The following is a 112,928-nucleotide window of genomic DNA, read 5'->3' as shown; positions in this document are numbered from 1 at the left end:
GCTGCTCGGAGTGTTTTCCTTCACGGCATTGCCCAAGCTCCTGAACGACGGAGGTGGCAAGTCCCCGGCAAACGTGGCGGCAAGCAGCTCCGAGTCCTCGGGTTCGAAGGCTTCGGCGACGGAATCCGAAAGCTCCAAGGCCTCGGACGAGCCCTCATCCTCGGCGGAACCCAGCGAAACGGATGCCGTCCCCAGCGAAAGCGAATCGGGCCTCAGCGGAGCGGCCGACCTTTCGATGAAGGTGGGTGTCTACAACGGCGCCAAAAAGGTGGGACTTGCCGGCACCGTTCGAACCACGCTTTTGAACGCGGGATTCACCAACGTCTCGGCCGCAAACTGGAGCAAGCAGGTCACCTATTCCACGGTTTACTACCGCGACGAGGCCAGCCGCGCCACCGCCGAGCAGGCGGCCAAGGAGCTTGGAATCAGCTCGGTAGTCAAGACCACCAATATCCCGGGCAGCATTGCCGTGGTCCTGGGAAACACCTTCCGCTAAGCGCCGCATTGCGCGCTATGCTCTGGGCTAACGCGTACAGCTTGCACTCTCCATGCTTGAGTGCCAAGATTTGTATTAGCACTCACGAGTTCCGACTGCTAATTCGATCGAAGTTTCGAAGCGAATCCATGCGGTCCGGAGTCTGTGTTTGAGTGAGTCCTGGACCAGAGCAGCGAGAATGTTTCACGATCGTCCCATGACATCGGGGAACATTCGTCCGTCGCGGGCGTTGCCTCCGGTCGTAGATACGCATGAACGTCCCGAAAGGACATAGCCGCTATGGCCAAGATCATTGCATTTGATGAGGAAGCACGCCGCGGCCTTGAGCGCGGCCTGAACATTCTGGCCGACGCCGTCAAGGTAACGCTCGGCCCGCGTGGACGCAACGTCGTTCTGGAAAAGAAGTGGGGCGCCCCCACGATCACCAACGACGGTGTCTCCATCGCCAAGGAGATCGAGCTCGAGGATCCGTTCGAAAAGATCGGTGCAGAGCTCGTCAAGGAAGTTGCCAAGAAGACCGACGACGTTGCTGGCGACGGCACCACCACCGCCACCGTCCTGGCCCAGGCACTGGTCAAGGAAGGCCTGCGCAACGTTGCCGCCGGCGCCGACCCGCTGTCCCTGAAGCGCGGCATCGAGAAGGCCGTCGAGGCCGTCACCGTCGAGCTGCTGGCTTCCGCCAAGGAAATCGAAACCAAGGAAGAGATCGCGGCCACCGCCTCGATCTCCGCCGGTGATGAAGAAATCGGCGCACTGATCGCCGAGGCACTGGACAAGGTCGGCAAGGAAGGTGTCATCACCGTCGAGGAGTCGAACACCTTCGGTCTCGAGCTTGAGCTCACCGAGGGCATGCGCTTCGACAAGGGCTACATCTCCGCCTACTTCGTGACCGACAACGAGCGCCAGGAAACGGTCCTTGAGGATCCGTACATCCTGATCGTCAACTCGAAGATCACCAACGTCAAGGACATGGTCTCCATCCTGGAGAAGGTCATGCAGTCGAACAAGCCGCTGCTGATCATCGCAGAGGACATCGAGGGCGAAGCCCTTGCGACCCTGATCGTGAACAAGATCCGTGGCCTGTTCAAGTCCGTCGCCGTCAAGGCTCCGGGCTTCGGCGACCGCCGCAAGGCCATGCTGGCCGACATCGCCATCCTCACCGGTGGCCAGGTCATCTCCGAGGAAATCGGCCTGAAGCTCGAAAACGCCACCATCGACCTGCTGGGCTCCGCCCGCAAGGTAGTTGTCACCAAGGACGAGACCACCATCGTCGAGGGTGCAGGCGACGCCGAGGAAATCGCCGGCCGCGTGAACCAGATCCGCGCCGAGATCGAGAACACCGATTCGGACTACGACCGCGAGAAGCTGCAGGAACGCCTGGCCAAGCTGGCCGGCGGCGTTGCAGTCATCAAGGCCGGTGCCGCAACCGAGGTCGAGCTCAAGGAACGCAAGCACCGCATCGAAGATGCAGTGCGCAACGCCAAGGCAGCCGTTGAAGAAGGCATCGTTGCCGGTGGCGGCGTGGCCCTCATCCAGGCTGGCGCTGCTGCATTCGCCAAGCTGAACCTGACGGGCGACGAGGCAACCGGTGCGAACATCGTTCGCGTTGCCATCGAAGCACCGCTGAAGCAGATCGCCTTCAACGCCGGCATGGAGCCGGGCGTTGTCGCCGACAAGGTCAAGGGCCTGCCGGCCGGTCACGGCCTGAACGCCGCCACCGGCGTCTACGAGGACCTGTTGGCTGCAGGCGTGAACGACCCGGTAAAGGTGACCCGCTCTGCACTGCAGAACGCCGCCTCGATCGCCGGCCTGTTCCTCACCACCGAAGCAGTTGTTGCTGACAAGCCGGTTCCGGCTGGCGCAGCAGTAGGTGGCGGCGACGACATGGGTGGCATGGGCGGATTCTAATCCCCCCTGCAGCACCCCTGGCAATACCGCGCGGACCGCGGAACACGTTCCCCTTGGGGAATGGTGTTCCGCGGTCCGCCGCTTTTAACAACCGGGAACCAAGCCGTCAGGCAGGTTCGGGGCGCTCCAGGCGCTCGACTTCCGCGGCCAGGTTCGTCCGGGCCTGGTTTTCCCACAGGGAACGGGCCAGCGGGCTCGAATACAGGGATTCCGACTCCAGCAGCTTGCGCAGGATCGAGGCCCTGCCCGCGGCAAACACAGGGTCCGGCACATGGGCATATTCCCGGCGCACGGAGAGCACATAGCGGCGGTAGGCGCCGGCCTCGCGGCCCAGGACCTCCAGATCGGCATCGCAGAGCAGTTGCCCCGCGGTATCGCCCGAGTCGGGGCTGTGCTCGATGGTCAGCTCAACCAGCCGCACCACCTCGCCGACCTCGGCGTGTTCGAGCCCGGCTCCCGGAAGCTGCGCCGCTGCCAGGGCTGCCGAATCCCGTTCGTCGGAGGGGACTCCGTTGTAGACGGCATCGTGGTACCAGGCCGCCAGGTACAGGGCACGGTGTGCCGGGTTTTGCTCGTTGGATCCGGTCAGGGTGTCGAGCGCGCTCAGTATCGCCAGCAGGTGGGCCCGGTCGTGGTAGGCGCGGTGGGGTTCGGACCAGCGCGCCAGCAACTCCCTGCCGAGTTGGGGTTCGCCCGGCAGCAACCGGTCCCAGCGGGCCAGCAGGACCGCGTCCAGGCGCTCCGGGCGTTCCCGCGCAGGCACCCGCAAACCGGAGCACACCAGGCGGCGCACCAGTTCGGTAGCGGATACCGGCAGTGCACCGGCAGCCACCAGGGTTTCGTAGTGATTCTGCGGGACATCGTAGTGGTCCCTGTCGAACGCCCTTTCCGGCAGGCCCTGCTCCAGCGCGAAGCTGCGCAGCTCGTCCAACGACGCGTCGGAGACCAGATGTGAGAACAGGGTGCCGTGGGCCGGCCACAGCGGGGGATCGATGAGTATAGCCACAGGGCAACACTAATGCCTGGCCGGTTGCCGCGGGCCGACACGGGTCAGTATGTGAACAGGTGGGTGTTTGCCGTTTCCGCTTCTTCGTAGTGCACCGAGGCCCGGTTCAAGGCGGTGCCGATGGCATTGAGGGATTCCTCGACGCGGATCTGCGTGGCGCGCCAGTCAGCGACGACCGACTGGAAGTTCGCGGATGCCGCACCCTGCCAGGTCCCCTGCAAGTCCTGCAGCGAGGCGGTCATGGAATTCACCTCCGCACGCACCCTTTCGATGGTCGCCTGCACGGCCATCGACCGCAATTGCATTTCACTGGTGTTCGCGGCGAATGTGCTCACTGGTTCTCTCCTTTGAACGGCGCTCCACGGCCGGCTGGAAGGTACATGGATCTTCCGCCGGGCAGGAGCGGTGGCGGCTGGGGAAGTGCCCCCGTTCCTAGGCTAGAAAAAGCAAGTCCGCCGCGGGACGGACCCGCGACGGACTGTGCATAAGACGATGGCGCCGCCCGGCCCCGTTGGCGCAGCTGCGAACTGCGAAGGCTAGGCTTCGGTGGAGGCGTCCTCGGGTTCGCGCTCCGGCTCGACATAGGGCAGGTGGATGGACATGGTGGCGCCGCCTCCGGGGGTCTCGCTGAGCCTGATCGAGCCGTCGTGTTGGGCCGCAATGGCAGCCACGATGGCAAGGCCCAATCCGGTTCCGCCGGTTTCGCGTTGCCGTGATGAGTCGGCGCGGTAGAAGCGCTCGAAGACGCGTTTGGCCTCTTCCTCGGAGATCCCGGGGCCATGGTCGCGGATCTCCAGGACGGCATCCGACCGGCCATTGATCACGGGCTTCACGCCGACTGCTATTTCGATGTCGCTGCCCTCGGGCGTGTAGCGCAGGGCGTTTGTCATCAGGTTCGCGACGATCTGGCGCAGCCTTGCCTCGTCCCCGCTGGTGGGTGCGGGTCGCGGGCCGCCGCCTTCCAGCCCGACCAGGCGCACCTTGCGGTCGGGGGCATTGACCCGGGCATCCTCCGCGGCGTCTCCGGCCAGGAGCAGCAGATCGACAGGCTTCCGGTCCAGCGGGCGCTGCTCGTCCAGGCGAGCCAGGGTCAGCAGGTCCTCCACCAGCTGTCCCATGCGCTTGGACTCTGCCTCGATGCGTCCCATGGCGGTGCGCAGCATTTCCGGGTCCGACAACCCGCCCTGCCGGTAGAACTCCGAGTACCCCTGGATGGTGACCAGCGGGGTGCGAAGTTCGTGCGAGGCGTCCTGGATGAAGCGGCGCATCTTGCGTTCGGAAGCGGCCCGGCCGCGGAACGCGTGCTCGATGTGCGCCAACATGGCGTTCAGCGAGCGCGAGAGCCTGCCGACCTCGGTTTCCGGGGGATAGTCCTCGACACGGCGGGACAGGTCCCCGGCGGCAATCGCCGCGGCCGTGCGTTCCACCCGAAGCAACGGCAGCAGGGCCCGGGTGGTGATGCCGTAGGCGATCATCGACATCAGCAGCGTCGCAAGCATGCCCGTCGACATGACAAGCATGGCGGCCTTGGTCACGGTGTCCTGGACCGAATCCATCGGCAGGGCGTAAATGAGGTCGTAGTCGCTGCGATTCAGGGTGACTATGCGTACGCGCCAGCCGCTGGAACCCATGGACGTGCCGGGAACCGTCACCGAAATCGACGGATCGTCCCGGAGCTTGTTCAGCGTCGCGAGATTCAGGTCCGGGATATCCGCCGTCACATTGTTTGAGGTTTCCTTGCGGGGCATGGTGTAGAGGATCTTGCCGGACTCATCGCGCAGATCCCCGTAGAAGCGGTCAAACCCCGGGCTCTTCGGGTTGATGGGCACGATCTCCGCATAGTCGTTGAGCATCAGCGAGGTGATTGCCACCGAATTGCTCTTGAGCTCCGAATCGACCTGGGCGGTGAGCATGAGGCGAAGCGACTGTGCCGAACCGACGGCAGTGACAACGATGCCCAGGATCATCAGCATGCTCATCAGCGCCACTAGTTTGGTACGCAGCGAAACCTGCCGCCAGAAGCGACGCAAACCTTGCACTCCCTAAACCCCTTTAGCGGCGATCCGAGGTGCGCATCAAGTAGCCGACCCCGCGCTTGGTCTGGATCAGCGAGGGCCACTCGGGGCGCGAGTCGATCTTGCGGCGAAGGTAGGAAATGTAGGACTCGACGATGGAGGCGTCCCCGTTGAAGTCGTATTCCCAGACGTGGTCGAGGATCTGCGCCTTGGAAAGCACCCGGTTCGGGTTCATCATCAGGTAGCGCAGCAACTTGAATTCGGTGGGGGAGAGGTCGATGACCTCGCCGGCCCGGCGGACCTCGTGGGCGTCGTCGTCGAGTTCCAGGTCGTCGACCCGGATCACCGCAGTGTCTTCCTCGGCCGGTTGGGTGCGGCGCAGCACCGCACGGATGCGGGCGACGACCTCATCGAGGCTGAAGGGCTTGGTGACGTAGTCGTCCCCGCCAACGGTCAGGCCGGTGACCTTGTCCTCGGTGTCGTCGCGCGCCGTCAGGAAGAGCACCGGGAAGTGTTTGCCCGCGGCGCGCAGCCGGCGTGTAATGGTGAAGCCGTCCATGTCCGGAAGCATGACATCCAAGACCGCAAGGTCCGGAGCTTCCTTTTCGACTGCGGCGAGGGCTTCGCGACCGTTGGCCGCCGCAACGACTTCGAAACCTGCGAAGCGCAACGAGGTGGAGAGCAACTCGCGGATATTTGGTTCATCGTCAACAACCAGCAGCCTGGCTTCAGGGGTCTTGGCATTCATGTCTATAGTCTGCAACCGGTTACTGTAAGAACCCTGTGTGTTCATTGTGCAGATCTTCGACCTTGCCCGCGCACCGGCACATTGTTCGCGGCCAGCTTGCCTTGAAAAGGCTCTTAACTTCTGCGGCGTTCGCGGAAATTGAGGGCCAAGACGACCATCAGCAGGATGAAGGCCACTGGCAGCCCGTAGAGCCCAACGGCCAGCAGCTGCGGGGACAACGCCACGGACATCGCGTACTGGACCAGGATGACGGCCAAGGCGGCGAGCGAAATGATGGCTATGCCCCCGGCGAACAGGGTCAGGAACCGCTGGACGGCCGGAGTTTTTACGGTGGTATTCACACCTTAAAGTTACAGCGCGCCGGTCGCGTAACCACAATGCGGGTCCATGCCGCAGGTGGGCCGCCAATTGCCGCGAATGTCGTACCCTAGAAGAATAGACTTGCCCGGCGTGAAGAGCCCACCGATCCGTCCACGGATTTGGGGCCCGCGTCGGGAATCGCCAGGTATGGGATCGGGGGACTATATTTCCCCGTGGCCCATTGTGACGTAAGAAGAGGTAGCAAGACGTGCCAACCGGCAAAGTGAAATGGTACGAACCCACCAAGGGGTTCGGGTTCCTGGTGACCGATGAGGGCCAGGAAGTGTATTTGAACGCTTCGGCGCTGCCGTCAGGCGTGACCGAGTTGCGCGCCGGTACCCGCATGGAATTTGGCATCGCCGAAGGCCGCAAGGGTGCGCAGGCGCTGAGCGTGCGCGTCTTGGAAGCAGCCCCGTCGGTGGCCCGCGCCAAGCGCAAGGACGCGGTGGACACCGCAGTACTGATCGAGGACCTCATCAAGGTGCTTGATTCGGTGTCCAACGGATTGCGCCACGGGCGCTACCCGGAGAAATCCCAGGGCGCAAAGGTAGCTTCAGTGCTGCGCGCCGTTGCCGACGATCTCGACGTCTAAGCCCATGGCCCGCAAACCAAAGCTCGACGAGACACTGGCCGCGGCGCATGATCGCGCACGCACGGCCCTGCTGGAGATCGCTCCGGAGTCCATGATCGGCGAACACCTTGATGCCGTGTGCGACGGTGACCGCTTGGTGACCCACCGTTTTGTCACGCTGCAGCCCGGATACGAGGGTTGGTGCTGGTTTGCGACCCTGACGCGGATACCGCGCGCCCAGGCCAAGGACATCACCGTGTGTGAGGTCGGCATCCTTCCGGGCGACGACGCCCTGCTGGCTCCCGCATGGGTTCCCTGGGCGGAACGCGTTCGTCCGGAAGACCTCGAGGCCGAGCGACTGGCCGCCGAGGAAGCTGCCGGGCATGCCGCGGGAATCGTGGAGGAATCCGCGGACGCCGAGGAAACCGCCGGCGAAACCGAAGACGGCGTCGACGATTCCGCCGAGCAGTTCGAAGACGAAGAAGATGCCGACGGGGAACTTCCCGAAGAGGACTAAGCCACGGCAAGATGGTTGAATAATCGACCGGGAGACTTGTCGATCAACGGGGTCGGGCGGGAGATGCATCAGCATTTTCCGCCCGGCCCCTTGCGTTGCTTGGCCGGGTGCAGGATCGGTAACCGTCTTCAGGCTTGCGGCGACTCCATCTTGTCCGCAAATGAAAACGGGGAGCATTGTCCACCGGCCTCACGGCAGGTGGGCAATGCTCCCCGGCCGGCTATCCGGCAGTGACGGGCTTAGCTGTTGGCGATCACGTATTCGATGCACTTGATCAAGGCCGAGATATCCTCGGGCTCGATGGCAACGAAGGTGGCAACGCGCAGCTGGTTGCGGCCGAGCTTGCGGTACGGCTCGACATCCACGACGCCGTTGGCACGCAGGGTCTTGGCAATTGCGGAGGCGTCGATCGAATCATCGAAGTCGATGGTTGCGATGACGTTCGAGCGGTCCTCCGGGGCGGCAACGTACGGGCTCGCGAACGAGGAGGCCTCGGCCCACTCGTAGAGGCGGGACGCCGAATCGTTGGTGCGGGCTGCCGCGAACTCCAGGCCGCCGTTGGCGTTGAGCCACTGCACCTGCGCGTTGAGCGAAACCAGCGTCGAGAGCGACGGGGTGTTGTAGGTCTGGTTCAGTCGCGAGTTGTCGATGGCGGTCTTCAGGTTCAGGAAGTCCGGGATCCAGCGGCCGGAGGCCGCGATTTCCTCGGCGCGGGCAATGGCCGCAGGGGAGAAGAGGGCGATCCACAGGCCACCGTCGGAAGCAAAGTTCTTCTGCGGGGCGAAGTAGTAGACGTCGGCCTGGGATACATCGACGTCCAGGCCGCCTGCGGCCGAGGTCGCGTCGATGACAACCAGCGAGTCCGCGTCTGCGCCTTCCACGCGGTGGACCGGTGCTGCAACGCCGGTGGAGGTTTCATTCTGCGGCCAGGCGTAGACGTCGACGCCGGCCTCGGCAACCGGCACCGGGCGGGTGCCCGGCTCGGACTTGATGATGGAGGACTCCGCAAGGAAAGGCGCCTTGTTGGTGGCCGCGGCGAACTTGGAACCGAACTCACCGAAGGACAGGTGCTGTGCCTTGTTGCGGACCAGGCCGAAGGTTGCGATGTCCCAGAAAGCTGTGGATCCGCCGACGCCCAGAACCACTTCGTAGTCTGCCGGGGCGTTGAAGAAGGTCTTCAGGCCCTCCTGGATGTCGCGAACCAGGTTCTTGACCGGCGCCTGGCGGTGGGAGGTTCCGAGCAGCTCGCTGCCGGCTTCCAGAAGGGCCTGGACCTGCTCCGGGCGGACCTTGGAAGGACCGGCACCGAAACGCCCGTCCACTGGCAAAAGATTTTCGGGAATGGTCAGGCCGGTGCTCATTTTGCTCCTCGATAAAAGGCTGGGTTCACTCTTCCGACACGCCACGCGATGACAAAAGCCATGGGGTCGGTGTTCCAATAATCCCGCATGGCGCAGCCAAACGCGTAAAAGCAAGTCGTCATTATTAACGGCCGCAACCCGCGAAGCCGTGCCGGATGCGCCAGGAAGTCCGGGGTGAATCGCGTGTGAAGCGGCAGGGTGCCCGGGTGACAACTCGCATGAGTACCGGCGGGTAGAGTGGTGGGCGTAGTAATTCCGTGTAGAACCAACCCGTGCAGGAGCGGCAGACGTGTCAGACCTGATCGATACCACCGAAATGTATTTGCGCACCATTTTGGAGCTCGAAGAGGAAGAAATCACGGCGCTCCGTGCCCGCATTGCCGAGCGCCTGGGTCATTCCGGTCCCACCGTCTCGCAGACGATCGCCCGCATGGAACGCGACGGACTCGTGGTTGTGACCACCGACCGACACCTTGAGCTCACGTCACGGGGCCGCGAACTGGCAACCGGCGTGATGCGCAAGCACCGTTTGGCTGAGCGACTGCTGGCCGATGTGATCGGTCTGGAATGGGAATACGTCCACGACGAGGCCTGCCGTTGGGAACACGTCATGAGCGAGCGCGTTGAGAAGCGGCTGTACAAGCTGCTTGGCCAGCCCGCCTCCTCTCCCTACGGAAATCCCATCCCCGGACTCGAGGCGCTGGGCGGCCCTGAACTGTCCGAAATCTCGGTAGGTGTCCAAAATCTCGATTCGGCGCTTTCCGACGGGAACACGGGCCCCGTGCGTGTTGAGCGGTTGGCCGAGTCCATCCAGGTTGAACCTGAGCTCCTGGTGCAGCTCGATGAGGGCGGAATCCGCCCTGGTGCCCTAGTCACGCTGGAACGCGCGGACGACTATGTCCTGGTTCGCGTCCAGGGCATCGAAGGAGCGCTAGAGCTTCCGACCGAGGTCAGCGCTCATGTGTTTGTCAGGCGCTTGGACAGATAACGGAATTGTAACTTTGGACTAAAGCCCGGTAGGGTTTCTAGTTGTGTCATATTTTCGTGACTCAATCCAGATCCGATTCGCATAACCTTACCGGCGGATTCTGGACTAAGACTTACCGGTAGGGGCGGAGGACCCATTTCAACCGTTTCATGGTTTTGAACCATGGATCTTGGGGTGAAGTTGAGTCCGCCACGGTGGGCTCGGCCGAGTTGATCTCATGACTCGAATCCGACAGCTAACTTCGCAGGCGATACATGAGAGGTTGTCATTTGACACAGCAGCACAATTCCGGCCGTCGCCGTGCGTCCGGACCGATTGATGCTTCGCCTGCCGAAGGCACATTGGAACGTATTGTCGACTCCGCGTTGAGCGAAGAAGCACCTTCCCGCCGCAGCGGTCGGCGCTCCCTGCATGTGGTTCCCGAGCTGGCCGAGACGACCCCGGCAAGCTACGTAGGCCGCCGCTTTGAAGCCAGCCTTCGCTACGGTGCATCCCCCGACGCCGCGGCCATTGCCGCCACCGAGCGCGTCGAAGAACCGACTCCCTTGGCACCAGAGCTCCACGCCCAGGTCGAGTCCGAAGAGCTTGACAACGTATTGCGGTTCGCGCCGCGTCCCAAGCGATCGCGCCTTGGATTTACGCACAAGATCGCCGCAGTTGCGGCCGTTTCCGGCCTGGCGCTGGCCGCTGCAAGCCCGTCGCAGGAAGCCGACCAGCTTCCGGACGGGGAAGCCCGCGTGGCGCAGTCGGTTGTTGTGGACGTAAAGGCTCCGACCTCCGACGAGGTCAAGATCGAGCGTGTTTCGGTCACGAGCAAGTTCACCAAGGAAGACAAGCTGGCCACCGTGATGACCGCTGCCGGTGGCGACGTTTCGAAGATCGCCACGCGCGGAGTCCTTGCCCAGCCGGTGGACAACATTCGATTGACTTCTCGCTTCGGCCACCGCAAGAACCCAACGGGCCCGGGGTACATGAACCACAACGGCCTGGACTACGCAGTTCCCATGGGAACCCCGATCAAGGCCAGCGCTGCCGGCACCGTCGTGCAGGCCGGATGGGCCGGGCACTCGGGCTTCCGCGTGGAGATCGACCACGGCAACGGCTTGCACACCAGCTACAACCACAACTCGGCCGTGAAAGTCTCGGTTGGACAGAAGGTTGAACGTGGCGACGTTGTATCGGTCAGCGGTAGCACGGGTAACTCGACAGGCCCGCACCTGCACCTTGAGGTCATCGTCAATGGCAAGTGGGTAGACCCAGCAGGTTGGTTATAACGAAGAATGTCACCGTTCCGTGATCAGAACGTGACATTTGCAGTTGTTTCATATATTCTAGAAATGTAGTCGGCGCTCAAGCCCGATTACCGCCATGAGGAGTGCCGAGCACTGCCGCCGCATGGTGTCCGTTCAAAAAACGCATGGCAGTGGCGGGGGACCCAATTTTTGGCTTCTGAACTTAGGAAGCCTTGGGGTTAAGTAACCCGGACCCGCAAGGGGCCGGATTGCCGAGTGACTCCCACTCGAACCCGACAGCTCACCTCGTAGGCATCAGGAGAGGCAATAACAACGTGACTACACGTCAAGCACTTGGTCGCCACCGCGCGACGCCGGTACGGACCAACCCACTTGAATCCATCTCGAAGGCAGTTGCCTCGAACGCTGGATCGGTTGGCCGCCAGGCAGCAGTAATCGCAGCAGCATCCGGCCTTGTTCTGACCTTGGGTGTTCCGGGCCAGGGCGCGGCAACCCGCGAGGCATCCTCCGCCCCGGTAGAAGGCCTCTCCGCAGAGCGCGTTGCAGTCAAGGCTGTTTCGGTCTCCGCATCCAAGGTCAAGGACCTTGACATCGAGCGCGCCGCATTCACTTCCAAGCCGGCTCCGGTCGTCGTGGCAGTTGCCAACACGGTTACGACCCGCGACAGCAGCACCGCCCCAGTGACCCGTGCCTCGACCGACGCCTTTGCGCCGACGACCCGCTCGAACCGCGGCGGCGCAGTGAGCACCGCCGTGGCCCCCAAGAGCGACTCGATCAACACCGCAAACCTCTCCGGCATTGCGGCAACCGCAGCCCGGTTCGTTGGCGTTCCCTACGTCTGGGGCGGCAACACCACCGCGGGCTGGGATTGCTCCGGCTTCGTGAAGTACGTTTACGCCAAGCACGGCATCGATATCGCCCGCGGCACCTCCGCGATCCGCGCCTCCGGCCAGTTCGTGCGCACCAGCAGCCCGAAGGCCGGCGACCTGGTATTCCAGAACGGTGGAGGCCACGTAGGTATCTACCTTGGCGGCGGAAAGATGATCGGCGCACAGAACCCGACCGTCGACACGATGATCCACGACGTGACCCGCAACCCGCTTTACGGCTACTACACCCTGGCCAAGTAAGCAGCAGTTTTCAAAGACCCCGCTGAATCCGCAAGGATGCAGCGGGGTCTTTTGCTTTGCGTGGACAGGATTGAACGATACCCCCATAGGGTATATTGTGGATCCCGTGAAGAAGCCGTCCAGACCCGCCAGCAGCCGGACGCTGCCGCCCGCCATGCGGGTCGTGGTTCTCTGTGCGTTCTTCCTAGGCCTGCTCTCCATGCATGTGCTCGCCGGGGCCGCGTTCAATCCTATTCACCACGGAGGAGCCGGCAGTGCAGCAGGTGCCGCGACCTCCATTGCGGCGTCCGCGCACGATCACGGTGAACAACACGTGCCGGCCACTGAACCCCACGATGGGCACGTGATGGGGCTGGGCGAATGCGCCCTTCTGGTTGCCTGCGTTCTCGGCCTCGTGGCGTTGGCCCAGAAACTCGGACAGCCGAGAAGCGGTGGAACCGCCTCGCGTGCGGGGCCAACGCCTTATCGTCCGCGCCTGGTCGCCTTCAACGACAGTGTTTTCCAGACGCCTTCCCCACAGCAACTGAGTATTTGCCGTAGATGAGCATTCCGGAGCAAAGACCGGAACGCAATCACATCTCACGCAAGGAAAAGACGTTGAAAAAGAACAAGACAACCCTGATGCTTTCGGCTGCCATCGTGGCGGGCGCCGTGGTCCTGGCCGGTTGCTCCGCACCGGCCCCCGTCCCTGGCGGAAACACCACGGCAGGCCAACAGACGCCCGGAAATATGCACAACGGTGCCGATGCCATGTTCGCCCAAATGATGATCCCGCACCACGAACAGGCCGTTCTCATGAGCGAGACCATGCTGGAAAAGAAAAGCCTGGGCACGGAAATGGTGAAGCTTGCCACCGATATCAAGAATGCGCAGGCCCCGGAGATCAAGCTCATGGAAACTTGGTTGGAAGGATGGGGTGAACCCCGGGAGCTGGGCCACACCATGGCAATGGAGGGCATGCTCGGCGACGAAGACCTGCAGGCATTGGCCAGCGCCCAAGGCCGTGCGGCCGAAGAACTCTTCCTGAACCAAATGATCGGGCACCACCTCGGAGCCACGAAAATGGCTGAAGCCGCACTGAAGAACGGCAAGGATCCAAGGGTGCTGGAACTGGGCCGGAAAATCATTGCCGACCAAAACGCCGAAATCGCACACATGCGCGAGATGCTCAAGAAGTAGCGGGCGAACCGACACATGAAAACCATGACAACGAAACCGGCGATTTTCATGTCCGCGGCACTGGCAGGCGTACTGGCCCTTGCCGGGTGCGCCCAGAGCCCCGGCGACGCCGGGCCGGACACGGGAACAACTGCTGCGGCAGCCTCGACGCCGCGGGAATCAGGCGCAGGTCCCGCTGCGAAGGACCCGGAGACGGTCCTTGGGTATCCGACCGCTCATGTTCACGCCATTGCCGCCACGGACAAGGGACAGGTGCTGCTTGCCACTCACGACGGCCTCTATGAAGTATCGGCGAACCCCGCCCAGCGCATCGGCCCCGTCGTTGACTGGATGGGCTTCACCCTCGGAAAAGACGGCTTCTACGCCTCGGGTCATCCCGGCCCCGGTGTCGAGTTGGAAAACCCCGTGGGCCTGATGAGTTCCACCGACAAGGGAAAAACCTGGGAGAGTCTCTCGCGCTCCGGGGTTTCGGACTTCCATGCGCTGACGGCAAGCAAGAATGCCATCGTCGGGTTCGATACGACGTTGCGTTCCACGGCCGACGGCAGCCGGTGGAAGGACCTCGACCCGAGGATCCTCCCTGCGACACTTGCCGCGGATCCACGCGGTAGCCTCGTACTGGCGGCCACCGAACAGGGTGTCTGGCGATCAACGGACGACGGCGCGACCTTCGGCGAACCTGTGGCAAACGGTCCGCTGCTGCAATACCTGGCGGTGTCCGGCACCAAGGCCGTCGGCATGACGCCGGACGGGGTCGCCTGGACCAGCCATGACGGCGGCATGAGCTGGAAACAGGGCGGGAGGCTGCAGGGAACCGCCAACGCGGTGGCCATGAGTCCGGACGGATCCCTGATTTGGGTATCCAGCTCGCTGGGTGTCGAACATTCGGCCGACGGTGCCGCCAGCTTCGAATTGCGTTTCGCTTCACCCCAGTAGAAGCGAATGGTGTTGTGAAACCCCGTTTCCGGGGTTTCACAACACCATTTCCGGATCGTGCAACTTGCAAAATTCGGAGGGAATTCGAACCAATTTCACCTAAACCCGCGCGGAATCAACGGCCTTTGTCTTAGGCTAGCCCCAGAGTCAATGCTCAGAGCCATGCGCGTCACTTGAGGGATTCCGTTGTGAACGGGTCCCTCTGTTACGCCGGGTCGGGATCTAAGGATGCGCCGATGCGAACCCTAGTGCTGAATGCAGGATTTGAACCGCTGGCGGTAGTCACATTTCGCCGGGCACTGCTGCTTGTCTTCATGGACAAGGCCACAGTACTCGCGGCCGATGAAGAGGACCCGGTGGTCGGCCCCAGCCAAGTCATGCCCCGACCCACGGTGATCCTGCTGAACCGCTACGTCCGGATGCCGCACCGCCGCAACCTCCAGGTGTCGCGCCGCGGGGTCCTGCGCAGGGACTCCCACCGGTGTGCATACTGCGGCCGCAGCGCCAGCACGGTCGACCACATCATCCCGCGCAGCAGGGGCGGGGTCGACAGCTGGGAAAACCTCGTGGCGGCATGTCACGGCTGCAATAGCGCCAAAGGCGACAGGACGCTGGCACAGTTGGGATGGAAACTACGTTTTGCACCCGGCACTCCACGCGGCGCCCACTGGTTCATCACCGAACTGGACCGCCCCGCGGAAGCCTGGAGCCCATTCCTTCGGAGCGCAGCATGAAATTTGATGCCATCATCGTGGCAGGCGGCCGTGGCTCACGGCTGGGCGGGGTGAGCAAGCCGCTGCTGGAACACCACGGGGAAACCCTACTCGAGCACGCGCTCAACGCAGTGAAGGACGCCGAAGGCATAGCCGTGGTCGGCGCACACGCACTGGCGGACGCGGTGACAAGGTACATGGAAAACGCCCCCGACAGCCAGCGCGTGGTCATCACCCGGGAATACCCCAACTATGCCGGTCCGGCCGCTGCCGTGGCCGCGGGGCGTGCGGCGCTCGACGACGGCCCCGACGACGAAAGTGCGCAGTGGCCAAGCGGCGTCGCGGAAATCACCGTGGTGTTGGCCGCCGACCTGCTGGAACCTGCCCCCGTGGTGAAGGCGCTGCTCGAGGTGGCGCGCCGCCGGGCCCCAGGGATCGAGGCGTGGGTGCCGCAGGACGCCGGAGGGGTCCTGCAGACGCTAGCCTGCGCCATCACCACCGAGGCGCTGAAGGCGGCAATCGAGCAGGCTGCCGGACCCCACGGCAGCCTGGAGAATGCGTCGATGATGCGTCTGCTTGCTACAGTGCAGATGGAACGTCTGAAGCTGCCAGAGGTGGATTTCAGCGACATCGACACACCTGGGGACGCCGGGCGTCACGGGATTACGGTGGCAAACGGCCACTGACGAGGAGAACACTAAATGCCTGCAGCGGAACTCGACGACTGGGTCAGGGAACTACTGGCCGCCTTTGAACTCGCCGACACGCAGGTCGACATCGACCAGGTGCTTTCCCTGGCCGGGGTTGCCGCCCACGGCATCGTGCGCCCCGCGGCCCCGTTGACCACCTACCTGGCCGGCTACGCGGCGGGACTCGCCGTGGGCAGGGGACAGGCAAGCGAGAAGCATGCCATGGATTCCGCCGATGCCCTGGCGCGTGCCGTTTTGCAGGCACGCGTCTCCGCCGGCACCGACGACTAGAGCATGCCCGACCACGACCACGGCTGGGAGCAGGCACGGCAGGACGCGCACAGGCTGGGGCGGTCCCTTCGGCCGGCCCCGGAACTCGTGCCCTTGCACCAGGCCGGGGGGCGCGTGCTGGCCCGGGACCTGGTTGCCCGTTATCCCATACCGCATTGTGCAACCTCGGCCATGGACGGATTCGCCGTGTCCGGGCCGGGCCCCTGGCTGCTGCTCGACGCAGTCGCCCACAACCCCGCCGAGGGCACGGTTACGTCGCTGGCCCCGGGCCAAGCCGTTGCCGTGGTGACCGGGTCCTTGATCCCCGAAGGCGCCGATGCCATCATCCGCCTGGAGCACACCACCGAGCGCGACGGGTGGCTCAGCTCCGACCGGACGGTGTCCCCGGGCGCCGACATCCGGCCCGCCGGGACCGAAGCCTCACCGCACGACGTGCTGCAGGCCGCGGGCACCGTGCTGCGTGCCGGGGTCGTGGCCACCGCTGCGGTGGCGGGCTACGACGAACTCCTGGTTGCCGCCCGCCCCAGGGTCCACCTGGTCTACACCGGGGACGAGGTCATCACCTCCGGGACCCCGGCACCCGGGCAGGTTCGCGACGGTTTCTCCCCGGTCCTGCCGCTGATCATCGCGGCACTGGGCGGGCGGGCGGCGAGCGAGGCGCGCATCGGCGATTCCCAGGCACAGAGCCTTGACGCGCTCACCGACGTCCCGGCACTGGCCGCAGACATCGTGATCACCACGGGCGGCACCGGATTCTCCGACCGCGACTTCGTGCGCAGCGCCGTTGCCGAGCTTGGCGGAAAGGAAATCGTTTCCGCCATCGCCATGCGACCCGGGCACCCCTCGATGCTCGCGGCGCTGCCCGACGGACGCATCCTCGTGGCGCTGCCGGGCAACCCGCTGGCCGCGCTGATGGCCGTCGCGACGCTGGTGGACCCGCTGTTGCGCGGCGCCTGCGGCACGGAACTTGCGGAACCCGGAAGCGCGCTGGGCGCCGCGGACTTCGCACCGCTGCCTGGCAGGCACCGGCTCATCCCGGCGCGCTGGGTGGGCTCCGCCGACCCGCTGGTGCCCGACGCACTGGCACCGGCCGAACACGTCGGCTCGGCGATGCTGCGCGGGCTCTCCGGGGCCGAGGCGATCCTCGTCATCCCGCCCGCCGGCGCCCGGGCCGGAACCCCCGTCGGCTACCTTGGACTACCTTGGTAACCGGGGAACCCCACCGATTTGGCCGGCGGCAGCCGGAAGCAAGAAAAGGAATGTGAGAATGGGACGCAAAATCGTGCGCCGGCGCATCGTCCGCGCCACCCTTGACGGAGCGCGGAGCGAGCGCGAGGAAAAACTCGCCGTCGAGGAACCCCTGGAAATCCGTTTCGGGTCCACCCCGTTCACCACCTCCATGCGCACCCCGGGCGACGACTTCGACATGGTCGCCGGATTCCTGCTCGCCGAGGGCATCATCTCCCGTGCCGAGCACCTGGTGGCCATGCGCTACTGCGCGGGCACTGACGAATCCGGCAACCAGACCTTCAACGTCATCGAGGTGCAGCTGGGCTTCGGCGCCCAGGCCCCGGACCTGTCGGCGGCCCGCCATGTGGTGACAAGCTCCGCCTGCGGCATCTGCGGGACCAACTCGATCGACGAGGTGCGCAAGAAGTCGCACTACGCGCTGGACCCGGACACGGGGTCGGTGGAGCTCGAAACCCTGCTGGGCATGCCGGACACCCTGCGCGAGGCGCAGGAGCTTTTCAGTGCCACCGGCGGCGTGCACGCGGCCGGCATCTTCAGCACCGACGGCAGGTTGTTGGTGCTGCGCGAGGACGTGGGCAGGCACAACGCGGTGGACAAAGTCATCGGCTCGGCCCTGCGCGAAGGCCTGCTTCCGCTGGGCGAAACCGTCCTGCAGGTCTCCGGCCGGGCGTCCTTCGAACTGGTCCAGAAGGCAGCGATGGCGGGGATCCCGGTGCTCTCCGCGGTCAGCGCCCCGTCGTCGCTGGCCGTTGAGCTGGCGCAACAATCGGGACTCACCCTCGCCGCGTTTTCCCGCACCAGCAGCGTGAACCTATACACTCATGCTCAACGCGTACTAGGCGCCTAGAAAGTTCACCGGCCGTGCGGCCGTGAGAACCCCGGGTGCCAGTGACGCCAGTGCCAGCGCGCCCCCGGTGGCGAGCCATGCAGCAACACCGCAGTGACGTGGAGGAACAAGATGAATCGCCCGGCCCCAACGCAAGACATCAACGAAGACGACCTGGTGGTCGGCAAGCCGAAGCGCAGTGCCGCCGGGGTCGAAGCGGTCAAGGTGTCCCTTGAGCGCGGCTTCGCCGAGGCCGGCGTGACCCGCACGGTTCGTTCGATGCTTCGCATCAACCAGCGCGGCGGTTTCGACTGCCCCGGTTGCGCCTGGCCCGAGTCCATCACCGGCGCCCGCAAGCCCGCGGAGTTCTGCGAGAACGGCGCCAAGGCCATCGCCGAGGAAGCCACCGCGCGCACCGTCACCCCCGAGTGGTGGGCCAAGCACCCCATCGGCGTGCTCCGCGAGAAGACCGAGTACTGGCTTGGCTCCCAGGGCCGCATCACCGAACCCGTGGCCATCCGTGCCGGCGAGACCCACTACACACCGATCACCTGGGCCGAGGCCTTCCGCACCATCGGCGAGCACGTCAACGCCACCACCCCGGACAAGTGCGTCTTCTACACCTCGGGCCGGACCGCCAACGAGACCGCGTTCATGTACCAGCTGCTGGCACGCTCGCTGGGCACCAACAACCTTCCCGACTGCTCCAACATGTGCCACGAATCCTCCGGTTCCGCGCTGAACCCCACGATCGGCATCGGCAAGGGCACGGTCTCGCTGGAGGACTTCGAGCACGCCGAGCTGATCTTCGTCGTCGGCCAGAACCCGGGCACCAACCACCCTCGCATGCTCTCGGCGCTCTCCGAGGCCCGCAAGCGCGGGGCCCGCATCGTCGCGGTGAACCCGCTGCCGGAAGCCGGGTTCTTCGGCTTCAAGGACCCGCAGAGCGTGTCCGGCATGCTCGGCAAGTCCGCCGACGTCAGCAGCCACTTCCTGCAGATCAAGGTCGGCGGGGACCTCGCGCTCTTCCAGGCGTTCGGGCACCTGCTGCTGGCCGCAGAGGAAAAGAACCCCGGGTCCGTGATCGACAGGGCCTTCATCGATTCGGCCACCGACGGCTTCGAGGCCTACAAGGCGGCCCGCGCGGAACTCAACTGGGACGCCACCGAGGAAGCCACCGGGCTTTCCCGCGCGGACATCACCGCGATCGCGCAGCTGTTGGTCGAATCCAAGGCGACGATCTTCTGCTGGGCGCTGGGCCTGACCCAGCAGCCGCACTCGGTGCCGACGCTGAAGGAAATCATCAACCTGCTGCTGATGCAGGGCAACTTCGGCAAGCCGGGCGCCGGCGCCTGCCCCGTGCGCGGGCACTCGAACGTCCAGGGCGATAGGACCATGGGCATCTGGGAGAAGCCGGGGGAGAAGCTGCTGGCGGCCCTCGACTCCGAATTCGGGATCGATTCCCCGCGCGCCCACGGCTACGACTCCACCGAGGCGCTCGACGCCTTCGAGAACGACGAGGTCGACGTCTTCGTGTCGATGGGCGGCAACTTCGCCTTGGCCAACGCGGAGACCGAGGCGCTTGAGGCGGGCATGCAGCGCGCCAAGCTCACGGTTCACATCTCCACCAAGCCCAACCGCTCCCACGTGGTGCACGGGCAGACCTCCATCATCCTGCCCACCCTGGGCCGCACCGACCGGGACGACAAGCACGCCGGCGGGCCGCAGTTCCTCTCCGTGGAGGACTCGATGTCCGTCATCCACTCGACCCAGGGCCGGCTCAAGCCGGTCTCCGAGCACCTGCTGGCCGAACCCGTCATCGTCGCACGCATGGCCACCGCCATCCTGGGCGAGGACCACGTGGTCCCCTGGAAGGCCATGGCCGAGGACTACGACGTCGTCCGCGACCACATCTCCCGGGTGCTGCCGGGCTTCGAGGACTTCAACCGCCGGGTGCGCGGCCGCAACGGCTTCGTGCTGCCCAACCCGCCGCGCGACACCCGTTCCTTCGCCACGGACATCGGCAAGGGCAGGTTCACGGTCTCGCCGTTCGAGGCGCTGCACGCGCCGGAGGGCCACCTGATCCTGCAGACCATGCGCAGCCACGACCAGTACAACACCACGTTCTACGGGCTGGACGACCGCTACCGCGGCATCAAGGACGGGCGCCGCGTCATCCTCATCAACCCGGAGGACCTGGTGGAGCTGGGCCTGGAGGACAAGGCGCTGGTCGACGTGATCTCGACCTTCGGCGGCACCGAGCGCCGCGCCAACAGGTTCCGCCTGGTCTCCTACCCGACGGCCAAGGGATGCGCGGCCGCGTACTTCCCGGAGGCCAACGCGCTGGTGCACCGCGACCTGGTGGCCCGCGAATCCAACACCCCCGGGTTCAAGGCCATGACCGTGCGGTTCGTGCCGCATTCCCTGCAGCCCGGCCCGACCCTGGACAGCTGACCGGCGGTCCGGTCGCGCCCGGCACCCCCGGTAGAGTTGGTCTGCACCTCGGACCCGTCGGGGCCCGGCTGACCGGTGCGGCAATCCCGTGGCGCCACGCGTGGCCACACCCTAGATTTGGCGGAACACCTCATGAGCATGGAAAGCGTCGCCTGGAGTTCGCTGTGGCGGATGTCGGGGCAGGACAAGGGCAAGGCGTATGCGCCGACCACACCGCGGCGGGTCCTGGCCTTCGCCGGGGTCTACAAGAAGCAGCTGCTGATATTCGTCTTCTTCTCGGTGTGCGCCGCGGTCCTGACCGTCGTGACCCCGGTCCTGGCCGGCCGGGTCGTCGATGCGATCGTCGCCAAGAGCGACGCCGCCACGGTGCTCGGGCTTGCCGGGATGATCGCCGTGGTCGCGGTCTTCAGCGCGATCTTCTCGCTGATCGTGCGCTGGTTCTCCTCCCGGCTCGGCGAGGGCATCATCTTCGACCTGCGCACCGCCGTCTTTGACCACGTGCAGAAGATGCCCGTCGCCTTCTTCACCAGGACCCGCACCGGCGCGCTGGTGAGCAGGCTGAACAACGACGTCATCGGCGCCCAGGCGGCCTTCGCCGGGACCCTGTCGGGGCTCGTCTCGAACGTCGTGGCCCTGGTGCTGACGGCTGGCGTCATGTTCTCCACCTCGTGGCAGGTCACGCTCGCGGCCCTGGTGCTGCTGCCGGTCTTCCTGTTCCCGGCGCGACGGTTCGGCCGCACGCTGGCCCTGCTGCGCAAGGAATCGGCGGACCTCAACGCCTCCATGGCCACGCAGATGACCGAGCGCTTCTCGGCCCCCGGAGCCACCCTGATCAAGCTCTTCGGCCGTCCCGCCGACGAATCCGCACAGTTCGCGACGCGCGCCGGACGGGTCCGGGACATCGGCGTGAAGATGACGATGCGCCAGTTCTTCTTCGTCACGATGCTCACCCTGGTGGCGGCCCTGGCGCTGGCCCTCGTCTACGGGCTGGGCGGCGTCTATGCGACCCGCGGCGAACTTGCCGCCGGCGACGTGGTGGTGCTGGGCATGTTGCTGGTCCAGCTGTATGCGCCGCTGACCGCGCTGGCCAACGCCCGGGTGGAAATCACCAGCGCCCTGGTGAGCTTCGACAGGGTCTTTGAGATCCTTGACCTCAAGCCGCTGATCACCGATTCGCCGACGGCCCGGGTCCTGGACCCGGGGCCGGTGGACGTGAAGTTCAAGGGCGTTTCGTTCGCCTACCCGAGCGCCGAGAAGGTCTCGCTGGCCTCGCTGGAAGACGTTGCGGTGCTCGACACCCGGGGCGGGGAGACGGTGCTGCACGGCATCGACTTCGAGATCCCCGCGGGTTCCACCGTCGCGCTGGTGGGCTCCTCGGGTGCGGGCAAGTCGACCATCGCCTCGCTGCTCGCCCGGCTGTACGACGTCGACTCCGGGTCGGTCGAACTTGCAGGGGTCGACATCCGCGAGCTGAAACTGGGTTCGCTGCGCTCCACCGTGTCCATGGTGACCCAGGACGGGCACCTGTTCCACGAAACCATCGGCGCCAACCTGCGCCTGGCCAAGCCCGAGGCAAGCGACGCGGAGATCTGGCAGGCGCTGACCCGGGCCCGGCTGCAGCCGACCATCGAGGCGCTGCCCGACGGGCTGGACACAGTGGTGGGGGAGCGCGGCTACAGGCTCTCCGGCGGCGAACGCCAGCGCATGACCATCGCGCGCCTGCTCCTTGCGGCACCGCAGGTTGTCATCCTCGACGAGGCAACGGCGGCGCTGGATTCCTCCAACGAGGCGGCCGTCCAGGCGGCCCTCGCCGAGGCCCTGGAAAACCGCACCGCCCTGGTCATCGCGCACAGGCTCTCGACGATCCGCTCGGCCGACCAGATCCTGGTGGTCGAGGGCGGCCGGATCGTTGAGCGCGGCACCCACACCGAGCTGTTGGCCGCCGGCGGACGGTACGCCGAACTGCACGAAACCCAGTTCGCTCAGTAGCGGCCACCGGGCCGCAGGCCCGGTGCTGCCTTAGCCGCCGAGCAGCGAGGGCAAGACATGGTCGCGCAGCAGCGGCGCGATGTCGTCCCGCTGGATGGCGACCGCGGGGCTCAGCCACATCATCTGTTCGATTTCGGCTTGGATGCGAGGTGTTTCCGCAGTCGTAGCTCCGTAGAGGTAGGCATGGATCTCGGTGTCGGCCTCGTTCGCCGCGGGACCGTTCCAACGACCCAGGAATTCAACCTGTTCCGGAACGAAATCCAAGCCGATTTCCTCCCTCACCTCACGCAGGACCGCGGCCTCGGGGCTTTCGTCGGGTTCGAGTTTTCCTCCCGGCTGCATGAACATCGTGGTTTCGCGTTTGCGAACCAGGAGAATGCGTCCGGTGGGATCAAGAAGCTGCATGGCGGCGATGGTGAGAATCTTTGGCACACCTTGAGCTTAACAACAGCCAAAAGTACATGCGAGGATGATAACGTGCTCTTTGGGCTGATTTAGTCTCGACTATTGGCGTAATGCGAGAATAGTGGTATTGCACTCGGCACAAGGCAGTCTTCGTGCGCCGACCGGATACTGGGACTATCCGGAAAAAGGCACAGCCAACGGGGGATCATACATGGATCTACAAATGGAGAATTGATGCAGCGGGGCACCAACTTAGGTCGACTCGGGGATTTTAATCAGGCGGTTATTTTTGAGTCGATTCGTCGCGCTGTCGACGGGGTAAGCCGCGTTGAGCTTGCCGGTTCCACGGGACTTTCTCCACAGACCATCTCAAACGTCGTACGCCGATTGCTCGATGAAGGCTTGGTCCGCGAGGACCGCACAATCGTTTCCGGTCCGGGCAAGCCCCGGACCGTCTTGGAACTGGAAGTCAACCGCATGGTTGCCATCGGAATCCACCTGGATCCCGGTGTTATCTCCGTTGTCATGCTGAACCTACGTGGTGAAGTGATGCATTCCCGCCGTATGGATATTCCTCCGGTCGAGGTGCCGGAGAAGACCGTCGAAACCATGGCGAAGACCGTGGAAGAGATCATTGCCGCATCCGGCATACCGCGAGCCAACATCGTTGGAGTCGGTGTGGCGGCCCCCGGGCCGCTGGACCGCGAGCGCGGGGTCCTGATCGATCCGCCATTGCTTGACGGCTGGAAAGACGTGGCGATCGTCGAGCCGCTGCGACGCATGCTTGACCTGGATGTCATCCTCGAAAAGGACACGATTGCAGCATCCATTGCGGAATTGTGGAAGGGGAACGACGCCGCGCGCGACAACTTCATCCTCATGTATGTGGGTGCGGGCATTGGCGCTGGCATGGTTCTCAACGGGGAAATCCACCGGGGCGTCAGCAACAACGCGGGCGAGGTCGGCCACTATTCGACCGGCGTCGTCGCCCAGCCGTGCACCTGCGGCCGCAACGATTGCCTGCATGCCAACCTGGCGTTCAACCACGTGGCGCAAAAGGCCCGTGAAGCCGGCTTGACGTTGACCGTGCCGGATGACGGAACCCCCGAAGAGCGTGCCGAAGGCATGAGCCAGATCGTGAAGATGGCTGACGAGGGCAACGAAAATGCCGCGACTCTCATGCGCGAATGCATGGGCAAGGTCGGGCAGGTTGCCGGCCAGCTATGCAACGCGCTGGACGTCTCCCAGGTCATATTTGGCGGACCTCTGTGGTCCGAAGTCGGGGATTACTGCATTGACGGAGTCCGCGAAGTCATCAATGAGCGATTCAGTTCCAAGAACGTGCACGGCATCGAGGTTCGTTCCTCGACGCTGGGGCCGGAAGCCGGTGCAATCGGCGGCGCCTGTGCGGTAATGGACGCCAGCCTGTCCCCGAAGGCAGCTGCACTCTTGTTGCGCTAAAAGGTAGCAAAAATCAGTTGAAGGGTCGTTCGGTTACGCACACGAGCGGCCCTTTTGCGCGAATTAGGTGACCCGGTTGACAAACCCTTTCAAATGGATTTAGATGTCCGGTAGGAGTTGGTAGTAACCGAACTGCCCACCGTTCTTTGTGTGAAAGTCTCGATTGTCCGCAATGTTGATGTGTGGGGGAACGGCAGGTCGGCTGCTGGGGAGCCACTCCAACGCCGTCGACCGGTGATGTGGGATGTAATGGGAGTTATCCCATATTTCACCGGTCGATGGCACCTTTTTCTTAACGGCCTTTTCGGTTGGTCCCGCGTTGTTCCGGGGCGGCATGATTCGTCGGCCGCACACTTGCGGCAGGCGTTCCGTGCGGCAAGACGACGGAACCGTTTAACGACGGCCAGTGTTCGCAGGTGCCGATTTTCAAACACTCTCTTTCCAAACCCGGGCGAGGCCCATCCGGGGATGCCCGTGGCAGGGTTACGGCCAGTCCGGTGCACCGGCCGAACTCCGCGGACGGCATCAACGCCTGCCGGATTCTTCGGGAGAGCCCTTAAACACGTTATGGCCTGCACAAGTGCAGGCCATAACGGTTTGGTGCCCCTGGCCGGAATTGAACCGACGGCCTACCCTTTAGGAGAGGGTCGCTCTATCCAACTGAGCTACAGAGGCTTGCTTCGTCGAAACGAACCCTACTAATCGTAGCGGTTTTTCGACAAAAATTTTGGAAGCGGCACCCCGCACGTCGCATGGAGCGCCGCCAACCGAAAGTTAGAGCAGCCCCTGCTTCGAGGCTTCCCACTTCTCACGGAACGTGCGGATGAACGAAGCCACCAGCACCCCGACCAGGATCGCCACGGTGGCGAAGAGCAGGATCCAGCGTGTAGTGGTCAACGTAGATGCAAGCGCGACCGCGGCCGGATCGACCGGGCCGTTGAAGAGCGCATCGATGGCGCGGTTCTCCCACACGTCAATGACGGCGAACAGCATCGGCACCGCCCACAGCACCCACCGCACGGGACCGCGCGAGGTGTTGAGGTTTACCGCAAGCATTGTGACAAGGGCCAGGAAAAGCGGGAAGAGTATGCCGGCGGTCTTGTGGAGGTAGTTCAGCTGGCCGGCGGCATTCGGATCCATTGCGGCACGCAAGGCCTCAATGTGTTCGACGGAATAGCCGCCGATCATCTGGTCCGGCATCATCAGGCCGTTGGACAGGTCGGTCATCTGATTCAGCGTCAGCAGGTGGTAGTACCAGAAGAGGAGAATCACTGCCCCAACGCCCGCCACCAAGACCAGGTTTCCGTTGCCTTGCGCCTGTTCGGGCGTGCGTTCCGTTGACGGGTTGACGATCGGTGCCGCGGGGGCAGGGCGGTTGTACTGTTTCGACTTGCGTGACTTGGCCATGAACCAATTATGCCTTCAAACAGACACCCACAGGCCAAGCCGGGGCAGGCTCCACGTAGACTAGGGCCCATCATGGATTTCCTTTTCGATGACTTCGTCGCACCCGTTCCAGCCCAGCCACTGCCGGACGCCCTTGAGCTCCTCAGGGGCCTGAACCCGCAGCAGGAACAGGCCGTCAAGCATGCCGGTTCACCACTGCTCATCGTCGCCGGGGCGGGCTCGGGCAAGACCCGCGTGCTCTCGCACCGGATTGCCTACCTGCTGGCCACTGGCCGCGCACGCCCGCATGAAATCCTTGCCATTACCTTCACCAACAAGGCCGCGGCGGAAATGCGCGAACGCATTGCGGCCCTGGTGGGCGACGACGTGGCTAAGAAGATGTGGATTTCGACCTTCCACTCCTCGTGCGTGCGCATCTTGCGCCGCGAAGCCGCAGCTGTCGGGCTGAAGTCGAGCTTCTCGATTTACGATTCGGCCGATTCCCTGCGCCTGATCACCATGGTTTCCAAAGGCCTGGAGCTGGACCCGAAAAGGTTCACGCCGAAGTCCATGGCCCACAAGATCTCCGCGCTCAAGAACGAACTGATCGACGACGAGCAGTATGCCGCGACCGTCGACTCGAACGACCCCTTCGCCCGTGCGGTTTCACAGGTCTACCGCGGATACGCCGAGCGACTGCGCTCGGCAAATGCCCTGGACTTTGACGACCTGATTGCGCACGTGGTCAACATCTTCCGGGCCTTCCCCATGGTGGCGGACAACTATCGCAGGCGGTTCCGCCACGTCATGGTCGACGAGTACCAGGATACGAACCACGCCCAGTATGCGTTGGTGCGCGAGCTGACCGGACCCGACGGTCCCACCCTGGGCGGTGAGCTGACGGTGGTCGGCGATTCCGACCAGTCGATTTACGCATTCCGCGGCGCGGACATCCGCAACATCGTGGAATTTTCCAAGGACTACCCGGACGCCGCAACCATCAAGCTGGAGCAAAACTACCGTTCCACGCAAACGATTCTTTCCGCGGCCAACGAGGTCATCAAGCGCAACCCGAACCGCCCCGAGAAGCGTTTGTGGACGGCCGAGGGCGACGGCGAAAAAATCATCGGCTACGTGGGTGAATCCGAATCCGACGAGGCGCGCTGGATCGCCGATGAGATCCTTCGCCTGAACGACGAGGAAGACATCCGCCCCGGGGACGTCGCGATCTTCTACCGAACCAACGCCCAGTCGCGCTCCCTCGAAGAGCAGCTCATGCGCGTGGACCTGAAGTACAAGGTCATCGGCGGAACCCGCTTCTACGACCGCAAGGAAGTCAAGGACGCCCTGGCGTACCTCCGGGTCCTGATGAATCCCGCGGACGACATCAACGTCCGCCGCATCCTCAACGAACCCAAGCGCGGCATCGGCGACAGGGCCGAGTACTCGGTCGCCGCCCTTGCCGAACGCGAACGCATTTCCTTCATGGAAGCCCTGCGCCGGGCGGACGAGGCGCCGGGCCTTGGAACGCGAGGCTTGAACATGGTTGGCGCCTTCGTCAAGATCATCGACGACCTGGCCGTGGTGGCCGAGGGCTCCGGTCCGGCCGAGGCCCTGGAAGCGGTGCTCGAACAGACCGGTTACCTGGAGATGCTGCGCTCCTCCAACGACCCGCAGGACGAATCGCGCGTCGAAAACCTTGCCGAACTCGTGGCCGTGGTGCGCGACTTCATGAAGGAGAACCCCGAGGGCACGCTCACGGACTTCCTCGAGCGCGTGGCGCTGGTGGCGGATGCCGACCAGATTCCCGACGCGCCGGCCGATGACGAGGGTGCGGACATGGCCCGCCGGGAGGGATTCGTCACCCTGATGACGCTGCACACCGCCAAGGGGCTCGAGTTCCCGGTGGTGTTTCTCACAGGCATGGAAAACGGGATTTTCCCGCACCAGCGCTCGATGACCGACGAAAAGGAAATGGCCGAGGAACGCCGGCTTGCCTATGTCGGGCTGACCCGCGCACGTGAACGCCTGTACCTCACGCGCGCCGAATACCGCAGCCTCTGGGGGCAATCCCAGTACAACCCCGCCAGCCAGTTCCTCGATGAGGTGCCTTCCGAGCTTCTGGACTGGAAACGGGAAGGCTCCGTGCGTTCGTCCTTCGATTCCTTCGGCGGCAGCGGAAACTTTGCCACCAGCCGTTACGAATCCGGCTCGTACTGGGGCGCGGGACGCGGCAACACTGGCGGGGGAGTGGCACGCCTGAGCGGTGCCAGCGAGGAGCACACCTTGCGCACCGCGCCCACCGCGCGGGCCGCGGTGCGCAGCGCACGTGTCCAACCCAACAAGGAAATCATCGCGCTGAACATCGGCGACAAGGTCTCGCACGGCACCTTCGGCCAGGGCGTTGTCTTGGCGCTGGAAGGCGCAGGGGACAAGACTGTGGCGAAGGTGAAGTTCGCGGATGCCGAAAAGCGGTTGCTGCTCCGATACGCGCCATTGACTAGGCTTGACTAGCATTTTTGCGGAAGATTTCGTGCGCCGGGAGCCGTGGGCATTGCGCCGGGTACGTCTCTACGTTTTGTAGAACTGTGCCATTGCGTTGGAACGCGTTAGTCTGAAGGTGCATCAGGCCTGTTTCATGGCCCGGTGCTCCCCTCTGAGGCGCGACATGGTTATGCCTTGCCGCGTCTTCGAGTCAGCATAGACTTCGACAAGAAGGACACAAGCCCGTGGACCTGTATGAATACCAGGCGCGCGATATGTTCGAGTCGCACGGCGTACCCGTGCTGGCCGGCATCGTTGCCTACACTCCTGAAGAAGCCAAGGCTGCAGCCGAGAAAATCGGCGGCGTCGTGGTTGTTAAAGCCCAGGTAAAGGTCGGAGGCCGCGGCAAGGCCGGTGGCGTCAAGGTCGCAAAGACCGCCGACGAGGCATTTGAGCACGCAACCAACATTCTCGGCATGGACATCAAGGGCCACACCGTGAACAAGGTCATGATCGCCCAGGGTGCAGACATTGCCGAGGAGTTCTACTTCTCCGTACTGCTGGACCGCGCCAACCGCAACTACCTGGCCATGTGCTCGGTGGAAGGCGGCATGGAAATCGAGGAGCTCGCCGTTGAGCGCCCCGAGGCACTGGCACGCATCGCCGTTGACCCGGCCGTCGGCATCGATCAGGCCAAGGCCGACGAGATCGTTGCAGCAGCAGGTTTCGCCCCGGAACTGACCGAAAAGGTTGCCTCGGCAATCCTGAAGCTGTGGGACGTCTTCAAGAAGGAAGACGCAACCCTGGTTGAGGTCAACCCGCTGGTTCGCACCGGCGCCGGCGAGATCGTTGCCCTCGACGGCAAGGTCTCCATCGACGAGAACGCCGAGTTCCGTCACCCGCACCACGTCGAGCTTGAGGACAAGGAAGCAGCGGATCCGCTCGAGGCCAAGGCCAAGGCAATGGACCTCAACTACGTCAAGCTGGACGGCGAAGTTGGCATCATCGGCAACGGTGCAGGCCTGGTCATGTCGACCCTGGACGTCGTTGCATACGCCGGCGAAAACCACGGCAACGTGAAGCCCGCCAACTTCCTGGACATCGGTGGTGGAGCCTCTGCAGAGGTCATGGCCGCAGGCTTGGACGTCATCCTGAACGACAAGCAGGTCAAGGCGGTCTTCGTGAACGTCTTCGGTGGCATCACCGCGTGTGACGCCGTTGCCAAGGGCATCGTCGGCGCGCTGGCCGAACTCGGTTCCGCAGCCAACAAGCCGCTCGTTGTGCGCCTTGACGGCAACAACGTGGAGGAAGGCCGCCGCATTCTGGCCGAGGCCAACCACCCGCTGGTCACCCTGGCAGCAACCATGGACGAGGGCGCCGACAAGGCCGCCGAGCTCGCCAACGCAGCGAAGTAAGTAGGGATACGCGAACATGAGCATTTACCTTAACAAGGACTCCAAGGTCATCGTTCAGGGCATCACCGGTGGCGAGGGTACCAAGCACACCGCCCTGATGCTGAAGGCCGGCACCAACATCGTCGGTGGCGTCAACGCCCGCAAGGCCGGCACCACCGTGCTGCACGGCGGCAAGGACATCAAGGTTTACGGCGCAGTGGCTGAAGCCATGGCCGAAACCGGCGCAGACGTTTCCATCGTCTTCGTTCCGCCGGCATTCACCAAGGATGCAGTCGTTGAAGCCATCGAGGCAGGCATCGGCCTGGTCGTTGTCATCACCGAGGGCGTTCCGGTACAGGATTCGGCCGAGTTCTGGGCACTTGCCCAGTCCAAGGTCGACGCCGACGGCAACCAGATCACCCGCATCATTGGCCCGAACTGCCCCGGCATCATCACCCCGGGCGAGGCACTTGTCGGCATCACGCCGAACAACATCACCCAGAAGGGCCCGATCGGCTTGGTCTCCAAGTCCGGCACCCTGACCTACCAGATGATGTACGAACTGCGCGACCTGGGCTTCTCCACCGCCATCGGCATCGGCGGCGACCCGGTCATCGGCACCACCCACATTGACGCCCTGGCTGCGTTCGAGGCGGACCCGGAGACCAAGGCCATCGTCATGATCGGCGAAATCGGCGGCGACGCCGAAGAGCGTGCAGCCGACTTCATCAAGGCCAACGTCACCAAGCCGGTTGTCGGCTACGTGGCAGGCTTCACCGCCCCCGAGGGCAAGACCATGGGCCACGCTGGCGCCATCGTCTCCGGCTCGGCCGGTACCGCACAGGCCAAGAAGGAAGCACTTGAGGCTGCCGGCGTGAAGGTCGGCAAGACCCCGTCGGAAACCGCAACGCTGCTGCGCGAAGTTTTCGCCGCCCTCTAAGGCACAATCAGCATCCGCCGACGGCGGTCGTCCTCCCGGTATCCCGGGAGGCCGGCCGCCGTCGGTCTTTAACCGCCGTCCGGCCAGGCCGGTTCCCGCCGCGTGGGAATGCCGTTTGTCGGCAGTGCCGCGGCGATGCCTAGGATGCGGGGAGGAAAGTGTCCTCCAGCATCGAAAGGCGGCCGCTTCGCATCATGAAACGTTCCCTCACGCGGATCCCGGCGGCGCTCGCGCAACTGAACTTCAAGCCGTTCCCGAAACCGGGCAGAAACCCCGCGACCGCGGCCCTCACCGTGGACGACCTGCGGCTGCTGGCCAGGCGCCGCACGCCCACCGCGGCCTTCGACTATGCCGACGGCGGCTCCTATTCCGAGGAGACCTTGGACCGCAACTACCGCGCGTACAAGAACGTGGAGCTTGTCCCGGGGATCTTGCGCGACGTGAGCGCGGTGGACCCGAGCACAACCGGGGCCGGGACTAAATTCTCGCTGCCGGTGGGCATCGCCCCCACGGGGCTGACCCGGCTCATGCACGCGGCCGGCGAACACGCCGGGGCCGCGGCCGCCGCCAAGCACAACATCCCCTTCACCCTGGCCACCATGGGCACCGTCTCCATCGAGGAAACCGCCGCGGCGGCGTCGTTGGGCACCCGCTGGTTCCAGCTGTACCTGCGCCAGGACCGCGCACTTTCCCTGGAGATGATGCGCAGGGCCCGGGCCGCCGGCTACGACGCACTGATCCTGACGGTGGACACGGCCGTCACCTCGGCGCGCGGACCATGCTCGACGCAATCAGGCACCCGGGGTTGCCAACGGTTGGCTTGAGAATGCATTGGGGTGCGGTCGTTGTCCCCGGTCGGAGGCTGGATCCATATTTGGAGGTTCCGGCGCTGCGTGCCACCTGCCGGCGGGGTCCATGCTCTGCTGTCCACACCCCTGCTCGGCCGGACCCAAACCGTCGGCGGCTCGGCGGATGATTGGGGCATGGACACCCCCATCCAGGCACCGGAAGCAGCCCAGAGCACGGCCCGCGGTGCCGGCGGGCTGCGGAGGATCTGCGCCCCCTTCGTGGCCGCGCAGCCGTCCGGGGTGCGGATCCGCACCCGGCTGCGCCCCACCGCCGACGAAGCCAGTGCGCTGACGATGATCGGCGAACACCTGGGGCACCTGTACCGCACGGACCTGTCCGGGCGTGCGGCCTTGGGCCGGGTCCCGGCGGCGGAGCGGGGCAGAACCGAACGCAAGCGGACCCTCACCGCCGCATCGTCTTCCCGGTGGGCGGGATCCATCACGCGGGCCGCCGAGGACCAATACCAACTCGCCATGCGCGCCCTGGCCGCGGAGGTCTCGCATCTGCGCGCGGCCACCGAGGCCCTGCACCGCCGCATCGCAACAACCGTGGGCGAGGGCTCCGGCAAGGACCGCGGCTACAAGAGCCAGGCGGAACGCCACCAGAAGACCCGCCGCCTGGCCCAACTCGTCCACCGCTTCGAGACGGCACAAGCATCCTTGGCCGCCGGCAGGCCCTCCATCGCCGTGGGTGGCAAGAAGCTTTGGAAGACCCGCAACCACCTCGATGCCGCCCACCTCACCCGGGAGCAGTGGGAAGAACGGTGGGCGTCCTCGCGGATGTTCCTGACGGCCGACGGGGAATCCGGACGGGCCGGCGGCAACGAGACCATTCGGCTCACGGATGCCGGAGTCCTCACGTTGAAGGTCCCGGCCCCCTTGGTTACGGCCCTGGGAAATCACCTCGCACTGTCGGTACCGGTCATGTTCAGCCACCGCGGCGGGGAATGGGCCGACCGGGTCGCCGCTCGCCGGAGCATCCGCTACGACATCAGCTTCGACCCAGTGAAGAATCGTTGGTACCTGGACGCATCCTGGGGATATGGCGACACCCCGACCCCGGGGCTCGAGGCGTTGCACTCCTCGGGGCTCATCGGTGTGGACCTGAATGCCGACCACCTGGCCGCCTGCCGATTGGACGCCTCCGGGAACCCTGTCGGTCATCCGGTCACGATCCCCCTGGAGCTGGCGGGCCTGCCAGCGGGCACCCGGGACGGGCGGCTGCGGGCGGCGATCACCGCATTGCTGGATCTCGCCCGGGACACCGGCGCCGCGGCGATTGCCATCGAGAACCTCGACTTCCAGGACGCCCGGACCACGGGCCGCGAAACGATGGGACGCGGGGTGCGCGGCAGGCGCTTCCGGGCCACCGTCCAGGGGATCCCCACCGGCAAATTCCGGGACCGGTTGGTGTCCATGGCCGCCAACCGCGGACTTCAAGTGATCGCCGTCGATCCCGCCTACACCTCGCGGTGGGGCGGCCAGCACTGGCACAAACCCCTCCAAGCAGCTTCCGGTGGGACGGCGACGCGGCACCATGCCGCGTCCGTGGCCATCGGCAGGCGCGCCCTCGGATGCCCGATCAAGCGACGGGAGGACGGACCCCGCACGCGACAGCGGACGCGTGCGGGCCAACCCAGTCCCAGGCCGGATCAGACACCCGGGGGCGCGGCCATCGGCACAGGCCCGATTCGCCCGGCGGTCGCGAGCCGCCCGGGCCCGCCGGGAACCGGTCGGCGGCAGCCTCCCAGGACCGTTCGGGGAGCACGTGCGTTGCCAAGACGCGCTTAAAAAGGAACGGTGGTGCCTGGACTTCCTCACCACGCAGCCGCTGGAATTCGCGAACTTCGCCGGGGAGACGGGGAACGTCAGCGCGCAGTTCAACACCATGTTCGACGCCTCGCTGAGCTTTGCCGACCTCGGCTGGGTGCGGGAGACCTGGCCCGGGACGCTGATCGTCAAGGGCGTGCAGGGGCCGGAGGACGCGGTGGAGTGCTTCGGGCACGGGGCCGACGGCGTGGTGGTCTCCAGCCACGGCGGGCGCCAGCTGGACAGGGCGCCGGTGCCGCTGCTGCAGTTGCCGGCGATCCGCGCCGCCGTCGGGCCGGAGAAGCTTGTCATTGTCGACTCGGGCATCATGAGCGGCGGCGACGTGGTGGCGGCGCTGGCGGCCGGCGCCAACTTCACGCTCATCGGCAGGGCCTACCTCTACGGGCTGATGGCAGGGGGACAGGCGGGTGTTGAGCGCACCCTGGAGATCCTCGAGCGGGAGATCCGGCAGACCATGGCCCTGTTGGGCGTGCGCACCCTGGATGAGCTTGGCCCCCGGCACGTGCGCCTCGGCACCGTGGACGCGTAACGTCCCAGAACACGAAAATCGTGCGTTGTTCCCGGATTGCTTGGCGGGGAACAACTCACGATTTTTCGCGTGCCCGGGGCGTGGGGTGAGCGGGGTGCGGTTCAGGCCGCGGTGACCTTCACCGGAATCGACTTCCAGCCGCGCAGCGTGGTGTGCATGAACTGCTCGGGTTCGGCAGTCAGCTCGATGGACTTCACCCGGTTCGCCAGTTCGGTGATGAGCACGTCCATTTCAAGGCGCGACAGCGGCTGGCCCACGCACTGGTGGATGCCCATGCCAAAGGCCAGATGCCCGCCGGCCTGCCGGGTGATGTCGTATTCGTTGGCGGTGGGACCCCAACGGCGCTCGTCGCGATTCGCCGCGCCCACGAAGACGGCCACCTTGGTGTCCTCCGGGACTGCGACGCCGCCGATCTCGGTCACCTGGCTCGTGGTGCGGTAGAAGGACTGGAACGGGGACTCGAACCGGAAGGCCTCGTCGATGGCGAATTTCACGAGCTTGGGGTTCTCGTGGACCTTGGCATATTGCTCGGGATGGCGCACCAGGGTCAGCAACGTGGAACCGAGGGAGAAGATGGTGGTGTCCAGGCCCGCCGAGAGCATGGCGCGCACCAGCAGGGCCGCCTGTGCGGTCGTAATTTCGCCGCGGTCCGCATAGTCCCAGATCTGCGCGCCGAGGCTGCCCGGGCTCAACCGCTCGCGGGCCGTGTTGGCCATGGCCCAGTCGTTCGTGCCGGCACCCGCGGCAAAGTGTTCGCGGGCCAGGGGAGTGTCGGGTCCAAAGGTGGAGAAGTTGGCGGCCCCGAGCGTCAGGAGGTTCTCGGCCCGGCCTTCCCTCGGGATTCCCACGGCGTCGCCGAACGCCCGCAGGGGGAAGACCTCGGAGAGGTCCTTGATCAAGTCGAATTCGCCGCGTTCCAAGAGTTCGTCAACGAGCTCCGTGGCGTACTCCTCGAACCCGGCGCGCAGCGAACGGACCCCGCGCGGCGAGATGACCCCGGCCATGGCCTGGCGCATCTGGGTATGGATCGGGGGATCCGATTCCATGATTCCCTGGGCCCGCCAGCTGGGTTCGTGGTGCAAATTCTTGGGCCCGGCACCCGCGCCTGAGATGAAGGTTCGGTAGTCATCTAGGACTTCTTTGCATTCATCAAAGCGAGTCACGGCCAGGACCCCGTGTTCCTGGATCTTGAGCACCGGACCGGCATCGCGCATTCGTTCAAAGAGCGCGTAGGGATCGACGAGATGTTCGTTTGAGTAGGGGTCTTCCGTGAATATGGGTGCCGTCGCGCCGGCCAGTTTCGAGTCCATGGGTGCCTCCCCAAAGTAGTGGTGAATGCCATCAACCTAACGCGATGTGAAAGTTGGGGTTAGCGGGATTCTCACCATGTGAGAATCCGAATTGTCCTTCGGTTGCGCAGCATGGAACATCGTTGCATTGCCTGAATATATGTCTTGCATCACACCGAGGGTCCAGAGGAGGAGGAAGGAATGGCAACATCATTCGAACGGGGTCTGAGCATCCTGGCCGAGGTCGCAGCCGACGGGGATGTCACGGTAGACGCGGTTGCCAACAAGCTCGGCATTCCCTCCAGCACCGCCTACCGATACTTCAGGGCGCTGCGTGAACAGAACTTCGTCATCGAGGAAGAAGGGCACTACCGTCCCGGGCAGGTCCTGCTCAGGGTCGCCGGCCATCACCAGGCCCAGTCCTACCTAGCCGAGGTCGGCAACGCCGTCTTGCGGGAAATCGTGGACCAGGTCGGCGAAACCGCCGTCATGATCGTGCGCCTTGGTTCCCAGGCCATGTGCCTTCGGCGGGTCGAACCCGACAAGTCCCTGAAATACTCGTTCGCCGTCAACGAATTGCTGCCCCTCCACGCGGGTGCTGGCCAGCGCCTGCTGCTTGCGTGGGCGCCGCCCGAGGTCGTGCACCAGGTGCTCTCCGGACCGATGGCCCGGTTCACCGCCAACACCCTGGGGCGCGAACAGATCTTGGCCTCCATCCCACAGATCCGCTCCTCCGGATACGTGCTCTCGCGCGGCGAACTCGATCCCGGGTCGGTGTCCATCGCCGTCCCCGTGGTCAACCACGGCGAAGTCGTCTGCTCCATCAACGTGGCCGGCCCCGAAGGCCAGTGCGGCTCAAAGCTCTGGATTTCCTCCACGCTGCGGGTCATTCGCGAGTCCGCCAACAAACTTACCCACGCATTGCAAGAAAGCACTCCGAACAAATCAACCAGGGAGACCCTTGATGACTACAGCAGTATTGGCTGAGACGGCACCGGTGACCATCGGCGTTCACCGGGCCACCCTCGAAGACCTCATCCAGGTCGCCCGGCACCGCCGCCCGGTGGTCATCGACGAGGCCGTCTTCGAGGCCATGCGCCCCAGCCAGGAATGGCTGCAGGGCGTGGTCGACCAGATGGGTCCCGGCAAGCAGACGCCGCCGATCTATTCCATCAACACCGGGTTCGGCTCGTTGGCAGGGCGCCAGGCCTTCTCCGAACCCTCGGATGCCGCCGAGCTCTCCCGCCGGCTGGTGCTCTCCAACGCCGCGGGCGTCGGGCGCAACGTGGACGAGGAAGTGGTCAGGGCAACGATGTTCATCCGCATCGTCAGCCTGACCCAGGGCTACTCCGGGGTCCGCCCGGAAATCATCACCACCCTGGCCAAGATGCTCAACGCGGGCGTCTGCCCCGCGATCCCGGAGTACGGATCGCTCGGTGCCTCCGGCGACCTCATCCCGCTGGCCCACGTGGCCATCGTCATGTCCCGCTCGCACACCGGCGAGGACGAGGAACTGGACTCGGGGGAGGCCCTGATCGACGGCAAGGTCGTCAGCGGCATCGCCGCGATGCGGCATGCCGGCATCGAGCGCCTGCCGCTGGGCGCCAAGGACGGCCTCGCGCTGCTCAACGGCACCTCGTTCTCCTGCGCCCAGGCCGCGCTGGCGCTCTACGACGCCCAGAACCTCCTGGAAACCGCCCAGATCACCGCCGCGATGAGCATTGAGGCGCTGATGGGCTTCGGGGACGCGTTCATCGACGAACTGCACCAGGCGCGCGGCCAGCGCGGGCAGATCGAGGTCGCCGCACGCATCCGCGAGCTGCTGGCCGGATCCACGCTGATCGACGGAAACGCCTCGACCGATCCGGTGCGCCAGCCCCCGCAGGACGCCTACTCGCTGCGCTGCGTCCCGCAGGTCTTCGGCGCCATCAAGGACACCCTGGGCTTCGCGGCCGGGATCATCGACAACGAGATCAACGCGGCCACCGACAACCCGCTGATCTTCCCGGCGCTGCCCGACACCCGCAAGCTCAAGGCCGTGTCCGGCGGAAACTTCCACGCCGAATACGTCGCCTTCGCCGCCGACTTCATCTCGATCGTGGTCACCGAGATCGGCAACATCACCGAACGCAGGCTCTTCCGCCTCGACGACGGCACCCTGAACCGGGGGCTGCCGGACATGCTCATCGACAGCGAGCAGACCGGCATGGACTGCGGCTACATGCTGCCGCAGTACCTGGCCGCGGCCCTGGTCTCCGACTGCAAGACCCTGGCCCACCCGGACTCGGTCGACTCGATCCCGACCTGCGCAAACCAGGAAGACCACGTCTCGATGGCCAACAACGCCGGCCGCCATGCGCGGCAGATCGTTGCCAACATCGAATCCGTGGTCGGCATCGAATTGCTCATGGCCTCCCAGGCGCTCGAGCTGCGGGCCATGCGCAAGGAAACCGGGGACGCGCGCCCCGGTCCAGCCAGCGCCGCCGCCCTGGAACTGGTGCGGTCCTCCAAGTCCGCCGACGGCCGGCCCGTGGACCACATCCGCAAGGACGTCGTGCTCTATCCCCGGGTCCGCAAGGCCCTGGACCTGGTGCACAGCGGCGCCGTCGTCGAGACGGTCAACAGGGTCCTGGCCGGCTAGCCGGGCGGAACCGGCCGGGGTCTTCCCCAAGGCCGGGCACAAACCACCACCTACCCAGCCCGCCGGCAACCGCCGGTGGCTCGATCAACCCTGCCCCGTTCCAGGGTCGCACCACCCGCATCGACGCCGATGCAAACCAATCACTCCAGCAGTTCCGAGCTCACTCACAGGGAGAAAAAACCATGAAAAACTCGACTCGCACCGCCCGTCCCGCAGCCCTGGGCGCCCTTGCCCTGGCCGCATTGCTTGCCCTGACCGCCTGCGGAGGGAACGCGGAGGCGGAAAAGAAGGCCCCGGCGGGGGCCGCCAGCGCGCCGCTGTTTGCCCAGCTGCCGGAAAAGATCCAGTCGGCCGGAACCATCAACGTGGCCAGCAACGTCGAATACCCGCCGTTCGAGTCCTACGACACCGACGGCACCACCATCATCGGCATCGACAGGGAAATCGCCGACGAGCTGGAAAAGCAGCTGGGCGTCACCATGGACTTCGACAACATCGCCTTCGACGCGATCATCCCGGGCCTCGCCTCGGCCCGCTACGACATGGCGATGTCGGCGATGTCGGACACCGTGGAACGCCAGAAGCAGGTCAACTTCCTGGACTACTTCTCCGCGGGCGGCGGGGTCATGACCTCGAGCGCCAACGCCGAGAAGCTCAAGACGCTCGATGACCTGTGCGGCAGCCACGTCGGCATCGTGAAGGGCACCACCGAGGACGCCGACGCGGCCGAGGCCTCCAAGAAGTGCGAGGAGGCCGGCAAGCCGAAGGTCGAGGTGACGATCTTCGCCGGACAGAACCAGGCGGTGCTGGCCCTGCAGTCCAACCGCGTGGACGCCTTCCTGGTCGACTCGACCTCCGGTTCGGTCGTTGCCGCCGAGTCCAAGGGCGCCCTGGTCATGGGCGAGCGCTACCAGGACCTCGCCTTCGGCATCGTCTTCCCCAAGGACCAGGAGCAGCTCATGACCGCCATCCAGAAGGGCCTCGAGGCCATCAAGGCCGACGGCAGCTACGACAAGATCCTGACGAAGTACAACATGGCCGACCACACCATGGAATCGTTCCCGGTCAACGGCGTGAAGCAATGACATCGCGTCCAATGACTTCGAGTTCACGCCGGGCGGAAGAGACCGAACTGGTCGTCGTGCCCGCCCGCTACCTGGGCCGCTGGATCGCCGCGGTGGTGGTCGTCGGCATCCTGGCGATGCTCGTCTACGGCATGTTCGCCAACGAGCGCTTCCACTGGGACGTGGTGGGCCAGTACCTCTTCGCCAAGCCGGTGCTGGCGGGCCTGGGCCGCACCCTGATGCTCACGGCGATCTCCATGCTCATCGGCATCGGGCTGGGGATCGTGGTGGCCGTCTGCAGGCTCTCGGCAAACCCGATCCTCTCCACCGCGGCCTGGGCGTACTCGTGGTTCTTCCGTGGCACCCCGCTGATGGTGCAGCTGCTCTTCTGGTTCTTCCTGGCGGCGCTGATTCCGAACATCGGGATCGGGGTCCCGTTCGGGCCGGAGCTGCTGAGCATCGACACCAACTCGGTGATCTCCCCGTTCACCGCGGCCCTGCTGGGGCTGAGCCTGAACGAGGGCGCCTACATGGGCGAGATCGTGCGCTCAGGAATCCGGGCCATCCCGCCCGGGCAGACGGAGGCCGCCAAGGCGATCGGCATGTCCCGCCTGCAGACCATGCGGCGCGTGATCCTGCCGCAGGCCATGCGGGTGATCATCCCGCCGACCGGCAACGAGACCATCGGCATGCTCAAGTACACCTCGCTGGTCATCGTGATCGGCTACTCGGAGCTGCTGACCAGCGTCTCGATCATCTACTCGCGCAACTTCCAGACCATCCCGCTGCTGATCGTGGCGGCCATCTGGTACCTGGCCGTCACCGCGGTGCTCTCGGTCTGCCAGTACTTCGTCGAGCGCCACTTCGAGCGAGGCTTCACCCCCGTCAAGGGCCGGAAGCCGGCGGCGCCCGCCGCCGCGGCAGCCGTCCCGGGTACGGGCGCCGGGGCCTCGCCAAGCATCGAACCGGAATTGGAGCCGAGCAAATGAGCGAACCAGTGCTGCGCGCCCACGGCGTGCGCAAGTCATTCGGGCACCTGGAAATCCTGAAGGGCATTTCCCTGGAGGTGCAGGCCGGACAGGTCGCCTGCCTGCTGGGGCCATCGGGCTCCGGCAAGTCCACCTTCCTGCGCTGCATCAACCACCTGGAAAAGATCAGCGACGGCGAGCTCTGGGTCCACGGCGAGCGGATCGGCTACCGCCGCGCCGGCAACAAGCTGCACGAGCTGAAGGAAAACGAGACCGCCAGGCAGCGCGCCTCCGTGGGCATGGTGTTCCAGCAGTTCAACCTCTTCCCGCACCGCACGGCGCTGGAAAACGTGATCGAGGGGCCGCTGATCGTGCAGAAGATGCCGCGCGCCCAGGCGCTGGCCGAGGGCATGGAGATGCTGGACAGGGTGGGGTTGGCCGACAAGTACCAGCACTATCCGGCCCAGCTCTCCGGCGGCCAGCAGCAACGCGTGGCCATCGCCCGGGCACTGGCCCTGAAGCCCAAGCTCATGCTCTTCGACGAGCCGACCTCGGCCCTTGATCCGGAACTGGTCGGCGAGGTGCTGGACGTGATGACCTCGCTGGCGGCCTCCGGGATGACCATGATCGTGGTGACCCACGAGATGGGCTTCGCCAAGGAGGTGGCCGACGTCGTCCACTTCATGGCCGACGGGCAGCTCGTCGAATCCGGGGACCCCCGGCAGGTGCTGGAGAACCCGCGGGAACCCCGCACCCAGGCGTTCCTCTCCAAAGTGCTGGCCTAGCCCCGCACCACCCGCACCATCCGCACAGCCGGCGAAGGGAAAGCCCCGATGAACGGGCAAGGACTGAACACCGCAGTATCAATGACCGCAGTATCGACTCCCGAACCGCGTCCCCTGGTGGGCCGGCTGCCCGGCTACTCACGCTCGGCGTCCGCCGGAACCGTGCGGTGGGTGGCATCCTCCAACGAATCGTGGATGCCGCCCTCGCCGGCGGCCCGGGAGGCGATGGCAGACATCGTGCACCGGGCCAACAGGTATCCGAGCCTGGCCGGCGACCGGCTGGTGGCGGCCCTTGCCGAAAGGCTCGGGCTGTCCGCCACGCAGGTTGCCGTGGGCGCCGGGTCCCTGGCAATGCTGGGGCAGATCCTCAACGCATACGCCGGGCCGGGCGACGAGGTGCTCTACGCGTGGCGCAGCTACGAGGCGTACCCGATCCTGGCCACGCTGGCCGGGGCCGAATGCGTGGAAGTGCCGCTGGATGCGGCGCACCGGCACGACATCGGGGCCATGGCCGCGGCAGTCACCGACCGCACCAGGGTGGTGCTGTTGTGCAACCCGAACAACCCCACCGGGACGGTGCTGGACGTCGGGGAGATCCGCTCCTTCCTGGATGCGGTGCCCGGGCGCGTGCTGGTGGTGCTCGACGAGGCCTACCTCGAGTTTTCCGGCGGTTCGGGAAACACGCTGCAGCTGCTGCAGGACTACCCGAACCTTGCCATCCTGCGGACCTTTTCCAAGGCCTACGGGCTGGCGGCGGTGCGGGCGGGATACCTGCTCGCACACGGGGACATTGTCCGGTCCATCCGAGCGGTGGCGCCTCCCTTCGGGCTCAGCGCCGTGGCGGAGGCCGGGGCCGTGGCAGCCCTGGCGGATGCCGAGTACCTGCGCGGCACCGTGGATGCGGTCCTGGCAGAACGCGCTTTCCTGCAGCATGAGCTCACAGCCCGCGGCTACCGCGTCCCGCCCAGCGGGGGAAACTTCCTCTGGATCCCGGAGGCCGACGTGCGGGCCGCGGACATCGAACGAAGCTGCGCGGCGCACGGAGTGTCGGTGCGCGCCTTCGCCGGGTCCGGCGTGCGCGTGAGCATCGCCCCGCGCGAGGCCTCGCTGGCCGTGTTGGCGGCGCTGGACACAATCGGCCGGCAGCCCGGGCCGGCGCAAACCACCCCAACAACCCCGCAAAACTACAGCACTGGAGGTGCATCGTGATTAGCACAAGCGAACAGCCCGTCGTTGAGGACCCGCAAGCGGGAATCCTTGTTTCCGAGGACGGATTCTTCGACGTGGAAGTGGCGGGGATCAACCGCGAATCGGATTCGGTGGTTTCCCTGGAACTGGCCCACCCGGCAGGCCTGGCCCTGCCTGAATGGACCCCCGGATCGCACATCGACGTCCTGCTCCCCAATGGGCTGCTGCGCCAGTACTCGCTGTGCTCGGTGCCCGGCGAGGCCCGCTGGCGCCTGGGCGTGCTGCGCGAACCTGCGGGGCGCGGCGGATCGGCCTACATCCATGAGGACCTGCGCCCCGGGGCACGGATCAAGGTGCGGCACCCGCGCAACAACTTCGAGCTGGCGCCGGCGCCCGAGTACCTGTTCATCGCCGGCGGCATCGGCATCACCCCCATCCTGCCCATGCTGCGTGCGGCCGAGGAATCCGGCGTCCCGTGGCGGCTGGTCTATCTGGGGCGCAGCCGCAGCTCCATGGCATTCACCGACGATCTGGCGGCCTACGGAAGCAAGGTGCACCTGCACGCGGACGACGAATCCGGGTTCTACCCGCTGCCGGAGCTGCTCGGGGATCCCGCGGCGGCCTTCCACGCCTATGTGTGCGGCCCCGGCCCGCTGCTGGATTTCATTTCCGGCCTCGCCGCCGACTGGCAGGATTCGTCGCGCTACAAGTTCGAGCGCTTCGTTGCGGATCCCGCGGCCACGGCACCGGCGGCCGGCGACCACGAGTTCACGGTGGAGACCACCCAAGGACTGGAGGTGACGGTTCCGGTGGGCACCAGCATCCTCAGCGCCTTGGAACAGGTGGGCGTCAGGGTCCTTAATTCCTGCCGCGAGGGGATCTGCGGTACCTGCGAAACACCGGTGGTCTCGGGGGCTGTCGACCACCGAGACTCGCTGCTCAGCGACGAGGAACGCGAGGCCGGGGACACCATGATGATCTGTGTCTCGCGGTGCAAGGGCCGGCGCCTGGTCCTGGACATCTAAAACACGCCGTCCGGTTGCGCGGCTGGCGGTCCAGCACGGCCGGGGGGTCTTGGAACGTCAGCCGCGCAACCTGAAGAACGAGGTTCCGGCCGCGGTGAAGGCGCCGGGCAGCAGCAACACCAGGAGTTCCGGGTTGAACTGCACCTCGGTGGGACCGCGGCCCTCCAGGGCCGCTGCGAGTTTTTCCGGGGCGACGGCCTGCAACAGCCATTCGGACGGTCCCGCCCCGATCTGCAGGAGACCGGTTCCGGGGTCGAAGTCGAGCCAAGCGGTGATCCAATCGCCGGCAAAGCGCGGCAGGGGATTGGCGGAGGTTGCGGGTGCGGTGTGAAGGTGGCTAGTCATGGTGGGGCACGATCCTTGAAGCTGGTTGTCCTTGCCCTGCCGCAGGTATGCGTGCAAAGGCCGCTTCGTCATCCGAACCACCCGCCGTACAACAATGGGGTTGGTACCTGACGTTGGTCGGAGCCATGCCAATGAGGCTGTCAGGTTTCGTGAAGCTGTTCCAACCATACGATGGTGAACGGACAATTCGCCAACGCGGGGTCAGGAACCGCAACAATCCGTCATCGCGTCGCGGGAGGACATGCGCCCGGTGGGGAGGCATAGGCTGGGAAGAGAAGACATCCAACCCCAGCTTCCGGAGGTACACCATGCGCGCCACACTGATCCACGGACCGCGGGACATCCGCGTCGAAGACTGCCCCGACCCGGTACTGCTCGCCGACACCGACGCGCTGGTCAAGGTCACCGCCGCCTGCGTGTGCGGATCCGACCTGTGGCCGTACCGCGGGGTCAACGCGATCCCGAAACCGCGGCGCATCGGTCACGAATTCATCGGCGTCGTCACCGATGTAGGGAACAAGGTGTCCAAGCTGAAGGCCGGGGACTTCGTGGTGGCACCCTGGGCCAACAGCTGCGGGAATTGTCCGCAGTGCCGCAACGGCGTCCAAGTGGCCTGCGAGCACCGTGCCGTCTGGGGCGGGAACGACGAAAACGGGCTGCCGGTGGACGGCGGCCAGGGCGAGGCGGTGCGCGTTCCCAACGCAGACGGCACCCTGGTGCCGGTCCCCGGCGTCACGGAGCCCGACGAGGCGTTGGCCAAGTCTCTGCTCGCGCTCTCGGACGTGATGGGCACCGGTCACCATGCGGCGCTCGGGGCCAAGGTGGCACCCGGCCGCAGCGTCGTGGTGGTCGGCGACGGCGCAGTGGGCCTGAGCGGGGTGCTGGCGGCCAAGAGGCTGGGCGCCACCCGGATCATCGCCATGTCCAGGCATGCCGACCGGGCGGCGCTGGCCCGCGAATTCGGGGCCACCGATGTGGTCGCCGAACGCGGCGAGGAAGCCGCGGCGAAGGTGCGCGAGCTGCTCGGGGGAGTGCTGGCCGACTCGGTGCTCGAATGCGTGGGCACCGCCGAGTCCCTGGGCCAGGCGCTGGCCTCCACCAGGCCCGGCGGCGCGATCGGCTTCGTGGGGGTGCCGCACGGGGAAGACCCGCTACCGCTCTACGAGCTCTTCTCGAAGAACATCTCGGTGGCAGGAGGGGCCGCCAGCACCCGGGAATACCTGCCCGAACTGCTGGAGGACGTGCTTGCCGGGAAGATCAACCCCGGGCTGGTCTTCGACACCGTGATGCCCCTGGACCAGGCGCCGGAGGCCTACCGGGCCATGGACGAGCGCCGCTCCATCAAGGTCATGCTGGTTCCGTAGGCCGTAGGCGTGCCCGCAAACCGCGGCAGGCCGCTGATTCCATGGAAATCAAGGAATCAGCGGCCTGCCGTCATGCGGTGAAAATCGAGGCTAGTCGGTGCAGGGGATTTCCCTGGCCTTGGCGTCGTAGAGCTTTCCGTCGGAAACGTAATCGCCATCGTGAAGGTCGGTGAGCAGCGCCGAGGAGATTCTCCGGTTGCTGGCTTCGGCCATGACGGATGTCGGCTTGTTGCCCCGGATCTTGAGGTGGTTGAACAACAGGTTCAGCAAGATCGCCATGATGGCCGAGGAGCTGATTCCGGAGTGGAAGATCGTGACGAACCAGCCGGGGAATTGGTTGTAGATGCTTGGTGCGACGATCGGGAACATCCCGAAGCCCAAGGCCGTGGCCACGACGACCAGGTTCATGTTGCCTTCGTACTTCACCGTGGACAGGGTCCGAATGCCCGAGGCCGCGACGGTCCCGAACAGCACGATTCCGGCCCCGCCGAGGACCGGCGTGGGGATGGCTGCCACGAACCGGCCGAGGATCGGCAAGAGTCCAAGGATCACGAGAATGCCGCCGCCCGCGGTGACAACGAACCGGCTCTTGACGCCGGTGATGGCGACAAGCCCGACGTTCTGGGCGAAGGCGCTCTGCGTGAAGGAGTTGAAGATCGGCGAGATCGCACTCGAGATCATGTCGGCCCGCAATCCATCACCGATGCGTCGTGAATCAGTCTTGGTTCCGACGATTTCGCCGACCGCAATGATGTCCGCCGAGGTTTCGGTCAACGTCACCAAGATGACGATGACCATCGAAAGGATCGCCGCGACTTGGAACTCCGGGGGACCAAAGGCGAAAGGCATCGGAAAGGCGAAGGCAGGCCCTTCCAGAACCTTGCTGAAATCGGCCATGCCCGTCACTGCTGCAACGATGGTTCCCGCGATCATCGCGAGAAGGATCGAGAGCCTCGAAATTGCGGCGACGCCGATCTTGCTGAAGACCAGGACGAAGAGCAGCGTGACGGCCGCCAGGCCGAGGTTCTGAACGGAACCGAAGTCATCGGCCTTCGAGTTGCCGCCCATGGCCCACCCCGCGGCAACGGGCATCAGCGTGAGACCAATGGTGGTGATGACGGTTCCGGCCACGACCGGCGGGAAGAACCTGATGATGCGGGAAAATATAGGCGTTATCAACAACCCGATGAGCGAAGCGGCAATGACGGAACCGAAGACGGTGGCAATGCTGCCGCCACCTTCGAGGATCGAGATCATCGTTGCCACCCCGGCGAAGGAAACACCCTGGACCAAGGGCAACTGGGAGCCAAAGAAGGGGATGCCAACGGTCTGCAGGATTGTGGCAAGGCCGCCGACGAAAAGGCATGACGCGATCAGCACCCCGATTTGGGCTTCGGAGAGACCCGCGGCCGTACCGATGATCAATGGCGGGGCGATGATTCCGCCATACATGGTGAGCACGTGCTGGAAGCCGTATCCAAGGTTCTGAGCGAAGGGAAGCCGTTCATCCTCGGGCCGGGGCGTGTTGCCCACGCGTGCTGCTGAAGCGGAATTTCGAAAAATAGACATGAGAGTTACTCCAGAAATCGCTAGCTGAACTGGTGGATGGGTGCCGAGAGATCCACCAGCGCCCGTGCATGTTTGCGGTGCCGGTGGATGAGTGCCGGCAGATCCAGTCCGGGGATCGCCCCGTCGACGACACGCCACTTTCCGCCCACCATGACGCGGTCGGCCTTGTCGGCGCCGCAAAGTAGCAAGGAGGCCAAGGGGTCGTGGCTGCCCGAAAAGCGCAGTTCGTCGGTCTTGAAGAAGGCGAGATCCGCTTGCCGGCCCACGCCGATCACCCCGATGTCGGTCCGCCCGAGCACCTTGGCCGAACCTTCGGTGGCCCAGCCGAGCGCCCGCTCCACGGGAACATCTGCACCGTAACGAAGGCGCTGGAGGTAGAGGGCCTGGCGGGCCTCGAGAATCATGTTGGACCCATCGTTCGAGGCAGATCCGTCGACACCCAGTCCGACGGGGACCCCCGCCGCTTCGAGTTCCAGCACGCGGGCGATGCCCGAGGAAAGCCTCATGTTCGAGGTTGCGCAGTGGGCCACCGCTGTCCCCGCGGCGCCCAGCTGGCGGATTTCCGCGTCGTTGAAATGGATGCCGTGGCCGAGCCAGGTTTGCGGTCCGAGCCAGCCAACGCTTTCCAGGTAGTCGAGGGGTCGCAGGCCAAACTTGGACAAGCAGAATTCTTCCTCGTCCAGGGTCTCTGCGAGATGGGTGTGCAAGCGGACGTCGAATTGCCCTGCGAGTTTCGCGCTTTCGCTCATGGCCTGCGTGGTGACCGAGAACGGGGAGCACGGAGCCAGCGCGATCTGTATCGAGGCTCCCGCCCCGCGCTCGTGGTAGGTCTCGATCAATCGCTGGCTGTCGGCCAGGACGACGTCCAAGTCCTGCACCGTCGACTGGGGAGGCAGCCCTCCGTCGTCTTCCCCCAGCGTCATCGACCCCCGAGTGAGGGTCGCCCGCATGCCGAAGTCCCTGACCGCGGCAACCTCGATGTCGATCGATTCATCCATGCCGTCGGGAAAGAGATAGTGGTGGTCGGCCGCGGTGGTGCATCCCGAGAGGAGAAGTTCCGCCAAGGCCACGCGTACCGCGGCATCAAGGGCATCGGGGGTCAGGCGCGCCCACACCTTGTAGAGATTCTGCAACCACGGGAAGAGCGGGGCATTTGCGGCGGGGCCCCAGGCGCGGGTCAGCGTCTGGTAAAAGTGGTGGTGCGTGTTGACCAGCCCGGGCGTGATGACGTGGTTGCTTGCGTCGAAGACATCGGTGTAAGGGGTCGTGGGGACGGCTCCGGCGGGAACGAGTTCGACGATGAGGTTGTCCCGGACGACGATGCCGTTGGCAGCGTCGGTGGCACTGAGGATTCCTTGCGGGTTTTTGATCCAGAGGGCAGTCATGTGCGGCATGGCCGACATTCCTTTCGTTGAGAAAAGATAAATGTCAGCTCAGTTATGCCTGTCTGCTGATCCAGGACGCCAGGGCGTGCTTAGGAGACTAGCAATGTGATGCGCGCCTCGGCAAGGCTTGTTTGGAATTTTGTTTTTACATCGTGAAAAAGGCGTGCAACCTGCCGGAGCAAGTTGCACGCCTTTTTGTGGCAGTGTGATGACGTCCCTAGACGCGTTCGCGTTCCGAGGCCGGTGCGCGCTTCGGAAGGCTGTGTCCGCCAAAGAACTCGGGCCGCCGCACGGCCGCGCCCACCAGGAACAGCGCGCCCAGGGCGATGATGCCCACGCCGATCACAAACACCAGCCCGACGCCGAAGACCTTCGAGCCCGATCCGTAGGACGGGTCCCAGGAGTCGATGGCGGTCTGGATGAAGACTGCAACCAGTGCGATGCCGCCCAGCAGCGGGGCAAGCAGGCGCAGCAGGAAGTTGCGCAGCGAGTCCATTGCCGTGTGCCTGAAGTACCAGACGCAGGCCAGGGCCGTGATGCCGTAGTAGAAGCAGATCATCATGCCCAACGCCAGGATGGTGTCGTTCAGGACGTTGCTGCTCAACACCCGCATCAGCGCGTAGAACCCGGCCGAGACGCCGCCGGCGACGATCGTGGCGAAGGCGGGGGACTTGAACTTGTTGACGGAGCCGAACCGCTTGGGCAGCGCCCCGTGGTGCGCGATAGCCAGCAGCGAGCGGGCCGGGGAGATCATGGTGGACTGCAGCGACGCGGCGCAGGAGGAGAGCACCGCGAGCGAGAGCAGGATCGCGAACGGGCCCATGACGGGAGTCGCAATGGCTGTGAAGACGTTCGCGGAGTTCTCCGGGTTGCGCAGGCCCAGCCCGGTGTCCCCGACGCCGGCGAACATCACCGTGGCGATGGAACCGACCAGGTAGATCGCGAGCACGCCGATGGCCGTCAGTGCCGCGGCCATGCCGGAGGTCTTCTCGCCGTTCTTGGTTTCCTCGGTCATGGTCAGGCACACGTCCCAGCCCCAGAAGGCAAAGATCGACAGGCTCAGGCCAACGGCGAAGGCGGAGAAGGAATCGATGTGCATCGGGTTGAACCAGGAAGCGTCGAAGGCCAGGTGCCCCGGCTGGTCGGCGGCCTTCGTGAAGGCGCCGATGGCAAACCACGCGAGCACCGCCAGCTGGAATCCGACCAGGATGTACTGGACCATGCGCGTGGTGGTCAGCCCGCGACAGGCAATGAAGACCGCGGCGCCGACGAAGGCCAGGCAGGTGAGGATGTTGATCGCGTTGTTGCCGGCCAGCTCGGCCAGTGCGGGGTTGCCCGTGGCCTGGGCCAGGAAGAGGTAGAAGAAATCCACCGCCACGCCGGCGAGATTGGAGAGCACGATGATGTTGGCCGCCAGCAGCCCCCATCCGCCCAGCCAGCCCAGTGCCGGGCCGAAGGCCTGGCTCACCCAGGTGAAGGTGGTGCCCGAGTCGGGGGTGTCCGCGTTCAGTTCCCGGTAGGCCAGGGCGACCAGGAACATCGGGATGAAGCCGATGATGAAGATGGCCGGAAGCTGGGTGCCGATCGCCTGGACCGTGGGGCCCAGCGAGGAGGTCAGCACGTAGGCCGGGGCGATCGTGGAGATGCCGATCATCACCGCGGCGAAGAGCCCCAGCTGGCCGGAGGCCAGGCCCTTGCCGCGGACCAGGCCCGAGGCCGCCGACGGCGTCTGGGTGGTTGCCGAGGCTTGCTTCAGCGTGGACTGGCTCATGACTCGTCGGCCTTTGCGACAGGTTCCTGCTGGGTGATGCAGTGGATGCCGCCGCCGCGGGCGAAGAGCTCGCGGGCGTCGACGCCGACGACCTTGCGGCCCGGGTAGGCGTCGGCCAGCACTGCCAGGGCCTTCTCGTCGTTGGGGTCGTTGAACGTGCAGGCGATGACGCCGCCGTTGACGACCAGGTGGTTGATGTAGCTGTAGTCGACGAACCCTTCCTCGTCGCGCAGCGTGGCCGGGGCGGGGACCTCGATGACGTTGAACGGGCGGCCGGCGGCGTCCGTGGCCCCGTTGAAGGAGGCGATGATTTCGCGGCTGACGGCGTGGTCCGGGTGCTCGGGGTTGTGCTGGGTGTGGACCAGGACGTTTCCGGGGGAGGGGATGGTGGCGACGATGTCCACGTGGCCGCGGGTGCCGAATTCCTCCGAGTCGCGTGTCAGGCCGCGGGGCAGCCAATGGACCTTGGTGGCCCCGAGGGTGCGGGCGAACTCGATCTCGACCTCTGCCTTGGTGATCCCGGGGTTGCGTCCGGAATCCAGCTGGACGGTTTCGGTGGCCAGCACCGTGCCTTCGCCGTCGACGTGGATGCCGCCGCCCTCGTTGACCAGGGTCGAGGCGATCCGCTCGACACCCGCCCATTCGGCGACCTGCGCGCCGATCTTCGAGTCCTTGTCCCAGGCCGCCCAGTCCTGGGCGCCCCAGCCGTTGAAGACCCAGTCGACCCCGGCGAGTTCGCCGGCGTCGTTGGTGACGAAGGTGGGGCCGATGTCGCGCATCCAGGCGTCGTTGAGTTCCGCGGTGCGGATTTCGATGCGTTCGTCGAGGTAGTTCGCCGCGATCTCGGTGTCGGCCGGATCCACGACCATGACCACGGGAGCGAACTCGGCCACGGCGTGGGCGACGTTGGCCCAGGTGGTGCGGGCCGCGTGGGCCTCGGCGTCGGTCTCTCCAAGGGTGTAGCCCTCGTGGGGGAATGCCATCCAGACGCGCTTTTGCGCCGAGGTTTCTGCGGGCATGGTCCAGCTCATGGTGTTGCTCCTGCGGGGGTTCGCTGCCTGAACGGGAGTGTGTTGGCCGTGCCGCTTCCCGCCCGGATGCACCGGGGTGGGAGACTCCTGTCACAGTAAATGAATGTCGTTCGTTTTAGTATGGTGCCTTGCGTCACGTTGCGCAAGGGCTAAAACGAATTTCATTCGTTAGACTCAGGTCAAGCACACAACAACCCAGGGAGACTTCTTCGATGGCACGACCCAGCAGCCCGAAACTATCGGCACCGGCCATTGCCGCGGCGGCGCTCGAGCTCGTGGACGCCCACGGGGAATTCACGATTCCGCGCCTTGCCAAGGTCATGGGAGTGAGCCCGTCGTCCCTCTACAACCACGTTTCGTCGAAGGACGACATCATCGAGATGATGCGAGGGCAGGCCATGGGGGAAATCGAGCTGCCGGCCCCGGACCTGGACTGGGTGCAGACCCTGCGGCACATCGCCAAGGGCTACATGCGTTCCTATGCCAAGCACCCGCGGCTCATCCCGCTGCTCACGTCGCACACCGTCCGCGACGAACTGACGCTGAGGGTCTACGACCAGCTCGCCGAGACATTTGCCCGCGGAGGATTCAGTGCGAGGGACTCGCTGGCCGCGATCACGGTGCTTGACTCGTTTGTGCTCGGCTCGGCGCTGGACGCCGCGGCACCGGCCCAGGTGTGGGAATCAAACGAGGAGTCCTCCGAGGCCTGGCGCACAGCGCTCGAGGCGGGCCTGACGGTCAGCGACAGGGCGCAGAAGACATTCGAGTACGGCCTGGAGATCCTGTTGGCGGGATTCTCCCTCCAGGTCGCCCCGAAGGTGCAGGCCGGACAGCCCGTCGTGTGTTCAGGATTCTGACTGCCGCGGCCCAAGCGAAAAAGGGTGCAGGACGTGGCTTGACAAGACATAGAAGAGTCAAAGATCGTCAACAAATACACACTGCACCATGCCACCAAGCAGATTCACGGAATTCCCGGAAAAGCACCGCGAAGCCCCTTGCCGAACCAGATAGGCGCCCCGCAGGTGAACTACGCGATGCTATTGGTCGCTACGCGATTCAATGGTTTTTTGCGGGACGACAGCTGGATAAAGAATTTACAAAGGAGTCCCCGTAATTGCGGTCTTCCACTACCATGATGGCTATGGAGAACGTGGTTCTCGTCGGAGTGGATGGTTCGCCCGAAAGTCGGGGCGCAGCCAGCTGGGCCTTGCATGAAGCCGAAGTACGGCAGTGGCCAGTTTGGTTTGCCTATGTCTTTCCGAAACCCACGATTGCAGACCCCGCTGTTGACTCGGCCTATTTGCGGGCCTCGCATCGCACAGCTCAACTAATCTTCGATGAACTGGAAGCCGAAGCGAAAGCGCGAGGCATACAAGTCCAAAGCGTTGCGCTGCCAGGACGCGCCAACGAAGTGTTGGTGAAACTTTCGAACGACGCCGGACTGAATGTAGTAGGACGAAGGTCCCATTCTGGTTTCAGTGCCCGGCTAGGAAGTGTCTCCTCGGCGCTGGCAGCACACTCTCGATGCCCCACTGCCGTCATCCCCCATGGCTGGGGGCGCCGCCCTGCCGGTCAAGTTACAGGTAACGGGCCATCCGCATCCGCGGGACAGATCGTTGCCGCGGTCGAACCGGGCCCGGGGGCGTTGAATGTGCTCTCCGCTGCGGCGGGTCTTGCGCAGCGCGACAGCATTTCTTTGAGAGTGGTGAGTGTCGCTTCCAACCAGCACGAGGAAGCAGGGGATTCTTCCTTGTCCGAGCTTCTTGCCCAAGTCGAAAAGCAATATCACGGGCTGGAATGCAGTGTTCATTTCTTGTCAGGAAAACCGGCCACTGAGATCGCTCACGCCGCCCGAGATGCGGTCCTCCTCGTTGTCGGCACGCGGGGATTCGGCGGCCTGTCTGGCTTCATGCACGGTTCGGTCAGCCAAGCGTTGTTGCGACAAATGGCATCACCAATGCTTGTGGTGCCGAACAGCATCCCTGATTAACGCCGATGCGATCCATGCCGCTCAGGCGATATCCCTGCAAGCCATTGTCGAAGTGGGGATGTCCTCGGTGGCACGGCTTTCGGCCCGGGACGCGCCATATCGAGGGCCAACGGACAGCGTCCATCGCCCACACCCACGGTCCCACTGCGCATCCGTCGGCACAGGCACGAGGGCGCCAAAGCGCGGTGTCCATGGGCCGGAGAACTTGGTGACCGCATGGGTTTTGCTGGGTACAGTTGTTCTTCCCATTTGAGCCAATGCGTTGTTAGTTGCGGTCGAATTTGCTTTTCTAACCGTCAATATCAATACCGTGCGTGCGGCTGGTGAATCCGGTAGCAAGCGCGCCATCGTGCTGGCATGGTCCCTCAAAAAAGACTGCCGCACAACTGGGTGTTACTGTTTGTTCCCTGTTGATCGGTGCCGGGGGTGAACCGGCGCTCTGGCTTGTGAGCCAGGGTGCCAACCTGGTAGTGCGTTGGATTTTCAAGGTTCAGCCGCGCGATGAGGTTGTCTCGGCGTTCACTTCCGAGAAGGTCCGAGGGCTCATCGATGAATCCGGTCGGGAGGGATTGTTGGATGGGGGACGAGATTGCGTTGCTCACCGGCGCCTTGAACTTCGAGGGCTTGACCGCAGCCGATGTGGCCATTCCCGCAGATCAGCTGCGTACCGTTTCCCGTCTCCGTCACCGTCTCCGTCACCGTCTCCGTCACCGTCTCCGTCACCGTCTCCGTCACCGTCACCGCCACCGTCTCCGTCACCGTCTCCGTCACCGTCACCGTCTCCGAGTTGGAGCAGCTGTGCGTGGAAACATGCTGCTCCCGCTTTCCGGCGCATGGCGATGACGGAACCACGGTTGGGGTCGGTATGCGTCAAGGACATGCGCTCAGCCTCCGCCCGACACCGCTGCGAAACTCTCCCGCAGGGTTCGATCCACCCACTGGTTTCGGTGCTGAAAGATGCGAAGCTGCGCCCGCTGATGCATAAAATGCAGTAGCACAACGATCATTTGGCGCTCATTGAAGGCGTCATAGATCTCGGAGGTGGCATTGAGTGGTGGCCCTCGAAGATGTCCTGGAGGAGCTGGTCGGTGATACTAGGGACGCAACCTCCAGTTGGGGGAAAACACCCAACGAAAACGGTTCTTCGTTTCAACGGCGACGTTCAACTTCAAGCGCGGGCCTCACTGCGACAGGACTGAAGCCGCACCGCCAACCACTGGGCCTGGCCGCTGGCCTCGTGCCTCATGCTTCCAGACGATGGGGAAGCTCACAGAAAGTAATCATCCCGATCGGATAGAGTGTGTTCCACTATGGATGACCCCCCTTCCCACATGCCCTGGCCCCTCACTCAACACATCGGTACACCGGTAATCGTGGGAGAGGGGCGCCCGAATGTATGAATGGATCATGATCGGTATCGGTCTTGTCCTCACGGTTGGCACCGGCTTGTTCGTTGCCTCCGAATTTGCGTTGGTCAATCTGGACCGACACGATCTTGAAGCCCGACAGGAACGCGGTGAAAAGCGACTCGGTCCGACGATCAAGGCGCTCAAGATCACCTCGACGCACCTTTCCAGCGCACAACTCGGCATCACCCTGACCACCCTGCTCACCGGCTACACCTTCGAACCCGCCATCAGCTCACTTCTGCGAGAACCACTGCTTTCCGCCGGAATCAGCGAGTCCCTTGTCCCAGTCATTGGGGCCGTGATCGGTATCTTTATTGCCACAGTCTTCTCGATGGTCATCGGTGAGCTGGTGCCAAAAAACTTTGCACTGGCACTCCCGCTGGCCACCGCCAAGATCGTTATTCCCTTCCAGGCTCTTTTCACCACGGTGTTCAAGCCGGTCATTCTGCTGTTCAACAACACCGCCAATCGGATCATCCGTTCCTTCGGCATCGAGCCCAAGGAAGAACTCTCAGGTGCCCGAAGCGCCGAGGAGCTCAGTTCACTGGTTCGACGTTCAGCCCTCGAAGGCATGCTGGACCTGGACCATGCCACGTTGCTTCACCGAACACTTCGCTTCTCGGAGCACTGTGCGGCGGATGTCATGACCCCGCGAGTTCGCATGATGGCGGTCAATGCCACCGATACAGCGGAAGGGATCGTCAAGCTCGCCACCATGACGGGCTACTCGCGTTTTCCCGTCATTGGCAAGGACCGCGACGACATTCTGGGTGTGCTGCACGTCAAACAGGCATTCGCCGTTCCTCTGGGCGAACGCGACCAGGTGCTCGCTTCGTCACTGATGATCGAACCACTCATGATCCCCGAATCCATGGGTGTCGACTCACTGTTGGGCCTGCTGCGCAAGCACGGGCTCCAGGTGGCCATCGTCTCCGATGAACATGGCGGAACCGCCGGAATCGTCACCCTCGAAGATCTCGTGGAAGAAATCGTCGGCGAACTTGAAGATGAGCACGACCGGGCACGCGTTGGAGTCGTCCGCACCGGACGATCCACTACCTTCGACGCTGCGCTTCGACCCGACGAACTCCTGGACCGCACGGGAATCAAGGTTCCCGACGGAGAGGAGTATGACACCCTAGCCGGTTTCGTCACCGACCAGCTCGACAGGATCCCGGAATTGGGTGACGAAGTACCACTTGAAGACGGAACCCTCAGGGTCGAACGCGTCCTCGGCACACACGTCGAGCGTCTGAAATTCACCCCTGCCGAAACAGCAGAAACACCCAACAGCCCACACGACCGGATCAGTGACGACCTCACCCAGGAGCTAACCCATGAGTGAATACCTCCCCGGAATCATCTGGCTCGTCGTACTTCTGATCGTCAACGCCTTCTTTGTGGGTGCCGAATTCGCGGTCATTTCAGCTCGCCGCTCACAGATCGAGCCGAAGGCTGAAGCCGGGAGCAAGGCGGCCAAGACCACCTTGTGGGCCATGGAACACGCCACGTTGATGCTGGCCACCAGCCAGCTCGGCATCACAGTGTGTTCCCTCGTCATCTTGAACGTCTCGGAGCCGGCGATCCACCATCTGCTGGAAATCCCGTTGGGACTCACCTCGCTGTCGGCGGAAGCGATCGGCATCATCGCCTTCATCACCGCCCTTCTGTTGGTGACGTTCCTGCACGTGGTGATCGGCGAGATGGTTCCGAAGAATATTTCATTCTCCGTTCCGACACGTGCGGCACTGATTCTTGCCCCACCGTTGGTGTTTGTTGCACGGATCTTCAAGCCGGTCATTTGGACCTTGAACGGCATTGCCAATGGCATCCTGCGGTTGTTCAAGGTGGAGCCCAAGGACGAAGCCACGAGCGCATACACCCTCGATGAAGTGGCAAACATCGTGGAACAGTCCACCCGCGATGGAGTTCTCACGGACGCCAGCGGCACCCTGACCAAGGCCTTCGAATTTACCTCAAAAACCGTTGCCGACGTGGAGGTTCCCATTGGCGAAATGGTGTTGCTTCCTCAGGATTCATCTCCCGCCGATATCCAGCGCGCCGTCGCCAAACATGGCTACTCCCGCTACATCCTGACCAACCAGGACAGCGAGCCGGCCGGCTACCTGCATCTGAAGGACGTCATGGATCTGACCTCGGCCGAGCAGTTCGAGGAGCCAGTCCCGGCAAAACGAATCCGCAAATTGGCTTCCACGTTCAGCGGCAGCGAACTGGAAGACGCCTTGGCTGCCATGCGCCGCACGGGCGCACACGTTGCCCGCGTTTTCGACGAAAAGGGATCCACCACCGGGGTGCTCTTCCTGGAGGACATCATCGAGGAACTCGTCGGTGAAGTGCAGGACGCAACGAGCGCCTAAACCGGGGTCGATGCCTTCTCCGCTGGCGCTCTGAAGCACAAAGGGTGCGGCTCCCTGTGAGCCGCACCCTTTTCCTATTGCACCCCGAATCAGTCCTTCCTGAAAGCCGTCCTTGACTTCCTCGTCGGCCTGCTTCAAATCCAACGTGGCGTGGTAGCCCTGCCCTCGGCCTTAAGGCTCTCATCACCGGTCGTTTCTCCGGTGGTCTCCTTGCCCCACCTCCATGCTTCTCCTCGGCGCTACTGATCTTGCCTCCAAACCCATGGTGTCTATCCCGACGTTCAGGACTCTGCCGGCCCCGGGACCGGAAAGATTAGAGCGTGTCGGACCCCGCAGTCGTTCTTGGCCCCATCCTGGAACTGATGACCTGGATGGGGTTTGTCCCCGTGATTCTGCTGCTCATCACGGGTTGGATCGTTGCCAAGCGTCGCTGCCAGCGGACCAGCACAACTGCCGGGGTCTTCGATTCAGGCAGATATAAAGATTCCACTGGTCCGAAAGCGGAAACACACTGCACCTATCCCTGTGCGCCCTCAGGGAACCTAGCTCTGGATGTCGGAACCCGAGTGGAGCTCCATTGCGACCTGTGCCACCCCGCCCAGTGGAGCCCGGGGCCGCCCCGGAACGACAACCCTGCCATGGCCATCGGCCGGATTCTCACCGTGGCGGGAATCGTGTGCACCGTGGCTGGATTCATTCTGATGATGCCCTGTCACTGGCCCGTCCATGCGCCTTGAATCGCTCAAAGTTGCTCCGGCTGTCCGTTCACGGGCATCACCCGGATCCGGGCAATGCGCAGCCGGTCCATAGCGGTCACCGTCAGCACGTGGCCCGAGACCTCCACCCGGTCCCCGGTGTGGGGCAGGCGGCCCAAACGATCCATGACGAACCCGGCGACCGTCTCGTAGTGGCCGTCCGGCAGCGTTATGCCGGACGCCGACTCAAACTCTTGCAGGATCAGGCCGCCATCGACCTCGAGCGACCCATTACCCACGCTGGTCCGGTCCTCGTGATCGGCCCCGGTGTCGTACTCGTCATAGATTTCACCGACCAGTTCCTCGACCAGGTCTTCCAGGGTGACGATGCCGTCCGTTCCCCCGTATTCGTCCACCACCAGCGCCATGTGCTGGCCCAGCCTGCGCATCCGGGACAGCGAAAGCAGCACCTTGTTCGTTCCCGGCAGTGGAAGGATCTCACGAACAATGTCCTTCACCATCCGAGTATCATGCTTTTCGCCCCGTGGCATCAGGTCACGGATGTGGACGAAACCAAGGACGTCATCCGGGCTCCCGTCAATCACGGGATATCGTGAATGTGGTCCGTTCATGACCATGCTGCGTGCGGCCTCGATACCCAGGTTGCCGTCGATGAAGGTCACCTCGGTGCGGGGTCGCATGACCTCCTGCAGCGAACGGTCCCCGGCCCCGAACACGTCGGTCAGGATGCGGCGGCTGTGTCCCTCGAGTATGTCGCTCTCGGCAACCATGTCCCAGAGTTCCTCGAAGCTGACGCTCTCCTGTTTTACGTTGGGATCACCGCCAAACAGCCTGACCAGCGCATTGGTTGAAACGGACAACAGCCAGATGACGGGCCGCATGATTTTCGAAAGGATGATCAACGGCGGGGCCATGACCATGGCGAAACCAACGGCAGACTGCATCGCCAGCCTCTTGGGCACCAGCTCGCCCAGCACCAGGGATAGGTAGGCTACCAGCAGCGTCATGCCGATGAAGGACACCGGTTCGGCCGCGGACCCCAATCCCAGACCTTCCAGGAGGGGTTCCACGTCGGGGGCAATCGTGGAAGCGCCATAGGCGGCCGAGAAAAACCCCGAAAGCGTCACGCCAACCTGGACGGTTGAGAGGAATCGGTTCGGGTTCCGGGCCAACGCGGCTGTCCTGGCCCCGCCCCTTCCCGCCTTTTCAAGCTGGCGGACCTGACTCTCGCGGAGGGAAACCAGCGCCATTTCCGTACCGGCGAAGACGCCCCCCAACAGCACAAAGAAGAGAACCAACAAGAAATTGACCAAGGTTCCGCTGTCCATGAACCGACTTTACCGAACTGACGGCACATAACCATGGCGAGATGGACGATGGCGCCGGCGACCAGGATCACGCGAACTTGTCCTGCTGCCAGATTATTGGTGGGGGAATATCGCAGTGGGGGAACGGCAAATGCGTAAACCGGCATCGGCTTTTTCGTGACTGTTGATGCTCGTTTGGAGGTTGGCCGTGCATGCGAGTGTTTGATGTCGGTGTTTTTGTAGCGTTCCTTGTCGCGTCGTTGTTTTCCGACGACCCGATCGACGCTTTTCGCGGCGTTCTCATCAGCGGCAACCGATCAGCACCACCTTGACCAATGAAAGATCACCGAGAAGGAACGTCAACAGTCAAAAACATCAATGGTTCGAGGACAAATCCGGCGTGGCAACCCACGAATCACACCGGTGGACCCGCCTCCGATTCCTGCCGGGTTCCCTTGACAGGCCGCCAGACTCAGGAGGATACAGCGACGCCGTAGACCGCAAAGACCGCGAGGTGCGTTGCGCCGTGCATCGCGGTCACCGACAGCATCAACGTGACGCCCGGGAGTAACAGGTTGATCGGAGACTCTGCCAACACGACGTCCTTCCCGGTGAGGAATCCGACGACGAGGACGGCCAGAATGGTCAGGCCAACAGCGGAGACCAGCGCAGCATGCCAGTCATTGCTGACACGCTGAACCTCACCCCGCAGCGCCGCAGGCGCCGAGGTGATCGACTCTGGGTACTATGCAGAATTCTGCATAGTACCCAACCCGTGTATATCAGCGCAGCAGTTCGCGGATGTCGTCCGCGTTGAGCACCTTGCCGAACCCGGCGCCCTCGTCCATGACCGAGGAAATCAGCTGGCGCTTGGAATCCTGCAGCGCCACCACCTTTTCCTCGATGGTGTTCTTGGCGACCATCCGGTAGACCATCACGTTGCGCGTCTGCCCGATGCGGTGGGCACGGTCGACGGCCTGGGATTCCGCGGCGGGGTTCCACCACGGGTCCAGCAGGAAGCAGTAGTCGGCCTCGGTCAGGTTCAGCCCGAAGCCGCCGGCCTTCAGCGAGATCAGGAACACCGGCGCGGCACCGGACTTGAACGAGTCGATGACCTCGGCGCGCTTGCGGGTGGATCCGTCAAGGTAGGCGTACGGGGTGCCCGCCTCCTCCAACCGGTCCGCGGCCTTCTTCAGGAAGGACGTGAACTGGGAGAAGATCAGCGCGCGGTGGCCCTCCGCGATGACGTCCTCGAGCTGTTCGAAGAGCACGTCGAGCTTCGCGCTGGAGATGTTCGCGTACTCGTCGTCCACCAGGGAGGCGTCCAGCGAAAGCATGCGCAAGAGGGTCAGCGACTGGAAGATCGTAAAGCGGTTCTTGTCCATGTCGTCGACCAGGCGCAGCACCTTCTGGCGCTCGCGCTGCAGGTGCGTGTCGTAGATCTTGCGGTGCTGCGGGGACAGCTCCACGTGCAGCACCTGCTCCTGCTTCGGCGGCAGGTCAGTGACGACCGCGTCCTTGGTGCGGCGCAGCATGAACGGGCGGATCCGCCGGCGCAGCCGCGACAGCGGTTCGTCGAGTCCCTGGCGTTCGATCGGGCGCTGGTAGTTTTCCGCGAAGCGCACGGCGGAGGGGAACAGGCCCGGGGAAACGATGGCGAAGATCGACCACAGCTCCATCAGGTTGTTTTCCATCGGGGTGCCGGTGATGGCCAGCTTGAAGCGGGCGGGCATGTCCCGGGCCACGTGGTGGGCCTTGGTCGCCTTGTTCTTCACGAACTGGGCCTCGTCGAGGATCAACCCCGCCCACGCGACGTCCGCGTACGCGTCCGCGTCCAGGCGCAGCAAGGTGTAGGACGTGACGACGATGTCGTAGTCCCTGGCGAGCTGGGCCAACGTCGCGTTGGCGCGGGTCTCGGTGTCGGTGATCGCCGCGACCTTCAGGCTCGGCGCAAAGCGTGCCGCCTCGTCCTTCCAGTTGGACACCACGGAGGTCGGTGCGACCACCAGGAACGGTGCGCGCCGGGTTGCGTCCTGCGGCAGGTCCGGGTGGTCCTGCGGGTTCGCCCAGATCTGGTGGGCGTGCAGGATCAGCGCCAGGGTCTGCAGGGTCTTGCCCAGGCCCATGTCATCGGCCAGCACGCCGCCCAGGCCGTTGCGCCACAGGGTGCTCAGCCAGCCGAAGCCCTCCACCTGGTAGGGGCGCAGCGTGGCATTGAGCGTGTCCGGCAGTTGCGCCGGGGCGGAGTCCTTGAGGTTCAGCAGCGCTCCGAGCGAACTCGCCCACGCGTCGGGCCCCTCGATGTGGACAGCCAGGGCATCGAGCTCTTCCCAGAGGGAGAGCTGGTACTGGGTGATGGAAAGGTCAGCGTCCTTGTCCTTCATGTCACGCAGTGCCCCGGCCTCCGCAACGAGGTCGCGCAGCTTCTCAAAGAGCGGGTTGTCCAGCGAGAAGTAGCTCCGGTCCGGCATCAGCAGCTTGGTCTGGCCGTTGGAGAGGGCACGCAACACGTCGGCGAAGGGGATCTGGCGGTCGCCGATGGAGATCAGCAGGCCAAGGTCGAACCAGTCGCGCCGGTCCGATTCGACGGTGGTGATGGTCAGTTCGGGGGCCTCGGTGAGTTCGTGGAAGACGGGGCGGACGCCCTTTTCCTCGATCACCAACCCGTCGAGGTTCTCCAGTTCCGGCAGCGTGCGCCGGACGAAGTCGATGACGTCGAGGCCCTGCAGGTGCTTGGGGCCAAGGACCGCCGATTCCAGGGCGGGGAAGTCGTTGAGGATTTCCAGGGCCGCGGACTCCAGGGCGCTTTCCACCACGGTGTCGCGGTCCTCGGCCTCGACGACCAGGCCGTTGTAGTCGAAGACCCAGTCCAGTTCCACGTTGTCGCGCGAGCCGTAGCGGATCTTCGTGACAAGCTTCGGGGGCAGCACCGCGGGCAGGTCGACGCTGGCGTCGGGGCTGGTGACGCGCAGCTTGCGGGCCAGCCGAGGGTACACCCGGGAGAAGAACTCTTCCGATTCCTTTTCCGGAACCGTGACGGGGTCCGGGTGGTGCAGCATGACAAGTTCGCTGGCCGAGAGCCCGCCGGGCACCCGTCCCAGGAAGATCTGGTTGTGGTCGTCGCTGGCTGCATACACGCCGTGGTTGCCGATGGCGCCGGCGGCGGTGTCGGCATCAAGGTCGACGCGCACGTCCCCGATCAGCAGGCTGGGGGCCAGCTCGATGCCCTCGGGTGTGGTGGTGGCCCCCAGGGAGACGTGGGCCGGTTCCAGGAGCGTGATCCGGGTGTTGGTCTTGGTGCCGATCAGTGCCACGCCGAGCTTCTTCGCCTCGGCCAGCAGCGGCCAGAGCAGCGAGGAAGAGAACTCGTCGAGGTACAGCCAGTCGTTGTCCTCGCCGAAGTAGAGTTGCCCGTTGGCGCGGTAAAGCGGCACGAACTGGCAGAACCAGCGGTGCTGCTCGGCATCCAGGTTCAACCCGTAGGTCTTGAAGCTGATGGTGTTCCAGCGCAGGTTTCCGCGCACCCAGCGCTCCGCGCCGGTGCGGACCATGGGGCGCACGCCCAGACGCCACCTGCGGTTGGCAACCTTCTGCTGTCCCACGCCGGAGCCCGGGGCCCACTGCTGGTGGGCGCTGAGCGTGGTGTCCTGCAACTCGAATTGCAGACCCATGTGGGCCAGCGGGTTCTTGGAGCTCGCCGAGGAGAGGCTCTTAGGTGCGGCGGCGGGCGTGAGCAATTGCTGAAGCGACTGCTGCCAGGCCGGGACGCTGACGGTGGCGCTGCGGAACACCACGTCCTTGGCGCGCAGGTGCAAGGTGTTGGAATAGATCAGCAGCGCCGCAACGTGCTTGCACTTGGGCGCATCCCCGCAGGGGCACTCGCCCTCGTCGATGAGCCAGGCTTCCTTTTTGAAGACCAGGGTGATCCCCACCGAATAGGTCGGGTTCTCATCCTCGCTGACCTGTCCGGCGAGCACCGCTGAGTCGGGGTCCCAGGTGATATCGCTCATTGAGGCATCGGTGGCAAGCACCTTGCCACGGGTAAAGGCGGCACCACCAACGACGCGCAGGATTTCACGCGCATCGACCATGGGGAAAGCAGAATCGGTCATCCTCCCATCGTTTCACGTTCCGGGGCCAGAGGACGAACCGGTGGCAGTGTTGTGCGCATTATTCGTGGTGCGTGTTAATCACCATGGCGCCCGTCCGCGGCGGAGAAAGTCCACGTCTTCCGGGGGAGCCGGCACATCCCGCCGGCATTGGCCAAGGGCGCGTCGGGGACTTCACACGTCAATTCGGCCTAGAATCGCCATCCGGGACAAAGAAAGAAACGAGGTTGGTTCCATGAACAGCACACCCGCCTTGACCCCGCTGCCGCGAGTGATCGAGATTGCCTCGCTGCGTGACTTTGACAGGCATGCCACCTCGGCGCTCGCCATCGAGGGAGGACGCCTCGCCGCGTCGATGCACGGGTGGCACGTCCAATCCGTCGACCTGCGCGGACGCAGCACGGTGCTGGAGAAATTGCGCCCCTCGGGATCCGTCTTCCTGGGCTGTTACCTCGAGGGGAAGATCGAGCGGCGCCTGCGCGGCGGCGGGGCCTTGGTCTTCCCGGAAATCCCCGGGCTGCCCTTCGACGCCTATCGCGGGGAACTCTACAGCTGGGACGAGCTGTACGCGGGAATCCTTGAAGGGTCCTACGAATCGGTGCCGGACGCCAGGATCTACGCGTGGAGTTTCCACCGGTTGGGCGCCGGAGCCCACGATGCGTTGAACGCGGCACTGGCCAGCACGCTGCACGACCACGCCATCGGGTCCCGGCTCGACTCCCAGATCCGGGAGGGCGACCTTTCCTACGCGCCGCTGGTCGGCGTGATGGGCGGGCACGCGCAACAACGCGGAGGTGACGATTTCAGGACCGCAGCACGGCTGGGGCACGCGCTCGCCGAGGCCGGGTTCATCGTGGCCACCGGTGGGGGGCCCGGGGCCATGGAAGCAGCGAACCTGGGGGCCTACCTTTCGGCCTTTCCGCTGTCCACGCTGGACGAGGCGCTGGGAATGCTGGCCGTCGAGCCGAGCTTTGCCACCTCGATCACCGGGTGGGCCCGCGCCGCGGCCAGGGTGCGCAACAGGTGGCCGTCGGGAACGGCGAACCTGGGGATCCCCACCTGGTTCTACGGGCATGAACCGCCGAACATGTTCGCCACCCACATTGCCAAGTACTTTGCCAACGCCACCCGCGAGGCGGTGCTGTTGGAGAAATGCTCGGGCGGCATCGTCTTCCTTCCCGGTGCCGCCGGGACCGTGCAGGAAATCTTCCAGGACGCCTGCGAGAACTACTACGGCGCCGCCGGCCGCATCCGGCCCATGGTGCTGGTGGGCATCGACCACTGGACGAAGACGCTGCCCGCCTACCCGTTGCTGGAGGAACTGGCGCGCGGCCGGCACATGGGCCGGCTGATCCACCTGGTCGACGATCCGGCCGAGGCGGCCAGCATCCTGGTGGGCCTCAACGACGGCGGCATTTCCGGGGTGCGCGGGCTGGCATGAGCGCCTACGCGATCGGCATAGACATCGGCGGCACGAAGATCGCCGCGGGGCTGGTGGACGGGAACGGCACGGTCCTGGTCAGGGGCCGGCGCCCGACCCCGGGCTTCGACCCGGCTGCGGTCCTTGCCGCGGTGTGCGACCTGGTCCGGGAGCTTGGCCCCGGCGGCGCGGACGCCGTGGTGGGAGTGGGGGCCGCCGGGTGGATGGACACCACCGGCAGCACCGTGGTGTTCTCCCCGCACCTGTCCTGGCGCGACGAACCCCTGCGCCGGAACCTCGAACGGGCGCTGGGCCGGGACGTGCTGTTGAGCAACGACGCGGATGCGGCGGGCTGGGCCGAGTACCGCTTCGGCGCGGCGCGCGGCGAGGACAACATGGTGTGCCTGACGCTCGGCACCGGGATCGGCGGTTCGGTCGTGCTGGACGGGAAGCTCCGGCGCGGGCGCTTTGGCATGGCGGGGGAGTTCGGGCACCAGGTCCTGGTGCCGGGCGGCCACCGATGCGCCTGCGGCAACCGGGGCTGCTGGGAACAATACGCCTCCGGCAACGCGCTGGCCCGCGAGGGCCGCAGCCTGCTGGCCGTGCACGGGCCGGTGGCCAAGGTGTTGCGCGAGGCAGCGGGCAACGACCCGCACGCGGTCACCGGGGAGCTGGTGAATTCCCTGGCCGTCGCCGGGGACGAAGCCTGCATCGAGCTCGTGGTAGAGGCGGGGCAGTGGCTGGGCCTGGGCCTGGCCAACCTCGCGGCGGTGCTGGATCCGGGCATCATGGTGATCGGCGGGGGCCTGGGTTCCGCCTCCCCGCTGCTGCTGGAGACGGCCGAACAGGCCTACCGCGGCTCGCTCAGCGGCCGCGGCTACCGGCCTTTTGCCCGGGTGGTCGGCGCGGCCCTGGGCCCGGATGCGGGCCTGGTGGGCGCTGCCGACCTGGCCCGGAACGCACTGGGGTAGACGGGCGTTCGAACCGGCGAACAACCGACCACCCGGACATGAAAATGGCCGGCAGGCCCGTTTTCACGGGGCCGCCGGCCAGTTTCATTGCTGCGCCTGGCGTCAGGCGACGGTGCCGCCGAAGAGCAGGCCGAGCGCGTAGGTGATTCCCGCCGCGCCCAGGCCGATGGCCAGCTGGCGCAGGCCGCGCTTGGTCGGGGAGGCTCCGGAGAGCAACCCGACGACTCCGCCGGTGACGAGCAGCGCGATGCCGACCAGCACGGCGGAGAGCATGATGGCGGGGGTGCCGCTCATGCCGAAGATGAAGGGCAGGATCGGGATGACGGCGCCGGAGGCGAAGAAGCAGAAGGACGACGATGCGGCGCCCACGGCCGAACCGATTTCCTCGTGTTCGATTTCCTCTTCCTCCACTTCGCGTTCGGGCCACAGGGAGAGCGTGGGGTTGCAGTCGCAGGAGTACAGGCCCATGCGTTCGGCCGCGCGGTGCGCGGCGTCCTCGTCGCTCATGCCGCGGGCCTTGTAGACCAGCACCAGCTCGTTGGCGTCGAGGTCGAGGTCCGGGGCTGCGGACAGGGTGATCTGCGTGGGCTTGGAAGCGGAGAGCAGCTCGCGTTGGGAACGCACGGAGACGAATTCGCCGGCGGCCATCGACAAGGCGCCGGCCAGGAGGCCGGCAATGCCGGAGAAGAGCACCAGGGAGCTGGCCACGCCCGTGGCGCCGATGCCCATGACCAGGGCGAGGTTGGAGACCAGGCCGTCGTTCGCGCCGAACACCGCGGCACGGAAGTTGCCCGAAAGCCTGTTGCGCCCGCGCGTTGCCAGGCCGCGCACGACCTCCTCGTGGACCAGCTCGTCGGCGGCCATTTGGCGGGTGGCGTCGGTGTCCGCGGCGTAGGGGGAGTCGCCCTCGGCTCGCTGGGCCAGTGCCAGCACAAAGACGGAACCGAAGTGGCGGGCCAGGACACGCAGCATCGTGCGGCGCAGCGTGGGACGGGTGGCCTTCTCCGCGTGGTCGCCGAGCAGGTTGCGCCAGTGTTCCTCGTGGCGGGTTTCGGCGTCGGCCAGGCCCAGCAGGATGGCGCGTTCCTCGCCGGTGCGCTTGTTGGCAAGTTCGCGGTAGACCGCGCCCTCGGCGATTTCGTCGGCCAGATACTTGCGCCAGCGTTTGATTTGGGCGTGAGTGGGGGTTGGCGCTTGTGGCGTCATGTCTCGTCCTCGGTCGGTGTCCATGGCGGGTGAGGCCATGCGATGGGGAGGAACAAGCAAAGTTTTTGGGTGCGTTGAACCTCGGGCCACCGTGGTGGGCCGAAGGTCTCGTTCGCCTCAAAGAAATCCGCCGGATTTCCGCGAGGTGGTTTGCCGGGCCGCAACTTTGCGGCCAGTATGTCGACGCACCGCCGCCACCGTGAATGGTGGACTCGGAACTACTCCCCTTCAGCGAACAACTTTAGCCTTCGGGCGGGCTTCAGAGAATTCGACGAGGCTAAAAATGTGTGTCCGGCCTGCGGTGTTTCCGGTGACCGGGGTTCGGATCAACAAACTCGACGACGCCGCGTCCCAACGCGGGGCTGCAACGGCGTCGGCCAGTGCGCGGGAGACGGCGGGCGCGTCGTCGACATGGAAGCTGCGCCAGGAACCGTGCAGGTTCAAGTCGATGACGGCGCGGTGGAGGTCAAAGAGGGGAAGTACGGGGACGGAGTGTTCCATGGCGGCAGCGGCCGGCCTTTCACTAGCTCTTGCCGCCGCCTTGTGGCACCGGCCGCTTCTTCATCCGAACCACCCATGAACCTGGGGTTGGTGCGCGGCCAGTCGGAGCTTGGCGCCGCATCTCGTGAAGCTGGTCACCACACTATCGCGACTCGGCCGCGAGCTGAATTTTTTGGTACAAATCAGTCCACGCTTTCGCGTCATAATCGGGCAAATTGGGGGAAATGCGACGATCCCCGGAGCTGCCGTCAATGAGTTCGCGCACGATGTCGATGTGACCGGCATGGCGGGCGGTCTCCACGTTCATGTGGATGAGCAGTCGGCCGATCGTGGTGTTCCGTTTCTCCGCTGCCCACCACGGGACCGTTGCCGGGGCATCGAGCGGCAATGCCTCGATGTTCCGGTTGGCCGAGTCGATGGCGCTGCGGTAGAAATCGAGGATGTCCGCGCTGGGGACGTCCGCCGGAACCCACATGTCGTAGTCGGAGTCCTCGCTCTGGCTCAAGGCAATGAAGCGCGGATGTTCGACGGTCTGTCCGGGGCATTCCACGAAGTACCCGAGTTCCACGCAGGCCAGGTGCTGGATGAGGCCCAGGATGTTGGTTCCGCTGGGCATCAGGGGCCGGGTCAGGTCGTAGTCGCCCAGTCCCTCGGCCTTCCACAGCACGGCTTCGCGGGAAGCGTTGAGGTACGTGAGCAGGTGGTTTTTCAGATCGTCCATGGGCAATAGCCTAGGAGCGGGAATGCCCCACTGGCTAGGTGCGCAACGCCCCTTGCATGACAACGGGCCCCGCCGAATATGCATCCAAGGACGCGTATCCGGCAGGGCCCGTTCGAGCGCCCGGAGGGGCTACTTTGCGATTGACTCGACTTCGATGCCCTCGACGTCGCCTTCGCCGGCGACGCGGGAGTTCCAGCCGTCGATGACTGCGGTCGCGGTGGGCCGCGTGGCAAGTGAAACGACAACGTAAACGATGGCCGAGGCGATCAGGCCGTAGTAGATCGGTTCGTTGGCGTAGATTCCGTCAAAGCGGTTCTCGGCCTGGATTTCCAGGACGATCATGGTGCCCAGCGTGACGACGGTTCCGGCTGCCATCGACGCTGCTGCGCCAATGCCGTTGCCGCGCTTCCACATCAGGCCGCCGATGATTGCCACCAGCAGGCCGCCGACAAGGATGTCGTAGGCGATGGTTAGGGCCGCGACCACGTCGGAGACCATGATGGCCAGGAGGATGGCCACGAGGCCCAGGATCAATACCCAGATGCGGTTGGCGCGCACGTCGTGCTCGGGGTTCTCGTTCGAGTTGACCCGGATTTCCTTGCCGAACCAGCCGGCGACGAACGGGGTGACGTCGGTGCGGGCAACGGTTGCCGCGGCGATCAGTGCACCCGATGCGGTGGACATCATGGCGGCAACTGCCGCTGCGAGGACCAGACCGCCGACTGCCACCGGCAGAAGCTGGGTTGCGACCTCGGCGTAGACAACGTCCTTGCCGAGGTTGACGACATCGATGTCCGGCAGCGCCACGCGGGCGGCCAGGCCGATGATGGCGCCGGCGGCGCCGTAGAGCACGCAGTAGATGCCGGCTGTGGTGCCGCCCCAGCGGGCGACCTTCGGGGTCTTCGCGGTGAAGACGCGCTGCCAGATGTCCTGGCCGATCAGCAGGCCGAGGGTGTAGACCACGAAGTAGGTGATGATGGTCTGCACGCCAATGCCGTCCCAAGTGAAGAACTCGGCGCCGACACGTTCACGGATGCCGCCCATGCCGCCAGCGGCGTTCAAGGCAAACGGGAGCATCAGGAAGAAGATGCCGACGGTCTTGATGACAAACTGCACCTGGTCGGCCAGGGTGATCGACCACATGCCGCCGATGGTGGAGTAGATGACAACGATGATGCCGCCGATGGCGATGGCCATCCACTTTTCCCAGCCGAAGAGCACGACGAAGATGGTTGCGTAGGCGCTGGTGGAGGTCGCGCAGAGCATCAGCGTGTAGGCAAGCATGACGATGCCCGAGGTGTTGGTCGCCGACTTGCTGCCGTAGCGAAGCGTCAGCATCTGCGAGACGGTGAAGACCTTCAAGCGCTGAAGCGTCGGGGCGAAGACAAGTGAAAGCAGGATGACGCCGACGCCGATGGCGACCACCAGCCACATGCCGGAGACACCGAATTTGTAGCCAAGTCCCACGCCGCCGACGGTGGAGGCGCCGCCGAGGACAACGGCCGCCATGGTTCCGGTGTAGAGGAACGGGCCGAGGCGGCGGCCGGCAACGAGGTAGTCGCTGCTGTTCTTGGTGCGGGACTTGCCCCACCAGCCAAAGGCGAGCATGGCCGCCAGATAGACGGCCACGATAGTGCCATTGATGATTTCCATGGGAGTGAACCTTTGGGGAGAACGATGCGGGCAACAAGATTGGTGCCTGCAAGTAAACTTTTGTTGTCTCCTAGGCTAATGTGAGCTGACTTACACGTCAATTGCCCTAAGCTATGTAAACCCGACTTTTTTCTGAGCAGCCTGGAGTATCGAGCCCATGAAAGCCTTGCCCGTTGAGCCAAGCAATGCGGCCTTGGCCATTGGATCCCGACTTCGCAGCGTCCGTCAGGCACAGCGACTGACCATCGACCAGGTAGCCGAATCGACGGGGCTCACCAAGGGGTTTCTCTCACGCGTCGAACGCGACCTGACCAGCCCCTCGGTGGCATCGCTCGTCACCCTGTGCCAGGTTCTGTCACTTGACGTGGGGGAGCTGTTCGCCCAGCCTGACACCCATGTGGTCAGGCTGGCCGAGGCTCCGCGCATTTCGCTGGGTGGCGAGGGAATCGTCGAGCAGCTTGTCACCGCGCGCTCGGAGCGACGCCTCCAGGTGATTCGCGCGGTCATAGAGCCGCGGGGCGAGGGCGAAAAGGAACTGTATGCGGTGGACTGCGAAGTGGAAGTCCTCCACGTGATTTCCGGGCGCTTCGTGCTGATTTTCGCCAACGAACGCTTCGAACTGGATGCGGGGGACACCGTGACCTTCCCCGGCCGCGAACCGCACAGCTGGATCAACCCCACCGACGACCAGACCGTGGTGACCTGGACATTGGTGCCCGCGGCCTCGCGGTAACCCCACCGGGCCGCCCTGCGAGATTGCCCGCAGGGCACTGCTTTAGCCCACGTGCACCCAAGGGCGCTTGCTGATGGAAGGCTCCGCTTCGCGCAGGACTTCGCGGGTCAGCGGCGCGATCTCGCCCTGGCCGAGGAAGATGAAGCGCATCAGGTTGCGCACTGGATCACCTTCCGTCCAACGGAAGTAGATGTGCGGCATGATTCCGGTCTGGTCCCTGATGGCGATGCACGTGGCGGCGATGGCGGTCGGGACCGAAGGCGCCGAGGCCTGAAGGATCTGGTATCCGTGCCGGGTGACGCCCTGGACCGTGAGGTCCTGGGAGAAATCGGAGAAATCGGCGATCTTGATCTCGATGAAGATCACGGGTGAACCCTCGGGCAGGTGGCTTGCCATTTGCGCGTGGGCCAACTTGTGGCGGTAGCGCGCTGCGGACAGCCGCACCGGCTCGTGGGCAATGATGCGCACCATGTCGTCTTCGGCGGCCGACTTCACGATCGCCAGGGCGGCCTCGTCCAGGGTGACGGAGGTGGCACGCAATTCCGTGGAACGCCGGAAGCGCGAGAAGAAGGAAACCACGATGATGCCAAGGATGAAGAGCGCGGCAATGCGGATGCCGTCGGGGCGCTCAACCACGTTGGCCCCCGTGGTGTAGAGGAAGATCACCGAAGTGATTCCAAAGCCGATGGTGCGCCAGCGTTGCCCCTTGCGCTTGGCGGAGATGGTGACGGCGACTGCCGCCGAAGCCATGAGGACCAGCACACCGGTGGCGTAGGCGGCACCCTGCGCATCGACGCTGGCTTCGAACGCCAAGGTGATGACAATGGCGATACCGATAAGAACCAGCACCAAGGGGCGGATGGCGCGTGCCCATTCCGGGGCCATGCCGAAACGCGGCAGGTAGCGCGGGATGAGGTTGAGCATGCCGGCGAGTGCCGATGCGCCGGCGAACCACAGGATCAGGATCGTCGAGATGTCATAGATGCTGCCGAAGCCCTCACCCAGCATTTCGTGGGCCAGGAAGGACAGGGCGCGGCCGTTGGCTGCGCCGCCCGGCTGGAATTCCGGCGCCGGGATCAGCAAGGTGGTCACGATCGACGAGCAAACCAGGAAGACGCTCATGGTGAGTGCCGCGGTGAGCAGCAATTTCTTGGCGCCGGCAATGCGTCCTGCGGGCTTCTTCTCGGTGTCGCCCGGATTGGACCGGATCTGCGGCATGACGGCCACGCCGGTTTCGAAGCCCGAAAGGCCCAAGGCCAATTTCGGGAAGACCAAAAGCGCAATGGCGACCATCATCCACGGATTGCTGTGTTCCGCGGTGAGGTTGAGCCACCAGTGGTCGACCGGCGCGGGGTTTTGTGCCAGGGAGACGAATGCCGTGGCAATCACCACGACGTTAAGCGCCAGATAGACCGCGACAAGCGTCACGGCCAACCAGATGACCTCGTGGAACCCGCGCAGGAACAGGCCTCCAAGCAGCAGGATCAATACCAGGGTGATGGCCACCTGCTGCCCGTGGAACCATTCCGGGGTGAGCGGGTTTTCGATGATGTGTGCCGTGGCATCCGCCGAAGAGAGCGTGATGGTGATCATGAAGTCCGTTGCGGCGAACCCCAGCAGTACAAGGACGAACAGCTTGCCCTTCCAATGCGGGAGCAGGCGCTCGAGCATGGAGATGGACCCTTGGCCGTGCGGGGATTCCTGTGCCACCCTGCGGTACACCGGAAGCGCGGCGCAGAGTGTCACTGCCACCAGCATCAAGGTGGCTAGCGGTGCCAACGCTCCCGCGGCAAGGGCGGCGATGGCTGGCTGGTAGCCGAGGGTCGAGAAGTAGTCCAAGCCCGAAAGGCACATGACCTGCCACCAGCGATGACCGGTTGGCTTCGCCTCGGCGGTCGGGCCTTCCTCGTGTCCGACTTTGGTGTCGCTGAGCCACCGGGAAATCCTTGCGGTTCTATTCTTGATGGGGGTGGTCCTCACCAAATCGGATGAGCTCGCGTATTTATTCACGAGTGAGAACGCTACTCCTGATCGAATCAAATTGATCTAGCGATGCCGGAACAATTTTGGTGATTTGCGTGACACTGTCCACTTTGACATTCCCTGTGGGAAAAGCAACCATTTTTGTAGCGGAGTACTGGAGAATTCAATCTCTTGCCCGCCACCCGTGAAGGACAATGCTTGTGAGTTCCCTGCCCGAAGACCCCGCGCTGGCCATTTCCGAACCTAAACGTCTCTGGGCGCCGTGGTGGCTGGCCCTGGTTTTGGGTGTCGTCTGCGGCACCGCGTTGACATTCCTGCGTGCCCACAAGTCCTTTGTCGTCCCCGGCGCCATTGCGCTCGCCGGGTTGATCTTGATTGTCGGGATCGCCACGATTATTCGGCGGCAACGGCATGCCGAGGCGCTGGACCCGCCCGTATCAGCCAGCTATGTGGCATGGATGGCGGTTCTCATTTTCCTGGCCGGGCCGGTCCAGGTGTTCTTCCTGCCATCGAATCCGCAAGAGGTCATGCTTAAGGCGATTGTCTTGTCGGTGGGGCTATCGGTCGCCGTCTATGGTGCTGATCGTTCACTCTTTGGGAAGTTTGCCAAGCCCTCGATGGCTTGATGCTTGACTTTCCACTTTGGAAAGACAAGGCTTTCCGTAACGGAAAGTGAGGTTGCGCATGCCTGATGACACGCCTGAGCACTATCGTCCCCATGATGCCTTGGCTGAGGCCGAGAGGGTCGCCGAACGCTTGGTCGGTGCCACTCAAGTGCCCAAGAGCTTCCTCCTCGCAATGGCGGCGCTCGTTGCCACGCTTTTTTCGTTGTTCCACGTGGTGCCCATGTCGGTGTCGCTGAGCCTGTTGTTGCTGGCAATTCCCATGGGCGCCTGGTACTACCTGTTGATGCGTGCGCGGCCCAAGCCGCGCACAATGCTCAAGCATTCCGGACCCTATGTCGGCTATGCGCTGCTTCTTTCCCTGATATTCCAAGCCAGCCGCTTTTGGGAGGGGCTCCTGTGGTGGGAGGTTTCCGTCAAGTGGGTACTGACGTTTGCTCTCTCATGGTTCCTCCTGTCACGCCTGCTTGACGCGGAGGCGAACAGTCGCCTTAGGGACGCCAGTGAACACCCCTTCTAGCCCCGGCCTGTTCGATGAGCTGATCCACGCCCCTCTCCGTCTGCGAATTTGCGCAAGCCTCGCGCCTGTTCAATGGGCGGAATTTTCGCAGCTGCGGGATGCACTGGATGTCGCGGACTCGGTGCTCAGCAAGCATGTCAGGCAGCTCGCCGACGCCGGCTACGTCTCCATCGAAAAGTTTGCCAAGCTGGGCCGCAGTCATACGCGAGTTTCACTGACCCGTGACGGGCGCACTGCCTATGTCGGCCATGTGGCCGCCCTGCGGGAGATGCTCGCCTAGGAAAACCTCGTCAATTGCACCCCGGCCCTTGACTGTAAGCCGCACCACAAATAGCATACAGAGCAACTGTTGTTTCATATTGGACAACTTAAGGTCGTTGGCGTACCCGTCGAGGGCGCGATGTCGTGGAGGAAAGTCATGGAAGAAATCCGCATTGAAGAAAACGGTAACGTGGGGCCCATCGACGCCTCAAGGATCCCGCGATTCGCCGGACTCGGCACATATGCGCGCCTGCCTCGCATCGACCAGGTCCCCAACGCAGACATCAAGGTAATCGGCGTCCCCTTTGACGCCGGCGTCTCCTACCGCCCGGGCGCCCGATTCGGTTCCACGCACATCCGCGAATCCTCGCGCCTGCTGCGCCCGTACAACCCGGCATTGAACGTCTCGCCCTTCGCCCTGAGCCAGGTTGTCGACGCCGGTGACATGGCAGTGAACCCGTTCAACATCAACGAAGCGATCGAAACCATCCAGCAAAACGCGCTGGACCTGACCGCAGACGGCTCATCCCTGGTGACCCTGGGTGGCGACCACACGATTGCGCTGCCGCTGCTGCGCGCCGCATCCGAACGCGCCGGGGCACCTGTTGCCATGCTGCACTTCGACGCCCACCTGGACACCTGGGACACCTATTTCGGTGCCGAGTACACGCACGGCACACCGTTCCGCCGCGCCGTTGAAGAAGGCATCCTGGACACCGAGGCGATCTCCCACGTGGGTACCCGTGGCCCGCTCTACGGCAAGAAGGACCTCGAGGACGACAAGCGCTTCGGCTTCGGCATCGTCACCAGCTCCGACGTCTACTACCAGGGCGTCCGCGAAATCGTGGACAAGCTCCGCGACCGCATCGGCAACCGCCCCCTCTACATTTCGGTGGACATCGACGTGCTTGACCCGGCCCACGCTCCGGGCACCGGCACCCCCGAGGCCGGCGGCATCACCAGCCGCGAGTTGCTCGAGATCATCCGCGGCCTGCGCGGAATGAACATCGTGGGCGCGGACATCGTCGAGGTCGCACCAGCCTACGACCACGCCGAAATGACGGGCGTTGCCGCCTCCCACGTCGCCTACGACCTGATCTCGCTGATCTCCGACAAGCGCGCAAGCGACAAGAAGGAAAGCGAATGACCTCGGAGATTTCCGCCAACATGACCCACCGCAACGGCGGCGACCTCGTCATCGAAACGCTCGAGGCGCTCGGCGCCAAGACCGTCTTCGGCATCCCGGGCCAGCACGCCCTGGGGCTCTTTGACGCCTTGTCCCGTTCGGACCTGCACTTCGTTTCCTCCCGCGTGGAAAACAACTCGGCCTTCGCCGCCGACGGCTACTCTCGGGCAACCGGAGAGGTGGGCGTGCTCTTCCTGTCCACGGGTCCCGGCGCGCTGACCTCGCTCGCCGGCCTGCAGGAAGCCTACGCAACCGGCGTGCCGATCGTCGTGGTGGCCAGCCAGATTCCGCTGGACGGACTGGGCGCCCGACGCAAGGGCATGCTGCACCAGCTCGATGACCAGAAGGCCTCGGCCGCGAACGTCACCAAGTCCCAGCGCACCGTGCACCACGCCTCGGGGATCCCGTCGGCCATCCAGGACGCCTGGGCCGACGCCATCACCGTGCCGCAGGGCCCGGTCTGGGTCGAGGTGCCCCAGGACGTGCTGCTCGCACCGGTCTTGGTCCCGCCCGTCGTCGACGCGCTGGCCGAGGCCTACGAACACCCGCCGCGGGTGGAACTTGTCAACGAGGCGGTGCGCTGGCTTTCCGATGCCCGGCGCCCGGTCATCGTCGCCGGCGGCGGCGTCCGCCGAGCCCGCGCCGAGGCCGAGCTTTTGGCCGTCGCCGAGCTGCTGGGTGCCCCGGTCATTTGTTCCCCCGGCGGCAACGGCGCCTTCCCCTGGAACCACGAGCTTTCGCTGCAGTCGTGGGTCGAGGACCGGCACGCCACGGAGGTCCTCGAGGACGCCGACGTGCTCATCGTCGTCGGCTCTGCCTTGGGCGAGGTGACAAGCAACTACTTCACCCTTGAACCGCGCGGCCACCTGATCCAGATCGACGCGGAACCGCGCGTGCTCGAATCCAACCGCCCCGCCCTGGGCATCCGGGCCGACGCCAAGGTGGCGCTGGAGTACCTGCGCGATGCCCTCGTCAAGGTCGAGGGCGGCGTGAAGGCCGACTGGCACGGCAAAACCCCGCAGCAGGTGGTCGCCGAAACGCTGGCCAAGGTCACCGAACGCCTCGACTCGCAGGACCTGGCCAAGGAACGCAAGTTCATGGCCGACATCCGTGCAGCGGTTCCGGCCTCCATGCAGACGTTCTGGGACATGACCATCTCCGCCTACTGGGGCTGGAGCTGCTGGGATTCCAAGGACGGCCAGTTCCACTCGGCACAGGGTGCCGGCGGACTCGGCTACGGATACCCCTCGGCCATCGGCGGCGCTCTCGGCCTGCAGGTCGCGGGCGCCTCGGCCGCCGACGCACGCGTCCTCGCGGTGTCCGGCGACGGATCCTCGATGTACTCGATCGCCGAGCTGGCCACGGCCAAGCAGCACAACGCGCCGGTGACCTGGCTGATCGTCGATGACGGCGGCTACGGCATCCTGCGCGAATACATGGTCGGTGCGTTCGGCAAGGCAACCGCCACCGAACTGGCCCGCCCGGACTTCGTCGCACTGGCCGAGTCCTTCGGCGTCCCGGCACGCCTGGTGGACCACACCGACATCCGCGAGGCGCTCGAGGAAGCCTTCGCCGCCGAGGGCCCCAACGTGGTGGTCGTGCAGACATTGCTGAAGATGTTCGCGCCCACGCACCTGTAGGCGGACGGCCCTCAGCGGCGTGACGAGAAAACAGGCCCCGGTTCCATGAGCCGGGGCCTGTTGGTCTATGTCAGGGGCGTGTTGCACTGGGTCCAGTGGCACGGCCCTTCACGCAGCCAGCATTCCACCGACCGGCGGTTGGTTACCGGGATCAGGCGCGTCATCGAAAACAATGGGGGGTCGCCCATTGCGTCCCGATAAACTCGTCCAATCCTGCGGGCTCGGACCCTACTCAAATGAGTAGATCGCCGCACTTAAATCCGGGTGGCTCAAAGGGAGAAAGAAACACATCCCGATGCGAGCGGGGCATACCTGCATGGCAGGAAATGCTGCCCTTGGTCCCTGGACTTGGTTTCGGTGGGCTCGAGAAAGCCATTGAGCCTTTCCCGCGGCAACTTCTGAGGGAGCGGCGAAAATTCCATCATCACAGTTCTTGTCTGGAAAAAGGGTCGTGCAGGTTACTTCCGCAGGATCATTTTCTCGGTCATCCTGTAACCGGAACGGCATGGAGTCGTTTCGGTGAAGGAGTGGTGGACATGTCCTCGAATGAGACAGATCGCAGGGGACCACTGATCGTCGGGGTCATTCCCAATCAGCACCGGGAAGTAGTTGCCGAAGCCGCAATGCTTGCCGAAGACCTTAACCGGGAAATCATATTCGTCTTTGTTGAGCCCAACAGCTACCTGGGCGATTGGAACCTCACGGTCAATCTGGCCGATCGCTCGTTGCCCTCGCGCGACATCAAGGGACAGATGAGTGCGCATGGTCTCGAGATTCTTGCCAACCTCGAGACCCTGATGGTTGATAGCGCAGCATCGTGGACATTGCGCATCGTGGGTGGTGAAACTTGGGTGGCGCTGAATCGAGTGGCTTCGGAGACCCACAGCTCCATGTTCGTTGTTGGGACCAGAGAAGCGAGATTCGGGGCACATGTTTCCGAACTCCTGAAGGGGGCTGTGGCCCCACACCTCACCTCACACCAGCACCGACCGGTGCTGGTGGTTCCAGCGGTGGCAAAAATGTGAATCCCTGAGCGCAGGACGCCTGATGTCCCGGAAGTAGGGCCGTTTCCTGCGGCATCAATGACGGTGAGCGAAGCACCATCAGCCTGCTTGGTGCTCCCGATGGACATGCCGCCGTATTTCATGGCCCGTGATCCCGAAGCGATTCAACCGCCGGCATCGACGATGCAGCAGGCAAGCGTTTAGCCCAAAGCATGCATCTCCAAGAACTCAACGAATGGAAAAGCCAGAGGGAAACCAAGGACATGAGATGCAAGCCGATGAATTACCAAGTCTCGGTCACCTGACGGCTTCCGGGTCCTCCGGCGCGTTGTCCCGGCGTTCACGAATCAGCTCCTTGTCGCGCACCAACCGCAGCGCAGTGACCAGAAGCAACCCTCCGATGATGTTGAACAACAGGGTGTAGCCGAACCAGCCCAGCCAGTCCATGTAGTCGACCGGGACGCCTGCGTGGATCGCCCCGAAAATCAGTAGCGAATCAAGGACAGCATGGAACAGCTGCAGCCCGACGAGGATGAACCCGTCTGCCACTGCCACTGCCATCTTCGCCACGTCCGAGTCTGTACCATGCTGCATGCGCGTCATGAGCGTGATAGTGCTGCCGGCCAGCACGGCCAGACAGACAGACTGCCAGGTGAACCCGGCCTCCACGAAGTACCGGGCAGCGGATGCCAGCTCGGGCTTCCATTGTGGAAATGCCTGCACCACGATCCACATGAAGATCCACCCGCCAACGAGGTTCATCACCAGCGTCCCGCCCCACAGCTTGAAAAGCTGGCGGAGGCTGGCTTCCTTGGCTGCCACCGCGGCGATCGGCACCAGAAACCCCTCGGTAAACAACTCGCTCTTGGCCAACAGCAGGGCGATCATCCCGATGCCGAAGGCTAACCCCGCCAGCAGGTAGTTCTGAGTCTCGTGCATGACCGCCAAATAGGCCATCACGCCGACGCCGACTTCCAGCCCGCCGAATGTTCCGGTGACCAGAACCGTGGTCCAGGACCGGGCCAGGCGTTGGGCTCCCTCCTCGACCATGCGGTCGAATGATTCCTCGATTTCCTCTTCCACGGGGGCATCGTTGTCCCCCAGCTGTCGCCGACGTGCATCACCAGTCATCGTTTCCAACTTCCCTCAGCGTCAAGTTATCGAAATTTCCGTCATGTCTTAGAGTGCTGGACGGCCGTGTCCAAGGATGGCATTGCATCGCCACTCCGGCCCTGCATGCCCTCCGACGCGCCAAACGGCACCAAGAATCTAGAGCGCGTGGCGTCCGCCGGAATCCGGCTTCTCCGGCACGTGCACAATCATTTCCGGGGCCCGGGCAACCAACAGCCAAACGGGCAGCACCACAAAGCAAAGCAACGGCAGAAGCTTGATGTCCCCGGCAACCACCACGGCAATGAACAGGGCGATCCACCCGTCGCGGCACACCGCCAGGACGGCGCCCAGGGCGCCGCAGGCAATCGCCAACCCGAGGGGGACCTGAGGAATGACCGCGTGGCACATGAGGCCTACGGCCACGCCGATGAACACCGCGGGGAAGATCCTTCCGCCGCGGAAGCCCGCGGTTCCGGCGACCAGAAGCGCAGCAAGCTTGGTGGCAACGATGTACGCGAGCTGCCACGCGGTGAATTCCCCGGCCCGCCCCACGAGTTCCACCATCTGGGTGCTGCCCTTGAACAGGGTCAGCGGGCCGCCCAACGCGCCCAGCACCCCCAGGACCAGCCCGCCGAGCGTGGTGTAGAGAAGGGGTCTTTTCAAGCGACGGAAAGCGCCATGGAGCGGTTGGAACAGCGCGGATCCCGAAAGCCCGACGAGGCCCGCGAGGCACGCCACCAGAACCGCGGCGGGCAACATCGCCAGCAAGGGGGAGTCCACGGGCGGCACCATCGGCGCCCGCAGTAGCTGGCCGCCGAGAAACACCATGGCCATCGAGGCGGTGCTTGCCGAAAGCAGCGGCAGGAAGAGCCTGTCCCACAGCACGCCGCCGGACTTGGCCGCCGCGACAACACCCGTCAGGACAAGGACCGCGGCCACCGGGGTGCCGAAGAGCGCGCCGATCGTTCCCGCCACGGAAAGCATCACCACCAGCTCGGCGCCCATCCGCGGCCAGAATCGGTTGACCAGCGCCACAAGAACCGCCGTGTTGATGGCGATGATGGCCGATTCCGGGCCCAGGCTCACCCCGGCGCCCAGGCCCAATGCCGTCACGACAACGAGCCCCGGGACCGCGGAAAGCTGCATGGGCGGGGCAATGAGTTCCACGGTTGCCGAGTCCCTGCCGCCGTGGCCCTTCGCGAACGTGACGACCAGCCCGATGGCAAACCCCGTGAAGCCCAGGACGGCGAAGATCCACCATCCGGAATCGGGGGAGACGTGCAGCAGGCCGGGAAGCAGCACCCACAGGAATTCCTCGACGAGGTGGGCCGCCTCGTCCACGAGGAACAAGCCCGCGGCGGAAATGACACCGACGATGATCGCCGGCACCGACAAGTGCAGCAACAGCCGGACAGAGGGAACTTCTTGTTCGCTCGCGATGCTCATGTCCGTCATGCTACCCGAGCGCAAATCGCACGGGCAGGGGGCGCCCCGGAGCTACGTTGCCCGGGGGAGAGATGCGGGCAGACCGATGCTGCCGCGGGATGCGGGATCGGCTCAGCCGGACGGGGGAGTGAACTGGCTGGCGGTGAACTCCGCTCCCTGGGGATCGCGGATCAGTGCCGTGCGAGTCCAATAGTTGTCGCTCTGGCTGAGGACGCGGGCGCCGAGCCGCTCGGCGTCGGCCACCGTTTGGTCCCGGTCCGCCACGGTGAACGAGACGTGCCAGTGCGGCGGTTCGTCGGGGGCTGCGTCAGCGATCCACGCAATCGCGTCCTCGAAGCCGGAGGGAGTGGCCACCCCGGCTTGCCGCGCCCTGATGCCGGGATCGGTTGTCGCCTCAAGGTGGTCGCCGTAGCCGGGCCTGCGGATGAGCAGTGCGAAGCCGAGGTCATCGACTTCCCAACCGAACGCTTCCCCGTAGAACGCCATCGCCGCGACGGGGTCGGAGGCGTGGAGGTCGCTGAAGTTCCAAGACCCGGGCAGGTTGGCGACTTGCGATCCCAGGCGCCGATTGGCCTGCCAGATGCGAAACTCCGTGCCCTCCGGATCGGTCAGCACCGCGCCGCGGCCGCCTTCTCCCGCATCGGCGGGAGCCGATTGAATCGTGGCGCCGGCAGAGACCAGTCGCTGCGCGGAGGCGTCGGCGTCGTCGACGGCAATGTAGGTGTTCCATGTCGCGGCACCTTTCCGGGCGTCTGCCATGCCTCCGACGTCCTGGCCGTCGAGCCTGGCTATCAGGTAGCGGCCCGGCGCTCCCGGCGGCATGGCGTCCTCGAACGTCCAGCCGAAAAGTCCGCCGTAAAACCCGGCTGCAGCCCCGATATCGGGTTGTTCGGTATCGATCCAACACGGTACGCCCTGTGGGTAGGTCCGTTTGTTCATGTCGCACTCCCTTCCAGTGGCAAAGCCTAGCGAGGCGGGGTCCGGTGGGGTACCCTACCCGCCACCTTTCGCGTACAGAGGCAGCACGTAGACGAACCTCGAGCGGGACCGTCGATGAGGAAACAAGTCAATCGTGAGCGGAAAGAGTTTCCCTGGTCTTGAAATGTTCGGTAGGGATCATCATCAGGTGGCGCGTATCGTGGTGCCAAGCAAAAATCCACGAGCTTGACTCTCTTGCCGAGTCCGGCGCCAGACGTGTCTTTGATCGACCAGATAGCGACATTGGATCGGCCCGACAGGAGGACGATCATGCAGACAACTTCGGAGAGCTGGGATTCCAACAGGGTGAAAGCCAAACTCTGTGCCCCATCCCCGGCATACGGGTCCATCCCCTTGGCGGTGCGGAAGCAGGGAGCTCTACTTCCTCTGGGGTTTCTTTCCCCTGTCCAGCGCGAAAATCCCGAATAGGCTGATCGCGGTAAGCAGAGCGGATCCGAGCGCCATCAGGGCGACGACCCACCATTGGTAGTCCGTGGACCAGAGCCATGCCAGACCTCCGCAGGCTCCGATCAGCATGAAAAAGACTACGAAGAAAATAATCGACAGCCATATCAATTACTTATTCATGTTTATATTTTCGCACGAGCCGATTCTTCTCCGAATCAAGACGGGTGTGGCAAACAATACGGGAATTAATTGCAGACTGCTACGCTTTCATGATGCGCATACTGCTCACCCTTCTCGGAATCGTTGCGATCGTCAGCTACTCCGTTCTCGGGGCAATACTGATGAACGACTGGGCCGTGGTTGCCGCGAGCGGGGTGCCGCTCGATACGACGATCGCCGACATGGATTCAGCGGACCAGCCATACAGCGCCATTCCAGGCTTCGTCTTCGCTGCGCTGGGCATATTGCTCGCACTTGCATGGGGCGTGACGACGATGTTGCGCCGAACCGCACTGCCGAATTGGGCAACCGGGTCGCTGTGGGTCGGAATCCTTACCCTGGGCGCGCCGGCATACTTCTTCACTTCGTTCGGCAACATGAACTCGGTAGGCGATACCTATGCCGATTGGAACTCCGAGGCCGCAAGCGTGCTGGAGGCACCCCTGTACATGGTCAGCGGGATCGCGTTCCTTGTCGCCGTAGCAATTTTGGTGACGACGGTGACCAAGGCAACGGTTCGGAAGAAGTCGTCGCCCGTCCAATGGCCGAGTAACAAATAAGTCGTTTATCCATGTCGTCGTCGCTGGCAGCGCGGACACAATCCTCCCCGCGAATGTAAGTGTTGAGCGAGTGCGCACAAGGACCTGATTCGCCATCGTCGCACATGCCTTAGGTGGGATGGCGGTGTCTTACAGGACAGCCTTTCCGGCCGAAGGCCTGGCAATACAAGCCGATCGTGGTGTCAGTTCTTCTTCAGTTCCTCGGCAAGCATCACGAGGATTCCGCTGGGACCGCGGAGGTACGTGAGTTTGTAGACATCGGCGTAGGTCGCCACACCGCGCAATGGGTAGCATCCGTGCTTCGCGGCTATCTCGAGGGCCTTGTCGATGTCATCTACCGAGAAGGCCACGCGGTGCATGCCGATGTCGTTGGGACGAGTGGGGTTCGACTCGATCGCTTTAGGGTGGATGTATTCGAAGAGCTCAAGTCGTCCATGGCCGTCCGGGGTCTGGAGCATCGCGATGTTGGCGTGGTTTCCATCAAGTCCGACGGCAGTGTCGGTCCACTCGCCGCTGACCGTGTCACGGCCGATGACCGTCAGACCGAGATCGGTGAAAAAGGCGATAGCTGCTTCGAAGTCGCGAACGGCGATGCCGACGTTCTCAAGTTTGATGGCCATGCGTTGAAAGCTACCAATGCGGACCGACAAACTCCAGTGTCGAGATGCCTCCACTGCCCGTTAGGCTATCGCTTTCAGACTTTGTCGGCTCGGTGAATTTGGCTCCACAACAGGAACCTTCTACAGAACAACATCTGGCGTGGCTGTGGTTGAAACCGGCCAGATTAGAGTCTGAGGGAAGGCCGCCTTCGGGGCATCCCGAGGCCACAGAAAGCCAACGGTTCTTGAGAAGCCGCCCAGGCCTTCAACCGTTGATCACCTGCACCAAAGCACAACGACCACGCAAAGGCGGCGACTGCGTCGACAGTCGAAGCAGCCCTGGCTGCAACAACCGCATGGCAAGTCAGGACTTGAGCTTGGCGTGACTCCGAGGGCGCGGCCTTTCGTTCATGTTGAGTTGGCCTGATGCCCATCGGAGGCGGCGACCATGTTCACCCAAGTCCCCTAACGTGTGAGGTCAAGTCCACACGAAGAAGGAAATCAATGACCCAGGTGTCACGTCGGAGCGTTGTCCAAGGAATTACCGGTGCTGCGGCGTTAGGGGCGTTGTCGATGGCGGGAGCCGCCTCCGCTGCGGCGTCGCCGTCCAAAACCACGCTTAAGGTCCTGGTGCTCAACGCCTGGCACGGTGGCAAGCAGATCCCCGGTGGTGTTCGCATGATCGCGGACATCATCAAGAACTCCGGAGCCACGCTGGTCTTTGTCCCGGAAGCCAACGAGACAACGCCGGATATCGTGGCCAAGCTCAACGCGTCAGGACTGAACTTCCAATACAAAATCACCGGGGACAACGCAATCATTTCGGCCTACCCGATCGGTGAGGCTACGGCGTTTCCATACATGACCAAGGCAGTAGTGACTGTGGGCTCCGTTGAAGTCGCTGCCTACGCAGCTCATCTGCAGTACAGGTGGTACGCAACGTATTTGCCTCGTGGATATGGGGCGGGCGTGCCCAACGGCGCGTATTCCGAGTACGGCTGGAACAAGATTCCCAGCGGTCCAGTGACCGACGAGGCGGCTGTGGCCCGGGTCAATGAGGAATCCGGACGGCCAAAGGTGATCGCCCGGTTCATCGAGGATGCGCGCAACGAACGGCGACGTGGACGTGCGGTCATCATCGGAGGCGACTTCAATGAGCCTTCGACGCTGGACTGGACCAACCGTACCGCGCGGCTGTTCGACCACAACGGTGTAGTTCAGCGGTGGGGTTCAACGCAGTTGCTTGAGGATGCCGGGTACGTGGATGCCTATCGGCGCCAATACCCCAACCCCGTCACGCACCCTGGATTCACGTGGCCAGCGAGCAATCCCCATGCCGCAGTTAGCGTGCTGACGTGGGCACCGGAAGCGGATGAGCGAGACCGAATTGACTACGTCTTCCACCATCCAGATGCTCGTCTAAAGCTGACGGATGCAAGTGTCGTGGGTCCGCGCGAATCGATTGTGCGGAATCGCCGCGTTGCTGAATCCGGGAAGGATCCGTTCGTCCTGGCAGATGCGCCGTGGCCGACGGACCACAAGGGCATTCTGGCGACTTATACAGTCCGAAGGAAAACTGCGCACCCGAACAAGTAGTCCGCCAATTGAAGTTCGCATCAAGCCAACCTCGCCGCCGTGCTCATTTGGCTCGATGCGAGCTTCAAAGGTCAGGTTCAGGCGGCCGCAATGGGACCTTTGAGTGGGACAGCGATGGGGACATAACGGCGCAATCGAAGACGTTCAGGCAAGCGCGGATCCGATTTCACGGGCGAACCGTACGATCCTCGCGGCGTCTTTGCGATTCAAGTCCTGGTCTGGGTCGTAGATGGCGACGCTCCAGCCGCGGCATCCATCCATTCCGGCTGCGGTCACGGCGAGGTCGGTTAGTTGCTGCCAGGTAAGTCCGCCTGGCTCGTCCTCGACGCCAGGCACGCCCTGAGACTTGAACTCGTCCGGGTTGAGCACGTCGAGGTCGACGTGCAGCCACCAGTTCTCTGCGGTCGCCCTCAGGTGAGCAACTGCCTGCCGGGCTGCTTCCGACGGGTCTGCGGCGATCTCCTCGACGCTTTGCTGCCAGATTCCGCGATCCCGCAACGAGCCCACGTTGAACTGGCGACGCCAGTCTTTATCCCGTGGGCCGAGCATCGCGAGGGCGTCCGGTTCGATCGCCGGCAGCCTCGTTTTGAGCGACTCTGGGGCAAAGCGACCGGTCAGCCCGAGGAGCAGACCGATCTCTGCGTTTGCGGCTTCCCCGTCCTCGGATACGTCGAGCGGCATGGTGTCTTCGTGCCCGTCGATGAACAAGAGTCCGCTGTTGCCGACGGTGTCCCTGAGTGCGGTGACCGAGCCGAGCAGCGTCGAACAGTCGGCTCCATAGACCACGGGAAAGTGCCCGCCCCTGATGGCACGGGATACCCGTTCGTTGAGTGCATCCGTCATGGCGATGAGGGCGCCCTCGTTGGTTAACCCGGAACCTGGGGCTCGGTCAGCGTCCGGCTCGGGCAGGTCGAGATCTCCCGAGTCGGTCACGCGGTGCATCTCGAAAGCAGCGATGAAGCCTGCCGCTCGCATTGCGCTTGACGCGCGCGCCAGATTGCCGGGACGGCCGTACCCGTCGAACGGGACGCCGATCAGTTCCAGCTCCGCCATGGGTAGCATCCCTCCGCGCGGGCGGCTGCCTCTCACGTCTGAGAGCCACCCTAGAAACCTCAACACTGAACAGTATGCACCCAAGTGATCGAAGCGGTTACCGTACACAACGAACAGGTTCTTATATAGCGAACGGCATGCAGAACGCGTCGGTCATCCGGCCATAGAAACCGCTATTGGGCTGTGGCTAGCCTTCCTTGCGCCTGCTAGGTTCAAGGTGACAACGAGGGGGAAATGGTCCATGAAGAATCGCGTGAGTTTGCCGCTCTTCTTGGTGCTTGCCGTAGTCCTTGCCGGTTGTGGCGGGGTCACCGCCCAGCCGCCCGGGTCCAGTTCGGTTTCCTCAACGCAATCCCCATCTGACTGTCTTGCATCCACGTCCAGCGAGAGTGTTTCCGCAGGGCGATTCGAGTGCAAGGCTTTTATCTCCACCGAGGGCAGCGCTTCTGGCCAGGACTTGTCCTGGGTTGCTTCCATGCTTCTTCACGTGGGGTTTGGCCGAATGAATGGGGCACTGACCATGGTGGTTCGGATGCCCTGCGGTGTTCTCAACGTTCCAGTGTCCATTGGCGCCGATGTCATTACTCCTGATTCTGCGGCCATGATCCAATCAGCCGATGGTTGCACCGGTTCGGCAGCCGAGTACCGCACGTGGACGATTGCCTTCGTCAGGATGCGCATAACGTACTCCATGGAGAAACAGTCGCTGGTGCTCTCCAACGTCGTGGGTCAAATCAATTTCAAGAGTTCCTGAGCTTTCTTCGCATTGGTGTGCATTCTGAATGGACAGACGGACCTTGGTGGGGTTTCAAGTCGACTGCATCCGAACCAAAGAATCGTTCCAGGCAGTTCTATTGAGGAAGGGCCGACAGCCAATTGTGAGGGGAGCGAAACAGCTCTGAGATGCTAGACCGACTTCTGGGGATCGAACTACGCTGGTTCCCATGACGGCTTTAATCTCTCACACGACCTTCGACAGCCTTGACGCCTTCGCCCAGTCGGTGTTTTGGGGCGCTGTCCTCGGTTTCCTCGAAGACCCTGAGGACCCGAACGAAGCCGGTGACGAAGAATGCATGATCTTCTCGGAAGACGGTACCCGGAGGCTGTTGTTCATTGAGGTTCCGGACGCCAAACAGGTTAAGAACCGTGTGCACTTGGACTTGAAACCCGCTGAAGGCACCCGTGACGAGGAACTCGATCGACTGCTGGAATTGGGCGCCCGCGAAGTCGCCGACTGCCGTCGGGCGGACGGGTCGGGATGGGTTGTCCTTGCCGATCCCGAGGGCAATGAATTCTGCATTTTGCGCAGTGACGCCGAGCGCCAGGGATAAGTAGTGACCGACTGAAACTGATCTGGAGAGGAACCTCTTGCGGGACGGCGACTCGAAGTACGGCCCGTTTGGGATGCCGTTCGAGCAGAATATTGGACCTCGGCAAGCGGCTGTAGCAGTACTGCGTGAGTTGCGGCTATTTTGCCCATGGTTTGAATGCCTACGGGCGCACGGGGGAGCCGTGCCACCGTTGCGGTACTCTGACCAAACGTGTCGTATTCATGAACCGATCGGCGCATTTCTGCCTGCGGTGCCAGCGGCCGAAGCGATCTGCTTGCAATCAATGGATCGACCTGAAAAGCACGACCTGTGTGGCTGCGCAGATCGGATTGGTCATTGCTGCGACCACGGTGCCGGGTCGTGGGACGCCAGCGGCTTATTGCCTGTTGGCGTCAATTTCGCGTACATGTACGTGAACAAGATCTTCGATCAGGCGGCTGGGCAGGGGCGTGTCCAGCGTGAATTGGATCGCGTGTTCGGTGGTCTTGTAGTCCTTGAGCTGGTCCCTGAGTTCCTCGATCGCCCATGAGGAGGGGTAGAAGGTCATGTGCTTCTTGGATGCGGTGAAGTACACCAGTGCCCGGTTCTTGTACTTGAGCGTCGGCATCCCATAACTTATGGTCTCTTCGGTGTCCGGCACGAGTTGTTTGACGAGCGTGCGGATCCGTTCGAGTTCTGCTCGGTATGCGGGGTCGAGCGCATTGAGATACTCTTCGACGTTTTTCGCTTTTTCACCCATGACACGAGTGTAGCGTTGGCCCCCGTCCCGCTTCGTTCGGACACCGGGTGCCGTTTTCCTCTAAGCCGACTGTGCTGGTCTCAGAAATCCTCTGCACTGTGCGATGGCGTCCGCAAGCGGAACCTCCTATGGGACGAAGTTCTAGATCTTGAGGTCTTCCCATTCGAATTGGGTCACGGTTCCGTTTTCCCAGTCTTGGCGCAAGATCGAGTAGGCGATGGAGGCGACGCGCCCGCCTTCGTTGGTTGGCCATCCTAATCGGTAGTGCGCTTCCTTGAGGAAACCTGCGCGGAGGAAAGTCTTACGCATGGCGATGTTGTCTTCCCGCGTTTGTCCCTCGAAGCGGAGCACATTCGGCATTGACTCGAAAACCATGTCGCAGAGCGCACGCAGCACTTCCGCTCCTAAACCTTTGCCGCGCTGAGCCTCGTCCAGTCGCAGGTCGAAGAGAGGTGCGTCGTCTTCTATCAAATCCTGCAGAGCAGCCATGCCGATATGATGCTGGTCTTTCACTGCCCAATAGCCTTGGGTGTCTTCGTTCCAGTAATGGCCGTTCTCAATCTTCGTCCGTATGTCGGCAGCCTGTGGGGTCGCCTGAACATGGAACGGGAACCGGTTTGTGGTCAGGAAGCCAATGAGATCTTCGGTGTCGGCTGGTTCCATTGGAACAAAGGTGATGGACATGCTCCGACCCTATCTGCATCAACGGAGACTGTGCCGCATACGGAATGCTCAGCGGGACAGAACCTACCTGGTGTGGGAGTGGAACAAGATGTCTCTCGGCTGACGTCGAGTCCGGAATCAGGATGCGGGCCTTTGACGCTTTGAACTGCGTTGAATTCTCTCTTCACGTAGTGTTGTCGGATGCGATCTAACCACGGAATGTTCAGCTGGAAAGTTACACGCTTTCTCTTCTCCATCGGTAGCTTCGTTGTCATGACTGGAATTCTCCGAATGGTGATGATGGCGTCATGGAGCTATATCTGGATTGTCCTGCTCGGGCTTGCTCTCGTGGCCCTGTCCACACGCGGTCCATGGGATAGCGAAGCCAGCGGCCGTAATCGGTCAGTTCTGGGTTTTCGAGTTCGTCAGTAGCCGTAGCGCGGAGCCATGCTGTTTTCAAGCCACATGTTCAACATTGATAGCCCGAGAAGCAAACTTCACTGGGACGGTTCGCAGTCACTCACTGACCAATCCTCGGCTGCCTGGGTGGCTCACGTCTGCGCAGCGAATCAGAAGTAAACCAACCCGGCCGTTTCGGGGCTAAACAGCTACGCGTACCTGTTGGGTTCTAGTAGTTTGTGCCCATGGCCATACGCACTTCATCGAGGGTTTGGTTTGCCTCATGGTTGGCTCGTTCGTTGCCCCGTTTGAGGATCTGGCTTACGTATCCGGGGTCTCTGGCCAATTCTGACCGGCGTTCTCGATGACCGGCCAGGAAGTCGTTGACGGCCTCAGCTGTTAGCTGCTTCAGCGCACCGCTTCCTGAATCCCCGATCCTTTCTGCGATCTCCTCCGGGGCCTCTCCCATGCACAGGGCAGCAGTGGAAAGGAGCGCCGATACCCCAGGACGCGATTGGGGGTCGAAGGTGATTCTGCGTTCCGCGTCTGTGGTGGTGCGCCGAATAACCTGGGCCGTTTCATCAGGTGACATACCCAGCGCAATGGCGTTGCCGTAGCTCTTGGACATCTTGCGCCCATCGAGGCCCGGCACCTCGGGTGTTGAAGTAATCAGCGCCTCTGGCTCGGGGAAAACCCTGTCGTAGCGTTCGTTGAAACGACGGGCAATCACGCGGGTCATCTCGATATGGGGCAGGTTGTCCTTTCCCACGGGAACCAAGTTCCCCTTGCAGAACAGAATGTCTGCTGCTTGATGCACGGGGTAGGTGAGCAGCAGTCCACTGAGTGCACGTCCCGAGGCCGCCAATTCCGCTTTCACCGTGGGGTTGCGGTGCAGTTCGGCCTCGGTGACAAGGCTGAGAAACGGAAGTATCAGTTGGTTCAGGGCGGGCACTGACGAATGAGTGAAAATCGTGGTCTGTTCCGGGTCCATGCCTGCAGACAAGTAGTCCAAGACGGCCCCGTACACGAACTCACGAACGCGGGGCATCGAATCGCGATCCGTGATCACTTGGTAATCGGCAAGGATCAAGAAGGACTCAACCCCTGCTCTTTGGAGCCTCAAACGCTCCACGATGCTGCCGAAGTAGTGGCCCAGGTGCAGCGGCCCGGTTGGGCGTTCACCCGTGAGGACCCGGTAGTTTTGGGGTGCCTCGGCGATGGACTGCGCTAGTTCGGTTGAGCGCAGCTGTGTAGTTGCAAATGAATTCATGGCTATTCCTCTATCTGAGCGTGGGAGGCTGCACAGCGCTGCGAATAGCGGAGAGAAAGGCTTCGCGGGCTGCTGTACAGCCCGCGGACATGATTGAACCGGCTGTTAGGACAGCCACCACCAAGACATGCGGTTCAGGTTCATGTTCCCCATCCTAAGCCCCGTGGTCTCAGACAATGCGCCAATGACATGCTGTCGTTTTCCGCCAAGGCGACGACAGGGCTTTCCCGTCCGCAACGGGAACGCTGAATGGGACAATTGCAATGAGCGGGCCGCTCACCACTCCCGAACCGTGTAGGTGGCGGACCTTGTTCTTCTTGGGGCTATGACCCTTGGTTATTAAAGTGACGGGGTGGCCGGCTTTTCCACGGCGATGCTGCAGACTACATCGGGTGGATCGAAGGAATTGGACAGGGTGTAGGCCAGATCGCATGCGTCCCGTATATCGTTTTGTGTTGCATCGCTCGTTGCCGATTCGTTGATCGTGACCTTGAATTTCATGCCGTACTTGTCGTTGGGGTCCATGATGGCAGAGGCGACACCGCGAATTTCCTTGATTTCATCCGTGACTATTCGTCCCTTGTCTTCGTGGCTGAGCGATGCAACGTAGATTGCATGGCCAAACGACTGAGTATCTTCGGGGGGATGCTGGGCGATGAATGCGCCGATTCCCAGCAAGGAGCCGAAGCCGACCACTGTCGCGCCGCACATCACCGCGATGATCTTCAAGAATGCTGTACTCCTGCCCATCGTCCTATCCTAGGACAGCAATCTGGGTGTCTGACATGGGCGATTCCCAGTACCCATCTACACAACGACTCCGTGTCCGGCAGGGGAAGGCTCACTGGGGCACTTCTGGCCCAACCGATAGACTCAGTGATCGACTACGCAGGAGCGACACATGGAATTGACCGTTGATGGGCAAGATAGTTTGACCGTCCCCGGCGAACGTCCGCGACCGTCGACCTGGCTCGGCGTGGCATGGCTCTTGGTGGCGTCATGTTTCGGGCTCGGTGCCTGGTTCTTGCTGGAGCTCAATTCCTCGGACGTCTACATCCATCTCGCGCCTGGCATCAACTCGATGACGTTGGGAGTTTGTCTGTCGCTTCTGGCCATTGTGCCGCTCACCGCCGGCATCTGTGGATTGGTCCGGCGGGCCGCCGTCGGCATTCGTCATCGTTGGCTATCCCTCCTCGTGAAAACGGCCGGGTGGCTCACCGGGATTGGTGTTGGTGTGGTTTTCTCCTACTTGGCGTTCATCATGTTCCTCCTCACACCGGGTCCGTCGTACGTCTTGGAAGCTCCGAACGACGACAGGAGCGTGCTGATCGTCAATAGGACCATCCTCCATGCGGGCGGGTTCCCGGTTTACGAACCCCGAAACTGGCCGGTCTACGTCCAGGTAGGTTCGGTGATCACCAACAATGCGCATGATCCGTTCCGTGACGGTACATACCGACAATTTTGGAACGACGAAGGACTCGAGTTGGAGTTCGTGTCCGACTACATGGAACCCAATAGGTATGAAAATGAGTTCATTCGTCTTCGGTAGAAACCGAGAGCTTGCCGGACAATGAGCGTCGTCCCATCCTCGTGTCGCCCATAGCTCTGCCTGGTACCGGCTAGACGGTTGCCGGCTGACGCCCTTACGAGCTGCCCGTAAGCGAACCTTCAGTGGGACAGCGTGATAGCAAGCGAAAATTGCAGTGCCGAGTAGCCAATGCAGGTTTGTGACAGGGGGGCTTCCCACCGTTGCTGCTGCATTCTTTTCGGAGAAGGATGCAGAGAGCCGCTGGCTTGGAGGCGGCCCGGGAACCTGGCATATCGAGATGCCGTGCGCCTCGCCCCGCCATCCGCGACGGAAAGTACTAGGTGATGTGTGAGTCGGGGTGACTCACCGGAACGCCCTGACCATCCCGCGTCTGCTCCAAGCGAGGGTTCAGTAGTCGGCCGTGTCTCTCACCACAGGTACTGTGACGTTCTGGCGGGCCAGGCCGTTTCCGCGCCAGCGCTGTTCCGCACGTGCACCCCACCATGTTGCAACGAGGAGCACCGCGGCACCCACGTATCCGAGCGTGCCGATTTTGTCTCCGCCGAGGAGCACTCCCACGAGGAGTGCCCACCCGGGCTCTGTGCCGAGGAGCATTCCGGCGCGTGAAGCCGAGGTGTGTTTCGTTGCCCAGAGCTGCCCGAGAAACGCGAAGATGGTGCAGCCGAGGCACAGGTAGGCGATGGCGAGCCAGTTCGCGACAGTAAAGCCGGGGAGGTGCTCCAGCAGTGAGCTTCCGCCCCAGACCGCGAATATGACCGCCCCAAACAGGATCTCGACCGTGGTCAATCCCAGCACGTCGGCGTTCCTGCCGACGGTAAACCGTGCCTCGGCAACACCGAGCAGGGCCCGTGTTGCTGCCGCGACGAGCATGAGTCCGTCGCCGAGGTTGAACCCGGAGAAGCCGTGCCCGCCCACGAGCAGCGTGATGCCGATGAGGGCAAGCAGGATGCTTGCGATCAAGGAAGGGGGCATCCTTCTTTTGGTGAGTGCGGATTCGAGTATCGGGGTGAAAAGAATGGACAGGGCGATGATGAGTCCTGCGTTCGTGGCGCTCGTGAGCGTGACGCCGATCGTTTCCAGGGCGATGGTCGCCGCGCGGAGGGTTCCAAACAGGATGCCGGGGAGCGTCGAGTCCCGGAGCCGGACTCTTGGTCGAGCGAGGTTCACGCACACCAGGATCACCGCCGCGGGGACGAACCGTGCACACATCACCGCGGCGGCAGACGAGGCCGCTGCCAGGTCTTGCGTTGCCAGATAGCTGCCTCCCCAAATGATGGCGACGACCAGGAGTAGCAGATCGGGGAACAGGCGGCGAGCCGAAGGCGGAGCGAAGGACATGCTTTTACTGTAAGGAGTGGACTTGATTCAGAACAACGGGCAGTGTCTTCAATATCCCGTAAGCTGTGCTTCATGGAAGTCCATCACCTTCGAACGCTACGCGAGCTCCGGGACCGTGGATCGGTCACCGCGGTGGCGCAGGCGCTGCATCTTTCCCCGTCCGCGGTGTCCCAGCAGCTTGCCTCGCTGCAGCGTGGGGTGCCGATCCCACTTACCGAGCAGAGGGGCCGAGTGCTGGTGCTCACTCCCGCGGGCGAGCGGTTGGCAGATGCCGGCGGCGAAGTGCTGGAATCCCTCGCTCGCGTGGAGAATTCCGTCACCGAGTACCTTCAGGCGCGCCGGGAACCAGTGTCAGTCACTGCCTTTCACAGCGCCGGCCTGGCCTGGTTTCCGGCGCTCATCGCAAGCAGCCTCACCGATCCCGACGGGCCGACGGTGCGTTGCCGAGACGAGGACGTATCGGTCAACGGGTTCGTCGATTTGGTCGGCGACCATGATGTGGTGATCGCCCACCGTCCACTGACCTCGGATCCTTGGCCTGCACGCAGGGTGCATGTCACGCCCGTGCTGCAGGAACCGATCGACTTGGCGATCCACCGGGAACATCCACTGGCGAAACAAGCGACGGTAAGTCTGGCTGATCTGGCGGGTGAAACCTGGGTGGCGGCGCACGAGGGCTTCGCCCTGGAACCACTGATCGTCCAGGCGCTTTTTGCCAGCGCGGGCACCCCGATCCAGATTACGCATCGTGTGAATGAGTTCAACATGGTGGCGGCGATCATCGCCGAGACCCGCATGGTGGGCCTGCTGCCTCGCTACACCGGGCTGATTCCATATTTTCGAGACCAAGTGGTGCTGCGCCCGATCGAGGGCCTTGTCCTTGGCCGACACATCGACATCCTGACGAGACCGGAAGCGCGAACCCGGGTGAGTACGCGCACCGTGATCGACCGAGTCATCAAGATAGCCGAGGAGACGCGGCGACTCGCAGAAGGATAAATCGGGAAGCGTCTCCTCAAATTGCCGCTATTTCAATGAGCAGGTCCCGTTTGAGGGAACCCCTACTGGGACGGCACACGCGCGATGGAACGATACGAGCGCGGGAAATCACTGTAGTGCGCTAGCTGGGCTTAGCGACCGGTCTCGCCCGAAGAGATCGACCCCCGCGAGCGACTTCAACCCCACCCGCTGCCAGGGACCACGATCACACGCTTAGCGCCAACCGCTGTGCCGCTGGTCCCAAGGCCGGCAACGAATAGAACTTTTTCAAAGAGATAGACGCGGAGCTTGAAAGCCTATAAAACGGACCTGCATCTCCTAGTATTCAACTAGCGAAGGGAATCAGACATGACAGCAGCTCCAACACCGAAATCTCAGAACGATCGTAGACCGCGAGGCATCCCGAGCGACTATTTTTACCTTGTATTGGCCACCTTAGGCCTCTTCCAGGTTCCGACTACTTTCGAGTCCAGCGGAATTTGGATCGGCATTCTCTATACCGCGGCAATCCTCTGCTTCACCTACCTCATCGCGGTTGGGAACAAAGGACGTTTTTCGCCTTGGCTGGACCGCAAATCTCGATCCTAAATTCGAGTTGAATCGCCTTCAGAATTTCTCGTTCTGAAAGTGCACCTGCACCGCAGAAGATCCGAATGCTGGCTGGCAACCGTCTCCTTCTGTCGAGGTCTCCGAAGTCGCGTAAACCGGTCGATGACCGACTGCCCGATTCTTGGTGTCCGGACACATGAAGTTCAACGTTTGGTCGGTCCGCAAGCGGAACCCTCAACGGGACGGAAACTCCAGCGTTACTCTGATGCATGGCGGCCTGTTGGCGGATCGCCGCCGCCGAACCAGCGCTGGAGGGTTCGATCCACCCACCGCACAAAGCGGTCGGTCACGTCGAAGAACTTCTCGAACACCGGGTCGGCCTCTTCCGGGAGAAACATGATCCCGGCAAAGAACGCCGCAACGAGACCCACGCCCAGCGCTACTACCCATAGGACCACTGTCAGCCAAGGCTTGTCAGCCCAATCCTGCGGCGTACCAACCACGATGATGTGGGTTGAGTCCTCCGGATCCTGGACGACATCCACAGTCATCCCTGGCATCGGGTCATCAATGAACCACCCGTAGTCAGCTTCGAGTTCCTCGTCACGAAACCAAATGGAATAGGTGTCGCTGCCGCGTGGGGGGCCATAAGCGACGTCTAACAATCTGGCAGGTTCATGAGGCTGAGTCACGACAAGTTCCGAAGCGCGCCGGAAATCAGCATCGCCAAGCGTGGCGGGTACAGCGACACACATTATCGCAAAAACGACGCTGAATCCGGCCAGTACGCTGCGGATGGGCAACGGCCAGGATTGGACGTGCTCCAACATTGCTTCTTCGCGGAGACTGATCCTCAGACGAACACGTGCCGGCCAGTCGAACAGCTTCTCCCACCAGTTTCGTGGTGGCGGACGCCGGGGGCGGTACTCGTTGTTGGACACCCCATTGCCTCCCGGGTCGCTTGTTCGAATGAGACAAGTTCGATCTTAGGCGGGTGCAACCCTTTCTATGCGGTATGAGTCGCAGTCACGACCATGGGCGCTGGTCTGCGCAATGGTCCCGCGTCCGTATGTGGAACCCCCTGCGGGACTTCGTCGTGTTGGAAAGAAGCCCATGGTCGCTCATCTTTGCTTGCCATGGGAAAACTGAAGTTTTTGTCCCGTTATTGATGGCTAAGCCAAGTCTGCCGTCTTTAACACCCAGCTTGGGTGTGGAAGGCTCGGAAAGCGGAGAAGAATTCTGCGGCCCCAGATGACCCGCAGTTGCTGGTAATTAAGTATCCGTAGCCGACAATTGCTACAGCGAACCCGACAATGGCAATGGCGAGCAAGATCCAAACGGTCGGATTTCGGCTGATACGAGTGGTCATTTTTTCTCCGTTGATCGGTGATTCAGATTCGTGTCGAGGTTTTTTACGGTAGCAGTGCGTCTGTGCAGTCGTTCTCATTTATTGCTTGAATACCGATCTGCATCTAAATCGAAAATGACAATAAGCGGTGTGTGCGTTGACCGAAAACGATTGTTTTCGGCGCGGTTGAAGTGTCCGTAAGCGGAACGCCCTGCGGGACACCATCCCGTCGAGACCCGTCGTTGCCATGGCAGCAGGAGGAAGCTTTCAGCCGCAAGCATCTTATTCCTCGTCGTATTCCATGCTCTTGCGCATCCAACGCGACCCCGGGCCTTCGGACGCCGCCTCGTCTTGGGGGTTGAAGAGGTGGCACTTCTTGAGGGAGAGGCAACCGCAGCCGATGCAGTCGTCGAGTGATCCCTGGAGTTTTTCCAGCTGGCGGATTCTTCGTGCCACCATTTGCGCCCAGTGCGTGCTGAGCTGATGCCACTGCTCCTGGGTCGGGGCCCGGTCCGTAGGGAGTTCGGCCAGTGCCTCCGCAATCTCGGCCAAGGTCAGACCTACCCGTTGTCCCGCGGCTATGACGGCCAATCGCCGCAGGGTGTAGCGGCGAAAGAGACGCTTGTTGCCGGCGGTCCGTTCAGAGGTGATCAGGTTGCGGGACTCGTAATACCTCACGGTGGGCACCGACAAGCCTGCCCTGCTCGCAATCTCACCGATGGGCAGCAGGCTCTTTGACGTGGCGGGGGTCATGCGCTCATGTTTGCATGCCACCAGCTTGACCTCAAGCTAGCTTTACCTAGTTCCATGGTGCGTACGCCCTCGGACACAAGGAAAACCATGACCGCCATATCGATCCACAACGGACGCGAAGCCACCACTGCGGGGGATCGGGAACAAGCCCCGGTGCAGCTTCCAAACTCCGCCCGTGAGCAACGCCGAAGATTGAGGCTGCTGAGGAAACAACTCCGCGAGGGAAGAAGCCCAAGCCTGATGGCGAGCATCCCGCGGCCACACGAATCACCCCGGATGCTTTTGGCCGGAAGCTTTGGCTCGAGAATCATCTGACCCCGCCTACATCCTGTAGAGCCCATTTCCACGAGAAGGAAGTTCCGGAATGAAAATCCTCAACGTATCCATCACAGTCCGTGACCTCGCGAAGGCGGTACGGTTCTACCGCGACGTTCTGCTGCTGCCTGTCGAAACGACACCCGCCGGCGCGGAGGTCGCCGTCGGCTCAAGCCGGCTGACGCTGAGAGCCGGGGATCGTTTTGACGGTGTCCATCACCTCGCATTCGGAATCCTACCCTCGGAGTTTGAGCTGGCCCACGCATGGTTGGCCCGTCGTGTCTCCCTGCTCCAGGCAGACGGCTCGGAGGTCATCCTCGGTTCGGAAGAGTGGAAGTCCCGTTCCCTGTATTTCTTGGGACCCGAAGGCATCATCCTGGAGTTCATCGCCCGCGACGCCGATGCGTCCACGGTTCCCGGCACGGACGAATGCCCACACATGCTGTCCATCAGCGAGGTCGGGATTGGAGTGGACGACGTGCTGGACACCGTGGCCGCGCTGTCCGATGAGTTGGCCATCCCCGGCTACTACGATCGGTCCAGCACCTTCGCCTCGATGGGCAGCCACGATGGCCTCCTGATCATTGTGCAGCAGGACCGGCTCTGGTTCCCCACCAAGGTATCCAAGCCGGCTCGTGGGCCCCTCACAGTTCAGATCGAACCACGGGCGGAGAAATCCCGGGTGGATCTCAGCTCGAATATCTCGATAGTCAGCGGATAGCGAAGGCTATGGCCAGTGTCTTTTTCCGAAGACGACTGAACTGCGCTAGTGCGTCCGCAAGCGGAACCCTCACGGGGACAGTCCCGCGAGGGGTGTCTGGCTGCTCAGAAGCCCGCCGCATCGTCGATCCGGCCAAGGAGCAGGGCGAGGACTGCCTGCTCTTCGCTGTTGAGTGGATACAGGATGGCTCGTTCGGTTTTGAGGTGGTCCGGCAGTGCCTTCTCGATGAGTTCTTTCCCTGTGTCGGTGAGTGCGACGAGTGTGCCGCGGCCGTCGTTCGGGTTAGCCTCGCGCGCCACGAACCCGCGGGCTTCGAGTTTGTTCAACCGCTGTGCCACGGCGCTCGTGGAGATCATTGCCTCCCGTGCCAGTTTCACAGGTGTGATTTTGTAGGGCGCGCCGCTGCGCAGCAACGTGGCGAGCACGTCGAAAGACGACGCATCCAGGCCGTGATGCGCGAAAGTTCCCGCCAGACGGGATTCGACGGCGAGGGCGGCGCGGCTCAACCGACCGATGACGGCCATGGGGGAGACGTCAAGTTCCGGCTTTTCCCTCTGCCACTGTTCAAGGATGCGGTCCACTTGGTCTGTCATGGATCAAGTCTAGGCTTTTGCTAAGCACTTAGCTAGAATAGCTAAGTGCTTAGCAAACGAAGTCTCCTCGTCCTGACCACCGCCCTGGCGCCCGCACTGTGGGGCACCACGTACCTGACGACCACCATGTTCCTGCCCGAGGGTCGCCCGCTGCTTGCCGCTACATTGCGCGCACTTCCTGCCGGGGTGTTGCTCCTGTTGGCTTGTCGCCAGTTGCCGCGTGGTGAATGGTGGTGGAAGTCCTGGGTCCTCGGGATTCTCAACATCGGGGCATTCTTTGCGCTGCTTTTCATCGCCGCGTACCGGCTTCCGGGCGGCGTCGCTGCAATCGTCGGTGGCATCCAGCCGCTCGTTGTCGCCCTGCTGGCCAGCCGGGTCCTTAACGAGCGGTTGACCGCGCGGGTCGTGGCAGCTGGCCTTGCTGGCGTGTGCGGGGTTGGCCTGATAACGCTTCAGGCCCAGGCGCGGCTGGATTCCGTTGGCGTCCTCGCGGCAGTTGGCGGAACCCTCTCCATGGCCACCGGGATCGTGCTTTCCAAGAAGTGGGGGCAACCCGCGCCGCCGCTGACAACCACAGCCTGGCAGCTCATCACCGGCGGGCTCACCCTCCTGATGGTCATGCTCGCATTCGAGGGGCTCCCCTCGACTGCACTGACGCCGTCGAACGTCGTCGGCTACGCATACCTTTCCATCGCCGGCACCGCGTTTGCGTACGTCATGTGGTTCCGTGGCATCGCCCGGCTTCCAGCGAGCACCACGGCATTCCTCGGGCTACTCAGTCCGGTGGTGGCGATACTGCTCGGGTGGGCGGTCGCCGGGGAAGCTTTCACACCAATGCAGATGCTGGGAGTCCTCATCGTCCTGGGATCCATCGCTGCCGCGATCTTCGCCAAGAGTGCAAAGCCTCCCGTCGAGTACGAAGTGGTCGCCGCGAATCGTTCCTCATAGCCGCTACCTATCTTGGCGAATAGGAGTGTTCCGACAAGTCCGGAACGCCATGCCTTCCATCTCGCAGCAACTGGATGTGTCCGTTTGCCTAACGTTCTGTGGAACATCCTTTTGGGATAGTTTGGGATCCATGGACGGACAAACGCGTGTCTCCGATATTCGCGGGTTGCTTGCGACGAATGGGTTTGCAGCCGGGTGGAGCCTATTTGCTGCCCTGGTAGGCGTGGTCACAGTGGCCATTGTCGGTTTAGGCCTCGTTAGTGGGTTGGTCCCATTGGCAATCGTCATGGTTGCCGTCTCTGTGGCGCTGTCGACGGTTCGAACGAAGATTGGCGGACTGTCGCCACTGATGATCTGGATAGTCGCCGTGGCCGTGAGTTGGGCATTGAGCGCACCGCTTGGCACGTGGATGTGGAATGCCGTAGAGCGTGCCGACAGCAGCATTTCGTTGAATGGTCCGCAGAATTTCATACCTGAGCTTTGGCTCTGGGCGCTCATACCTGCAGCGGTCTACCTTGCCGTGGGGATGATCCGGTTCCGGCGTCGTTCATCTGAAACTTAGTTCTACAGCTGTCGTTTTCCGAAGAAGACTGTGCAGTCCGAAGTCCTCTGCGCTGCGATTGCGCGTCCGTAAGCGGAACCCTTACCGGGACGTTGGGCCGATTCCGATCATTCTTCACGGCCGTCAGGGGGATACACCTTGTCACCAACGCTGTTGGTAGTGCCGCGCTTCGCGGGTGGTGTGGTGTTCCAGCGTCGAGGAGGGACACCGAAGCGGCGTCGGAAGGCACGGCTAAAAGCCGCTTCGGATGTGTACCCGACCTGAACAGCAATCTGTCCAACCGGGTCGGCTGTCGATCTGAGCAGATAAGCGGCCCGGCCCAGACGACGCTCAGCGATGTAGGCAATGGGCGAAGTGCCAAGCAGACGGCTGAATCGACCGGCGAACGCCGATCGTGACAGGTTTGCTCGCAGGGCAAGCCCCTCTACTGTCCATTGCTGCTCAGGATTTCTGTGGATCGCACTCAATACAGGGCCAAGTGAACTGTCCATGGCCGCGGTGAGCCAACCGGGGGATGCCGTGCCGTCGGCAGACCATGCCCTGAGCGCATGAATGAAGAGTAGATCCAGGATGCGGGAGACCATCACTTGCGTGCCCGGACCCCCAAGCGTCACCTCCGCCAGAAGCAGGTCAAGGCTGAGGCGGAGCCATCCGTTGTCGTTCTCGCCACCGCGGATCACGATGGAAGCAGGTAATACGGATAGCAGGGGATCAGCTACAGCGTCCTCCACGATGAACGTTCCGGTCACCCATGATGCCGGCGCGTAAGAAATGAGCGCGTGGGCCTCACCGTGGGGAACGAGGACTAGATCGCCAGCGTGAAGAACAAGTGTCGAATTCTCCTTTTCCAATCGCAGCGAGGCAGAACCGTGCTCAATGATGTGGACCAAGCGGGCTCCGGCGGGATAGGCGATTTGGACGGAATACTCGTTGCTCTGGTGCGTGACTGTGCCACCGCGGAGATGGATCGCATTCAGGATCTCCGACAAGGCGTCAAGTTCATCGGGTTGCGTCTGTACACGCGAAGCCATGGGTGGCGTTTCGGCAAAGTTATGGAGTTTTACGGTCATAGTGCTTAACCCATCGTCCTCATAGGCTCTTAGCGTGCCCCAAGCTGATATCGCCTGTAAAGGTGGACTGCGAAACCGGCACCTTACACGAATGGAGACTGCTATGGCTGACAAGCCGACAATCGTTCTGGTACATGGATTCTGGGGCGGAGCCGCCCATTGGGGGAAGGTCATCGTTGAACTGCGCAACCGTGGCTATGAGTCGCTGTTTGCTGTCGAGAATCCACTGACGTCGCTGGCCGACGACGCCGAGCGCACGCGGAAGATGGTCAAGCAGGTCGACGGTCCGGTGTTGCTGGTGGGTCATTCATACGGCGGAGCCGTCATCACCGAGGCAGGCGACCTGCCGAACGTGGTCGGATTGGTCTACATCGCGGCATTCGCGCCGGATGCCGGTGAGAGCCCCGGACAGATCAGCCAGGAATTACCGCCTGCGGCCATCGCAAACCTTGCCCCCGATTCCGACGGGTACCTCTGGGCCAAGCAGGACAAATTCCATGAGAGCTTCTGTCAGGACCTTACCGCGGAGGAAGGGTTGGTCATGGCGGTCACACAGAAGGCTCCGCTTGCATCGACGTTCGGAGACAACGTGACCGCCCCGGCTTGGAAGGTCAAGCCCACCTGGTACCAGGTCTCCACCCAGGACCGCATGATCCACCCGGACAACGAGCGGCGCATGGCCGCACGGATGGCACCGCGCAAGATCATCGAGCTCGATGCCAGCCATGCATCGCTGGCATCACAGCCCGGACCCGTGTGCGACCTGATTGATGAAGCCGTGCGCGACCTAGCCAGCGCGTAGTCCACCCAACCCGCTCAGTTCCGGTCACCTTAGACCAAATGCAGAAGACCATGTGCCCGAGAACGAAGCAGTCATTTCGGGGCTGCACACTAACACGTGGTGTGCAGCCCCGAATTGGAACTGGACGCCCATCAGTCAGTCCGGGTCGCGGATTGCCACCAATGAGATGGGATCAATCCCTATATACCCTGTAGGGCGGCTGTCGTTTTCCGAAGGCGGCTGCACTGGTTATCCAAGGCCCTCTGCGCTGCACTGGGTCGTCCGTAAGCGGAACCTCCTGCGGGACATGACCCAGTACTTGCTAATCTCTTGCAGCTTCGATGAGTGGGAACTGGAAGTCGACTGCTCAGATCACGCCAGTATTTGTACCAGGTATTGGTCCTTTTTGTTGAATACCAGATGGCCTTGGGCTCCGTTGACGATTGGGAGTTGTGGCGGAACATGGCCGCATTCGACATTGCCGATGATGGGTATGCCAAGCATTCCCAGGGCATCGAGGACCGCCTCGGCTTGGGTGAGCGTCGCAGAGTCAGGGGCGCCGGTGCGTCCGACAAGAATGGCTTTGGCACCGTAGAAGAATCCGGCCAAGCGCATGCCGTGAAGATGCCGGCAAATCGTAGTGGCATCGACGCTGGACGCTTCGACATAGACGATCAAGGAGCCAGCTGGGTCCTTCCGCAATGCCTCGGTGCTGAGATACGGGGTACCGGCGAGGTTGACCATTGTCTCAATGCAGCCGCCGATCAGACGGCCTGTAACGCTCACATCGTCCTGGCCCTTGTCGAGCCGTTCCCAGGCGCCGGTGCCGTTCCATGCATTTTCAGTTACTTCTGGCTTGTTGGCCCAATCGTCCCAGTCGCTAACCCGATAAACGCCCGGCGATGCTTGCTTGAAACTTCCTCCTGCGGGCAGTGAGGCGATATCGAGCCACGACATCAACAAATCCGGGACACGATAAGGGGTGTCCATGAGGTTGCTTCCGTGGAGTGTCGCCATTCCAGTCCGGAGCGTGATCGGAGTGATCAACGTTGAAATATCGGAATACCCCACGAACCAAGTCGGTTCCGCGGAAGCGAGTGCATCAAAATCAAGATGAGGCATAAGATCAATGGCGGTTGCTCCTCCCCACGGAGGAACAATGGCCTTGATCTTGGGATCCAAGAGCATCCTCATTAGTTCCCTGGCGCGCTGTTCAACGGGCGCGCTGACGTGCGTGGAGCCATCCATGCAGTCGCCCAGGTCCACCGCGAAACCGCGGTCACGCAATTGCTGTACGGCAAAGTCAAAACGTCCCACGAGCGATTCGGGTACACCGCTTGATGGTGATGTAACGCCAATGATGTCGCCCGGCACTAACGGCTGAGGGTATCGAATCTCCATGAATTCATACTTGCATGCGGCTGTGACCGAGCAAAACGTCCTGCCCACGTGTCGTTTTCTGAAGACGACTGCACTGGTGTCCTAACTCCTCTGCACTGCGATTGCGACTCCGATTGCGAAACCTCTCCCGGGCAGCGGCACTGGAATTCAACGACGTTCGGTATTTCTCAGTTCGCATTCGCTTCATTTGAGGCGGGAGTACATATACATGTCTTTACGCTGCCCGCCGACTTCCTGCCAACTCTGCAGCAACCCCTCGCGCGTGTAGCCGCAGCGCTCCGCAGCTCGCCAGGAACCCTCATTCCAAGGCTCAACGTAGAGTTCCAGCCGGTGTATCTCTGGCAGGCCAAGCCCCCACCTTGATAAGGCATCCAGGGCGGCAGAGACTATTCCTTTGTTTCTATGAGGAGGGCCAACCCAGTATCCGATGCTGGCGCGGCCTTGACCGGCATTTTTCAGCCACAGTCCGATTTGGCCCAGTGCTTGATCAGAGCTTGCATCAGCGATGGCGAATGAATAGCCGGATCGATCCACAAGCCGTTGGTGCTGCCGGTCGATGAAATCGAGTATTTCCTCGTCAGTGCCGTTGGCTGGAACGGTCGTAATCAAGGGAATCAATGGATCGGTCGATGCTTCCCGAACCAACTCGGCATCCTTTGCCTCGAATGGGCGTAGGCGATAATCCAAGGCATCCAAGACGGGCTGGTTCAGAGGGTCCATTCGGAAAGCCTAACTGTCCTGGGTGACGGCCTGCGCCGAAAAATCAACGACGGCAAGACGGTCCCCTAAATCGGTCGACGGGGCTGTCAGAACCAATGCGGTGGAGTTGAGCTTGCGCATTGATGGCGTTCCACGAGGGAACGCTTTGCGGGACTCGTGGAAAGAGTGCTGATGTGCCCTGCTCGGCAAGGGCCAGCCCATAGGGTGGAGTGATGACGGCACGTACAGATGAAGCCCGAAGAATCTCCGATGTGCTCGCCGGGCTCGATGATGAAGACGTGCGGACGCTCATCGATGCTGCCGAGCCCGTTGGCGTGGGCATCGGGGGAACAACCAAGACGGCCCGCATCGATGAAACAACCGTTTTCGTGAAACAGCTCCCGCTGACCAGCAGTGAAGAGGGTGATCCAACCGCCACGGCCAGTCGAATCCAGCTTCCTTTTGTCAGCCACTACGGGATCGGAAGCCCCACCCACGGAGTCGGGCGAGAATTGGCGGCGCATCAGGCGACCACCGAGTGGGTTCAGGCTGGAGCCGCGGATTTCTTCCCGCTTTTGCTCGGGTGGCGGGTCGTTGATCTGAAGTGCGATACCGACCTCAGCGAATTTGACGGCGATGTTTCCCAGCGCCAGTGGGGGGACGCATTGGCCCCAGGTCAAGCGGAAACTCACCGCGATGAAGGACGCGTCCAAGAGTGTGGTGCTTTTTCTTGAATACGTGCCCGAGACGCTGGGCGCTTGGGTGCGCAGGAGCCTGACCGACGGCACCGGAGAGGACGTCTTCGCCGAGGTGATCGACCAGATCACCGAGGCCACGGCATGGATGAAGACGCAAGGATTCCAGCACTTCGATGTGCATCCGGGAAACATCCTCGTACGGGAGGGCAGGCTACTCCTCACGGACTTCGGCCTGGCGCTCTACCGCGAGTTCGACCTCACCCCGGAGGAAAGAGCCTCCATGGCCGCGCATGAAGGCTTCGACCTTGATACTGCCCTTATGCACCTGTTCCACTGGGTGCTGTTCGAACTCGGCTATACCTCCGGCCCGCAGCGCCTGGCACTGTTGCGTGCCGCCGCCGGCGACCCAGCTGCGCCAGCGCTGGATCCGGTGCGCGTGGCCCTGGGCGGGAGCGCCGACCTGATTGCCGAATATGCGGGTGTCGCTGTCCATATGACCGAGATGTTCGGTGCCCTCATGCGGGATGTGTCTGCCACGCGGTACGAGAGCACCCAAGACAGGAGCATTCAGCGATAGCTGCCTAATTGGTGGAGTCGAGCCTTCGTAACTGTGGCGTTCCAAACAGCAACGTTCTGCGGGACAGGTTGCAAGTCCTTGTGCTACCTAAGAAGTATCGACGGGCGATTGTTGCCTTCGCCGGGAAGTTTGCCAGCATTATGCAGGTCCCAAATGGGCCAGTCCTGAAACTCGAAAAGCTGATCATCATCCAGACGACTGAGGCAATAGGCAGTCTCTTCATCGTCACCAAGCAAAATTGCACAGGCTGCCTCTACAGAGAGCGGTTCCGCAATTTCATTCCTACTTGCCTGGCTCTTCAACGAGCGGATTGCAAGTCGCTCGGCCGTTGTAAGTTGACGGTTTCGAACAGTAATCTGCCAGTCGTTTATTTGGTGATTCGGAAGGCTGCCTTGTTTCGATATCAACCAGTTGTTAAGGCTGGCAGCCGCGTCTAAGAATTCTGATCTCCGGATTGCAACGGCATCACTGGCACGTATTAGGTTGAGCACAGTGGCATTGGCGTTGCCCGCAGCGTCAGGATACTCAAATATATCGTTGTACGCATTGACTAAGTTATAGAGATGCAGATTGAGTGTGTAAGGCAGTTTTTCGCGTTCCACAATCTCGTACGGCGTCACTCTACTTATTTGGAGCTCGCCATTTTTATCTTCTCCACTTGCAACGAACTGCCTACCTAATTCTGGATGGAAAAGATCCCTGCATAGCCACTTACCGTCGGTGCTATCTTGCGTGACCAGAAGTTGGATGCTCCAGAGGCCCATGGGCTGCAAGATTCGGCCATTTTCATGATGCGCTTCACTGATTTCTTCTCCTCCAATCATGACTCCGTGTAACCCAACGAGTTGCCGGCCTCTCTTGCCTTCTAAGAACTCCAGCTCTACGAGACTCGAATCCACTTGCAAGTGAGCACAAAGAGACATCAAGGTCGTCAGGTATTCGAAGTGTTCGCGCAGATCGCTTTGGTCGTTGACCTGCGCGACTTCAACTCTGCTTTCAATCCCGTCAAGACTGAAAACTTGGTTGTCTATACACGCGAGGTAGAAGCCAATGTCATTGAAGCGCTCCCTCAGCGTTTTACGCATCGTCAGTGATACGGAACCGTTGGTGGCCTGCCCTGCACTAGACCTTTGAATCTTCAGGCCTTCGCTGAGCTCAAGCTCCACAGTGTCCTCGTCCACACGTCGTCTTATTGGGTTCCGAAATACAAAGTCTCCACTGACAACAGCTAGCTCCGTCACCTCACCCACATATTCAGGCGGCATGATGAAGAGATCCTCGTCAACAGGCAAAGTAGTGCCACCAGTGGTTTCGAAGACCAGAGTGAAATCGTAGTCTTCGCGGGTCAGCTTTACCGGAATATTCAGGTTCAGGCTCCCGTCTGTATAGATGGTGATGCGGCTTAGGTCCTTCAGCTGCCCCCTATCAATCCGAATGGCTGGTTTTTCGTCGGCCGATTTCAATGCAAGATGGACTATGCCTTCAATTTTTGACGGATCAGCAGGTAGCGGCTTTAGCCTTACTCCGATCTGCTTTTGACCCCTCATTTCCTTGATGAGACGCTGGATTCTGAATGGACTCAGTAGGACGTAGTTAGGTATTAATCTATCTTCAGTAGGGTCCACATACACGACGAAGTATAGGACACCTGAACCTTTTTGGTAGCCAATAAGATCCGTCTTTGTGATTGGAAATGTCTTCGGAATCGATTTTTTTCCGCTAAGCATTCTTCCTTTGACCTGAACGATAACCCGCCCATTATAGTTTTCTTTGCTATGTTTTTTCGCCGAATAGACGTCAATATGTCCGTCGGTCAATGGTGTCTTATCGTTGGAGTCGATTACCGGTTCCAAATGGGGGCATTTAGAGAACATTTGGACTATCTTAGTAACGGCTTGCAGCTCAACATTCATAGGAACCATTGTCGTCCATAGCCATCTGCGATCCGTCATGTGTCGCTTGCAAGTCAGCCGGCCGCGTATTCGCAACTTTCTCATACGCAACTCCCCAGTAGGATGCCACCGCTAGATATGGGTTTCGTCTGCCCTGGAACAGTCTCACTGTCCCGTAAGGGGTCTGTCCGGAGAGGAGTCCAGAGCCGTCCCGTAAGACGGTCCTCCAACAGCGCAAATGCCACCCAAATCCAAAGAATCAAACATCGGCGCGTTTCCGCAACTGCCGGATTCCCGTATACCCCGCCCGCAAAAATGCCCGGTGAAGGGGCGCTAACCGGTACATACAAAACCCTCGCCGGAATGCTCTTCGGATTTCCACATGAATCCGCCAACGTCCACGGCTTCACAGCCCAAAAAATATGGTGGTTACCCCTGGAAGGACATTGGATAGGGCCTTCGTAGATCAAGACCCCACCGGTGCTGACACGGCCCAGCCAAGCTCAGGCGAGTCAATGGCATTGCCGCGTGGATCAGGATCTTCACGGTGGGTCCGGTGAAATCTTGCCAGCAACGGCACTGGCCAAGGTCCTCGTGGTCAGCCAGGTGGTTTCCGAGCTCGGTGTTCTTCGGTTGGTCGCCGAAGTCGTTTTCGCGCTGAGGGCACGGTCAAAGGGAATCGGTCCCGCACTCCTTTGGGAGCGCGGGACCGATCGTGCTTAATGCAGGATGCTTCTAGCGAAGCACCACGGTGCGGTTGCCGTAGAGGAATACCCGTCCCTCGCAGTGCCACTTCACCGCGTTGGACAATGCCTTGCACTCGGTGTCGCGGCCGGCCGCCACCAGGTCCTCGGGGGAGTACGTGTGGTCGACGTCCTGAACCTGCTGGGAGATGATCGGTCCCTCGTCGAGCTCGGCGTTGACGTAGTGCGCGGTGGCGCCCACGGTCTTGACCCCGCGGTCCCAGGCCTGGTGGTAGGGCTTGGCGCCCTTGAAGCTGGGCAGGAACGAGTGGTGGATGTTGATGGTCATGCCCGTCAGCTTTCGGCTGAGCTCGTCGCTGAGCACCTGCATGTAGCGGGCCAGCACCACGAGTTCCACGTTGTACTCGTCGATGAGTTCCAGCAGCTTGGCCTCGGCGGCAGGCTTCGTCTCCGGGGTGACGGGCACGTGGTAGAACGGCACGTTGTGCCACTCGGCCAGCGACTGGTGGTCGGTGTGGTTGGAGACCACTGCAACGACGTCGATGGGCAGCTCGCCCAGCCGGGCCCGGTGCAGCAGGTCGTTGAGGCAGTGGTCGAACTTGGAGACCATGATCAGCACCCGGCGCTTGGTGCCCTTCGGGGCCAGCGTCCAGGTCACGTCGAGTTCCTTGGCGATCGGCTCGAAGGCCGCGCTCATGGCCTCGGTGAGCCCGGGGGCATCCGCGCCGGCCACGTCGACGCGCATGAAGAACTGCCCGGCCCGGCGGTCGCCGAAGTGCTTGAGTTCCACGATGTCGCGGCCCTGATCCAGCAGGAATCCCGTGACCGCGTGCACGATGCCCGGGCGTTCGGGGCAGGCAATGGTCAGGACATGTTCTACTTCGGAATTCGTATCCATCTCAACACTTTCTTACGTTCACGGCGGGTTGCGCCGCGCAAGTTTCCTTGTACTTGGTTCTCATGCGGGCCTTGTTGGCCGCATGGTTTCCATGGGCTCATGCAGTGACACCTTATGTCCGCCGTTGCCCTGCGAACAAAGACGCGCCGCGTTGACGGCTCTCACGTGGACGAAAACCGCACGGAGGGCGACCCCGGTGGGGGATCGCCCGCCGTGCGGTGGATTGCCGGAACGCTGGCCCGGCGCCCGGTGCGGCTAGTCGATCTCCGGGGAGGCGAACTCGCTCATGGCATCGAGCAGCCAGCGTGCGGTGTAGTCGGCGAACGAGGCCCGCGGCAGCAACCGGTAGGTGCTCTCGTCGGTCTTCCACAGCAGCACCGGAACCGGTCCCAGCACCGCGGAGATCGCGGTGCCGACGGCAAAGCTGCGCGGGTGCAGGTCCGCCGGGCACCCCTTCTCCAGCACCGCGCGGGCGCTGGGTCCGGAGAGCTCCAGGACGGTGCGGTTGGCCGAGAGGTCGACGACCTGCCCGGCCTCGCTGCCCAGCGCCTCCACCAGCTCGGCGGCAAGGTCGGAGCCCTCGGGCGCCACGACCAGGAACTCATCGGGTCCCTGCCAGAGCACCGAGGTGCCGCTTGCCTCGCCTGCCACCTTGCCCACGGATTCCGGCAGGCCGACGCCGGTGGCGGTGGCCAGGGCGGAGTGTGCCGCGGAGCCGGGCTCGGCGCGCAGGCCGACCTGGGTGGTGAACGCGATTTCGCGGAGTTGGACCCCGCGGGCTCCCTGGACGGACCCCTGTTCCAGGGCCTGCCCCAGGTGGGACAGCGGGCTGCGGCGCAGTGCGGAAATGTCGGTCAATACTTGCTCAGCCATCTCGACGGCTCCCTTCGGGATCAAAAAGTACGGTTTCGGAAACGACGACGTCGACCAGGCGGCCATCGACGTAGGCCTGGAGTTCTTCGCCGATGCGGGCGCGGCCGTTCTTGATGAGCGCCATCGCGAAGCTGCGGCCCAGTGCTGCCGAGTGGTAGCTGGAGGTCACGTAGCCCTCCATCGGCACCGGCGCATCGGCCGGGGTGATGGGGGTGCCGGCGTTCACCAGCTGGGTGCCCTCCGGCAGGCGGAACGACTTGTCCACCGGCAACACGGTGACCAGCTGCTTGCGGTCCGCGCGCTGGTTGTCGACTCGGTCGAAGGAACGCTTGCCCACGAACTCCTTGACCTTGGAGACGACCCAGCCCATGGATGCGTCCTGCGGGGTCACCGTGCCGTCGGTGTCCTGGCCGACGATGATGAAGCCCTTCTCGGCGCGCAGCACGTGCATGGTCTCGGTGCCGTACGGGGTGATGTTGAATTCCTCGCCGGCCGCGGCCACGTCCTCCCAGATCTTCAGGCCGTACCAGGACGGCACGTTGATCTCGAAGGCTAGTTCGCCGGAGAAGGAGATGCGGCAGATGCGCGCGGCGATCCCGGAGGCCAGCACGGTCTCGCGGAAGGCCATGAACGGGAAGGACTCGTTGTCCAGGTCCAGCTCCGGGGCCAGCTTGGCGAGCACGGCGCGGGACTTGGGGCCCACGACGGCGACGGTCGAGTACTGCTCGGTCACCGAGGTGCACTTGACGTCGAGGTCCGGCCACTCGGTCTGCAGCCATTCCTCCAGCCAGTCCAGCACCTTGGCGGCGCCGCCGGTGGTGGTGGTCATGAAGAAGCGGTCCTCGTCCAGGCGCAGGGTCACCCCGTCGTCGAAGACCATGCCGTCGGCGCCGCACATCAGGCCGTAGCGGGCCAGGCCCGGGGCGAGCTTCTTGAACGCGTTGGTGTACATGCGGTTCAGGAACTCGCCGGCGTCCTTGCCGCGGATCTCGATCTTGCCCAGCGTGGTGGCGTCCATGAAGCCGACCGAGTCGCGCACGGCTGCGCATTCGCGCAGCACCGCGGTGTCCATGTCCTCCCCGTCCTGCGGGTAGTACCAGGGGCGCTTCCACTGCCCGACGTCCTCGAAGAGGGCGCCGTTGGCCACGTGCCACGGGTGGATGGAGGTCAGCCGGGCAGGGTCGAAGAGCTCCCCGCGCTGGCGTCCGGCCAGGGCCGCGAAGGCCACCGGGGTGTACGGGGCGCGGAACGCGGTGGTGCCGATTCCCGCCACGTCCGTGGTGTCCAGGGCCGCGGCGATCACGCCGATGGCGTTCACGCCGCTGGTCTTGCCCTGGTCGTTGGCCGTGGAGATGGAGGTGTAGCGCTTCACGTGCTCCACCGAGCGCATGCCCGCGCCGGTGGAGCGCAGCACGTCCGCGACGGTCTGGTCGCGCTGGAAGTCCACGAAGTGGTGCTTGTAGTCGGCGCTCTCGCCGTCCAGCGAGGGAACCAGCCACAGCGCGCGGGTCTCGCCGGGCTGCTCGACCGCGGCGCTGGGCACCGAGGCGGTGGCGGTGAAGCCGGCGGCGGTCGCGGCCGAGGCACCGGCGCGGGCACCCTCGGCCAGGGCCGAGGCCAGCTCGAGCCGGCCGTTCATGGCACCTGCGGTCTGCTGGTTGGGCACCGGGTTGGCCGGGACGAAGGCCGAGAGCGATTCGTTCCAGCCCAGCCGGCGTTCGCGCTGCGAGTGCAGGTGCACCACCGGGTTCCAGCCGCCGGAGACCGCCAGCGTATCCGCGTTGATGGTTTCGACGGTGCCGGTCAGCGCGCCGTCGGTGTCGATGCCGCTGACGGCGACGGAGGCCAGGGAGCCGTCGGCGTTGGCCGCGGTGTCCGCGACCACCGAACCGGTGAGCACCCGGACGCCCAGGGCTGAGACCTCGGTGGCGCGGATCGACGGTTCCTCGCGGGCGTCGATGACCGCGGCGACGGTGGTTCCTGCGGCGAGCAGGTCCTCGACCAGTGCGTAGGCCGAGTCGTTGGTGGTCGCCACGACGATCTCGCTGCCCACCTGGACGCCGTAGCGGTTCAGGTAGCTGCGTGCCGCGCCGGCGAGCATGATGCCCGGGCGGTCGTTGTTCTGGAACACGAGGGGGCGTTCGTGGGCGCCGGTGGCCAGGACCACCTGGGCCGCGCGGATGTGCCAGATGCGTTCGCGGGATACCCCCGCGCCCAGCTCGCCGGCCAGGTGGTCGGTGCGGCGCTGGACGGCGACGAAGAAGTTCGCGTCGTAGCTGCCGAAGGCGGTGGTGCGGGCCAGGTAGGTGAATTCCGCGGCGCCCTTCAGGACCTCGCGGGTCTCGGAGATCCAGGCGGCGGCGGGCTTGCCGTCGATGGTCTCGGCGGAGGCGGAGAGCAGCGAGCCGCCGGCCTCCGGCTGTTCGTCGATGAGGATCACGCGGGCGCCGGACTTGGCTGCCTCGCGGGCCGCGGTCAGGCCGGCGGGGCCGGCGCCGACGATGAGCACGTCGGTGTGCACGTACTTGCGGTCGTAGACGGCCTCGTCGGCGCGCGGGTCAAGCTGGCCCAGGCCCGACAGCAGGGTCACGTCCATGCCGTCGGTCAGTTCCACGGCGGTGGCCGGGACCATGGACTCGTTCACGTGCCCGGCGTAGCGGGCGCCGATCTTGACCAGGGCGTTGGCTTCCTCGACGCCTGCGGACATGATGCCGCGGGGGCGCTGGAGGTACAGCGAAGGACCGCAGGCCTTGAGACCGGCGCCGAGCATGGCCGAGGCCACGGTGTCGCCGGCGAACCCGTTCAGGGTCTTCCCGTCGACGGTGAAGGTGATTTCACGGCTGCGGTCGATGCGGGCGGATGCCGATGCCTGCGCGCCGAGTCGGTGCGAAGAGGTGGTGCTCACTTGGTTCCTCCCTGGGCTGGGGCGTTGGTGGTGGCGATGGGCTGCGGTTCGCCCGGCTTGTAGACGGCCTTGAATTCGTAGGTCACGGTGTCGCGGACGGCGTTGAACCAGCGGCGGCAGCCGGCCGCGTGGGACCAGCGTTCGGCGAATAGCCCCTTGGGGTTCTGCCGGTAGAAAAGGTACCTGGCCCATTCGGCGTCGGTCAGTGCCGAGGGATCCTCCGGGTAGGCCACGTGGGCCTGTCCTCCGTAGTGGTATTCGGTCTCGTTGCGGGGCCCACACCAGGGGCATTCGATGAGCATCATGGTTGTGTGGATCCCTTTCTAGTGGGCCACGGCTGCGGCGCCGTGTTCGTCGATGAGGTGGCCGGTCTCGAAGCGTTCGAGCGCGAAGCCGGCGTTGAGCGGGTGCGGCTCGTCGTTGGCGATGGTGTGGGCGAAGGTGTAGCCGGCGCCAGGGGTGCCCTTGAATCCGCCGGTTCCCCAGCCGCAGTTCACGTAGAGCTGGTCGATCGGGGTCTTGGAGATGATGGGGGAGGCGTCCATGGTGGTGTCCACGATGCCGCCCCAGGTGCGCAGCACGTGGGCCCGGCCGAAGATCGGGAAGAGCTCGACGGCCGCGGCCATCTGCTCCTCGATCACGTGGAAGGCGCCGCGCTGGCCGTAGCCGTTGTAGGTGTCGATGCCGGCGCCCATGACCAGTTCGCCCTTGTGGGCCTGGGAGACGTAGACGTGCACGTGGTTGGACATCACGACCGTCGGGTGGACCGGTTCGTGCAGTTCGGAGACCAGCGCCTGCAGCGGGTGGGACTGGATCGGCAGGTCGAAGCCCGCCTGTTCGGCCAGCACCGAGGAGTGCCCGGCGCCGCACAGTGCGACCTTGCCGGCGTTGATGCGCCCGCGGTTGGTTTTGACGCCGACCACGCGGTTGCCGTCCTTGATGAAGCCGGTGACTTCGCAGTTCTGGATGATGTCCACGCCCATCTCGTCGCACTTGCGGGCGAAGGCCCAGGCGACGTGGTCGTGCTTGGCGATGCCGGCGCGCGGCTGGTAGGTCGCGCCCATGACCGGGTAGCGGATGTCGTCCCCGATGTTGATGATCGGGCAAAGCTCCTTGACCTGCTCGGGGGTGATCCATTCGGCGTCGACGCCGTTGAGCTGGTTGGCCCCGACACGTCGCATGGATTCACGCACGTCGCCCAGGGTGTGGGCGAGGTTCATGACGCCGCGCTGGGAGAAGAGGAAGTCGTATTCGAGTTCCTCGGGCAGCTGCTCCCAGAGCTTCAGGGAGTGCTCGTAGATGCCTGCGGACTCGTCCCAGAGGTAGTTGGAACGGATGATGGTGGTGTTGCGGGCCATGTTGCCGCCGGCGAGCCAGCCGCGTTCCAGGACCGCGATGTTTCTCATGCCGTGGTTCTTGGCCAGGTAGTAGGCGGTGGCCAGGCCGTGCCCGCCGCCGCCGACGATGATGGCGTCGTAGGAGGGCTTGGGGTCCGGGTTGTGCCAGAGGAAGTCGGGGTGCTCGGGGAGAATGTCAACCATGGTCTTAGGCTCCAATCGGGGCGAGGTTCGGGTACAGCGGGTGTGCGTTGGCCAGGGCGTGCACGCGGTCCTTCAGGGCCGCGAGGGTCGCCTCGTTGTTCTCCTCGGTGCCGGCGATGAGGG

General features: G+C 63.4%; 103 protein-coding genes, 1 tRNA gene, 1 pseudogene and 3 riboswitches (1 of these 108 running past the window's edge). Of the genes and pseudogenes, 58 read left to right on the top strand and 47 right to left on the bottom strand.

What is annotated here, in order from left to right; translation table 11 throughout:
* Together ACIQLF_RS17185 and groL are read left to right on the top strand one after the other, a co-directional pair.
* Positions 1–496, top strand: the 3' portion of a protein-coding gene (locus ACIQLF_RS17185) for a LytR C-terminal domain-containing protein (RefSeq protein ID WP_400301034.1). Its footprint begins 152 nt before the window's first position; 496 of the gene's 648 nt are visible here — the last part of the coding sequence; the start codon falls outside the window, past its left edge; its stop codon occupies positions 494–496.
* Between the two features lie 279 nt (positions 497–775).
* The gene (gene groL / locus ACIQLF_RS17180) at positions 776–2,404 is read left to right on the top strand and encodes a chaperonin GroEL (protein WP_400301031.1); all 1,629 of its coding nucleotides are present in this window, start codon (positions 776–778) and stop codon (positions 2,402–2,404) included.
* A 106-nt stretch (positions 2,405–2,510) separates the two neighbouring features.
* Here groL and ACIQLF_RS17175 read toward each other — a convergent pair whose 3' ends face one another.
* The 5 genes from ACIQLF_RS17175 to ACIQLF_RS17155 all read right to left on the bottom strand — a co-directional run bounded on the left by ACIQLF_RS17175 (position 2,511) and on the right by ACIQLF_RS17155 (position 6,514).
* Entirely contained in the window at positions 2,511–3,410 is a 900-nt protein-coding gene (locus tag ACIQLF_RS17175) for a DUF4031 domain-containing protein (protein ID WP_400301028.1), read from the bottom strand.
* A gap of 44 nt (positions 3,411–3,454) precedes the next feature.
* On the bottom strand, positions 3,455–3,745 hold the full coding sequence (locus tag ACIQLF_RS17170) for a WXG100 family type VII secretion target (protein ID WP_400301026.1): 291 nt from the start codon (positions 3,743–3,745) through the stop codon (positions 3,455–3,457).
* A gap of 201 nt (positions 3,746–3,946) precedes the next feature.
* Positions 3,947–5,389 (bottom strand): ATP-binding protein, encoded by a 1,443-nt coding sequence (locus ACIQLF_RS17165; protein ID WP_400301023.1) that lies wholly within the window; start codon positions 5,387–5,389, stop codon positions 3,947–3,949.
* Positions 5,390–5,462: 73 nt separating this feature from the next.
* Positions 5,463–6,173: a response regulator transcription factor gene (locus tag ACIQLF_RS17160; protein ID WP_209995209.1), complete on the bottom strand. Its 711-nt coding sequence runs from the start codon at positions 6,171–6,173 to the stop codon at positions 5,463–5,465.
* A 113-nt stretch (positions 6,174–6,286) separates the two neighbouring features.
* Positions 6,287–6,514 (bottom strand): hypothetical protein, encoded by a 228-nt coding sequence (locus tag ACIQLF_RS17155; protein WP_400301019.1) that lies wholly within the window; start codon positions 6,512–6,514, stop codon positions 6,287–6,289.
* A gap of 227 nt (positions 6,515–6,741) precedes the next feature.
* Here ACIQLF_RS17155 and ACIQLF_RS17150 point away from each other — a divergent pair, with 227 nt between their 5' ends.
* Together ACIQLF_RS17150 and ACIQLF_RS17145 are read left to right on the top strand one after the other, a co-directional pair.
* Positions 6,742–7,125, top strand: a complete 384-nt coding sequence (locus ACIQLF_RS17150; RefSeq protein WP_400301017.1) for a cold-shock protein — start codon at positions 6,742–6,744, stop codon at positions 7,123–7,125.
* A 4-nt stretch (positions 7,126–7,129) separates the two neighbouring features.
* Entirely contained in the window at positions 7,130–7,621 is a 492-nt protein-coding gene (locus tag ACIQLF_RS17145) for a DUF3027 domain-containing protein (protein ID WP_400301015.1), read from the top strand.
* 239 nt (positions 7,622–7,860) lie between these two features.
* Here the strand turns inward: ACIQLF_RS17145 and serC are convergent, their stop codons facing one another.
* Positions 7,861–8,982 carry a phosphoserine transaminase gene (gene serC, locus ACIQLF_RS17140; protein ID WP_400301012.1) on the bottom strand — a complete coding sequence of 374 codons (1,122 nt, stop codon included), beginning with the start codon at positions 8,980–8,982 and terminating at the stop codon, positions 7,861–7,863.
* 289 nt (positions 8,983–9,271) lie between these two features.
* Here serC and ACIQLF_RS17135 point away from each other — a divergent pair, with 289 nt between their 5' ends.
* The 13 genes from ACIQLF_RS17135 (at position 9,272) to ACIQLF_RS17075 (ending at position 22,681) form a co-directional block, all read left to right on the top strand.
* A complete protein-coding gene (locus tag ACIQLF_RS17135) occupies positions 9,272–9,970 on the top strand; it encodes a metal-dependent transcriptional regulator (RefSeq protein WP_400301009.1) in 699 nt (232 codons plus the stop codon).
* Between the two features lie 81 nt (positions 9,971–10,051).
* A riboswitch (cyclic di-AMP (ydaO/yuaA leader) is annotated at positions 10,052–10,236 on the top strand.
* A 75-nt stretch (positions 10,237–10,311) separates the two neighbouring features.
* A complete protein-coding gene (locus ACIQLF_RS17130) occupies positions 10,312–11,244 on the top strand; it encodes a M23 family metallopeptidase (RefSeq protein WP_400301006.1) in 933 nt (310 codons plus the stop codon).
* A 102-nt stretch (positions 11,245–11,346) separates the two neighbouring features.
* A riboswitch (cyclic di-AMP (ydaO/yuaA leader) is annotated at positions 11,347–11,531 on the top strand.
* 6 nt (positions 11,532–11,537) lie between these two features.
* Positions 11,538–12,353 carry a C40 family peptidase gene (locus tag ACIQLF_RS17125; protein ID WP_400301004.1) on the top strand — a complete coding sequence of 272 codons (816 nt, stop codon included), beginning with the start codon at positions 11,538–11,540 and terminating at the stop codon, positions 12,351–12,353.
* 106 nt (positions 12,354–12,459) lie between these two features.
* Positions 12,460–12,897, top strand: coding sequence for a hypothetical protein (locus ACIQLF_RS17120; protein WP_400301001.1), 438 nt, complete (start codon positions 12,460–12,462; stop codon positions 12,895–12,897).
* A 53-nt stretch (positions 12,898–12,950) separates the two neighbouring features.
* On the top strand, positions 12,951–13,532 hold the full coding sequence (locus ACIQLF_RS17115; RefSeq protein WP_400301000.1) for a DUF305 domain-containing protein: 582 nt from the start codon (positions 12,951–12,953) through the stop codon (positions 13,530–13,532).
* Between the two features lie 24 nt (positions 13,533–13,556).
* The gene (locus ACIQLF_RS17110; RefSeq protein WP_400300998.1) at positions 13,557–14,468 is read left to right on the top strand and encodes a F510_1955 family glycosylhydrolase; all 912 of its coding nucleotides are present in this window, start codon (positions 13,557–13,559) and stop codon (positions 14,466–14,468) included.
* 236 nt (positions 14,469–14,704) lie between these two features.
* Positions 14,705–15,202 (top strand): HNH endonuclease, encoded by a 498-nt coding sequence (locus tag ACIQLF_RS17105; RefSeq protein ID WP_400300996.1) that lies wholly within the window; start codon positions 14,705–14,707, stop codon positions 15,200–15,202.
* Positions 15,199–15,867, top strand: a complete 669-nt coding sequence (locus ACIQLF_RS17100) for a molybdenum cofactor guanylyltransferase (protein WP_400300993.1) — start codon at positions 15,199–15,201, stop codon at positions 15,865–15,867. The genes ACIQLF_RS17105 and ACIQLF_RS17100 overlap by 4 nt, the downstream gene beginning before the upstream one ends.
* Positions 15,868–15,882: 15 nt before the next feature.
* Positions 15,883–16,161 (top strand): DUF6457 domain-containing protein, encoded by a 279-nt coding sequence (locus ACIQLF_RS17095; RefSeq protein ID WP_400300990.1) that lies wholly within the window; start codon positions 15,883–15,885, stop codon positions 16,159–16,161.
* A gap of 3 nt (positions 16,162–16,164) precedes the next feature.
* Entirely contained in the window at positions 16,165–17,370 is a 1,206-nt protein-coding gene (locus ACIQLF_RS17090) for a molybdopterin molybdotransferase MoeA (protein ID WP_400300988.1), read from the top strand.
* 58 nt (positions 17,371–17,428) lie between these two features.
* Complete coding sequence (fdhD, locus tag ACIQLF_RS17085; protein ID WP_400300985.1) at positions 17,429–18,259, top strand: formate dehydrogenase accessory sulfurtransferase FdhD; 831 nt, start codon at positions 17,429–17,431, stop codon at positions 18,257–18,259.
* A 111-nt stretch (positions 18,260–18,370) separates the two neighbouring features.
* Positions 18,371–20,692 carry an FdhF/YdeP family oxidoreductase gene (locus ACIQLF_RS17080; protein WP_400300982.1) on the top strand — a complete coding sequence of 774 codons (2,322 nt, stop codon included), beginning with the start codon at positions 18,371–18,373 and terminating at the stop codon, positions 20,690–20,692.
* Positions 20,693–20,824: 132 nt separating this feature from the next.
* The gene (locus tag ACIQLF_RS17075) at positions 20,825–22,681 is read left to right on the top strand and encodes an ABC transporter ATP-binding protein (RefSeq protein ID WP_400300980.1); all 1,857 of its coding nucleotides are present in this window, start codon (positions 20,825–20,827) and stop codon (positions 22,679–22,681) included.
* 30 nt (positions 22,682–22,711) lie between these two features.
* Here the strand turns inward: ACIQLF_RS17075 and ACIQLF_RS17070 are convergent, their stop codons facing one another.
* Positions 22,712–23,113 (bottom strand): NUDIX domain-containing protein, encoded by a 402-nt coding sequence (locus ACIQLF_RS17070; protein ID WP_400300978.1) that lies wholly within the window; start codon positions 23,111–23,113, stop codon positions 22,712–22,714.
* A 72-nt stretch (positions 23,114–23,185) separates the two neighbouring features.
* A pseudogene (locus tag ACIQLF_RS17065) lies at positions 23,186–23,257 on the bottom strand (hypothetical protein); the annotation flags it as partial.
* A gap of 63 nt (positions 23,258–23,320) precedes the next feature.
* Here ACIQLF_RS17065 and ACIQLF_RS17060 point away from each other — a divergent pair.
* Positions 23,321–24,547: an ROK family protein gene (locus ACIQLF_RS17060; RefSeq protein ID WP_400300975.1), complete on the top strand. Its 1,227-nt coding sequence runs from the start codon at positions 23,321–23,323 to the stop codon at positions 24,545–24,547.
* Positions 24,548–25,145: 598 nt separating this feature from the next.
* Here the strand turns inward: ACIQLF_RS17060 and ACIQLF_RS17055 are convergent.
* A tRNA-Arg gene (locus ACIQLF_RS17055) sits at positions 25,146–25,222 on the bottom strand.
* A gap of 99 nt (positions 25,223–25,321) precedes the next feature.
* Positions 25,322–25,954: a hypothetical protein gene (locus tag ACIQLF_RS17050; RefSeq protein WP_400300972.1), complete on the bottom strand. Its 633-nt coding sequence runs from the start codon at positions 25,952–25,954 to the stop codon at positions 25,322–25,324.
* A 72-nt stretch (positions 25,955–26,026) separates the two neighbouring features.
* Between ACIQLF_RS17050 and pcrA the strand changes: the two genes are divergently transcribed.
* The 6 genes from pcrA to ACIQLF_RS17020 all read left to right on the top strand — a co-directional run bounded on the left by pcrA (position 26,027) and on the right by ACIQLF_RS17020 (position 33,958).
* Positions 26,027–28,447, top strand: coding sequence for a DNA helicase PcrA (gene pcrA / locus ACIQLF_RS17045; protein WP_400300970.1), 2,421 nt, complete (start codon positions 26,027–26,029; stop codon positions 28,445–28,447).
* A gap of 215 nt (positions 28,448–28,662) precedes the next feature.
* Positions 28,663–29,832, top strand: a complete 1,170-nt coding sequence (gene sucC / locus ACIQLF_RS17040; protein ID WP_400300968.1) for an ADP-forming succinate--CoA ligase subunit beta — start codon at positions 28,663–28,665, stop codon at positions 29,830–29,832.
* A 16-nt stretch (positions 29,833–29,848) separates the two neighbouring features.
* On the top strand, positions 29,849–30,751 hold the full coding sequence (gene sucD, locus ACIQLF_RS17035) for a succinate--CoA ligase subunit alpha (RefSeq protein ID WP_400300965.1): 903 nt from the start codon (positions 29,849–29,851) through the stop codon (positions 30,749–30,751).
* A gap of 194 nt (positions 30,752–30,945) precedes the next feature.
* Complete coding sequence (locus ACIQLF_RS17030; RefSeq protein WP_400300963.1) at positions 30,946–31,575, top strand: alpha-hydroxy-acid oxidizing protein; 630 nt, start codon at positions 30,946–30,948, stop codon at positions 31,573–31,575.
* A gap of 159 nt (positions 31,576–31,734) precedes the next feature.
* The gene (locus ACIQLF_RS17025) at positions 31,735–33,390 is read left to right on the top strand and encodes a hypothetical protein (protein ID WP_400300961.1); all 1,656 of its coding nucleotides are present in this window, start codon (positions 31,735–31,737) and stop codon (positions 33,388–33,390) included.
* Positions 33,368–33,958: an alpha-hydroxy-acid oxidizing protein gene (locus ACIQLF_RS17020; RefSeq protein ID WP_400300959.1), complete on the top strand. Its 591-nt coding sequence runs from the start codon at positions 33,368–33,370 to the stop codon at positions 33,956–33,958. The genes ACIQLF_RS17025 and ACIQLF_RS17020 overlap by 23 nt, the downstream gene beginning before the upstream one ends.
* Positions 33,959–34,059: 101 nt before the next feature.
* Here ACIQLF_RS17020 and ACIQLF_RS17015 read toward each other — a convergent pair whose 3' ends face one another.
* The gene (locus ACIQLF_RS17015; RefSeq protein ID WP_400300956.1) at positions 34,060–35,268 is read right to left on the bottom strand and encodes a cytochrome P450; all 1,209 of its coding nucleotides are present in this window, start codon (positions 35,266–35,268) and stop codon (positions 34,060–34,062) included.
* Positions 35,269–35,448: 180 nt separating this feature from the next.
* Here ACIQLF_RS17015 and ACIQLF_RS17010 point away from each other — a divergent pair, with 180 nt between their 5' ends.
* The 7 genes from ACIQLF_RS17010 to ACIQLF_RS16980 all read left to right on the top strand — a co-directional run bounded on the left by ACIQLF_RS17010 (position 35,449) and on the right by ACIQLF_RS16980 (position 42,918).
* Positions 35,449–36,234 (top strand): IclR family transcriptional regulator, encoded by a 786-nt coding sequence (locus ACIQLF_RS17010; RefSeq protein WP_400300954.1) that lies wholly within the window; start codon positions 35,449–35,451, stop codon positions 36,232–36,234.
* Complete coding sequence (gene hutH, locus ACIQLF_RS17005) at positions 36,212–37,888, top strand: histidine ammonia-lyase (RefSeq protein WP_400300951.1); 1,677 nt, start codon at positions 36,212–36,214, stop codon at positions 37,886–37,888. Before ACIQLF_RS17010 ends, hutH begins: the two co-directional genes overlap by 23 nt.
* A gap of 182 nt (positions 37,889–38,070) precedes the next feature.
* Complete coding sequence (locus ACIQLF_RS17000; protein ID WP_400300948.1) at positions 38,071–38,973, top strand: ABC transporter substrate-binding protein; 903 nt, start codon at positions 38,071–38,073, stop codon at positions 38,971–38,973.
* Positions 38,974–38,984: 11 nt separating this feature from the next.
* Positions 38,985–39,941 (top strand): amino acid ABC transporter permease, encoded by a 957-nt coding sequence (locus tag ACIQLF_RS16995; protein WP_400300946.1) that lies wholly within the window; start codon positions 38,985–38,987, stop codon positions 39,939–39,941.
* The gene (locus ACIQLF_RS16990; RefSeq protein WP_209995237.1) at positions 39,938–40,705 is read left to right on the top strand and encodes an amino acid ABC transporter ATP-binding protein; all 768 of its coding nucleotides are present in this window, start codon (positions 39,938–39,940) and stop codon (positions 40,703–40,705) included. The genes ACIQLF_RS16995 and ACIQLF_RS16990 overlap by 4 nt, the downstream gene beginning before the upstream one ends.
* A 48-nt stretch (positions 40,706–40,753) precedes the next feature.
* Complete coding sequence (locus ACIQLF_RS16985; RefSeq protein ID WP_400300942.1) at positions 40,754–41,914, top strand: histidinol-phosphate transaminase; 1,161 nt, start codon at positions 40,754–40,756, stop codon at positions 41,912–41,914.
* Positions 41,911–42,918 (top strand): PDR/VanB family oxidoreductase, encoded by a 1,008-nt coding sequence (locus ACIQLF_RS16980; RefSeq protein ID WP_400300940.1) that lies wholly within the window; start codon positions 41,911–41,913, stop codon positions 42,916–42,918. Before ACIQLF_RS16985 ends, ACIQLF_RS16980 begins: the two co-directional genes overlap by 4 nt.
* A 57-nt stretch (positions 42,919–42,975) precedes the next feature.
* Here ACIQLF_RS16980 and ACIQLF_RS16975 read toward each other — a convergent pair whose 3' ends face one another.
* A complete protein-coding gene (locus tag ACIQLF_RS16975) occupies positions 42,976–43,263 on the bottom strand; it encodes a hypothetical protein (RefSeq protein ID WP_400300937.1) in 288 nt (95 codons plus the stop codon).
* 308 nt (positions 43,264–43,571) lie between these two features.
* Here ACIQLF_RS16975 and ACIQLF_RS16970 point away from each other — a divergent pair, with 308 nt between their 5' ends.
* A complete protein-coding gene (locus ACIQLF_RS16970; RefSeq protein ID WP_400300935.1) occupies positions 43,572–44,627 on the top strand; it encodes a zinc-dependent alcohol dehydrogenase family protein in 1,056 nt (351 codons plus the stop codon).
* A 90-nt stretch (positions 44,628–44,717) separates the two neighbouring features.
* Here ACIQLF_RS16970 and ACIQLF_RS16965 read toward each other — a convergent pair whose 3' ends face one another.
* From ACIQLF_RS16965 to ACIQLF_RS16950, 4 genes are all read right to left on the bottom strand, one after another.
* Positions 44,718–46,196: a nucleobase:cation symporter-2 family protein gene (locus tag ACIQLF_RS16965; RefSeq protein ID WP_400300932.1), complete on the bottom strand. Its 1,479-nt coding sequence runs from the start codon at positions 46,194–46,196 to the stop codon at positions 44,718–44,720.
* Positions 46,197–46,216: 20 nt separating this feature from the next.
* Positions 46,217–47,581 carry an 8-oxoguanine deaminase gene (locus tag ACIQLF_RS16960; RefSeq protein ID WP_400301183.1) on the bottom strand — a complete coding sequence of 455 codons (1,365 nt, stop codon included), beginning with the start codon at positions 47,579–47,581 and terminating at the stop codon, positions 46,217–46,219.
* Positions 47,582–47,798: 217 nt separating this feature from the next.
* The gene (locus tag ACIQLF_RS16955) at positions 47,799–49,352 is read right to left on the bottom strand and encodes an APC family permease (protein ID WP_400300929.1); all 1,554 of its coding nucleotides are present in this window, start codon (positions 49,350–49,352) and stop codon (positions 47,799–47,801) included.
* A complete protein-coding gene (locus ACIQLF_RS16950; RefSeq protein WP_400300926.1) occupies positions 49,349–50,383 on the bottom strand; it encodes an agmatine/peptidylarginine deiminase in 1,035 nt (344 codons plus the stop codon). The genes ACIQLF_RS16955 and ACIQLF_RS16950 overlap by 4 nt, the downstream gene beginning before the upstream one ends.
* 212 nt (positions 50,384–50,595) lie before the next feature.
* Between ACIQLF_RS16950 and ACIQLF_RS16945 the strand changes: the two genes are divergently transcribed.
* Positions 50,596–51,240: a TetR/AcrR family transcriptional regulator gene (locus ACIQLF_RS16945; protein ID WP_400300924.1), complete on the top strand. Its 645-nt coding sequence runs from the start codon at positions 50,596–50,598 to the stop codon at positions 51,238–51,240.
* Between the two features lie 284 nt (positions 51,241–51,524).
* Positions 51,525–52,373 (top strand): universal stress protein, encoded by an 849-nt coding sequence (locus tag ACIQLF_RS16940; protein WP_400300922.1) that lies wholly within the window; start codon positions 51,525–51,527, stop codon positions 52,371–52,373.
* Between the two features lie 598 nt (positions 52,374–52,971).
* On the opposite strand, the gene ACIQLF_RS16935 is transcribed toward ACIQLF_RS16940, so the two are convergent.
* A complete protein-coding gene (locus tag ACIQLF_RS16935; RefSeq protein ID WP_400301180.1) occupies positions 52,972–53,208 on the bottom strand; it encodes a hypothetical protein in 237 nt (78 codons plus the stop codon).
* Between the two features lie 557 nt (positions 53,209–53,765).
* Between ACIQLF_RS16935 and ACIQLF_RS16930 the strand changes: the two genes are divergently transcribed.
* Together ACIQLF_RS16930 and ACIQLF_RS16925 are read left to right on the top strand one after the other, a co-directional pair.
* Positions 53,766–55,127: a hemolysin family protein gene (locus tag ACIQLF_RS16930; RefSeq protein ID WP_400300920.1), complete on the top strand. Its 1,362-nt coding sequence runs from the start codon at positions 53,766–53,768 to the stop codon at positions 55,125–55,127.
* Positions 55,120–56,160: a hemolysin family protein gene (locus ACIQLF_RS16925; protein ID WP_400300918.1), complete on the top strand. Its 1,041-nt coding sequence runs from the start codon at positions 55,120–55,122 to the stop codon at positions 56,158–56,160. The genes ACIQLF_RS16930 and ACIQLF_RS16925 overlap by 8 nt, the downstream gene beginning before the upstream one ends.
* Before the next feature lie 742 nt (positions 56,161–56,902).
* Here ACIQLF_RS16925 and ACIQLF_RS16920 read toward each other — a convergent pair.
* From ACIQLF_RS16920 to ACIQLF_RS16910, 3 genes are all read right to left on the bottom strand, one after another.
* Positions 56,903–58,204 (bottom strand): hemolysin family protein, encoded by a 1,302-nt coding sequence (locus ACIQLF_RS16920; protein ID WP_400300915.1) that lies wholly within the window; start codon positions 58,202–58,204, stop codon positions 56,903–56,905.
* A 451-nt stretch (positions 58,205–58,655) separates the two neighbouring features.
* Complete coding sequence (locus ACIQLF_RS16915; protein ID WP_400300912.1) at positions 58,656–58,778, bottom strand: hypothetical protein; 123 nt, start codon at positions 58,776–58,778, stop codon at positions 58,656–58,658.
* Between the two features lie 187 nt (positions 58,779–58,965).
* Positions 58,966–62,295, bottom strand: a complete 3,330-nt coding sequence (locus ACIQLF_RS16910) for an SNF2-related protein (protein ID WP_400300909.1) — start codon at positions 62,293–62,295, stop codon at positions 58,966–58,968.
* A 232-nt stretch (positions 62,296–62,527) separates the two neighbouring features.
* On the opposite strand from ACIQLF_RS16910, the gene ACIQLF_RS16905 reads away from it, so the two are divergent.
* On the top strand, positions 62,528–63,733 hold the full coding sequence (locus ACIQLF_RS16905) for an LOG family protein (protein ID WP_400300907.1): 1,206 nt from the start codon (positions 62,528–62,530) through the stop codon (positions 63,731–63,733).
* Entirely contained in the window at positions 63,730–64,683 is a 954-nt protein-coding gene (locus ACIQLF_RS16900) for an ROK family protein (RefSeq protein ID WP_400300904.1), read from the top strand. The genes ACIQLF_RS16905 and ACIQLF_RS16900 overlap by 4 nt, the downstream gene beginning before the upstream one ends.
* A 102-nt stretch (positions 64,684–64,785) precedes the next feature.
* Here the strand turns inward: ACIQLF_RS16900 and ACIQLF_RS16895 are convergent, their stop codons facing one another.
* The 4 genes from ACIQLF_RS16895 to ACIQLF_RS16880 all read right to left on the bottom strand — a co-directional run bounded on the left by ACIQLF_RS16895 (position 64,786) and on the right by ACIQLF_RS16880 (position 68,764).
* Positions 64,786–65,889, bottom strand: a complete 1,104-nt coding sequence (locus ACIQLF_RS16895; RefSeq protein ID WP_400300901.1) for a VIT1/CCC1 transporter family protein — start codon at positions 65,887–65,889, stop codon at positions 64,786–64,788.
* Between the two features lie 228 nt (positions 65,890–66,117).
* Positions 66,118–66,390 carry a hypothetical protein gene (locus ACIQLF_RS16890; RefSeq protein ID WP_400300898.1) on the bottom strand — a complete coding sequence of 91 codons (273 nt, stop codon included), beginning with the start codon at positions 66,388–66,390 and terminating at the stop codon, positions 66,118–66,120.
* A 20-nt stretch (positions 66,391–66,410) separates the two neighbouring features.
* A riboswitch (SAM riboswitch) is annotated at positions 66,411–66,520 on the bottom strand.
* Positions 66,521–66,532: 12 nt separating this feature from the next.
* Positions 66,533–67,111 (bottom strand): DinB family protein, encoded by a 579-nt coding sequence (locus ACIQLF_RS16885; protein ID WP_400300895.1) that lies wholly within the window; start codon positions 67,109–67,111, stop codon positions 66,533–66,535.
* A 129-nt stretch (positions 67,112–67,240) separates the two neighbouring features.
* Positions 67,241–68,764: a sodium:solute symporter gene (locus ACIQLF_RS16880; protein ID WP_400300893.1), complete on the bottom strand. Its 1,524-nt coding sequence runs from the start codon at positions 68,762–68,764 to the stop codon at positions 67,241–67,243.
* Between the two features lie 157 nt (positions 68,765–68,921).
* On the opposite strand from ACIQLF_RS16880, the gene ACIQLF_RS16875 reads away from it, so the two are divergent.
* On the top strand, positions 68,922–69,497 hold the full coding sequence (locus ACIQLF_RS16875) for a cupin domain-containing protein (RefSeq protein ID WP_400300891.1): 576 nt from the start codon (positions 68,922–68,924) through the stop codon (positions 69,495–69,497).
* Between the two features lie 42 nt (positions 69,498–69,539).
* Here ACIQLF_RS16875 and ACIQLF_RS16870 read toward each other — a convergent pair whose 3' ends face one another.
* On the bottom strand, positions 69,540–71,351 hold the full coding sequence (locus tag ACIQLF_RS16870; RefSeq protein ID WP_400301177.1) for an amino acid transporter: 1,812 nt from the start codon (positions 71,349–71,351) through the stop codon (positions 69,540–69,542).
* Positions 71,352–71,680: 329 nt separating this feature from the next.
* On the opposite strand from ACIQLF_RS16870, the gene ACIQLF_RS16865 reads away from it, so the two are divergent.
* From ACIQLF_RS16865 to ACIQLF_RS16840, 6 genes are all read left to right on the top strand, one after another.
* Positions 71,681–72,106 carry a hypothetical protein gene (locus tag ACIQLF_RS16865; RefSeq protein WP_400300889.1) on the top strand — a complete coding sequence of 142 codons (426 nt, stop codon included), beginning with the start codon at positions 71,681–71,683 and terminating at the stop codon, positions 72,104–72,106.
* Positions 72,107–72,164: 58 nt separating this feature from the next.
* Complete coding sequence (locus ACIQLF_RS16860; RefSeq protein ID WP_400300886.1) at positions 72,165–72,623, top strand: hypothetical protein; 459 nt, start codon at positions 72,165–72,167, stop codon at positions 72,621–72,623.
* Positions 72,607–72,903 carry a transcriptional regulator gene (locus tag ACIQLF_RS16855; protein ID WP_400300883.1) on the top strand — a complete coding sequence of 99 codons (297 nt, stop codon included), beginning with the start codon at positions 72,607–72,609 and terminating at the stop codon, positions 72,901–72,903. The genes ACIQLF_RS16860 and ACIQLF_RS16855 overlap by 17 nt, the downstream gene beginning before the upstream one ends.
* 138 nt (positions 72,904–73,041) lie before the next feature.
* Positions 73,042–74,031 carry an agmatinase gene (gene speB / locus ACIQLF_RS16850; RefSeq protein ID WP_400300880.1) on the top strand — a complete coding sequence of 330 codons (990 nt, stop codon included), beginning with the start codon at positions 73,042–73,044 and terminating at the stop codon, positions 74,029–74,031.
* The gene (locus ACIQLF_RS16845) at positions 74,028–75,710 is read left to right on the top strand and encodes a thiamine pyrophosphate-binding protein (RefSeq protein ID WP_400300877.1); all 1,683 of its coding nucleotides are present in this window, start codon (positions 74,028–74,030) and stop codon (positions 75,708–75,710) included. The genes speB and ACIQLF_RS16845 overlap by 4 nt, the downstream gene beginning before the upstream one ends.
* A 536-nt stretch (positions 75,711–76,246) precedes the next feature.
* Positions 76,247–76,735: a universal stress protein gene (locus tag ACIQLF_RS16840; RefSeq protein ID WP_400300874.1), complete on the top strand. Its 489-nt coding sequence runs from the start codon at positions 76,247–76,249 to the stop codon at positions 76,733–76,735.
* A 276-nt stretch (positions 76,736–77,011) separates the two neighbouring features.
* On the opposite strand, the gene ACIQLF_RS16835 is transcribed toward ACIQLF_RS16840, so the two are convergent.
* The 3 genes from ACIQLF_RS16835 to ACIQLF_RS16825 form a co-directional block, all read right to left on the bottom strand.
* Positions 77,012–77,845 carry a formate/nitrite transporter family protein gene (locus ACIQLF_RS16835; protein ID WP_400300871.1) on the bottom strand — a complete coding sequence of 278 codons (834 nt, stop codon included), beginning with the start codon at positions 77,843–77,845 and terminating at the stop codon, positions 77,012–77,014.
* A 138-nt stretch (positions 77,846–77,983) separates the two neighbouring features.
* The gene (locus tag ACIQLF_RS16830) at positions 77,984–79,273 is read right to left on the bottom strand and encodes an ion channel protein (protein WP_400300868.1); all 1,290 of its coding nucleotides are present in this window, start codon (positions 79,271–79,273) and stop codon (positions 77,984–77,986) included.
* A 111-nt stretch (positions 79,274–79,384) separates the two neighbouring features.
* On the bottom strand, positions 79,385–80,212 hold the full coding sequence (locus ACIQLF_RS16825; protein ID WP_400300866.1) for a VOC family protein: 828 nt from the start codon (positions 80,210–80,212) through the stop codon (positions 79,385–79,387).
* Between the two features lie 716 nt (positions 80,213–80,928).
* Between ACIQLF_RS16825 and ACIQLF_RS16820 the strand changes: the two genes are divergently transcribed.
* Positions 80,929–81,438 (top strand): hypothetical protein, encoded by a 510-nt coding sequence (locus tag ACIQLF_RS16820; protein WP_400300864.1) that lies wholly within the window; start codon positions 80,929–80,931, stop codon positions 81,436–81,438.
* Between the two features lie 182 nt (positions 81,439–81,620).
* On the opposite strand, the gene ACIQLF_RS16815 is transcribed toward ACIQLF_RS16820, so the two are convergent.
* The gene (locus ACIQLF_RS16815; protein ID WP_400300862.1) at positions 81,621–82,058 is read right to left on the bottom strand and encodes a VOC family protein; all 438 of its coding nucleotides are present in this window, start codon (positions 82,056–82,058) and stop codon (positions 81,621–81,623) included.
* Positions 82,059–82,541: 483 nt separating this feature from the next.
* On the opposite strand from ACIQLF_RS16815, the gene ACIQLF_RS16810 reads away from it, so the two are divergent.
* Positions 82,542–83,633 carry an endonuclease/exonuclease/phosphatase family protein gene (locus tag ACIQLF_RS16810; RefSeq protein ID WP_400300860.1) on the top strand — a complete coding sequence of 364 codons (1,092 nt, stop codon included), beginning with the start codon at positions 82,542–82,544 and terminating at the stop codon, positions 83,631–83,633.
* A 144-nt stretch (positions 83,634–83,777) separates the two neighbouring features.
* Here ACIQLF_RS16810 and ACIQLF_RS16805 read toward each other — a convergent pair whose 3' ends face one another.
* Positions 83,778–84,686, bottom strand: coding sequence for an arginase family protein (locus ACIQLF_RS16805; protein ID WP_400300858.1), 909 nt, complete (start codon positions 84,684–84,686; stop codon positions 83,778–83,780).
* Between the two features lie 241 nt (positions 84,687–84,927).
* On the opposite strand from ACIQLF_RS16805, the gene ACIQLF_RS16800 reads away from it, so the two are divergent.
* From ACIQLF_RS16800 to ACIQLF_RS16790, 3 genes are all read left to right on the top strand, one after another.
* Positions 84,928–85,440: a hypothetical protein gene (locus tag ACIQLF_RS16800; protein ID WP_400300855.1), complete on the top strand. Its 513-nt coding sequence runs from the start codon at positions 84,928–84,930 to the stop codon at positions 85,438–85,440.
* Between the two features lie 190 nt (positions 85,441–85,630).
* Positions 85,631–86,017, top strand: a complete 387-nt coding sequence (locus tag ACIQLF_RS16795; RefSeq protein WP_400300853.1) for a VOC family protein — start codon at positions 85,631–85,633, stop codon at positions 86,015–86,017.
* Positions 86,018–86,142: 125 nt separating this feature from the next.
* Complete coding sequence (locus ACIQLF_RS16790) at positions 86,143–86,433, top strand: zinc finger domain-containing protein (protein ID WP_400300851.1); 291 nt, start codon at positions 86,143–86,145, stop codon at positions 86,431–86,433.
* Here ACIQLF_RS16790 and ACIQLF_RS16785 read toward each other — a convergent pair.
* The 4 genes from ACIQLF_RS16785 to ACIQLF_RS16770 form a co-directional block, all read right to left on the bottom strand.
* On the bottom strand, positions 86,394–86,756 hold the full coding sequence (locus tag ACIQLF_RS16785) for an iron chaperone (protein WP_400300848.1): 363 nt from the start codon (positions 86,754–86,756) through the stop codon (positions 86,394–86,396). The genes ACIQLF_RS16790 and ACIQLF_RS16785 overlap by 40 nt on opposite strands.
* 141 nt (positions 86,757–86,897) lie before the next feature.
* Positions 86,898–87,440 (bottom strand): GNAT family N-acetyltransferase, encoded by a 543-nt coding sequence (locus ACIQLF_RS16780; protein WP_400300845.1) that lies wholly within the window; start codon positions 87,438–87,440, stop codon positions 86,898–86,900.
* A gap of 607 nt (positions 87,441–88,047) precedes the next feature.
* Entirely contained in the window at positions 88,048–89,088 is a 1,041-nt protein-coding gene (gene trpS / locus ACIQLF_RS16775) for a tryptophan--tRNA ligase (protein WP_400300843.1), read from the bottom strand.
* A 339-nt stretch (positions 89,089–89,427) separates the two neighbouring features.
* Complete coding sequence (locus ACIQLF_RS16770) at positions 89,428–89,817, bottom strand: hypothetical protein (RefSeq protein ID WP_400300840.1); 390 nt, start codon at positions 89,815–89,817, stop codon at positions 89,428–89,430.
* Between the two features lie 172 nt (positions 89,818–89,989).
* Here ACIQLF_RS16770 and ACIQLF_RS16765 point away from each other — a divergent pair, with 172 nt between their 5' ends.
* On the top strand, positions 89,990–90,640 hold the full coding sequence (locus tag ACIQLF_RS16765) for an OadG family protein (RefSeq protein ID WP_400300837.1): 651 nt from the start codon (positions 89,990–89,992) through the stop codon (positions 90,638–90,640).
* A 387-nt stretch (positions 90,641–91,027) separates the two neighbouring features.
* On the opposite strand, the gene ACIQLF_RS16760 is transcribed toward ACIQLF_RS16765, so the two are convergent.
* A complete protein-coding gene (locus ACIQLF_RS16760) occupies positions 91,028–91,978 on the bottom strand; it encodes a DMT family transporter (RefSeq protein ID WP_400300834.1) in 951 nt (316 codons plus the stop codon).
* A 72-nt stretch (positions 91,979–92,050) separates the two neighbouring features.
* On the opposite strand from ACIQLF_RS16760, the gene ACIQLF_RS16755 reads away from it, so the two are divergent.
* Positions 92,051–92,977, top strand: coding sequence for a LysR substrate-binding domain-containing protein (locus ACIQLF_RS16755; protein WP_400300832.1), 927 nt, complete (start codon positions 92,051–92,053; stop codon positions 92,975–92,977).
* 806 nt (positions 92,978–93,783) lie between these two features.
* On the opposite strand, the gene ACIQLF_RS16750 is transcribed toward ACIQLF_RS16755, so the two are convergent.
* Positions 93,784–94,467 (bottom strand): hypothetical protein, encoded by a 684-nt coding sequence (locus tag ACIQLF_RS16750; protein WP_400300829.1) that lies wholly within the window; start codon positions 94,465–94,467, stop codon positions 93,784–93,786.
* Positions 94,468–95,156: 689 nt separating this feature from the next.
* Positions 95,157–95,627: a redox-sensitive transcriptional activator SoxR gene (gene soxR / locus ACIQLF_RS16745; protein ID WP_400300827.1), complete on the bottom strand. Its 471-nt coding sequence runs from the start codon at positions 95,625–95,627 to the stop codon at positions 95,157–95,159.
* A gap of 364 nt (positions 95,628–95,991) precedes the next feature.
* On the opposite strand from soxR, the gene ACIQLF_RS16740 reads away from it, so the two are divergent.
* The gene (locus ACIQLF_RS16740) at positions 95,992–96,663 is read left to right on the top strand and encodes a VOC family protein (RefSeq protein WP_400300824.1); all 672 of its coding nucleotides are present in this window, start codon (positions 95,992–95,994) and stop codon (positions 96,661–96,663) included.
* A 104-nt stretch (positions 96,664–96,767) separates the two neighbouring features.
* Here the strand turns inward: ACIQLF_RS16740 and ACIQLF_RS16735 are convergent, their stop codons facing one another.
* Positions 96,768–97,256: a MarR family winged helix-turn-helix transcriptional regulator gene (locus ACIQLF_RS16735; RefSeq protein WP_400300822.1), complete on the bottom strand. Its 489-nt coding sequence runs from the start codon at positions 97,254–97,256 to the stop codon at positions 96,768–96,770.
* A 45-nt stretch (positions 97,257–97,301) separates the two neighbouring features.
* Here ACIQLF_RS16735 and ACIQLF_RS16730 point away from each other — a divergent pair, with 45 nt between their 5' ends.
* On the top strand, positions 97,302–98,204 hold the full coding sequence (locus ACIQLF_RS16730; RefSeq protein WP_400300820.1) for an EamA family transporter: 903 nt from the start codon (positions 97,302–97,304) through the stop codon (positions 98,202–98,204).
* A gap of 130 nt (positions 98,205–98,334) precedes the next feature.
* Positions 98,335–98,766, top strand: coding sequence for a hypothetical protein (locus tag ACIQLF_RS16725; RefSeq protein ID WP_400300817.1), 432 nt, complete (start codon positions 98,335–98,337; stop codon positions 98,764–98,766).
* Between the two features lie 107 nt (positions 98,767–98,873).
* On the opposite strand, the gene ACIQLF_RS16720 is transcribed toward ACIQLF_RS16725, so the two are convergent.
* Positions 98,874–99,836 carry an AraC family transcriptional regulator gene (locus ACIQLF_RS16720; protein ID WP_400300814.1) on the bottom strand — a complete coding sequence of 321 codons (963 nt, stop codon included), beginning with the start codon at positions 99,834–99,836 and terminating at the stop codon, positions 98,874–98,876.
* Between the two features lie 103 nt (positions 99,837–99,939).
* On the opposite strand from ACIQLF_RS16720, the gene ACIQLF_RS16715 reads away from it, so the two are divergent.
* Entirely contained in the window at positions 99,940–100,638 is a 699-nt protein-coding gene (locus tag ACIQLF_RS16715) for an alpha/beta hydrolase (RefSeq protein WP_400300811.1), read from the top strand.
* Between the two features lie 351 nt (positions 100,639–100,989).
* Here the strand turns inward: ACIQLF_RS16715 and ACIQLF_RS16710 are convergent, their stop codons facing one another.
* A complete protein-coding gene (locus ACIQLF_RS16710) occupies positions 100,990–102,018 on the bottom strand; it encodes a S66 peptidase family protein (protein ID WP_400300808.1) in 1,029 nt (342 codons plus the stop codon).
* Between the two features lie 183 nt (positions 102,019–102,201).
* On the bottom strand, positions 102,202–102,738 hold the full coding sequence (locus ACIQLF_RS16705) for a GNAT family N-acetyltransferase (protein WP_400300805.1): 537 nt from the start codon (positions 102,736–102,738) through the stop codon (positions 102,202–102,204).
* Positions 102,739–102,950: 212 nt separating this feature from the next.
* On the opposite strand from ACIQLF_RS16705, the gene ACIQLF_RS16700 reads away from it, so the two are divergent.
* Positions 102,951–103,451, top strand: a complete 501-nt coding sequence (locus ACIQLF_RS16700) for a hypothetical protein (RefSeq protein WP_400300802.1) — start codon at positions 102,951–102,953, stop codon at positions 103,449–103,451.
* Complete coding sequence (locus ACIQLF_RS16695) at positions 103,438–103,992, top strand: hypothetical protein (protein WP_400300799.1); 555 nt, start codon at positions 103,438–103,440, stop codon at positions 103,990–103,992. The genes ACIQLF_RS16700 and ACIQLF_RS16695 overlap by 14 nt, the downstream gene beginning before the upstream one ends.
* Before the next feature lie 83 nt (positions 103,993–104,075).
* On the opposite strand, the gene ACIQLF_RS16690 is transcribed toward ACIQLF_RS16695, so the two are convergent.
* The 6 genes from ACIQLF_RS16690 to ACIQLF_RS16665 all read right to left on the bottom strand — a co-directional run bounded on the left by ACIQLF_RS16690 (position 104,076) and on the right by ACIQLF_RS16665 (position 112,805).
* Positions 104,076–105,905, bottom strand: a complete 1,830-nt coding sequence (locus ACIQLF_RS16690; protein ID WP_400300796.1) for a hypothetical protein — start codon at positions 105,903–105,905, stop codon at positions 104,076–104,078.
* 714 nt (positions 105,906–106,619) lie between these two features.
* Positions 106,620–107,486, bottom strand: coding sequence for a formyltetrahydrofolate deformylase (gene purU, locus ACIQLF_RS16685; protein WP_400300794.1), 867 nt, complete (start codon positions 107,484–107,486; stop codon positions 106,620–106,622).
* A gap of 255 nt (positions 107,487–107,741) precedes the next feature.
* A complete protein-coding gene (locus ACIQLF_RS16680) occupies positions 107,742–108,359 on the bottom strand; it encodes a sarcosine oxidase subunit gamma (RefSeq protein ID WP_400300791.1) in 618 nt (205 codons plus the stop codon).
* Positions 108,352–111,264, bottom strand: a complete 2,913-nt coding sequence (locus ACIQLF_RS16675; protein ID WP_400300788.1) for a sarcosine oxidase subunit alpha family protein — start codon at positions 111,262–111,264, stop codon at positions 108,352–108,354. Before ACIQLF_RS16675 ends, ACIQLF_RS16680 begins: the two co-directional genes overlap by 8 nt.
* On the bottom strand, positions 111,261–111,569 hold the full coding sequence (locus tag ACIQLF_RS16670) for a sarcosine oxidase subunit delta (protein ID WP_400300785.1): 309 nt from the start codon (positions 111,567–111,569) through the stop codon (positions 111,261–111,263). The genes ACIQLF_RS16675 and ACIQLF_RS16670 overlap by 4 nt, the downstream gene beginning before the upstream one ends.
* Before the next feature lie 18 nt (positions 111,570–111,587).
* The gene (locus ACIQLF_RS16665) at positions 111,588–112,805 is read right to left on the bottom strand and encodes a sarcosine oxidase subunit beta family protein (protein WP_400300782.1); all 1,218 of its coding nucleotides are present in this window, start codon (positions 112,803–112,805) and stop codon (positions 111,588–111,590) included.
* Between the last annotated feature and the right edge of the window lie 123 nt (positions 112,806–112,928).

Source organism: Paeniglutamicibacter sp. NPDC091659 (assembly GCF_044756805.1).
In the GTDB taxonomy this organism is placed as follows: Bacteria; Actinomycetota; Actinomycetes; order Actinomycetales; family Micrococcaceae; genus Paeniglutamicibacter.
The sequence above is the reverse complement of the archived record's forward strand: the minus strand, read 5'-3'. Positions and strand labels throughout refer to the sequence as shown.

What these genes read in the sequence shown, in the direction of transcription:
- groL (WP_400301031.1), top strand. Translation starts at nt 776, where the DNA reads ATGGCCAAGATCATTGCATTTGATGAGGAAGCACGCCGCGGCCTTGAG.
- ACIQLF_RS17165 (WP_400301023.1), bottom strand. Translation starts at nt 5,389, where the DNA reads ATGAGCATGCTGATGATCCTGGGCATCGTTGTCACTGCCGTCGGTTCG.
- ACIQLF_RS17160 (WP_209995209.1), bottom strand. Translation starts at nt 6,173, where the DNA reads ATGAATGCCAAGACCCCTGAAGCCAGGCTGCTGGTTGTTGACGATGAA.
- ACIQLF_RS17145 (WP_400301015.1), top strand. Translation starts at nt 7,130, where the DNA reads ATGGCCCGCAAACCAAAGCTCGACGAGACACTGGCCGCGGCGCATGAT.
- serC (WP_400301012.1), bottom strand. Translation starts at nt 8,982, where the DNA reads ATGAGCACCGGCCTGACCATTCCCGAAAATCTTTTGCCAGTGGACGGG.
- ACIQLF_RS17110 (WP_400300998.1), top strand. Translation starts at nt 13,557, where the DNA reads ATGACAACGAAACCGGCGATTTTCATGTCCGCGGCACTGGCAGGCGTA.
- ACIQLF_RS17105 (WP_400300996.1), top strand. Translation starts at nt 14,705, where the DNA reads ATGCGAACCCTAGTGCTGAATGCAGGATTTGAACCGCTGGCGGTAGTC.
- ACIQLF_RS17100 (WP_400300993.1), top strand. Translation starts at nt 15,199, where the DNA reads ATGAAATTTGATGCCATCATCGTGGCAGGCGGCCGTGGCTCACGGCTG.
- ACIQLF_RS17095 (WP_400300990.1), top strand. Translation starts at nt 15,883, where the DNA reads ATGCCTGCAGCGGAACTCGACGACTGGGTCAGGGAACTACTGGCCGCC.
- ACIQLF_RS17090 (WP_400300988.1), top strand. Translation starts at nt 16,165, where the DNA reads ATGCCCGACCACGACCACGGCTGGGAGCAGGCACGGCAGGACGCGCAC.
- fdhD (WP_400300985.1), top strand. Translation starts at nt 17,429, where the DNA reads ATGGGACGCAAAATCGTGCGCCGGCGCATCGTCCGCGCCACCCTTGAC.
- ACIQLF_RS17080 (WP_400300982.1), top strand. Translation starts at nt 18,371, where the DNA reads ATGAATCGCCCGGCCCCAACGCAAGACATCAACGAAGACGACCTGGTG.
- ACIQLF_RS17075 (WP_400300980.1), top strand. Translation starts at nt 20,825, where the DNA reads ATGAGCATGGAAAGCGTCGCCTGGAGTTCGCTGTGGCGGATGTCGGGG.
- ACIQLF_RS17060 (WP_400300975.1), top strand. Translation starts at nt 23,321, where the DNA reads ATGCAGCGGGGCACCAACTTAGGTCGACTCGGGGATTTTAATCAGGCG.
- ACIQLF_RS17050 (WP_400300972.1), bottom strand. Translation starts at nt 25,954, where the DNA reads ATGGCCAAGTCACGCAAGTCGAAACAGTACAACCGCCCTGCCCCCGCG.
- pcrA (WP_400300970.1), top strand. Translation starts at nt 26,027, where the DNA reads ATGGATTTCCTTTTCGATGACTTCGTCGCACCCGTTCCAGCCCAGCCA.
- sucD (WP_400300965.1), top strand. Translation starts at nt 29,849, where the DNA reads ATGAGCATTTACCTTAACAAGGACTCCAAGGTCATCGTTCAGGGCATC.
- ACIQLF_RS17030 (WP_400300963.1), top strand. Translation starts at nt 30,946, where the DNA reads ATGAAACGTTCCCTCACGCGGATCCCGGCGGCGCTCGCGCAACTGAAC.
- ACIQLF_RS17025 (WP_400300961.1), top strand. Translation starts at nt 31,735, where the DNA reads ATGGACACCCCCATCCAGGCACCGGAAGCAGCCCAGAGCACGGCCCGC.
- ACIQLF_RS17015 (WP_400300956.1), bottom strand. Translation starts at nt 35,268, where the DNA reads ATGGACTCGAAACTGGCCGGCGCGACGGCACCCATATTCACGGAAGAC.
- ACIQLF_RS17010 (WP_400300954.1), top strand. Translation starts at nt 35,449, where the DNA reads ATGGCAACATCATTCGAACGGGGTCTGAGCATCCTGGCCGAGGTCGCA.
- hutH (WP_400300951.1), top strand. Translation starts at nt 36,212, where the DNA reads ATGACTACAGCAGTATTGGCTGAGACGGCACCGGTGACCATCGGCGTT.
- ACIQLF_RS17000 (WP_400300948.1), top strand. Translation starts at nt 38,071, where the DNA reads ATGAAAAACTCGACTCGCACCGCCCGTCCCGCAGCCCTGGGCGCCCTT.
- ACIQLF_RS16995 (WP_400300946.1), top strand. Translation starts at nt 38,985, where the DNA reads ATGACTTCGAGTTCACGCCGGGCGGAAGAGACCGAACTGGTCGTCGTG.
- ACIQLF_RS16990 (WP_209995237.1), top strand. Translation starts at nt 39,938, where the DNA reads ATGAGCGAACCAGTGCTGCGCGCCCACGGCGTGCGCAAGTCATTCGGG.
- ACIQLF_RS16985 (WP_400300942.1), top strand. Translation starts at nt 40,754, where the DNA reads ATGAACGGGCAAGGACTGAACACCGCAGTATCAATGACCGCAGTATCG.
- ACIQLF_RS16975 (WP_400300937.1), bottom strand. Translation starts at nt 43,263, where the DNA reads ATGACTAGCCACCTTCACACCGCACCCGCAACCTCCGCCAATCCCCTG.
- ACIQLF_RS16970 (WP_400300935.1), top strand. Translation starts at nt 43,572, where the DNA reads ATGCGCGCCACACTGATCCACGGACCGCGGGACATCCGCGTCGAAGAC.
- ACIQLF_RS16965 (WP_400300932.1), bottom strand. Translation starts at nt 46,196, where the DNA reads ATGTCTATTTTTCGAAATTCCGCTTCAGCAGCACGCGTGGGCAACACG.
- ACIQLF_RS16960 (WP_400301183.1), bottom strand. Translation starts at nt 47,581, where the DNA reads ATGACTGCCCTCTGGATCAAAAACCCGCAAGGAATCCTCAGTGCCACC.
- ACIQLF_RS16955 (WP_400300929.1), bottom strand. Translation starts at nt 49,352, where the DNA reads ATGAGCCAGTCCACGCTGAAGCAAGCCTCGGCAACCACCCAGACGCCG.
- ACIQLF_RS16950 (WP_400300926.1), bottom strand. Translation starts at nt 50,383, where the DNA reads ATGAGCTGGACCATGCCCGCAGAAACCTCGGCGCAAAAGCGCGTCTGG.
- ACIQLF_RS16945 (WP_400300924.1), top strand. Translation starts at nt 50,596, where the DNA reads ATGGCACGACCCAGCAGCCCGAAACTATCGGCACCGGCCATTGCCGCG.
- ACIQLF_RS16940 (WP_400300922.1), top strand. Translation starts at nt 51,525, where the DNA reads ATGGAGAACGTGGTTCTCGTCGGAGTGGATGGTTCGCCCGAAAGTCGG.
- ACIQLF_RS16935 (WP_400301180.1), bottom strand. Translation starts at nt 53,208, where the DNA reads ATGCGCCGGAAAGCGGGAGCAGCATGTTTCCACGCACAGCTGCTCCAA.
- ACIQLF_RS16930 (WP_400300920.1), top strand. Translation starts at nt 53,766, where the DNA reads ATGTATGAATGGATCATGATCGGTATCGGTCTTGTCCTCACGGTTGGC.
- ACIQLF_RS16925 (WP_400300918.1), top strand. Translation starts at nt 55,120, where the DNA reads ATGAGTGAATACCTCCCCGGAATCATCTGGCTCGTCGTACTTCTGATC.
- ACIQLF_RS16920 (WP_400300915.1), bottom strand. Translation starts at nt 58,204, where the DNA reads ATGGACAGCGGAACCTTGGTCAATTTCTTGTTGGTTCTCTTCTTTGTG.
- ACIQLF_RS16910 (WP_400300909.1), bottom strand. Translation starts at nt 62,295, where the DNA reads ATGACCGATTCTGCTTTCCCCATGGTCGATGCGCGTGAAATCCTGCGC.
- ACIQLF_RS16905 (WP_400300907.1), top strand. Translation starts at nt 62,528, where the DNA reads ATGAACAGCACACCCGCCTTGACCCCGCTGCCGCGAGTGATCGAGATT.
- ACIQLF_RS16900 (WP_400300904.1), top strand. Translation starts at nt 63,730, where the DNA reads ATGAGCGCCTACGCGATCGGCATAGACATCGGCGGCACGAAGATCGCC.
- ACIQLF_RS16895 (WP_400300901.1), bottom strand. Translation starts at nt 65,889, where the DNA reads ATGACGCCACAAGCGCCAACCCCCACTCACGCCCAAATCAAACGCTGG.
- ACIQLF_RS16890 (WP_400300898.1), bottom strand. Translation starts at nt 66,390, where the DNA reads ATGGAACACTCCGTCCCCGTACTTCCCCTCTTTGACCTCCACCGCGCC.
- ACIQLF_RS16885 (WP_400300895.1), bottom strand. Translation starts at nt 67,111, where the DNA reads ATGGACGATCTGAAAAACCACCTGCTCACGTACCTCAACGCTTCCCGC.
- ACIQLF_RS16880 (WP_400300893.1), bottom strand. Translation starts at nt 68,764, where the DNA reads ATGGAAATCATCAATGGCACTATCGTGGCCGTCTATCTGGCGGCCATG.
- ACIQLF_RS16875 (WP_400300891.1), top strand. Translation starts at nt 68,922, where the DNA reads ATGAAAGCCTTGCCCGTTGAGCCAAGCAATGCGGCCTTGGCCATTGGA.
- ACIQLF_RS16870 (WP_400301177.1), bottom strand. Translation starts at nt 71,351, where the DNA reads ATGTGCCTTTCGGGCTTGGACTACTTCTCGACCCTCGGCTACCAGCCA.
- ACIQLF_RS16860 (WP_400300886.1), top strand. Translation starts at nt 72,165, where the DNA reads ATGCCTGATGACACGCCTGAGCACTATCGTCCCCATGATGCCTTGGCT.
- speB (WP_400300880.1), top strand. Translation starts at nt 73,042, where the DNA reads ATGGAAGAAATCCGCATTGAAGAAAACGGTAACGTGGGGCCCATCGAC.
- ACIQLF_RS16845 (WP_400300877.1), top strand. Translation starts at nt 74,028, where the DNA reads ATGACCTCGGAGATTTCCGCCAACATGACCCACCGCAACGGCGGCGAC.
- ACIQLF_RS16840 (WP_400300874.1), top strand. Translation starts at nt 76,247, where the DNA reads ATGTCCTCGAATGAGACAGATCGCAGGGGACCACTGATCGTCGGGGTC.
- ACIQLF_RS16835 (WP_400300871.1), bottom strand. Translation starts at nt 77,845, where the DNA reads ATGACTGGTGATGCACGTCGGCGACAGCTGGGGGACAACGATGCCCCC.
- ACIQLF_RS16830 (WP_400300868.1), bottom strand. Translation starts at nt 79,273, where the DNA reads ATGAGCATCGCGAGCGAACAAGAAGTTCCCTCTGTCCGGCTGTTGCTG.
- ACIQLF_RS16825 (WP_400300866.1), bottom strand. Translation starts at nt 80,212, where the DNA reads ATGAACAAACGGACCTACCCACAGGGCGTACCGTGTTGGATCGATACC.
- ACIQLF_RS16820 (WP_400300864.1), top strand. Translation starts at nt 80,929, where the DNA reads ATGATGCGCATACTGCTCACCCTTCTCGGAATCGTTGCGATCGTCAGC.
- ACIQLF_RS16815 (WP_400300862.1), bottom strand. Translation starts at nt 82,058, where the DNA reads ATGGCCATCAAACTTGAGAACGTCGGCATCGCCGTTCGCGACTTCGAA.
- ACIQLF_RS16810 (WP_400300860.1), top strand. Translation starts at nt 82,542, where the DNA reads ATGACCCAGGTGTCACGTCGGAGCGTTGTCCAAGGAATTACCGGTGCT.
- ACIQLF_RS16805 (WP_400300858.1), bottom strand. Translation starts at nt 84,686, where the DNA reads ATGGCGGAGCTGGAACTGATCGGCGTCCCGTTCGACGGGTACGGCCGT.
- ACIQLF_RS16800 (WP_400300855.1), top strand. Translation starts at nt 84,928, where the DNA reads ATGAAGAATCGCGTGAGTTTGCCGCTCTTCTTGGTGCTTGCCGTAGTC.
- ACIQLF_RS16795 (WP_400300853.1), top strand. Translation starts at nt 85,631, where the DNA reads ATGACGGCTTTAATCTCTCACACGACCTTCGACAGCCTTGACGCCTTC.
- ACIQLF_RS16785 (WP_400300848.1), bottom strand. Translation starts at nt 86,756, where the DNA reads ATGGGTGAAAAAGCGAAAAACGTCGAAGAGTATCTCAATGCGCTCGAC.
- ACIQLF_RS16780 (WP_400300845.1), bottom strand. Translation starts at nt 87,440, where the DNA reads ATGTCCATCACCTTTGTTCCAATGGAACCAGCCGACACCGAAGATCTC.
- trpS (WP_400300843.1), bottom strand. Translation starts at nt 89,088, where the DNA reads ATGAATTCATTTGCAACTACACAGCTGCGCTCAACCGAACTAGCGCAG.
- ACIQLF_RS16765 (WP_400300837.1), top strand. Translation starts at nt 89,990, where the DNA reads ATGGAATTGACCGTTGATGGGCAAGATAGTTTGACCGTCCCCGGCGAA.
- ACIQLF_RS16760 (WP_400300834.1), bottom strand. Translation starts at nt 91,978, where the DNA reads ATGTCCTTCGCTCCGCCTTCGGCTCGCCGCCTGTTCCCCGATCTGCTA.
- ACIQLF_RS16755 (WP_400300832.1), top strand. Translation starts at nt 92,051, where the DNA reads ATGGAAGTCCATCACCTTCGAACGCTACGCGAGCTCCGGGACCGTGGA.
- soxR (WP_400300827.1), bottom strand. Translation starts at nt 95,627, where the DNA reads ATGACCCCCGCCACGTCAAAGAGCCTGCTGCCCATCGGTGAGATTGCG.
- ACIQLF_RS16740 (WP_400300824.1), top strand. Translation starts at nt 95,992, where the DNA reads ATGAAAATCCTCAACGTATCCATCACAGTCCGTGACCTCGCGAAGGCG.
- ACIQLF_RS16735 (WP_400300822.1), bottom strand. Translation starts at nt 97,256, where the DNA reads ATGACAGACCAAGTGGACCGCATCCTTGAACAGTGGCAGAGGGAAAAG.
- ACIQLF_RS16725 (WP_400300817.1), top strand. Translation starts at nt 98,335, where the DNA reads ATGGACGGACAAACGCGTGTCTCCGATATTCGCGGGTTGCTTGCGACG.
- ACIQLF_RS16720 (WP_400300814.1), bottom strand. Translation starts at nt 99,836, where the DNA reads ATGACCGTAAAACTCCATAACTTTGCCGAAACGCCACCCATGGCTTCG.
- ACIQLF_RS16715 (WP_400300811.1), top strand. Translation starts at nt 99,940, where the DNA reads ATGGCTGACAAGCCGACAATCGTTCTGGTACATGGATTCTGGGGCGGA.
- ACIQLF_RS16710 (WP_400300808.1), bottom strand. Translation starts at nt 102,018, where the DNA reads ATGGAGATTCGATACCCTCAGCCGTTAGTGCCGGGCGACATCATTGGC.
- ACIQLF_RS16705 (WP_400300805.1), bottom strand. Translation starts at nt 102,738, where the DNA reads ATGGACCCTCTGAACCAGCCCGTCTTGGATGCCTTGGATTATCGCCTA.
- ACIQLF_RS16700 (WP_400300802.1), top strand. Translation starts at nt 102,951, where the DNA reads ATGACGGCACGTACAGATGAAGCCCGAAGAATCTCCGATGTGCTCGCC.
- ACIQLF_RS16690 (WP_400300796.1), bottom strand. Translation starts at nt 105,905, where the DNA reads ATGAATGTTGAGCTGCAAGCCGTTACTAAGATAGTCCAAATGTTCTCT.
- purU (WP_400300794.1), bottom strand. Translation starts at nt 107,486, where the DNA reads ATGGATACGAATTCCGAAGTAGAACATGTCCTGACCATTGCCTGCCCC.
- ACIQLF_RS16680 (WP_400300791.1), bottom strand. Translation starts at nt 108,359, where the DNA reads ATGGCTGAGCAAGTATTGACCGACATTTCCGCACTGCGCCGCAGCCCG.
- ACIQLF_RS16670 (WP_400300785.1), bottom strand. Translation starts at nt 111,569, where the DNA reads ATGATGCTCATCGAATGCCCCTGGTGTGGGCCCCGCAACGAGACCGAA.
- ACIQLF_RS16665 (WP_400300782.1), bottom strand. Translation starts at nt 112,805, where the DNA reads ATGGTTGACATTCTCCCCGAGCACCCCGACTTCCTCTGGCACAACCCG.